Raw genomic sequence first — 115,343 nt, 5'->3', positions numbered from 1 at the left:
ATGCGGATGGGAACGGACAGATTCGAGCTGTTCCAATGAATCCTTCCATTTTTCATTCACCATCATATGCTGCTCGATCGGTATCGAAATTTCTGCATTGATGAATAGCTCGCTTCCGTGGAAAAGATAATCGATTGTCATCGGAACGGAGCCTTCCAATGCATTTTCAAGCGGTACGATCGCATAGGCGACGCGTCCCTCTGTTACAGCTTCAATACAATCAGGTATTGTTGGCTGTGGCACCAGGCCATCTGTTCCAAAAAGATGTGTTGCCGCAACATGTGTAAATGAAGCTTCCGGCCCCAAATAGGCAACCGTCGGCGTATAACCCTGCTCGCTCATCCCAGTCCCGTTGCCAAAACCTTATAAAACCCTATAAAGTCTGTTTAATTCTTGCTTCATTCTGTCCGATTTTGCCGAAGCTACTTTCGTTTGGTCTAACAGTCCACAAGCGTAAATTCGGGTACAACGAACCCTACACATTAACAGCGTCTTGAAGGTGACTACACTGTTAATCTTCCATAGCACGCTAAATTTATAGACGCGTTTATATCCCGATCCAACTTCAGCCCACATTCACATGAATATACGCGGTCAGACAGTTTTAAATTGTTCTTAATCGTTCCGCACGATGAACACGTTTTCGAGGACGGATAAAAACGGTCAGCTTGAATGAATCCAATTCCATATTTCTCGCACTTGTATTTCATTTGGCGAATGAACTCATGGAATTTTTGGTTAGCGACTGCTTTTGAAAGATGGCGATTTTTCATCATACCATTCACATTCAAGTCCTCCATCACAACGTTGCCTGGTTTGGTTTTCACGATAGCATTCGTTGCTTGGTGGACATGATTGTATCGGATGTTTGCCAATCGTCTGTGCAGGTGTTGTATCTTTTTTTCGAGTTTTATTATGTTGCTTGTTTTGACGAAACGGTTTCCCTCCTTATTCATTTCGTATTTGCGGGAAACACTTCGTTGCAACCTACGCAAGCGTTTCTCACTCTTTCGAATTACCTTCGTTTTGTTGATGTTCTTGAATACTTGACCGTTGGAACAAACCGCCAACTCTTTAATCCCTATGTCAATTCCTATAATTTCATCAGTTAATTCTGGCTGTACAAATTCCTGTTCGATCCCTACGGAAATATACCAATATTTATTGTCAAAGCTGATTCTCGGATTGGTATACGTTACGCCAATGGGCAACTGTTCACTTGTCTTAATCCACCCTACTTTTTCAATCAAAACAAGTTTCTTTTTCACCTTCAATTTGGCGGTATCATTGTAAAAGGATGGCTTTGATCTTTTACGACTTTTGAATTTAGGGTACATTGCTTTCCCTTTAAAGAACCTTTGATAAGCATTGCAAGCATCCTTTATCGCCTGTTTCGTAACATTGTTCGACACATCAAATAACCAATTAAATGCCTCAGTTTGCTTTAGCTCTGTCAGCTCTTTTCGTAAATCTTTATTGGAAATAAATTTGTTTCCCTGGTTGAAGTGTTCTTGTTGTCTGTTCAAGGCCCAATTATAGGCCCATCTGGCAGTACCTACAGACTTCCATAATTGTTTTTCTTGTTCTTTAGTCGGCCGGAGTCTGATTTTCTTTGATAGAATCATTCTCTAACAACTCCTTAATCATCTTCTTAAGGTTGTTCGCCTGCTTTCCTTGGAGTCTACAACTAAACACTGCAAGTAATATCTATAACCACTTTTTGCAACAAGACGTATCTCCAGGCGCTAGATGCTCGGGTCATACAATCGGTGCCGCATGAAGGGACGCATTTGGATTGCGAACCTCCGCTGAGCAAGTACCCTCCGCTATTAAAGAGCTCCAGAACTAATCAAATGGACGGAATCGATGAAATTCGGAGCTTTCAACTTTTGCATGAATTCCTCCAATTTGATCGGCATCTCGGTTACATCGAGTGATAATGTAATATTCGCGCGTCCTTGTACTGGAATCGTCTGATGGATCGTCAGCACATTGCATTTCGCTTCCGATATGATCCGAAGAATTGTTGCGAGCGAGCCTTTCCGATCCTCCAGCTGGATGAAAATCGTCAAAACACGCTCCCGGGCGATCGACTCGAACGGGAAGACAGTATCCTTATATTTGTAGTAAGCACTTCGGGACAATCCGACCCGTTTCGTCGCTTCTTGGATTGTCCTTTCCTCCCCGCTCGCCAAAAGCCTTTTAGCCTCCAGCATCTTCAGCATCGATTCCGTTAGTACATCTTCCCTTACAAGATAAAACTGCCCTTCCCCCAATGGCTTCATTGAATGCCTCCTTGATTCAAAAGCGAAGGGTGGCGGTTAACTGCGACAGGCATAAGGCGGGTCTGCGAAACGGCGTATTTTGCCGTGCAGCAGAGCTGACTTATGACCCGAGTAGTTGCCACCCGAAGCTAGATGTTGGACAAATTAACGGTCGAAAACTCCTTATTCGAGGAATTCGAATTCAAAGTCGAGGATTCTGACCGTATCTCCGTCTTTAGCCCCTCGTTCGCGAAGCGCGTCATCGACACCCATTCCACGCAGTTGGCGCGCAAATTTACGCACAGATTGATCGAAGTTGAAATCTGTCATCTTGAATAGACGTTCAAGCGTATATCCTGACAGGACAAAGGCTCCATCATCGTCGCGTGTAATCTTGAAGTCTGCAGTTTCAGCTTCGTGTTTATAAAGAACAGAACGATTTTCATCCTCGTCCTCGATTTCATGCATCGGGAACTCCGGCGTCGTTTCAAGCAAGTCTGCAACTGCAAACAGCAGCTGATCCAAGCCTTCTCGAGTAATCGCAGAAATCGGGAAGATTAACGCCCCTTCATCATCAAGCTTTTCTTTGAACTGCTTCAAGTTTTCTTCAGCTTCAGGCATGTCCATTTTATTTGCAACGATGATTTGCGGACGCTCCATCAGGCGAAGATTGTATTTTTCCAACTCTTCGTTGATTGTAAGGAAATCCTCATACGGATCCCGTCCTTCCATGCCCGACATATCGACGACGTGAATGATGACCCTCGTCCGTTCGATATGGCGCAGGAATTGATGGCCGAGTCCAACGCCTTCATGCGCACCTTCGATTAGTCCTGGCAAATCGGCAAGAACAAAAGTCCTGCCGCCCTCAAGTTCCACCATTCCGAGATTCGGAACTAGCGTCGTGAAATGGTAATCGGCGATTTTCGGCTTGGCGGCCGATACGACGGATAATAATGTCGACTTTCCGACACTCGGGAATCCGACAAGGCCGGCATCTGCCAGTACTTTCAATTCAAGTGTGATTTCCCGCTCGACACCCGGCTCTCCCTTTTCCGAAAGCTCGGGGGCTGGGTTTTGCGGTGTTGCGAAACGTGAGTTTCCGCGCCCTCCACGACCGCCTTTAGCGATGACAGCCGTTTGCCCGTCCTCTACAAGGTCGGCGATGATTGTGCCGGTCTCGACATCCTTGACAATTGTACCCGGCGGAACTTTGACGACCATATCGACGCCGCCTTTTCCGTGCTTGTTTTTACTTCCTCCGTGCTCTCCGCGCGGGGCTTTGAAATGCCGCTGGTAGCGGAAATCCATAAGCGTCCGTAATCCTTCATCTACGATAAAGACGACGTCCCCGCCTTTTCCTCCGTCACCACCGGCAGGTCCTCCGTATGCAACATACTTCTCGCGGCGGAATGCGACCATTCCATCGCCTCCATCGCCGCCTTTAACATATACTTTAACGTGATCGACAAACATATTTTTTCCTCCTATCGTCCACTAACCGTGAACGTCCATTCCTTTTCCTGCAGGACGCCATTCACTTCAAACTCGCCATCCGTTTGTGGCATTGCCGGCGTTCCGGTGAGAGCCCCTTCGACTGTCAATTGAATCGACCATTGATCTTCAGTAGCTTTTACCGTGATATGAATGATATATTCATCCATCGGATCAACCGCTTGTTCGACAATGACGATCAATTGCTCCAAGTAATCGGCGATCTTCTCGTCATTCGCAGCACGGTTCCCGGCGATAATGCTGCTTTGCAACTTTTTCGTGAACACAGTATGCCTCCACTCGAATGTGCTGAGCCATATTTCCGTCTTCGGCAGACGGAGTTTTTCCAGCATGGATATGTTGCGCATTCGTTCAGTCGCTTCCAGCAATGTTCTTCGCGCTTCAGGCATTTTACCAAGATCTATATATAATAACATTAATTGCAGTTCATTCAAAAAATCATGGCGTGCAAACTTCAGTGCTTTTCCAATCGTCAGGTTTTCCGATTCCATTTTCTCACCGCCAAATGTTTCATATACTACAGTATAGCATCACTTTCACAAAATTCGTCAAAAATAAAAAAGGACTGCACGGTAAAATGCAGTCCTTTCAATGTTAGTAATAACATTAAGCTTCTTGAGCTACAGGGTACACGCTCACTTTTTTCTTGTCGCGGCCAAAGCGTTCGAAACGAACGACGCCGTCAACTTTCGCGAAAAGTGTATCGTCCCCGCCGCGGCCAACGTTTTCACCTGGGTGAATTTTTGTTCCGCGTTGGCGATAAAGGATAGAGCCGCCGGAAACGAATTGTCCATCAGCACGTTTAGCGCCAAGACGTTTCGATTCAGAGTCACGACCGTTCTTTGTAGAACCTACCCCTTTTTTCGATGCGAAAAACTGGAGATCCAAACGTAACATCAGTGCCACCTCCTATCGGTTGAAAATAAGTTTTATATGTTGCCCGTAATCTTGTTCGATCGTCTGTAATGAAACAATCATCGCCTTCACGATCAATTGGATTTCTTCGTCCTTCTCCGTTTCCGGAAAATCCACTTTCAAATAACCGCCGTCGGATCCTTGCTGGATATGAGGGGTTACGCCAGTGAGTGCGATGACGGCATTGACGGCTCCAAATGAAACCGCAGATGCGCCTGCACAGACGAGGTCTTTTCCATGTTCTGCGAAATCGGCATGGCCTTTCATCTCAAATGAGCTGATTCGGCCGGATGGTTGTTCATCAATAGTGATTTTGATCATGCCGGCTTACGCGTTGATGCCTTCGATGACAACTTTCGTGTATGGCTGACGATGACCTTGCTTTTTGTGGTAGTTCTTTTTCGGCTTGTATTTGAAAACCGTGATTTTCTTGCCGCGGCCATGCTTAACGATTTTACCAGTAACCGTTGCACCTTCCACGAATGGAGCGCCGACTTTCACGTCTTCTCCACCAACGAATAGAACTTTGTCGAATGTTACAGTTTCCTCAGCTTCGCCGACTACTTTCTCGATGTAGACTTCTTGGCCTTGTTCAACTTTGATTTGTTTTCCACCAGTTTCAATGATTGCGTACATACTTGCACCTCCTCAATAGACTCAGACTCGCCTTCAAAGGTGATCCTTTCGGATGCTTGTACCTTGTCAGTGCGGTTGTAGCACGGGTGCGCTACAAACAATAACATTAAAATATTACCACGCGGAGCTCATGGCGTCAACTGTTTTCTTTTTAATTCCTCATAGGCCTGTTCATATTTCCGGAACTTGAAAGCAGATATGTTTTGAAGCAATAAAAAGATTGCGAGGGCAAGAAAAAGGGCAGTCCCAGGAAGTCCCGGCAGGAGCGATACACTGACAGCTAGTAAAACGGCTATGGAATAGAGGAGAAAACCGGATCTCACTTTATATTTTCTCTTTTCTGTTTCAAGCATGGCACTGATGGCCTGTCCACCATCAAGCGGCAAAACAGGCAATAGATTGAGCGACAAGATCACTAGTTGGATGCGCGTGAATTGTTCATCTCCGGGAAAGTCAAAAAGCATTGATAGTAGGAGGAGAATCGCCGTCGCGGCAGGTCCACCGATTGCAACGGACACTCTTTGCTTTTTCCCATAGGTATGCCGGTCGGGTATTCGCAGTTCTCCTCCATAGGGCAAGATTGTACATGACCGGACTTTCATGCCTGATAATTTTGCGGCAAAAATATGGCCCGCCTCATGGAAGAGAAGGGATATGAAAACGAGAGCGTAAAACGCCAAGCCACCCGTAACCATCAGCACAAGGAAAAACGGTGCCAAAATAGGATGAAGGCGAAGTTTCATTTCTTATCTTCCGAGAAATAAGTAGCCAAAACCGCTGCCTCCAAAATGACCCCTTCCCGTTTTACTTTCAAGTAGATCGCCTCTTCATTCATTAAGGCGAGCGTGTCCCCCTTTTTCACAGTGGAATAAGGGAGCTTCGATATCGATCCCACAAATCCGTAAGTCACTTCGTCTCCGTCATCGTATAATACGGTGATTGTCTTTCCGGATTGCCGAGTAAATCCGGTGAAAACGATAAGCCCGTCCCCTTGAGCTGTAATCGGCATTGCATGGGCATAGGACGCAATTACACCCTCCTTATATGGCTGCATTGATTCGTAAGCAGCAATGGGAATCTCTTCTACAGGATCAGCAGAAACTGTGATCGTGTCCTCTTCCCGATCTCCGATGATGGAGGCCACCCATTTTTTCATGACAATGAAATCTTTGCCCGTCGTAATATATTGGGTAACAGGCTTGTTGATGACTCCAATCTCTTCCAATTTGGCAAAGCTGAATACACCAATCGCTAGTATGATTGCAATGAACCATTTTGTTTTCCATTTCACCCCGCCACACCACCTTTTTTCTCAGTATATGACGGGTGTACTATGAATATTATGGGCAAATGTCCAAGGTTCCTCTTTATTATCGCCGGTTCTAGTGTCGCAAAAAAAAGAACCCTTGATGTCAAGGGTTCAGGTTATTTAGCGAATAATGATTTCAGTTTTCCGAAGAATCCAGGCTTTCCTTCGTCCAGTGACATAAGCGGCACGGATTCGCCTAAAATGCGGCGAGCGATGTTCCGATAGCCGATTGCTGCCGGGTTCGAAGGGTCCATGACGACTGGTTCCCCTTTATTCGAAGAAGAAATGACTTTTTCATCATCAAGCACGATCCCTAGCAGATCGATTGATAAATGAGTCGTGATTTCATTGACATCCAATGCGTCTCCGCTATTGACGAGACGGCTCTTGATCCGATTGATGATCAGCTTCGGAGGCTCTATGTCCTCCTGCTCCAATAATCCGATGATCCGGTCTGCGTCCCTCACTGCGGAAATTTCGGGTGTTGTGACGACGATGGCACGATCCGCGCCTGCAACAGCATTTTTATAACCTTGCTCGATGCCTGCCGGGCAGTCGATTAAAATATAATCATATTCCCGTTTTAATTCGGTGATCAATTCTTTCATTTGTTCCGGTTCTACTGCATTTTTATCTGTAGTCTGGGCAGCCGGAAGTAAAAAGAGCCCATCTTCAAAACGCTTGTCCTTGACGAGCGCCTGGTGGATTTTGCATCGACCTGCAATCACATCGACGAGATCGTAAATGATACGGTTTTCAAGACCGAGGATGACATCCAGATTACGAAGGCCGATATCCGTATCAACAAGACATACCTTTTTTCCTTGTAGAGCCAATGCTGTCCCAAGATTTGCAGATGTCGTCGTTTTACCGACCCCACCTTTTCCAGACGTTATTACGATTGCTTCTCCCACACTAGCTCCCTCCTTTGAATGTTGACAGATTTGGCCGCAGAATCCGTAATTCCTGTAAACGGTCGATGGCAATGAAACCGTTCTGATGTATGTATGCACATTCCATTTCCGGCTGTTCCGACAAAATCGTCAGTTCATCAGTCATCGTTTCCAACTTATCCGCTATCATCAAATGCGTCGCTTCAAGCCAAGAAGCCGCAATGACCGCCTCTTCATTGCCATTTGCACCTGCATGGGCGATTCCTTTTAATCTACCTAATATATAAATGCTTCCCGCAGCCACTACACGACCGTTCGGATTGACATCGCCGATGACGACAAGATCGCCATCAGCCTTGACGACCTGCCCGGACCGGACAATGCCGATATAAGTTTCCGACTGATTTTCGAGCACTTTCCGATTGCATTCTTCAATCGAAATCACCTCGCTCTGAATCTTGGAAACTCGTAAATGCGGCGATTCGTGCACGACATTCATAATTTCCTTCAGTTCCTCTTCATTACAAAAGCGGTTTCCGGTATGGACTTTCACTTCCGCAAGCCCTTCCAGACTGTTTTCGCTGACTTTATTGCGAAGTTCTGCAATCATGTCCGAATAAGCGCATTTGTCGTCAAGTCGGAGGACAAGCCCGTCTTTTGTCCCTTTTATTGTTACATAGTGCTGTTTCGTCATCATTTGCTTCCCTCACAATTTCCTTGATTATATTCCGGCTTTTTGCAGTCCAAATTCATCGATCAACCGCTTAAATAAATAGCCGAACATCCCGACAAAGATAGAATTTGCGACCATAGTCGGCATTAGCCGAAGCACGATGAATTCTTCAAAACCGATTGCGGTCAATGCAATCAGGCTCGCGAAAAAGAATGACAGCAATTCAAGCAGCGCAACCATTGCCAACGATAAAAGCATGACTGTAATGATATGGCGATGGATTTGCCTAATGATCAAAGAAGCCAAATAACAAATCACCGGATATAAAAAAGTGTATACTCCAATAATATCAATGTGATACATATCATACAAGAGTCCAAGTACGATTCCGTAGAGGATTGCACGCCTGCGGCCATAGTAGGCTGTAATAAAAATAAGATAAACGATAACAAATCGGGGAACGAGCGTGTAAGATACGTCAGCGATCGATATTGGCGAGAAAAGGCTGAATACCGGTTCGAGGAAAAATAACACGACAGCAATAAGAGGGATAATGAACCTGATCACGATCCATCCTCCCCCTCTTCATCTTCACCAGGGACTATACCGTCTGTACCGCTCGTAACACCGGTTGACCTCTGTACGACCAACACATGATCCAACATGGAGAAATCAGCAGCCGGACGAATATAGGCTAACTTTGTCAACCCAAAATCATCCGTTGACACTTCGGTCACTTCCCCGATAAGCAAACCTTTCGGGAAAATTCCGCCTAAACCGGACGACTCGACCTTTTGTCCTTCCTTGACGTCAAAATTCGAATCGATGCGCTTCATTATCAATTCGCCACGTGCTGAATCATATCCTTCTATCAAGCCGAAAATCGCTTCTTCACCGGGAATGACAGCTGCAACCCGGAAATTGCTGTTTTCAGTCGATAACAGTTCCACTGTTGATGTGAAAGCAGTGACGAGAACGACTTTTCCAATGAGTCCGTTCGCAGTTATAACAGCCCTATTGAGCTGTACACCTGCAGTGGTGCCTTTATCAATAATAATTTTTTCTTCCCACTGATCGGGATTCCGGGAAATGACAGTTGCCTGAATCGGCTCGTAATCACGGAGACTATCTTCCTTGCCGACGATCTCACGCAGCTTTTTATTATCCGCTTTTACATCCGCCAGCTCCGCTTGAGTAGAGGCATATTCTTTTAATCGCGCTTTCAAGTGCTTGTTTTCTTCATATGTATTTAAAATACCATCGATTTTATCCAAAGTGCCTGTAATATAATGTGCCGGTTTCGAGAAAATCGATTGCCCGAAACCGACGACATCTTTCACTATTTGCTCAGGAAGAGTAGCGTTCTGCCTGTCTTTTAGGGAGAATGAAATCAATGCCACTAGGACGATGACGCCTATAAGTAATAAAATCAACCGTTTATTTGAAAAAAATCGCGGCATTGCCCAAATCCTCCCTCATTACCTAACTTGCATCTTTTTAATCACTTCGAAATTATCAAGCGCCTTGCCCGTTCCGATCGCAACGCAATCAAGCGGGTCTTCAGCGATAAAGACAGGCATATTCGTTTCATCCGAAATGACCTTGTCCAAGTTTTCAAGCAACGCTCCACCGCCAGTCAAGACGATTCCACGTTCCATGACATCCGCAGAAAGCTCAGGCGGAGTAGCTTCCAACGTTTTCCGAACGCCTTCAATAATTTGCGTAATGGATTCACGAAGCGCCTCAACGATTTCATCAGAAGAAATTTCCAAAGTTTTCGGTAGACCGGTCAAGAGATCACGGCCTCTGATGTCCATCTTTTCAGGTTTAGCAGAAACTCTTGCTGAACCGATTTCAATTTTAATAGCTTCTGCAGTACGTTCACCGATTGTCATATTATACGTTTTACGGATATAGCCGATGATTGCGCCGTCCATCGAGTCCCCGCCGACACGGATCGACTCGCTCGTTACGATGCCGCCTAGAGAAATGACTGCAACTTCCGTCGTACCGCCACCTATATCGACGACCATACTGCCCGTAGGTTCCCAAACTGGCAAATTGGCACCGATCGCAGCAGCAAACGGCTCTTCAATCGTAAAGGCATCCTTTGCCCCTGCTTGTCTTGCAGCGTCAATGACTGCGCGCTGTTCGACAGAGGTGATGCCGAATGGAACGCAAACCATGACGTTCGGTTTCTTCCATGCACTTCCTGCAGCTTTTGTCGCTTCTTTCAAATAATGCTCGATCATTGCTGTCGTAATTTCGAAGTCAGCAATGACGCCGTCCTTCATCGGGCGTGTTGCTACAATGGAGCCAGGTGTACGTCCAATCATGTTTTTAGCTGCTGAGCCCACTGCCACGATTTCATTCGTCACTGTATTTTTCGCTACGACAGACGGTTCCCTCAGAACAATCCCTTTACCTTTAATGAAAACTAATGTATTTGCTGTGCCGAGGTCAATCCCGACATCTCTTGATCCTAATCCAAACAAATCTGTTCTTCCTTTCTATTCGACCGCTTAATATGGTCTTCTTGAAATCATACACCACATTATAACGGATTGGAGAACAAATTCACAGTGTCAATAGCAATAGGATGGATTTTGATGCTATCGCCTTCCTTCTTCTTGCAACTGCCTGAAGGGCTCAGATTCCCTTCATACTGTGGGGTCAGGCGGCCCTTCCCCTTATCCATTTCAAAATAAATTAGTTACCAGTTTAGGAGTTATTTGCTAGCTCATATATCCTTTTTCCTTAAGACTTATGAAACGATGGTCACCAATGATGAGGTGGTCCAGCAACTCGATTCCGATAATGGACCCCGCTTCGACAAGGCGCCTTGTCACCTCGATGTCTTCCGGTGAAGGCGATGGATTGCCGCTTGGATGGTTATGCGCACAAATGATGGATGCGGCAGAGCGTTTCACCGCCTCGCGGAAAATTTCGCGAGGATGCACAATCGATGAATTCAAGCTGCCGATGAAAATTGTCTGTTTGTGCAGCACTTCATTTTTCACGTTCAAAAAAAGAACGACGAAATGCTCCTGAACGAGGGAGGACATATCCGTCATTAAATAAGCAGCAGCATCTTCCGGTGATTTGATGACATAGCGGCCTTCCGAATGCTTGCGGGAAATCCTCTTGCCGATTTCGACAGCGGCAAGAATTTGAACAGCTTTCGCTTGTCCCACGCCTTTTACAGCCATCATTTCTTCAACGTTCGCATCCTTCAAATCCTGGATTTTATCGAAAGACTTTAAAATCCTGTTGGCGAGCATCAGAACGGACTCTTCCTTTGTGCCTGTCCGCAGAAGGATGGCAATGAGCTCCTGGTTCGACAGGCTCCCCGCCCCTTGATGGATAAGTCTTTCACGGGGTCTATCCGCGATATGTACATCCCGGATCATCATCTGGTTCTTCACATCGATTGTCAAGGCATCATTCAGCCTCCTTCAACAGTACGATGCCTTCATTCCTCAATGTCTCCACCAATTTCGATAAAGGCAAGCCAACAACATTCAAATAGTCTCCATCCATTTTATCGACAAGGAGCGCACCAGCGGTTTGAATGCCATATCCTCCGGCCTTGTCCATCGGATCGCCGGAATCGACATATGAACGGATCAGCTGTTCGTCCAACTCCTTGAATGTCACTTTCGTTTCAACTGAAAAGACTTTCGATAATCCGTTCCCAAGAATACAGACACCCGTAAAGACAGAATGGGTCTTGCCGGAAAACGTTCTCAGGAAGCTTTCGGCCTGTTCCTTTGATGATGGTTTCGGATAAACCTCCCCGTCAAATACGACAATCGTGTCTGCGGCAATGGTGAATGCATCCGGTCTCCTTTCTGATACCGCTGCCCCCTTTTTGATCGCGAGCTTCTGGACATAGTCCGCAAAATCACCCTTCTTAAACTCAACCACTTCTTCAACATTGCTTGGCATCGTGTCGAACGGAATGCCAAGGTTACTTAGCAGCTCCTGTCTTCTAGGGGAGCCTGAAGCCAGGATAATCGCTCCTTTTGCAATGAATTCCATATAGACAACCTCCTTTTTCTTTATCTTACTTCAGAAGGAGGGGATTGGAAATTTTCAAAAATCGGCAAAAACTTGATTTTGCCCCCATTTCCCGGGTTAAAAATTGATTTTCACGCATCCGTCTTTATGTGTATAATTCGCAAGCAGCTTTAGGCGCACAATCCGTAAATCCGAGGTAAATGCAGTTATAGCTGCGATATTCTTACGAAAGTTGGCGATGTTTTCATCATCATCTTCCCCCTCCGCGATGGTTGTCAAAGTTTTAATTTTGGATAATTCGTTTTCAGAAAGTGAACCTCTTAATTTCCCAGCACCGACAGCGGAACAAGATGATGCATCTGCAAAAAATGGCTTCCTGAATGTCCCCTCATATTCGCTCACTTCGATTTCACTTTCCTGAATACCGACGGCGCTCCATACATAGAACTGTCCTCCAATTTCCAAAATGTCTGCTTTCGCTAAACTTGCATCTTGCGCCATAAACTCCCGCGCTGATTGGACGGTTGAAAACACGCCATGCTGTTTGGCAAACAGTTTGAGCGGGGCTTCTTCCATGGAAACTGCAGGACCGGATGTAGGGGTCGTTTCCGTTGAGGCAGGCGGATCTGTCACGACGGTTTCCTGTTCCGACGCCTTCTCTTTCCCTTGTCCATTCGTTCCAATAATCATGAAACCAACAATCGCTACTGCAGCAATTCCAATGATGACACCATGGAGCATCGCCATCGCGACTGTCACCTTTGAATATTTCTTCTTGAAATTCATTCCAGACCACCCCGTTTTTAGTAACCGTATCAAATCGGACATGAAAAAGAACAAGACGTATGTCGCCTTGTCCCAAATAATTTATCGACTTAAATGAATAATTGCTGATACCATTCGACAAATTCTGTTCCATAGAAATAGGTAATGACAGCTGCAGCCGCAATGGAAGGACCGAATGCGACAGGTGTCTTCCTCCCTTTCCCGGTTTTCTTCAGCACGTAAATACCGACGACTGAGCCGATCAGAGAAGCCAGGAACAACGTCAATAGCGTATTCGCTGTTCCAAGCACGAGCCCGATGACGAAGAACAACTTGATGTCTCCACCGCCCATACCGCCTTTCGACACGACCGCGATAAGATAGAGCACGGAAAAGCCGACTGCGGCACCTAACAGGCTATCCCACCAAGGAGATGTCGGAATGACCCATCGAAGGATCAACAGCGCGATGGCAAACGGCAGAATTACTCTGTCAGGAATGATCATATAGGCGATATCGGACACTGTGATGATGATAAGCAATGAAATGAACAGGATTGCAATGATCAATTCCAAGCTGAACCCGAATCGGACGTATGAATAAGCGAATAAAATGCCGGTTAAGAATTCCATCAATGGATAAACTGGACTTATTTTCAGTCCGCATCCCCTGCATTTTCCTCGTAAGGCGATATAAGACATGATTGGAATCAAATCAACCAGTCGCAGCCTGCGATTGCATTTCGTGCAATGGGAAGGCGGCGAGACGATCGATTCCTTTTTCGGCACACGGAGGCCGACGACGTTGAAAAAGGAGCCGAAAATACTGCCATATATGAAAAAAAGGATTATCCACACCATGTTCATTCACTATCACCCAATCCAGGGATTTTATTGATAGGCGTCGGGTCCTGTTTGCCCGCTGGTACAGGGGCATCCACTTTCGGCGCTTCATCTTCAAGATTCCCCAAATCCGGCCGGTAAAACGCATGGAAAGTGATAATTAACTCCATCGTATCGCCCTCTTGTTCGACTGTTCTCACTTCGTCCGGAGCAGTGAATTCGACGCGTTCCATAATAAATATCCGTTCCATCGATTCGATTTCTTCTATAAATCGATCAATCTGGCTATATGCCCCCCCTGCTAAATGCACCTCAGTAATGACGGCTTGTACATTTTCAACTTGATCGGGCGGGTTTTCGAATATCGGTTCTTCTAGAGCAAAATTCACTTCATGCACATATGCTCCCGATTTCACTTCTGCTTTCTGAACTTGAAGAAGGATTTGATCTTCAAGCGGCTTAACGGGCAGTTTCTCCTGCAATGGACGTGAGCTCGTTGCTCCAGTCTGGCTTTGCTGTGCCTCTTGACGTTGCAATGCATAAAGGATATCCCGTTCATTTGCCAGCATCTGCACAGACCGTTCATTCGTTTCTTTCGCAGGGGCGTAAATTTTAAAATATGAATACCCGGCAAGGACAACTAGAAAAACAATCGCCAAAACGAGAAGCCCCATCTCCTTCTGGCGCTTTGTCAAATTATTCATCGAAGTCATCCTCCTGCCCTTCCGTTTCTATCGGATCGTCAACTTCGACGACAAAGCTGCGTTCATCCACATATTCGATATGATAGGTCGCTTCGAAACGCGGAAGTGTCTGCAAATCTCTTTCTTCATCAAGTCTTTCAGCGACTAATGATTCCATTGTCGCGACTGACACGATTGTCGAAGATTTCATTCTCGTCAAATAATAGGCGGCATCGGACTTATCATCGAATTGAACAACGACCTTCGACTCATGAGGCGCTGTGAATTCAAACGACACAAAAAAACCTCGTTCCGGCAATAAAGCGATCAATTCACGCAACAAAGGCAATGTATCGAACCGGTAAGCTTCCGCCCATTCAACAGTCGATGCAAGTTTTTCCCGATCACTCACATCTGTTGATGGCTGCATGTTTTGCCGAACCGCCTCCTGGCTTGCATGCAAAGAGGCAATCTGTGATTCGACCCGGCCAGTCTCCTTCGACAAGGAAAGGGATAAGACAAAAAGAATCGCCCAAAAAAGAATAGCCGCACCTAAAACAACGAGTGCAGCAATAAGGAGCGTCGACCGCTCCCTCTCTTTTTCAGGCAATAGATTAATATCAACGAGCATGACTACACCTCTTTCAATGCCAACCCGATCGTCCGGTTAAAGGTTGCGGGCAATTGTTGTCCATCTGGAAGCTGAAGCGGCTGTTTCAGCAAGCGTTCCGCTTGGATCGAAAACCGTTCCCGTATAGAGGACAACAATCCTTCCATTTCGCCATATTCGCCATTTACGAGCAAATGTGTAATGGAAGCATTTCCGTTATGTAAATTGTATTGATAAAAATTCATCAGCTTTTCAAGTTCCATTACAATCGTTGTCGGCGTGATCGTATGTGGATCTGCTTGGACATCCGCAACTATCGAAAGATCGGCGGACTGCGACAAATCAACGGGACGCATGAAAAGAGGGTAATGCTTATGGAAAATGGATACGGTCAATTCGCCGTCATGCATATCCGCGATGAGAACATGCTCTTGTCCGCTGAATTGATACATCTTATAAGCAAGCCGATAGAGCGCAAGTGGCCCGATATCCGCCACGACAGGATTCAGCTTCACCGCTTTGAGGACGTCTTCATATTGATCCAAAATACTTTCTTTCGACGCAATTAAGATCGCTTCCTTGCTGTCCTCGTTCAAACTGCAAGGGACGACATCAAAAACCGGATCATCAAATGGCAAATAGATCGTCGAACCGATTTCAATGAAGAAATGCCCTTTCAATTCATCCGGCTGAATATCATCCGGATACGGCACCTTACGAATCATCACATATGTATCAGGAGCAAGGAATTGGACATCGCGCTTCGCGATGCCCCATTCCTTTATGGTTCCCTCCAAAATGACCACAAGCGCCTCCGCATCGACAATCTTCCCCTCGACGACCGTGTTCGGAGGAAGCATCACTTCCTCCGCGCAATCAATAACGATAGGGTCCTGTGACTTCAACCGGACAAAACGGACGGCATCATCTTCAATTGTAAGTGTAGCCGGCTGTTTGCGGCGGTTGAATAGTTGCATTAAGGTAGCTCCCATTTAAATTTATTTTTTATTTATTTTCACTAAATCTCCATTTCCACTTTTTGCATCCGCTTTAGAGATTGCTTCATTTGTTGCGTTCGCAAAGGTCACAGTTGTTTTATCGCCAACAGTTGTCGCACTCAGTGTATTTCCACCTTTTGTATAAGTGACTTTTCCGTCATTATCCTTTCCAAAACTACCTGCATTATCTAAATAATTCTGAGAAACTAATTCTGCTATGGAAACTGGTTGTGCTCCAGGATTTTCTACAAAATAAATATTTGCAGCAGCTAATACGTTTTGACCGTCTGAAAATTGAGCTTTCACCCTAGTATTTTCTATAATCCCACCAATCGCCGGTACAGCAATCGCTGCAATAATCCCCAAAATGACAATTACCGCCAAAAGCTCGACAAGCGTTAACCCTTTTTCGTTTTTCAAACGTTTCTGTAACAACTTTTTCATCATACTTCCTCCTTATTCTATCTTATTTTTAATTTCAAATTAAGAATACCAAACTACTAGATATAATGAAACTATCAACCTATATTTATATATAACTAATTATTTTTCGACAAAATTCGTTACATATTATCTATTTCAGTGAAGAGGCTGAACATCGGCAACAGGATCGAAAGTACTATCGTTCCCACTAGTCCCGCTAATAGGACGATCATGAGCGGTTCAATCAATGCTTTTAGCCGGTCTGTAGATCCATCGACTTCCTTTTCGTAGAAATCCGCCACTTTTGCGAGCATCGCATCGAGCGACCCGGTCTGCTCCCCAATGGCAATCATATGGGGAATTAAAGGCGGGAACGCCCAATGTCCTAACATCGGCTCTGTCAATGAGCCGCCACGTTCCAGTGATTCTCTCGATTCGCCGACGACCTTTGAAATGACTTCATTTTCCACAATCTTTTCCGTCATTGACAACGCCTGCAAGATCGGAACAGAACTAGCAAATAAAGAACTAAGCGTCCTTGTTAACGTAGCTAATGCTGATTTCTTCATCAGGTCGCCGAAAATCGGAATACGCAACAGCATCGTGTCGAGGACATATTTCCCTTCCTGATTGTTGCGCATCATCCAGACTCCAATAATAATTGCGGCTATTATCAAAATGAATAAATACCAATAGCTGACCATAAAGTCACTTGCTTTCAACACAAACTGCGTAAGCCATGGAAGCTCGCCCCCGACACTTGCGAATAGGTCTACGAACATCGGGACGACGAAGGTTAACAGGAAAATAACGACTCCTATTGCTACAACGCCAACTACAATCGGATAAGACATCGCGGAAATTACTTTTTGTTTTGTCATATGCGCTTTTTCATAATGCTCCGCAAGCCTGTCCAATGAGTCATCGACCGTTCCGGACATCTCTCCCGCTTTAATCATGTTGATGACCAATGGCTCGAATACTTTCGGATGTTTCATCAGCGCGTCCGACAACGAACCCCCGCCCCGAAGATCATCCCCTACTGACACTAATATCTTTTGGAACGGCTTCGATTCGACTTGTAATGAAAGAATGCGAATAGATTCCACGATTGTGACGCCCGCACGGAGTAAAGTCGAAAACTGACGAAGGAACATGATGAATTGTGTTCGTTTGATCGATTTTCCAAGATGAATCTCTTTCGTAAGAACGGTTTCTGCTTGTTCGGTCAAATTGGTTATCCGGATTCCTTGGCTCTTCAATTTTAAGGCAGCTTCACGTTTATTCGCAGCAACAACAACGCCGGATCTTTTTGATTTTGCATCACGGCCTTCATATTTGAATCGGGCCATCGTTAATCATCACCTTCAATGTACGGTTCTGCCGTTTCGTAAGAGATAAGTCCACGGTCTAGAAGCTGTCTGACCGAAGTATTCATCATATGCATCCCCGTTGATCGGTTCGTCTGGATGACATTAGGGATTTGATGAACCTTTTCCGAACGGATCAAATTCGAAATCGCGGAATTGTTGATCATCAATTCGGTCGCGACTCTCCTACCCTTTCGATCCACTGTCTGAAATAGTCGCTGTGATAATACAGCCGTCAATACGCCGGCCAACTGGACACGGATTTGAGATTGCTGACCGTGAGGGAAGACGTCGATGATTCTGTCGATTGTCGACGCAGCGCTCCACGTATGAAGTGTCGCCAACACTAGATGCCCTGTTTCAGCGGCAGTGATGGCAGTAGAAATCGTCTCCAAATCCCGCATTTCACCGACGAGAATGACGTCGGGGTCTTGCCGTAAAGAGGCGCGTAATCCATCCGCGAATGAGATAGTATCGAAGCCGATTTCGCGCTGGTCTATAATAGAAGCTTGATGGAAATGCACATACTCAATCGGATCTTCGAGTGTGATGATGTGCTTCCGCATCGTCTCGTTCATATAACGGATCATCGCTGCAAGCGTCGTCGACTTCCCTGAACCTGTTGGGCCGGTAACCAATATAAGACCTTGAGGAGTTTCAGCCAATGACTTTAATATCCCAGGCACTTTCAATTCATCGATTGATGGAATTGTCGTCGGGATTGTTCGAAAGGCTAGCGAAATTGAACCGCGTTGTTGGAATGCATTAACACGGAAACGGACAATACCCTTCAATTCATATGAATAGTCGATTTGCCCTTTTTCGATGAATGACTCAAATAATTTATCCGGGATTGTTGACTTTGCTGCCACTTCCGTAAAAGTATCGTCTACAGAAGTTTCCCCATATCGCTTCAACTCGCCATGAATTCGAAAGACCGGTGGAACCCCGACCGTTACATGGATATCTGATGCCCTCAATTCAAATGCCTTTAATAAAATATGATCAATTGTTTCATTCATAGCTATACCCCTATTCGACAAGTGAAACACGCAACACTTCTTCTGTCGTTGTGATGCCCCTCTTAACTTTTTCCAATCCGTCATCTATCAAACATACAGTGTCATTTTTCACAGCAATCTCTCGCAACATTGCAGGCGTGCCATGGTTATTGATCACTTCACGCATTTCATCGTCAATAATGAGCACTTCGTGAATCGCAACCCGCCCTTTGTAGCCAGTCATATTGCATGCAGCACAGCCCGGTCCACGGATAATCGTTTCAATATCCCTACCACGTTTCGCAAAAATCTCTTTTTCCCGGTTCGAAGCAGGCATTTCACGCCCACAATCCCGACACACACGTCGAATCAACCGCTGCGCGATAATTGCATTGACAGAAGCTGTGACTAGGAATGGTTCCACTCCCATATCGATCAGTCTTGTAATCGATGCGATAGAGTCATTCGTATGGATAGTGCTCAGGACGAGATGTCCGGTCAAGGAAGCACGAATGGCAATTTCCACTGTTTCACGGTCCCGGATTTCACCGACCATAACAATGTCCGGATCCTGCCTCAAAATCGACCGTAAACCGTTTGCAAACGTAAGGCCGACTGCCGGATTCACTTGAATTTGATTGATGCCCTCCAGTTGATATTCAACAGGATCTTCGACAGTGATGATATTAACTTCTTCCTGATTCAATTTATTCAAAGCTGCATATAGCGTAGATGATTTACCCGACCCAGTCGGTCCTGAAATCAACACGATACCGTTCGGCCGTTCAATCTCCTTCATGAAACGCTCCAGATTAACTGGACTGAAGCCTAATTTCGTCAAGTCGTTCAACGTGCTGCTTAAATCCAATATCCGCATGACGACTTTCTCTCCGAAAACCGTAGGTAATGTTGAGACCCTAAGATCGATTGGTCTAAAGTCAATTGTCGCTTTGATCCTTCCATCCTGCGGTACACGATGCTCCGTAATATCAAGACTCGACATTATTTTAATACGTGCAGTAAGCATCGCTTGCATATGCTTCGGCAAATACCGTTCCGTTTTCAACAGACCATCGACCCGGAAACGGATGACGACTTGATGCTCCTGCGGGTCAATATGAATGTCGCTCGCCTTCTGCGTAATGGCAGATGACAATAACTGATTGACAAGCCGGACGACAGGGGAATCAAGATCAGTCAGTTCATCTTGCTGCTCCCTTGTTTCCTGAGGCTGTTCGACAAAAAAGTCTTCCAGGAGATCGTCTTCGTAATACTTCGATATTGTCCGCAATATATCGTCCTTGGACGCAATCGCCGTTTCAATATGGAAACCCGTCGACAATCGCAAGTCGTCGGCAGCCAAATAATCCATCGGGTCGGACATCGCAACAAACAACCTGTCCCCATCGGCTCTTAATGGAACGAGTAAATTCCGCTTTGCAAATTCTTTCGGAACGACGTTGAACAGCTTCGGGTCAAACGGATACCTGAAAAGATTGACGTGGGGAATCCCAAGTTGGAATTCCAACACCTCAATCAATTGCTGCTCAGTAATATAACCTCTCTGTAGAAGCGCGTCACCAAGTTTTTGTTCCTGCGGCTTTTCTTCCAATGCGGTTTGAAGCTGCTTGTCTGTAAGGAGACCTGATTCAACGAGCAAATCGCCCAAACGTTTACGTGTTGTCGCCATATACATCCCCCTTTCACTACTTTACGTCAATCATTTTCCTGATATCGGGAGGCCGCTTTTATCGTAAATAATTTTCCCTTCATTCCACTCTACATTGGTTTTTTTATCAACATTCTCGAAATTGTTGGAGTTGTGAGTGTCATGAGAGTAGCCCGAGTCCATTTCACCTCGGACGGAAGAGCCATTTCCCGATTCAGTAGCAGTTTCACCATTTTGCGATAGGTCAGATTCATCACTGTCTGTAATGTGAGGCTCAGAAGAATTCCCACTCGACAAAGGATAGATTTCAATACGATGAATTGGTGCATAAAAGTCTTCGGAAATATCCTCTGTTTCAACGATTTGCCCATCGACAGACATCTTTCGTTTCACAATCGCTTCCATACCTTCTTCACCTTCCTGTGAAACGACCACTTGTCCGTCGTGTACGAACGAGCTATATTGTCGGATCGTCCTCGGTTTAAACGATTCTATATTGGTCATGCTAGGTTCGTATATGTAGTAGAACGGCAGGCCTTCGATTGATAAATGGATTGCCCCAGCAGACCAAGCTGCCCGAATGGTGAATTCTGTCTTATTCGGGTTCGTGAACTGGAAGTCGAGCCCTAATGACTGATTCATTGCCGCTTCGAAGCCCGGTTGGAAATTGGGAGATACAACAGTACTAATATTCCGTTCATCAATCTGGAAATTTGTTTGTAGAACTGCGCTGTATAATATGGAAGAAAGCAATGTCATTTCCTCATCACTAAGCGGTCCTATTTCAGGGCTCGTCAATAATTCCATCATCGAAAACGATTCAAAAGGCTGTACGACCGAATTGTCCAGTGTATGTATCGCCTTGGTTAATGCAGACGAAATCCCGTCAATGCTATATTCGGAGGACGCCACTGCCTCATCGGGAATCACGTTCTTTCCAATATAGTCTGTAATATGGACATTTTTAGGCATGATGCCTGTTTGTAATTCTTTTTCAATTCCGTCAGCAATCGAATCGATAGCTTCCTTTGGGAATTGAATACGTGGCAGTTCTTGATTAAGGACAGTTTTCAATCCACCTCGTGACACAGTAGTGAAAATAGGATTGTCTTCGCCTGAATTAGCATTTGCCAGGGTCATATCTATATCGAATTTGATTGATTCAGGCGGAAGGGAGAACTGGATGTCTTGGTAAATAAGGTTCACTTCCAACATGGACTGAAGCTCTGAAAAATCAGAGGCTAATTTGGATTTAGCTTGTTTGGTTTTACTATTGGAAATGTTGAAAGGGCCGATGTATGTGTGGTCGGAGAATCTCTTATTGTTGAATAATCCCTCACCTGCAAACGTGTTTTTCGCAAAAGCGCTAGACAGCAGAAATGCAAAAACAATTAAAATAATATAACTTTTTCTCACAAAACAACCTCCGTGGATTCATATTAATAGTTAACATCCACTAACAAATCGAGTGCAGACTCAAATATTTCGTATTGAACAACCTCGGATGAACCACTTTCAATAAGAGGTTGTCCGATACATTCGTTAACAAAATCGACTAAAGACCCAGATCTTTTAGGACTGTTATTCGCATTACTTGGCCACACTGGACTTTTCGAAGAAGAATAAAAGTAAACTTGAGCGGGTTTATCAAATGATATTTTTTCAATATCGCTTTTTGAAAAACCATCAACGTTCACGCAAATTTTTCCACTACTTTGAAATCCAACTGAGATTTTATCCGTAATTTTTCCTTTATTATCTTCATCGCCTAAAAGAATAAGTTTACCTTTCATTTGATTCATATTTTTCCCATTTAACGAGTTAACAATCAAAGTAAAATTAAACTGATTCATATTGTTTGCATCCAAATATCCATTATGAACCCATATTAAGCCGCCTTGGTTGTTTGGATTATTAGCAATTTTATTGCCATCTGAATAAAACTTTCCTGATGAGCAATGTCCATTTTTTTCACTGCAGCCAACATTTTTTACAAAGTCACTTTTATCTTTAAAAAACTTATAAATGTCAACAGGCTTCGCGCTTGGCTGATTATTATTGCCACTTTTACGAACAACGAATTTTGGCACTTCATAAGCTAAAACCGTTTTTAATAGTTTTGGTTTTTCGGCTTTTGAGTTGCCGATTATTCCTAGTTTGATAATTAGCTTACCGCCATTTTCCTGCCAGCTAACTTCATTTTTGTCTATTTGAAAAGAATATGGCGAGCTCCCAACCTTAGAAGACAATTTAACGTTTATCGGTTCAGATATTTTTATACTACTGACCAAAGTCTCAACTTTTTTTAGGTAATCATCTTTAGCTTCTTTCAAAATAGTTTCAATCGATTTAATGTTGCATCCTGGTTTTGTTGTATTGGGCCGACCGCCACAGTCATTTAACTTAGTTAAATCAGCCTGAATTCCATTAAGTACTTCTTTTTGAAATTTACGTTCCTCATTATTAACTTTTCCAACGTAGTAATCCACACCCATCTCCGCAGCAACAACTGCTAAATGATTCTGATCGACTTTCTGCTCTTGCTTTGCATTACTCAAACTTCCCCTAAAAAAAACAGCTGAAACAGTGAAGATAAAAACAATTAAAAACAAGACAACTAGTAAAGCATATCCTTTTTCACTGTCAACTGTTTTTCTCATAGCAATCCACTCCGATTCTTAATCAGGCTGATAACGTGTAATTTTAGAATCAATTGTTACCTTTGGATTTTCCTTAGCAGGATCACGTACAGTTAATTTTATAGAATATGACGCGTTAATCCCTTTAGAAATTATTGGGTATATCTTACTTTCTTCAACTGCTAAATCTGTATCAACGTACATTGCATAATAAAAATCATTTGCAATTTGCTCGCCGCCTTTGTCAACTCCATTTACTATGCAGTGATTGATTTGAATCTTTTGGTGAGTTGCCATTAAATCATATGTATCACATTTCCGATGATATTGTTGAATTTCTGTTATGATTCGATTGGCTTCTTGCTGCCAACGCAACTTCTTCGTTTCAACAATATTGTATTTCATGCTAACTAACACAGTTGTCCATACAAGGGTAATGACTAAAGAAACGAGAACAAGGGTAACGAGAACTTCAACTAATGACATTCCGCTCTGTCTTTTAATCACGTACCCTCCCCCTCACCTTTCCGACCCAATATCAATTGCGTATATAGCCAAACGTTTCACTAATCGCATTATCTTCTTGGCCTGGCCTAAAATATTTGATATGAACTTGATGCAACGTGACTTGTCCTGCAACATTTCCATCGGGTTTTAAATCCGGTTTCATTGTATATGTCAGTGTAACTTTATAACCGTTTTCTTCTTTCGTAATTAGACACCTTTCGGTTTTTCCAGCGCATTCTGAGGGAATGCTAGAATACCTTATCTGATTTAGTTTATTTCTTGCTAAATTCATTGTCTCGAGCTTACTCCCGGTCTTCTCATTAAAATTCGTCATCTGTGGAAAAACCGTCATAAACCCAACGAAGACGATGCCTAATATGACGAGGGCAGCCAGTATTTCGACAAGGGACATCCCTTTTTCATCAACCTTTTGGCTTCTCATCAGAACATCGCCTCCCTTACTATGGTTCTATTAATTACAGCATACAAAATCCAAAGGTACTAATCAACTAGTCTATGAATTTAGTGAAAACATAATAGAAAAAGACCGGTGCTCAACCGGTCGTTAACTGACTACATTTTCTTTATCTTCTTCATAAACCCCTACCCGGTTCCTTCCTGCCTGTTTACCACCGATATAAAGCGCGCGGTCCGCATTGCGCAGCAATTCTTTTCCGTCTTTTGCATCCATCGGCATTGTTGCGACACCGATGCTCACCGTCATATTGACGATTGTCGGTTCTCGATCCTCGGATAGATCCGGTATGATTTTGAAGCTCGATTCTTCCATTTCCTTACGGATCATTTCTGCGAACTCCACAGCGTCTTCTTTTTCATAATCAGGCAGTATGATTACGAACTCTTCGCCGCCGTACCTGGCTAACGTCATATCGGACGTTTGGTAGCTCCTTAATAGAGCAGCAAATGCGCAAAGCAGATCATTCCCGCTTTGGTGCCCGTATGTATCGTTGATGGACTTGAAGTGATCGATATCCAATATGATTGTAGACAGCGTGGCAATTTCGCCTGTATGATAACGGACCATCTCTTCATCCAGCTTTGATTCCAAGTAGCGGAAATTATAGAGCCCCGTTAATCCGCATCTTACGCTTTTTTCCACCGTCTTCTCATAGTACCTTGCCTTTTCTACCGCGGTGGCAAGATAACCGGTCAATAGGTCCACCATCTTTACATGCGCATCTTCAAATGCGTATCGTTGATTTGAAGTGAGGATCAGGAAAGCCTCCGTCCTTTGATTTCTTTTAATCGGCGCTGTCATGACACTTTCCACCAATGGATCAAAAGTGTATCCTAACAGCGAATCGATCCCCTTTTTATTCAAGAATAACTTTGTCGTTTCCACATCGAGGCCATCCCCTTCGGACCTCTTTTGTGGAAATGTAAACCTATTCGGTGTGCCGCTGCGGAATTCGCCTTCCTTGAATGCAAGCATGACAAGATTTTCACTCATCCTGAAATCGACGATATAGGCGCTGTCATAGGGAATGACTCCCTTGATCTTATCAATGAATGTCAGAAGGACGTTTTCCACGCGCAAGCTATCAGCCAGTTGGTGGCCAATTACTGTCGATGAAGACAATACTTCGTTCAGGTTATTAGATTTCATATAATTACTCGTCACTAGCAATACGAGTAGGAACGGAACACCGATCAATAAAAACGCTTCGCTTCCGAATTCCTGCATAAGCAGGCTGAATGTAATCGCAAAAGGAAGAAGGAGGATTGCTATGACATAATCCCATGAAACCACCTTCTTCATTCCTGCCAAGTCGATCTTCAACCATTTAAAGAGTAAATAGATAATGACGCTATTAATCAATGAATAAGCTGATGCATAAATGAAGCCGGCAAGCAGGAATGTACCTAATGTCATCTCATGCAACGAGCCACCGACAGCATAAAAAATAGCACCGCTGATTGATGAAACAACAGCAAAGTTAATCGAATTGAATGCAAACCGAAAAGCTTTGGGCGTAGGTGATTTCTGGCTGAAAAGAAGGATGAAAATGGCGATTTGCATGAAAATCATTTCCGCTAAGATTCCATATTGGAAGAAAAGGGAGAAAATGACCCACTTTTCCAATGTCATGCTTACTTTGTCCAGTGAAATCGAAGTCATCAAAGTCGCAACGAGGATTGCCAAATAGATGACCAGGTTCACATAATTATAAGATTCCGCGGGAAAGTAGTTGAGGGCTATGTAGAACGTCAAAGGAACAACAAGTAGCCACAGAATATAGATCGTTCTTTTTTGTTGGGCCGTCACTATCAATTCCTATCCCCTCCTTTGTCATCTTACGTATTCTGCCACTCGGTCCCTTCCCGCCTGCTTAGCACCGATATATAATGCGCGATCGGCATTACGCAATAAATTCATCGCTTCATCCGTATCAGTTGGCGCATTCGCTACACCAACACTGGATGTGACTGACACTTTCACTGGATATTTATCTTCACCCAAATCGGGAATGATCGTAAACGCATGCTGCTTAATATGCAATCGGAGCCTTTCCGCAAAATCAACCGCTTCCGCTTTTGAAAAATCCGGCAATATGTAGACGAACTCTTCGCCTCCATACCGGCCGATCGTCCCGTTTTCCGGCAATGCCTTCTCCAATATTCTTGCAAATCCGTATAAAATGTCGTTCCCGCTCTGATGACCGTACGTATCATTCACTTTTTTGAAATGGTCGATATCCAGCATGATGAGAGATAAGTCATTGATATCCCCCATGCTCATCCGATTCATTTCAAAATGGAGCTTTTCTTCCAAATATCGATAGTTATATAGTTTCGTCAAAGCGCACCGTTCACTCCGCTGCAATGCTTCGTATACATACCTCGCTTTTTCAAGGGCAACAATATAATAGGATCCTAGCAAATCCAAAATCTTCAGCTGATATTCCCCGAATGCGGATTTCCGATTGGAGCCCAAAAGGAGGATGCCATTTGTTTCATTGTTATGGGTCAATGGGATGCAAAGAACGCTTTCCAATTCTTCCGGCGCAGAATTTGTGGCATATTGCTCCCAGTCTTTCCGCTTTGAATAGATGACCGGCTCCTTCTTCTCAAAGACCATCCCTGCAATTCCTTCTCCAAGTTGGACTGTTTGGAAAGGCCGATCAACAAAACGCTTTTTCTCATACCATTTTTCAAGTTCCAGCCATTCATCATGATTCGTAAAAAGAAAGACATAATCGGCTCTGAATAACTCACTTGTTTTCTTGATGAATTGAGTCGAAACGGATTCTTCATCCGTCATGACGGAGAGCTCACTTCCAATTTGCCCTGCTTTCTTTATATACTGATTGATCTTTTCAGAACGGCTATGCAGGCGAATAATCGTTATTGTCATAAAAAAGGGAAAGCCTAAAAGTAAAAAAGAAGCAATGCCGACCATATTAAGCATCAAATAGAAAGTCACAGCCAATGGTAAGATGAGAATCAGTGTAGCATATTCAAAAATATTATCTTTTGTCGTAAACGGACTTTTCAATCCCATTGCTTCAAAATACATATTTAGTAGACCGAGATTCGTTGTTGTATGTACTAGCCGATATACTGCGACTCCAATTAGTAGAGTCCAAAAATCCATCGATCCTGTTTTGCCGCCGACTACAAAAAACGCGCCAGCCGCAACAGTCGATAAAATGAACATGATGATGGAATTGATGAAAAAACGGTGGGATTTCTTTTGGCTGCTCTTTTTCACAAAAAGAATTGCCAACACGGACAGTTGCATAATAATCATTTCAATAGCAATTCCATACATGAGAAAAGCGGGCAATGTCGCCCACATGACTAAAGTTATCGGTTGTCCATTCATCATAATTGGAAAAACTGCTGTCAGCACACCGAAAATGATAAAGAGCAGCAAATAAGCATAATTTATGCTTTCAGGCATCTGAGTTATAAGGAAATAAGCGATTCCCGGAGGAACGATGAGCAACCAGATAATAAATAGGATGATTGTGGACCATTTCTTTTCAGACACCGCTCATGCACCCCTTACCAAGTATAAAAATCAGTGAAATGATAGGGTGTCGTCCAATTGACGATAATCAAATCCTGTAGTTTCTTAGTTCAAAAGACTACTGATCAGATAAAGCGACCCTGCGACTATTTTCTTTCTATCATTTCCCTTTCTTAGTATTATAGTATCATCTAAATGTTTTGTCACCCTTTTTCTATTATACTGACAACTGGATAGTAATTCCTCCGCACTTGCGGCTTGCGGATGAGGAAAAGTGACAAAAGTGAAGGTTGCTGCAACAGGAATCAGCTCATCGAGCGTTTTCTTAATGTCTTTTGATTTGAGCATGCCGATGACAAAGTCGACTTTTTCACCGGGAAATTCCGATTTGATCGTCTCTGCAAGCATTTTAGCGGCAGCTGGGTTGTGCGCTCCATCGATAAAGACCCCTTCAGCGATTTCCTGGAATCGGTATGGCAATGAAGCAGCAGCAACGCCTTTTTCAATGGAATCCTCATTCAACGAGATGTTTGCCTGCAGCAATGCCTCGATTGCAATTGCCGCATTGACAGCTTGATGAGGGCCTTTCATCCTACGTTCCTGAATCGGTACTCGGTTTGATTCTCCTACAAATTTTTCATCGGCCACTGTGAAGTCAACGTTGAAAACAACAAGTTCGCTGTGCACCTCAAGCGCTTTCGTTCGTATGACTTGCATAGCCTCCTTCGGGAGAGGACCAACGACAGCCGGTGCCCCCTCTTTAATGATTCCCGCCTTATGATCAGCGATTTCCTCAATCGTCCCTCCGAGAAACCCGACATGATCCAACGCAATGGAGGGAATCACAGAGACAAGCGGCATGATCACATTCGTACTGTCCAAACTGCCCCCCATACCGCACTCCAATAGGACATAATCCGGGGTCAGCCTTTCAAAGGTGATAAAAGCTGCAACCGTCAACAGTTCAAAATCCGTCAACATGCCGCTTAGCCCCGCTTCTTTCATTGCCATGAAAGTCCTGTCCATCTCTTCTGGGCTGATCGGCATTCCGTTGATACGGATCTGATCATGGACATCGACCAGTGCCGGGGAGGAAAATACACCTGTAGAAAACCCATGCTCTTTTAGGATGGATTCCATAAAGGCGATTGTTGAACCTTTTCCGTTCGTTCCCGCCACATGGATGACACGCAGGCCCTCTTCCGGGTTTCCCACCTTCCGCAAGGCAGTCCGGACGCTATCGAGTCCCGGCTTTATTTCATCATCACTTTCTATTTCGAATCGCTTTTTATATTCATCAAATTTTGGAATCAAAACAATCGCCCCTTATGGTAAAATCAGCATAGGTTAAGTATATCACGGCCGGAGGGAACGAAATGAAAAAATGTTGGGTCATCTATAATGGAAGTTTGACGAGCGATAAGTTCCGCGATCAGGCGGAACTTGTGAAGGATGCAGCGGAACGGGCTGGAGTTTCCGCAACGCTCATGAAGAATTATGAAGTGCTTATGAGTCTGAATGAACAGCTGGAAAACCGCCCCGATTTTGTCGTCTTCCTGGACAAGGATATTCTGCTGGCGACATTTTTGAAAAATGCAAGAATACCAGTATTCAATGACCCCGAAGTGATTGAGACGTGTGATAATAAGGCAAAACAATATATCCAACTGGCAAAGAATCATATCGCGATGCCGGAAACGATCATCGCGCCGAAAGTGTATCCCAAGTTCACGATCGAAGGATCGGGCTATTATGAGAAGGTGCTCGAAAAACTAGGCTTGCCGATGATTATCAAGGAAGGCCACGGCTCATTTGGCATGAAGGTGTATTTGATTGAAACGAAAGAGGATTTCTTTGCAAAAGTGGATGAGCTTCGAGGCGTCGATTATGTGTTTCAGCAGTTCATAGCGACGAGCAGAGGAAGGGATATTCGGGTAAATATCGTCGGGGGTGAAGTCGTCGCTGCCATGTACCGTTCTTCCGAGACGGATTTCAGGGCAAACATTACGAACGGCGGAGTGGCAAGCGTTATTGAACTGACTGAGGAGCAGGAGGAACTGGCAATCCGTGCAGCAGAAGCGGTCGGCGCCGAATTTGCAGGTGTCGATCTATTATTCGGGGACAATGAAGTTCCACTCGTCTGCGAAGTGAATGCAGCCGCGCATATCCGTAATATTTACAACGTGACGGGCATCAACGTTGCAGACAAGATGATCGAATATATTTTAGGTGAGTTGGGATGAAAGGGCATGTTTATTATTCATCAGCGGAAGCGGAACGCAATCGGGGATTCATTGATGATTTGATGAACCATGCATCGAGGATGGATATTGCATTGACGTTGTTAGTGGATGAGAAAAAACCTGATGTTGACACCGATTTCATTTTATTTCGCGATCGAAATCCGCTATTGTCAGCGAAATGGGAATCTGTAGGATTTCGGGTGATCAACCGGTCGGAAGTGAATCGGATTGCGAATGATAAGCTGAAGACATTTGAACTCGCTTCTTTGTTAGGTGTTTCGGCAGTTCCAACGCAAAAAGCGGAAAATGTGTCTGACCTCCCCTCATTCCCTGTCGTCTTAAAGACGGTCGATGGACATGGTGGCAATGAAGTTTTCCTTTGCCATGCGACAGAAGAAGCTGAGGGATTTTTCGCCGATTTTGAAGGAAGACGTACAATCGTCCAACCATTTATTGAATCCGACGCAACAGATGTCCGCGTTTTCATGCTCGGTGAAGAAGTTCTGGGAGCTGTCAAACGGATCGGGGATGATTCCTTCAAATCAAATTTCACTCTTGGCGGGAAAGTGGAACGATACACGCTTTCTTCTTGGCAGGAAAAAGAAGTCCGTAAATTAGCACGGGCTTTAAAAAGCGATTATATCGGCATCGATTTTCTTTTATTGCCGGATGGCGGTTGGATGCTGAATGAAATCGAAGATCCGGTTGGTGCCAGATCATTGTACCAGACGCATAATTTTTCGGTTGCGGAGAAAGTGATGCAGTATTTAAAGAGGAAATTAGAAGATTTATGAGCGCCTGTGCGATTTTATGAGCGCTAAAAGAGATTTATGAGCGCCTATGAAGTTTTATGAGCGCTTAACGAGATTTATGAGCGCCATTTCGATTTTATGAGCGTTTAAAGAGTTTTATGAGCGCATACAAAATAAAAGAGTTGGTCACCCTCTATTTAGGAGGTCGGCCAACTCTTTTCCATCATTAAATTTCTTGTAATTCTTCAATTCGGCGTTCGACTGCCGCTTTTTTCTCCAAGTAATCCTTCTCTTTCGCGCGTTCTTCAGCAACTACTGCTTCAGGCGCTTTCGAGACGAATCGTTCGTTGTTAAGCTTTCCTTGGACGCGCTTCACTTCGCCTTCCCATTTCGCCAACTCTTTCTTCAACCGCTCGATCTCTTCGTCGATATTGAGCAATCCTTCAAGTGGAAGGAATAGTTCTGCTCCTGTGATGACAGCTGACATCGATTTACCCGGCGCCGAAATACCAACACCGATCTTAAGCGTTTCCGGATTACAGAACCGTTCGATATAGCTGCGGTTCGCTTCCAATACGGAAACAGTCGCTTCATCTTTTGCGGCGATATAAAGTGGAACTTTTTTGCTCATCGGCGTATTCACTTCTGCGCGGATGTTGCGGACTGCGTGAATAAGGTCAACGAGCAATTTCATGTCTGAAGCTTTTTCCTTATCCGTCAATGCAGGATCAGCCACCGGCCAAGCCGCCACTGTGATCGATTCCCCTTCATGCGGTAGGTTCTGCCAGATTTCCTCCGTAATGAACGGCATCAATGGGTGCAAGAGACGCATCGTATTGTCGAGGACGTAAGCGAGTACCGAACGAGTCGTTTTCTTCGCCGTTTCGTCTTCACCGTACAATGGCAATTTCGCCATTTCGATGTACCAGTCACAGAAATCATCCCAGATGAAGTTGTAAAGCGCACGACCGACTTCACCGAATTCGTATTTCTCGGCAAGCTTCGTCACTTGTTCGATCGTTTCATTCAACCGTGTAAGAATCCAAGCATCTGCTACGGATTTTTCACCGGAAAGATCGATTTCATCGTATGTCATGCCGTCCATATTCATCAAAGCAAATCGGGATGCATTCCAGATTTTATTCGCAAAGTTCCAGATCGCTTCAACTTTTTCTGTTGAATAGCGAAGGTCTTGACCAGGCGAAGAACCAGTAGATAGGAAATAGCGCAATGCGTCAGCACCATATTTATCGATTACTTCCATCGGGTCAATTCCGTTGCCTAGGGATTTCGACATTTTCCGGCCATCTTCCGCACGGACAAGACCATGGATGAGCACGTCTTTGAACGGACGTTGCCCAGTGAATTCAATACCTTGGAAAATCATCCGGGAAACCCAGAAGAATATAATATCATAACCCGTTACGAGAGCATCTGTCGGATAGTAGCGCTTGAATTCTTCATTGTCCAGATCCGGCCAGCCCATCGTTGAGAACGGCCATAATGCGGATGAGAACCATGTATCAAGGACATCTTCCTCTTGGTTCCAGTTTTCAATATCTTGCGGCGCTTCATGGCCGACGTAGATTTCGCCTGTCTCCTTATGGTACCAAGCAGGGATGCGGTGTCCCCACCAGAGTTGTCTGGAGATGCACCAGTCATGGATATTTTCCATCCAGTTCAAATAGGTCTTCTCGAAGCGTTCAGGAACGAAATTGACTTTCCCTTCCGACTGTTGAAGTTTGATCGCCTCTTCTGCGAGCGGCGCCATTTTAACGAACCATTGCGTCGATAAATATGGTTCAACAACTGCCCCGCTGCGTTCGGAATGTCCAACCGAGTGCAAGTGATCTTCGATTTCGAATAAAACGCCGAGTTCCTGCAAGTCTTTGACGATTGCTTTCCGGCATTCGAAGCGATCCATCCCTTCGTACTTGCCTGCGAGTCGGTTCATGCTGCCATCTTCATTCATAACAAGAACGCGAGGCAAGTCATGGCGGTTGCCGATTTCAAAGTCATTCGGATCATGGGCTGGAGTGATTTTCACTGCACCGCTTCCAAATTCCATATCGACATAATCATCCGCGATAATCGGAATTTCCCGACCTACAATCGGCAAAGTAACCGTTTTGCCGATTAGATGCTTATAGCGATCGTCTTCCGGATGAACAGCTACTGCAGTATCGCCGAGCATCGTTTCGGGGCGTGTCGTTGCAATTTCAATGCTGCCCGTTCCGTCTGCCAGTGGATAGCGCATATGATAGAATGCACCCTGAACATCCTTATGAATAACTTCGATATCCGAAAGCGCCGTCTTCGTAGCCGGATCCCAGTTGATAATATACTCACCACGGTAAATAAATCCTTTTTCATACAACTTGACGAATACTTCACGAACAGCTTTCGATAGTCCTTCATCCAACGTAAAACGCTCTCTTGAATAATCAAGTGCAAGACCCAGCTTCGCCCATTGCGCACGGATATGGCCAGCGTACTCATCTTTCCATTTCCATGTTTCTTCGAGGAATTTTTCACGGCCAAGATCATAGCGGGATTTCCCTTTTTCACGAAGCTTCTCTTCAACCCTCGCCTGTGTTGCAATACCCGCATGGTCCATACCTGGCAGCCATAAGGCGTCGTATCCTTGCATCCGCTTCATACGGATGAGGATATCTTGCAATGTCGTATCCCAAGCATGCCCTAAATGGAGCTTCCCAGTGACGTTTGGCGGAGGAATGACAATCGTATAAGGCTCTTTCCCGCTATCAGGCTGCGCTTCAAAGTATTTCCCTTTCAGCCACCATTCGTAACGGCCCGCTTCAATCGACTGTGGCTCATATTTTGTTGGCATTGACAAGTTTTCTGTTGACATCTGAACTCCTCCTCTTTACTTTCACGTACAACTTCGAATAAAAGTGAATACAAAAAAACTCCGTTCGTCGAAAAGGACGAAGGAGTTATCCGTGGTACCACCTTTATTCGCGCAAACTAAAAAGCATTTGCGCCTCAATAATAAATAACGGTTTCAAACCGGCTTCCGCTACTCGAAATTCACGGAAACTGCTCCCGGGTGACTTTCCACAATTCATTTATAGGGCCTCCCACCACCGGCACCTTCTCTTGGATAAATGAAAATCGCGTACTTTCCCGATCAACGCATCATTATATAGTTATGAGTATTATATTCGATGAGAGGAGATTGCGTCAAGTTTATTATGAAAGGAAGGTATTTATGAGAAAAGGATATAATCCTTATTTATTGCCCCCTTGGATAAGGAGAACAAGGTTTTATTGCAAAGGGATCATCATTCCCATTGCCGTTTTTCAACTGATCAGGCTTTTGCTCATTCCTACAGCTGGTGATTTCATTCTATTATGTTTCCTTGCTGGATTAGCTTTCGCCCTTTACAAAGATATCATTTGACCGGAATCGGGACGTCGTCCATTCATCAGGCAATGCTGCAATGTATGACAGTATATCATCATGGCTGTTACCTAGGCTGCTGTCATGCTTTGCAGTTGCTTGTGCTTCTTGGACAGGCGCCGCAGCTTTCGCTTTTTGAGAAGTAGAAGACTGTCGGGGTTCGGATACTTGTGCGGTTTGAGTTGGCTCCTGCTTTACAGCAACCGCCTTTTCTTTTGGCAGTTCTTGCACTGCCGTCTCCATCTTCTCTTCAGCCGTTTCTTCCATTTTCGCTGTACTTTGACTAACAGGCTCTTTGCTGGCAGTTTCGTTGTTGGCCGGTTCCTTGCTAGCTGTTTCATTGTTTGCAGTCACTTTGTTGACAGCTTCCTTGTTCGCGGTTTCATTACTAGCCGTTTCTTTGGCGACAGCTTCCTTGCTGACATTCTCTTTGCTGACGGTTTCATTGCTGGCAGTCTCATCCGCAGACGCCTGCCCATATGTGCAATTTACATTCCAAGCGACTGTAAAGGAACCTTGTCCGTCAAAAGTTGTTTTGACGTCGGATGCTTCGATACGCAACGGATGTTCAACCTCAGGCGGCAAATCAATATATAACGGCACAGCGTATTCGAAGTAGCCCGTTTCCCCTTCCATCTCCACATCATCCACGAAAACCACATCGTTAGGGATCGTCTCATTCCGCTGGCCTTCTATAAAGTCGACCTTAGCGACGATGTGATAAATGCCGGAAAGCCGGACTGCATCTTCGGACCGCTTTTCCGTGAATCCCGCTTTTACTTTAACGAGGCGCGCATCTTTTGGCACTCCGACACTTTCCGGAAAATAAAACACTTCTTTCATATTCCATTGTAATTTTTTCATTCCGTTCCCCTCCCCTGATTCATTCACTTGCCATTATATGCAACGTGCAGGATTGGTAGAATAAAAACCACCCATGTCGACAATATCGACATGGGTGGCGTAAAATTATCGGGCCAATTTTTCGAAGACGCGATGGAATGCTTGGACAGTCTGTGCAATATGCTCCTCCGTATGGGAAGAGGAGAGGAACATGCCTTCGAACTGGGATGGCGGCAGGAAAATGCCTTCTTCAGCCATCAAGCGGAAGTATTCCGCAAACAGTTCCAAGTCGGACGTTTTCGCTTGGTCATAATTGTATACTTTTTCGTTCGTAAAGAAGAAACCGATCATGGAACCGGCACGGTTCACAGTATGCGGGATATTATATTTCGTCGCCGCTTCACGGAAACCGGCCTCCAGCTGATCGCCAAGCTTCTTGAAATGGTCATACGAAGCAGGCGTCAATTTTTTCAATGTCTCGATGCCCGCTGTCATTGCCATTGGATTTCCGGATAATGTTCCTGCTTGGTAAACCGTTCCTGCAGGCGCGACATTCTCCATGATTTCACGCTTTCCTCCGTATGCTCCAACAGGAAGTCCGCCGCCGATCACTTTGCCGAGGCAAGTGAGGTCCGGAGTAATTCCGAAATAGCCTTGCGCACATTTGTAATCAACACGGAAGCCCGTCATCACTTCGTCGAAAATAAGCAATGTGCCATTCTTCTCGGTGATTTCACGCAATCCTTCAAGGAAGCCCGGCTCAGGTGGAACAACTCCCATGTTCCCTGCAACCGGCTCAACGATGACGCCAGCTATATCGTCCCCGAACTGATCGAATGCTGCACGGACGCCGTCCATATCATTGTACGCCACTGTGATCGTGTTTTTCGCAATGCCCTCAGGTACTCCTGGGCTATCCGGCAAACCTAGCGTAGCGACACCGGAACCGGCTTTAATGAGCAGCGAGTCGCCGTGACCGTGGTAGCAGCCTTCGAATTTCAAAATCTTATTGCGGCCAGTATATCCGCGCGCGAGACGCAATGCGCTCATCGTCGCCTCTGTTCCTGACGAGACCATTCGGACAACCTCAATCGAAGGTACACGGTCGATAACGATTTTCGCGAGTTCATTTTCAAGCAAAGTCGGTGCACCGAAGCTTGTACCCGTTTCCGCCACTTTCTTGATGCCTTCCACGACATCCGGATCAGCATGTCCTAAAATCAGGGGGCCCCATGAAAGGACATAGTCGATGTATTCATTGCCATCAATGTCCTTAATGATTGGACCTTTTCCGCTTTCCATGAAAATCGGATCCATATTGACCGATTTAAAAGCGCGGACAGGAGAGTTCACGCCACCTGGCATCAACTTCACTGCTTCCGCGAACGCTTGCTTGGATTTTTCATAGCTTTTACCCAATTATTTTCCCTCCAGCCAACGCGCTGCGTCTTTTGCATGGTATGTCATGATAAGATCCGCACCAGCGCGTTTCATACTTGTCAACGTTTCCAATACGATTTCTTTTTCATTGATCCAACCGTTTTGTGCCGCAGCCTTCACCATCGAATATTCTCCGCTCACATTGTAAGCGACGACAGGAAGAAGGACATTATTCTTCACATCCCGCATGATATCCAAATACGACAATGCAGGTTTGACGATTAGGAAATCCGCACCTTCCATGACGTCCGACTCCGCCTCGCGAAGCGCTTCCATACGGTTGGCAGGATCCATTTGATACGTCTTGCGATCTCCGAATTGCGGAGCCGATTCTGCGGCATCGCGGAATGGTCCGTAGTATGCAGATGCATATTTGACCGCGTAAGACATGATTGGAACATTCTCAAAGCCTTCTTCATCAAGCGCTTGTCTGATAGCGACGACAAAGCCGTCCATCATATTGGATGGTGCAATGATGTCTGCGCCTGCCTTCGCTTGGCTAACGGCTGTTTTTGCCAACAGTTCAAGGGACGGATCATTCAATACGTCGGATCCATGTACAACTCCGCAATGGCCATGGTCGGTATATTCACATAAGCATGTGTCTGCAATGACGACAAGTTGTGGGTGCTTCTCTTTAATGATCCGCGTTGCACGCTGGACAATTCCTTCGTCGTCAAAAGCACCTGTGCCCGTCGCATCTTTCTCTGCAGGAATGCCGAAGAGGATGACGGAAGGGATGCCTAATGAAACGACCTCCTCCACTTCCTCCATCAAACGATCAAGTGACAATTGATAAATGCCCGGCATCGAGCTGATTTCATTTTTCACATTTTCGCCTTCAATGATGAAAAGCGGATAAATGAAATCCTCCTTCTGCAAGATTGTTTCCCTTACCATAGAGCGCAATGTCGCCGAGTTGCGCAGACGGCGATTACGTCTGAATTGAAGTTGAGTCATTGGATTTCTTCCTTTCGTCTCGCCAATGCATTGACGAGTTCCTTAAGAGTATAAATTTCAGGCTTCACTTCCACTTCGGCACCTGCCTCGAGCAATGCCTTTTCAGTGACATGTCCAATCGCACCTACTGTATAGCCTTCCCAACCGATGACGGGAACCGCTTTTTCTTCAAAGACACGCACAGCTGAAGGGCTGGCGAACAAAACGGTGCTGTTTCCCTCTTTTTTCAACAAATCAATGATCGAGGTGACCGAATCCGGCTGGGCACCTGTTTCATATACGGTCCATTCCTCGACTTGAAACGGCAGTTCCTCGCGGATGATGCTGCCTGCAAGGTTCCCTTTTAGAAACAGGACCCGAAGCTTCCGGTCTTCGGTCGGCTTGAATTGTTTTACAAACACATCGGCACTGAAAATGGACGGGATGAATTCAACAGTGAAGCCGATCTTCTCCAATGCGGCGGCGGTCTGTGTACCGACAGCAGCTATTTTGGATGGGATATGTTGATATGGCATATTAAAACGGACCATTTTCGAATGGAAGGCTTTCACGGCACTTTGGCTCGTGAAAATCAACCAATCAAAGTCCATACAACGTTTGAGTTTGGTTTCATCGTTCGGACCCTCGATTTCTTTCACTTGAATAAGCGGCATGGAATAAGGAGTGCCTCCATAATGCCTGACGAGATCGAAAACTTCAAGCGATTTTGGAGTCCCCGTGAAGATGACGGCTTCCCCATGTAAAGGACCCCATTCAGGCATCCATTTCCGCCTTCACTTTCTCAATCACTTCTGAAGCCCCTTCAGCACGCAAATCGGACGCGACAGATTTGCCAACCTCGACAGGATTAGCGCCGCGCACAGTCTTCCTGAAGACTTGTTTTGCATCCGGAGAAGCGACAAATCCTGTAAATTCAATTTCTCTCCCGTCATACTCGGCAAATCCGGCAATCGGCACTTGGCAAGAACCGTCCATTTCAGCAAGGAAAGTACGCTCCGCATCAACTTCAAGCCATGTCTTCTCATCAGAAACTTTTTTCAGTTCGGCGAGCAATTCTTCATCATCGCTTCTGCATTCGATCGCAAGAGCTCCTTGGCCGATAGCAGGAAGGCAGTCTTCGATTGACATATATTCAGTCACGACATCATCGCTCCACCCCATCCGCTTCAAGCCCGCTGCTGCCAAAAGGATTGCATCGTATTCCCCATCTTGCATCTTTTGCAAACGTGTATCGATATTTCCGCGAATCCATTTGATTTCAATATCCGGACGGAGCATGAGCAACTGGGAGCTGCGGCGAAGACTTGACGTACCAACGACTGCACCTACAGGCAAATCCATGAATTTCACGTGGCCTTTTGATATGAAAGCGTCACGGGCATCTACCCGCGGCGGGATACAACCGATTGTCAGACCTTCTGGAAGGACTGCAGGCATATCTTTCATACTGTGTACGGCAAAGTCGATTTCCTTATCGAAAAGGGCCTGTTGAATCTCCTTGACGAATAAACCTTTGCCCCCGACCTTCGAAAGCATCACATCGAGGATTTTGTCCCCTTTCGTAACAATTTCCTTCACTTCAAATTCAAAAGGCGCGCCAGCTGCTTTCATTTGGTCGATAAACCAATTCGTCTGTGTAAGCGCTAGCTTGCTCCTTCTTGAGCCTACGATGATTTTTCTCAATACGATCTTCCTCCCATTTGTAATGCTACTTGAACGTCAAATCCAAAAATGGAATTGCGATAATCTGCTTCCAAGAAAAAAGTTGATGATAACAAAAAGAAAAGCGAAGACGTTCGCCCACGCAAAATCGTTCGCTGTCAGTCTACCTCTTCTTTGCAAAAACAATACTAAACTATAAAGGATAATAACGAGGAAAGACCCGATGATTTTCATGTCGGAAATCGCCCATTCATCCAATGCGACAGTTGCCCATTGAATTCCTAGCACAAGGCTGATGAACAGCACTGGTATACCTGTGTAAATCGATGCTTTCATCCCCGATAAAGATTGTTGGAGGGACGGTAGCCTTCCGAATTGCTTCGTCCATTTTTTCTTCTTCAACACTTTATAGACGAGCAAATAAAGGATGGCGAAGACGAAGGACATCGCAAATGCCGCATACGAAAGAATCGCAAATGTGATATGTATGAAAAGCAATTCCGAAATTAGTGATTCACCGACCGGGGATTTATCGAACTGCACCGGTGTGAATGTATGGATTGTCATGAAAATGAATCCGATCACATTTAAAAAGAAGACAGCGAACCCGACCTTTGAAAACACTTGGAGGATCATCGATAACGAAATGAGCAGCCAAGCATAGAAATAGATCCCTTCGTAAAGGGAAAGGACCGGGAATCGCTGTGTGTCAATCACCCGCGCGATCAGGATTCCGGTTTGCATCAAATAGACGACCGACAAAATCCCAAAAGCGCTTCGGTGGGCGAGTTTATTATTATTCAAATAGTCAATGAAGTAAAATACGAGGCTCACCGCATACAGGACGACGATTACTTCGTGGAATCTCGCCATAGTCAATTCGGCCATGATGCAACCTCTGCCTTTCACATGAATCTATACCTCGGATTACGCCTCGGCTAATTTGTGCGTTGGACGTTCAACGGATTTGGTTTCCGCACTTACGACCAATTCATCCTTTTCGTCTTCATCCAACCCAAAAATTGATTTGAATAACGCAAGTTTTTCAGCTGCCTGATCATCCAATGCCAATTCTTTTGCTTGCAGGATCGGCTCCTTCAACATTTGGTTGATGATCGACTTCGTATGTTTGTTCAATAATTTCTTTTCACGCGCCGTCAAGTTCGGCATTTTATTTTCAATACTCGCCATCGTTTCCGCTTGGATGTTAAGCGCCTTTTCCCGCAATGCAGAAATGACCGGTACGACACCAAGTGTTGCGATCCATTCCTTGAATTCGACGATTTCCTCTTCAATCATTAAACCGATCTCTTCGGCAGCACGTTTACGCTCCGCCAAGTTCGCTTCGACAATTCCTTGCAAGTCGTCTATATCGTATAGGAATACGTTCGGCAAATCACCGATTCGCGGATCCAAATCCCTTGGTACAGCAATATCGACCATGAAAATCGGCTTCCCTTTACGAAGCTTCTCAACATATTGCATCAATTCAAAATCAATGACAAAGTCAGTTGCGCCTGTAGAGCTGATTAAAACATCCGCTTCTAATAATGTGCATTGCAATTCCTGCATCGGTTTGGCGACGCCTCCGAATTGCTCCGCCATCTCTTCCGCCTTCGATAGTGTACGATTGACGACAGTCACTTTGCCAGCTCCGCTGCCATGCAAATTCTTGATCGCCAATTCTCCCATCTTCCCAGCTCCAAGAATGGCAATATGTTTTCCATTCAGTGAACCAAAAATCTTCTTGCCAAGCTCAACGGCAGCATAGGAAACGGAAACTGCATTTTCAGCGATGGCAGTTTCTGAATGTGCCCGTCTTGCGAGTGTAATCGACTTTTTGAACAACTCATTGAAAACTGTCCCTGTCGTCCCGATATCCTGTGCTTCCAGGAAGCTGGTGCGGACTTGTCCTAAAATTTGCGTTTCGCCAAGCACCATCGAATCGATGCCCGCTGATACACGCATCAAATGCTCAATTGCTGCATCATTTTCGTAAATGAGCAAGTGCGGGGATAATTCCTCAAGCTCCATGTCGAACCAGTCGGCCAAAAATCGTTTGACATAATAACGGCCCGTATGGATTTGATCCGCCACTGCATATATTTCAGTGCGATTGCACGTTGAAATGATGACGTTCTCCAAAATGCTCTTCTCTTTTTGCAAAGCTTGCATCGCTTTTGGCAGTTCAGCTTCTACGAAAGACAATTTTTCCCTGATTTCCACTGGAGCAGTTCGGTGGTTGACACCGACCACGATAGTATACATAAGGTGTTCACACCTCTCCCGTTCTTTTTAACATATACGATTATAACATATTACGTTGTAGTTAACGGTTAATTTTGTGACTAACTCTTGAACCATCAATGGTTCGTTCCCTGTTTTTGTAATAATTCTAATGTGTAATCAGAAATCCGGATGAACTTTTTTCATCCGGATTACCATTACATTCTATTTTCAATCTCACGCCATGCTTCATCCATCCCAATCCCTTTTTCGGAAGAGAAAAGTACAATCGGATCGCCAGCGCGCATATTCAATTCGTTTTTCACGATTTTTTTATGTTTTTCCCATTTACCTCTTGGGATTTTATCCGCTTTCGTCGCAATGACGATTGTGGGAATATCGTAATGGCCTAAAAAGTCATACATAACACAATCGTCGACACTTGGGGGATGTCGAAGATCAACAATCAGGACAACAGCCCGCAATTGCTCCCGACCGGTCAAATACCTCTCAATCATTTTTCCCCATGCTTCCCGTTCCGATTTGGACACTTTCGCATAACCATATCCGGGAACGTCGACGAAAAACAATTTTTCTTCGATTTTATAAAAATTCAACGTTTGGGTCTTGCCGGGTTTCGAGGATGTACGGGCTAAACTTTTACGTCCGATCATTTTATTGATAAACGAAGATTTGCCCACATTCGATCGTCCCGCCAATGCAAATTCCGGGAAACCGTCATCCGGGTATTGCTCCGGTTTTACCGCACTCATAATCATTTCAACTTGATTGACTTTCATTCAGTAGTCTCCTCCAATGCATACTTCAAAACTTCCTCAGCATCCGAGACAAGCTTGAATGACAACTCGTTACGTACACTTTCAGGAATATCTTCAATATCCCGTTCATTCGCAATCGGCAAGATGATTGTCGTCAAGCCTGCCCGATGCGCGCTCAATGACTTTTCCTTCACGCCTCCGATCGGCAGCACTCTGCCACGAAGCGTAATCTCGCCCGTCATCCCGACCTCACGCCGGATCGGCCGCTTCGTCAACGCTGAAACGAGTGCTGTCGCGATTGTCACACCTGCCGAAGGGCCATCTTTCGGAACTGCGCCTTCCGGTACGTGTATATGGATATCACTCGATTCATGGAAGTTCGGATTGATGTGAAAATCCACTGCTTTAGATCTGACATAAGACAATGCAGTTTGCGCCGACTCCTTCATGACATCGCCCAGCTTGCCCGTTAGAATCAGTTTACCTTTGCCAGGGGACAATGAAACCTCGATTTGGAGTGTATCTCCTCCAACAGTTGTATAGGCGAGTCCAGTCGCAACGCCAATCTGGTTTTTCTTCTCAGCCTGTCCATAGCTGAACTTCCTTTTTCCTAAAAGCGTTTCAAGTGTATTCACACTAACTGAGACACTTTTCTTTTCTCCGGTGACGATTTGCTTCGCAGCCCTTCTGCAAATTCTGGCGATTTCCCTCTCCAATCCGCGGACACCGGCTTCACGCGTATAATAACGTACGATATTCCGGATCGCATCATCGTTGAATCGGACTTGGGACTTCGTCAAACCGTGCTCCTTCAATTGCTTCGGAATTAAGTGGTTCTTCGCAATGGACCGTTTTTCCAATTCTGTATATCCAGGTATGGAGATAATTTCCATGCGGTCTCTTAATGGACCGGGAATGGAACTTAAATCATTGGAAGTTGCGACAAATAAAACGTTCGATAAATCATATGGCTCTTCTATATAATGATCGCTGAACGTCGAGTTCTGCTCGGGATCAAGAACTTCCAGCATCGCTGATGATGGATCTCCCCTGAAATCATTTGACATCTTATCGATTTCGTCAAGCAGGAAAACCGGATTGACCTTTCCGGCCTTTTTCATGCCTTGAATGATTCTGCCCGGCATCGCCCCTACATAAGTCCGGCGATGACCTCTAATTTCAGATTCGTCACGCACACCACCGAGTGAAATCCGGACAAATTTCCGGCCCAATGATTCCGCTATCGAACGTGCCAAAGACGTCTTACCGACTCCGGGCGGTCCATCGAGACAAAGGATTGGCCCGCGCAATGAATTTGTCATTTGGCGGACGGCAAGGTACTCCAAAATACGCTCCTTCACCGATTCAAGACCTTCATGGTCGCGGTTCAAGATTTCCTCGGATCGATTAATGTCCAATTGATCCTTCGATGCATCAGACCATGGCAATGCGATGAGCCAATCGATATAATTACGGATCACGCCACTTTCAGCGGATGCAGAATGAGCCTTCTCATATCGATCTAGTTCGCGGAATGCTGCCTGTTTCACGTTTTCAGGCATGCCCGCCTCTTCAATCTTTTTCGTTAACTCGACAACTTCAAGGCTCTTCCCATCTTTATCGCCGAGCTCTTTTTGAATCGCCTTCATCTGCTCACGCAAATAAAATTCTTTCTGCGTCCGTTCCATCGCTTCTTTTACACGGGCATTAATTTTCCGTTCCAATGCGAGTATTGCCTGCTCATCATGCAGTTTATTGATGAGGAATTCCAGTCTCTTCTTGACGTCGGTAATTTCAAGGATCTCCTGTTTAGCAGAAAGCTTCAGCGGAAGATGGGAAGCGATCATATCTGCAAGTCTTCCCGGTTCTTCAATCGTTGCAATTGAATCGAATGTCTCTTGAGACACTTTCGTGGAATAGTTCGAGTAATTCTCAAAATAAGGAAGTAAAATCCGCATGAGAGCGGTAGTTTCCGCATCCACTTCTGTGTCATCAGGAATTCTTTTCACATCCACGACTGGGTAAAGGTCAGCCTCTTCATAATTTGACCATTTCGCTCGTTCCAGACCTTCAATATAGAGGCGGTATGTCCCATTGTTCAATTCCGTCAATGACTTCACATAAGCTAAAAGTCCAATTTCGTATAAATCATCTGCATCCGGATTTTCAACGGTTGTATCCTTTTGTGAAGCGAGCATGATGTAATTGCCATTCGCGATTGCATGTTCAACCGCAAATACGGAGCGTTCTCTCCCGACGTCAATATGTAAAACCATCGTCGGGTAAACCAACATCCCGCGCAAAGGTAATAAAGGCACGTTCAGCTTTTTTTGATTTGGCATGCGGAAGTCACCTCCATAAGATATGTATATCCATTCGTTGTTTTTCTATAAGGTGGAAAAAGCCGACAACCGATGAGCGAATGGTTCGCGTCGTCGGAGTCAGCTTTATTCCTCCATTTATCAGGCCGTATTTTTCTCTTGATCGAGCTCCATCGTAGTTCCATCTTCTCGATAAAGGATCGGACTTGATTTTTTAAGGACGGAATCCTTCGTAATGATGCATTCAGTCACTTCATCAAGTGAAGGAAGTTCATACATGATATCCAACATGATGTTTTCGATAATGGACCGCAATCCACGAGCACCCGTCTTCCGTTCAATTGCTTCTTTGGCAATTTCCAGAAGTGCATCCTCTTCAAAACGCAATGCTACACCATCCAATTCGACCATTTTCTGGTATTGCTTGACGATTGCGTTTTTTGGTACCGTCAGGATCTGATACAGAGTATCTTCGTTCAATTGTTCCAATGTAGCAATTACCGGCAAACGGCCGATGAATTCCGGAATCAGACCGAAACGCTGCAAATCCTCAGGGATCAATTTTGAAAGCAGGGAAGCTTCTTCTTTTGAGTCCTCTTCGATATTCGTGCCAAATCCGATCACTTTTTGACCAGTACGGCGTTTGATGATTTCTTCCATGCCATCGAAGGCGCCGCCAACGATGAAAAGGATATTCGTCGTATCGATTTGCAGGAATTCCTGGTGTGGATGCTTACGGCCGCCTTGCGGTGGAACGCTCGCAACAGTTCCTTCAAGGATTTTTAAGAGGGCTTGCTGCACACCTTCACCTGATACATCACGTGTGATTGACGCGTTTTCCGATTTTCGGGCAACTTTATCGATTTCATCAATATAAATGATTCCTTTTTCGGCACGTTCGATATCAAAATCAGCCGCTTGAATCAGTTTCAATAAAATATTTTCAACGTCTTCACCGACATAGCCGGCTTCCGTCAAAGAAGTTGCATCCGCTATTGCGAATGGAACATCAAGAATACGTGCCAATGTTTGCGCTAGCAATGTTTTACCGCTACCAGTAGGCCCAATTAGAACGATATTCGATTTTGCAATCTCAACGTCATCTACCTTGCTGTTCGTATTAATCCTTTTGTAGTGGTTGTAAACTGCAACGGCCAATGATTTTTTAGCACGATCCTGACCGATAATATATTCATCTAATATGCTTTGGATTTCACGTGGTTTTGGAACATCCTTCAGCTCGAAGTGCTCATCTAGGCCAACTTCCTCCTCGACGATTTCCGCACAGAGCTCAACACACTCATCACAAATATAAACACCCTGACCGGCAACAAGTTTTCGCACCTGATCTTGGGTTTTACCACAAAAAGAACAACTTAGATTATCTTTTTCGTCATTAAATTTGAACATCAAGCTCACCCCTATTCAAGTGACAATCTTACAAGATTCCCCCGGTTTTATCAACTATTTAGAACTTATCCTCTATGGTTGCCCAAAAATCCTTACCTATGAAAAACAAGGCACGGAAACCCGCACCTTGTATTTTTCATTACCTATTATTCAGCGACTTTTGCATTTTCAACTAAGAATTCAACCGTCTTGTTGAAACGCAGATCGTTTTCAAGCACTTTCGTGCCGCCCAATGTCTGTTTAATTTGGTCAACTTCCATACCGAATTGCTCTGACATTTTTTCTAGCTCTGCATTGATTTCCTCTTCTGTCACTTTGATGTCCTCAGCTGCGCCGATTGCTTCAAGTGTCAAGGAAACGCGAACACGGCTTAGCGCATCGTCTCTCATTTGAGCGCGCAATGCAGCTTCATCCTGACCTGAGAATTGGAAGTATAGGTCAAGGTTCATGCCTTGCATTTGAAGGCGTTGGCCGAATTCATCCATCATGCGATCCACTTCAGAATCGATCATCACTTCAGGGATATCGATTTCTGCGTTGCGTGCTGCAGCTTCTACAAGTTCGTCACGCATTGCTGTTTCAGATGCGCTCTTCTTTTCTTCAACTGTCTGTTCTTTCATTTTTGTGCGGAGCTCTTCAAGGCTCTCGACGCTTTCATCGATTTCCTTTGCAAGTTCATCGTCAAGCTCAGGAACTTCCTTCGACTTGATTTCATGCACTTTCACTTTGAATACAGCCGGTTTGCCAGCCAATTCTGCTGCATGGTACTCTTCTGGGAAGGAAACTTCGATGTCTTTTTCTTCACCTTGTTTCATACCAACGACTTGCTCTTCGAATCCAGGGATGAATGAACCTGATCCGATTTCAAGATCATATCCTTCAGCTTTGCCGCCTTCGAAAGCTTCGCCATCAACGAATCCTTCGAAGTCAAGGTTGACAGTGTCGCCGTTTTCAACCGCGCCGTCTTCCTTTACAACCATTTCAGCCAATGCTGTTTGGCGGTCTTTCAATTGCTCTTCAATTTCTTCGTCAGTCACTTCAGTCTCCTGGCGTGTCACTTCGAGACCTTTATAGTCGCCAAGTTTCACTTCAGGTTTCAACGTAACGTGTGCTTTGAATACGAGCGTTTTGCCTTTTTCCATTTCATCGATTTCAATTTCAGGTTGAGCGATCGGCTCTACTTCTGCCTCGTCAAGCGCGTTGGAGTACGCTTCTGGCAGGATGATGTCAAGCGCATCATTATAAAGAGATTCTACTCCGTACATTCTCTCGAACATTTTTCGTGGCATTTTCCCTTTACGGAAACCAGGTGCTTGCACTTTCTTTACAACTTTCTTGAAAGCTTCGTCAAGTGCCGCGTCTACTTTTTCAGCAGGGACTTCTACTGTGAGGGTCCCTTTATTACCTTCTTCTTTTTCCCATTTAACAGACATTTAAATACCTCCGAATCATTATGACCAGTATATTTTCTCACGTTTATACGCTATTTACAACCATTACAGTATATCATAGTCTTTCGATCTTTCAACAGATTTACTGCATATTACCTATCCGTCTGTTGGTCGACAGATCGAATGAGGGAATTCAATTCCGTCGCAATTACCTGTTCTCCTGTGAACATGCTTTCTATGTATTCAACATATGCATCGGCAACCTCGGTTGTTGAAAAGCCATCCCAGCAAAATGGGTAGGCTACGATGCCGTAACGAAGACTTGCATCGATCGCCATTTGCATGCGCGTTGGATCCTTTTCAAAAAGGAGACCGATTTGATTGACCACATCGACGGAACGCTCATCTTGACTCGGGAGTTCGAGTTCTACAGGGATTACACGTTTTGCAAATCCAAATTTCCGTACTGTCACTTCCTCGTCATAGCCTGATTCACGCAGAAGTACAAGCGCATAAGTTATGACGATCGGATGTAGGCTTTCATTTTCGACAATTTGCGACAGCAGATCTTTGGTGGCCCCATCCAATTCACTGTTTTCAAATACAGCAAGTATTTTTTGCTGCGTTTCGGTCGTTCCTTCCAGGAATTCCTCCATGGTGAACGCATCGAGTTGTTTCGGTTCTAAGTCCTCCCGTACATATCTATAGGAAAGCCTTTTATTCAACTCCCGTAAATAGTTGAACTTATTCATCATGTCGGGAGGGACGATATCCTCTTCAAGGAGTGTTTCAATCGTCATTTCCACTTCTTCATAATCTTGTAATTGGATGCTGATGGCCAAGTACAATTCCATGGCGTCAAGATAGTCCGTCGTGCCGCTATGTAATAATTTCGTTGCCACTTCTTTCGCTAAAGGAAAGTCTTTTGTTTCGTATAAGGAAACAGCATACGGCGCTAATATGCGGGTGTTGTCAGGATCGAAATGATACGCTTGTCCGAAGGCTTCTACAGCTTCTGCGTAGTCTGTATCTTCGACAGCATCTAATCCTTTTTCGATGAGGCGCTCCAAGGCTCCAGGAAACACGACGATATTGTCCTTTTTAATGAGCCTGCCATATCTATGTCTCACTGGGTTCACCTACTTTCATCCATCCACTATAACATATAGCATTTTCCAACCGGAAATGAATTATTCACTTCTTATAACTATAAAAAAGTTAATAAAAAATCTCGTGGTACAAAAATTTGAAGCTTAGTTATTAAGCACCAAGGGATAATTCACAAATCCATTCCTATTAATTAGCAGATGAATGGTATCTATTAACTGTATTGAGGAAATTAAGGCTTTTTGGTAAATCATGTCTTGTTATTATGAATTTAATTAGTATAGTATTTCTTGTGCAATAGCACAGAAAAAAATAAGGAAGAAGGGGATTTTACAAAAATGAAAAAGAACTTTTTGTATTCATTTTTAGTTGTATTGTTGGGCTTATTGCTGGGAGCTTGCTCAGAACAGACAACAGAAACAACGACACCCAAAAAAGAAGAACTTACTGACACGACGGAAAATGAAGCAACGGAATCAGATGCAGAAGAAAACGAAGCAACAGAGTCAAATACTGCGCCTGACTCTGAATGGTCGTACGATGAAGAAACTGGACCTGACCATTGGGGGGATTTGGATCCTACATACTCAGCTTGTACAGATGGTAATGAACAATCACCAATTAATATCGAGACCTCAGAAGTTAACACAAATGAAAAACTGGAAAACATTGAAATTCACTATGAGCCAACAGAATTTTCAATTGTCAATAACGGCTATACTGTACAAGCTAACCCGGCGACCGAAAACAATATCATTGTCCTTGATGGAAAAGAATATAAACTTGCTCAATTCCATTTTCACACACCTAGTGAACACCAGTTTGACGGCAAACAATTGGATATGGAACTACATCTCGTACACCAAGATGCGAATGGTGAGCTTGCTGTTCTTGGGTTAATGATAAAAGAAGGAAAAGAAAACGAAAGCTTGGCACCTATTTGGGGCGTGTTACCAAATCAAAAAACAGAAAGTGATATTGCCGTAGAAGACACTGTAGATTTACAATCTTTACTTCCTTCCGATCAAACAACTTTCAATTACAACGGTTCGTTAACAACACCGCCTTGTACAGAAGAAGTGAAATGGATTGTGTTTGAAGAGCCGATTGAAATGTCAAAAGAGCAAATTCAGGCATATCAACAGATCTTTCATGATAACGATCGCCCTGTTCAGCCTTTAAATGACCGCGAAGTCTTCGAAGTTAAGTAAGAAAGACTCCGTCCATCTAGAGGATTCGAATACGAATATCAAAAATGGCCTTCATCAATTCACTGAATTGTTGAAAGGCCGTTTTTTAACATAGTAATTTAGTTTTCATTCGAGTATGTCATATATGTGTTGCGCCCTTTTTCTTTTGCTTTGTACAAGGCATTATCGGCATTTGCCATTAATGTATCCATTGTCGTACCATCTTGCGGATACATGGCCACTCCGATGCTCGAAGTCGTTGTGAAGGAATGCCCTCGTATACGCCATTCCTTCTGTAAGCTACCCAGAATTCTCTTTACAATCTCTATTGCTTCGTCCTCCTCAGTGTCGGGAAGGAGCACTAGGAATTCGTCCCCGCTTTGACGTGCCAATACATCACCTTCACGTATTGCATGTTGAACCCTATTGGTAAATCTCTTCAATAGCTCGTCACCGACAGAATGGCCAAGATGATCATTCACCCATTTGAATTTGTCTATGTCCATAAAAAGTAATGTGCACTTTTCGTTATCCCTTTTTGCCTCTTTTAATCTTCGGTGCATGATTTCTTTAAACAATCTACGATTCGGCAGTTTTGTCAATTCGTCATGGAATGCCATTTCTTTCAACTTATCGCGCATCAACTTCTTTTCTTCTATTACTCGGGACACGACCAATAGATGACCTTCACCTATTTCTTCATCTGTAAAATATGTCCCTTTCGCCTCAAGCCATATCCATTCCTTCGTTTTATGTTTATATCTGAACTCCATATCATAGGAACTTTTCTTTTGAAATAAAGTATAGAACTGTTTTTGGACACTCGGCAAATCATCGGGATGAACAATATTGAAAGCACTGTTGCCTACATACGACTCCAAAGGGAAGCCGAGGACATGAGTAGTTGAAGGGGAGGCGTACGTGATGACACCGTCCTGGTCAAGTATTGTCACTATATCAGTCATGTTTTCAGCTATTAACCGATATTTTTCCTCGCTCCGAATCAATGCTTCTTCAAGTTCCACTGTTTTCTGCAATTCTTTTTTTGTTTCAATCATTTCGGTCATGTCTTTAATGACAATCATGATTAGTTTGAGGTCCTCCATTTGATCGAATAAAGGAAGACTTTTCACTTGCAAATAAAGCAATTCACGTTTTTTATTGTACGCACTTATTTGCCCAGTACAATATTCTCCATTTACTGTTTGATCAAATAGCCGAAATGCATCTCCAATACTTGCAGGAACAAGTATGTTTTTAAAGTCAATTTCCGTCCATTCGGAAGCCGGGTATCCAAATAAATCCACTGTCGCCAAATTCACATCAAGTACTTTCCCACTTACATCCAACAGGAAAATGGGATCAGGATTATGAATGAGTAAAGAACTGTACACATCATTCGGTATCCCTTGAAATAATCGTTCCATTATATTTTACTCCTTTTATGGTTCTTGCTTCGCGCGTTCTAAAGACTGTTAAAAAGGGGCTGCCCTAAATCAGAAAATATCAGACAGCGAAGCTAATACCCTAACTTCTCCACTGCTTTTATTTTCGGCAATTTAGGCAGTCCCTTAACACAATATCAATATTTCCTTATATTCCATCCTTACCGATTCCACGGCTATTTTCAATTATTATTTTATCGATAGTTTCTAATGCCTATGAAAAACAGTTAAATAGTCCGTTTGAACTTTTGATGAACTGGGTATAATAGTCACGGAGGGGTGAGTGTCATTACGGAACTAGCTTTAATTGAAATTGAATTTCAAAAGTTGAAATGCGATCTAAAAAGATGTCCCGATAACTTAAGATCCTTCATAATATCCGATTTGCAGTTGCTTAAAGATACAATCGACCTTTGTAAAATCGAATCTGCTAAAATATATTGTTAAACAGAAATAAGGATGGCATTAACCTTTGATATATCAAGGTTTAATGCCATCCTTATTTATTTTCTATACATTTGTCCCAGTCAGATGCGCATCGAACATATCGATAATCGTTAGGAAATGATCCGCTTCGCGATAAACGTGATCCGCTAATAACGGGTGGATAATGCTCTTTATTTTACATTCTTCAATTAAATCTCTTGCCGTCTTTTTGAAGTCGCGAAGGGAAACGACAGACACCCGATTTTGATCAAGGAATTGGTCCAGCAGAGGAACGGTTTGGGAATATGGTCTCATTCCGTCTAAATCTCTAGCTTGGAACAGTAATTCATCAAAATCATTGCTGAAATTCCTAGCGATATCGACGAGCTTTCTTTCCGAAGGATCAAGCAAATGTCCGATGAATTTTGCATGGTCGGCCATGATTCGTAAAAAGAACACGTTCTCTTTGATGATTGCATCTGCAAGCGGTACTAATTTCCCTTCATTCAATTCAATGAGCCGCTTCCTGAAATAATTGGCTTCCCGGCTAATATGGTCGACTAAAAGGGGGAAATTGTTTGCGCCGGGCAACTGGCAAGATAGGATCAACCCTAATACTTTGCGTTTAAAGGCGTAAATATTCGCCGCGGCAACCTGAACTTCCGAATTGAACCTTCTGATCGTCATGGGGTCCGTTTGATTCGTAAAAGCATGCGACTGTTGTTCAATCCGTTCAAATATATGAAAAAATTGATTCGCTTCTGCGATTAGCTGCGTATCCTCACACCTGAACCCTAACCTAAGAAATAGAGAATGTTCTTTCATTATTCTTGACCAAAACCGGATTTCCTCCAATGACCGTTCCACAAATTCCATAGGCGAAATGTTGGAACCACCGCTTTGCTGCTCTTCATTCCAATACATACGAATCTCCCCCTTGTATGCATAACGCTCTTAAACAATCTATTCCAAGTCAAGTTGTCCCTATTCCAAAAACTTATAGGTGAGTAACTTCAGTATGCATACAAGGGGATTCTTTGATATTTAATTTTTCTCTATCGGTTGTAGTTTAACTTCGATCTCTTTTCGGCGTCCTTCCAAAAATGGAGGTAAGTCTAATTTCTCGCCTGATGTTTCGATATCTCCGTCAATCCCGATACTGTACTAGCGATTTGCTGTAAATTACTTCTCCCAAATTTCAATCCATCTTCCTTCCGGATCGGAAACCCAAACAAAAGTCCCGTATTCGCTTTTTTCAGGTTCTTTGATAAGTGACACACCTATTTTTTCAAAATGCTCTAGAAATCCTTCAATGTTTTCCACTTGGAAGTTCAACATAACGGATTGATCGACCGGAAAATAATTATTCCCTTCTTCAAAAAGAGAAAAGACCGTTTCATTCTCTACATCCGGCTTCATGATCATACCGTTCCAATCGCCCATTAAAATTCCAAGCGTTTCTTCATACCATTTTTTCAGACCATCTACATCCTTCGATCTCAAAAAAACTCCGCCAAAACCTTTGATTTTCATACCAAATACCCCCCACTATTCATCATTATGTTGTTTAAACAGCTTCGCCTTCTTTCTATAGTTTCTATAAAACAAATAGTAATCCTTCTTCCACTTATATCTACAGTTCAAAAAAGCAGTTTCGCCACCCGCTTCGGGCGACAAAACTGCCTGTCCAATTAGATTGATTCGCCAATCGGTTCAACTGGCGCATGACCGCTTTTCGTTTCCTTACCGAAACGGCCTTCCCATTTCGCCATGACAACTGTAGCCATTGCGTTCCCAAGAACGTTGACGACAGTGCGGCCCATGTCTAACAGTCGGTCGACCCCCGCAATGAACGCAAGTCCTTCCAATGGAATACCAACTGTGCCAAGTGTTGCAAGCAATACAACAAACGAAACGCCAGGCACTCCGGCAATGCCGTTTGAAGTTACCATCAGCACGAGCACTAACGTAACCTGTTCCATGATGCTCAAATCAATGCCATACATCTGCGCAATGAAGATTGCTGCTAGTGCTTGGTACAACGTCGAGCCATCCAGGTTAAATGAATAGCCCGTCGGAACAACAAACGACACGATGTCACGTGGTGAACCGAATTTCTCCATCTTTTCCATCAGCTTCGGCAGCACAGTTTCAGAACTTGATGTTGAATATGCCAAGATCAGTTCATCTTTCAACAGCTTAATAATGCTGAAGATGCTTGTACCGACTAACTTCGCAATTCCACCAAGTACGACGACGACGAAGAAGATCATAGTTGCATATACAAGGATCATCAATTTACCGAGTGGGACTAATGACTCCAATCCGAATTTTGATACTGTCACACCAATCAAACCGAATACACCAATCGGCGCGAATTTCATAATAAGGTTTGTCACCCAGAACATTGCGTCTGCTGTGCCTTGGAAAAAGGCAAGTACAGGCTTTCCTCTTTCACCGATGGAAGCAACTCCCAATCCGAACAATACGGAGAAGAAAATTACCGCAAGCATATCTGCCGATGCCATCGATTGAATAATATTACTTGGCACGATGCCTACGAGAACGTCCATGAATCCTTCGTTCTGAACACTTTCAGTCGTCTGGACATATGAGTCGATATCGCCTTTTGCCAACGTCGACATATCAATGCCCTCACCCGGCTTGAAAATATTCGCAGCGGATAAACCGACAAGTATTGCAACTAACGAAACGATTTGGAAATAGAGCATTGTCTTTCCGCCAAGTTTCCCTAATTGCTTCAAATCGCCAGTTCCTGCAACGCCAACGATCAATGTTGAAACGATGATCGGCACAACGATCATTTTGATCATGTTAATAAAGATTGTACCAAGTGGCTGTAAATACGTTTCAATTGCGGGGTTGCCATAAAAGACTGCCCCGACGATGATTCCCGCTATTAATCCGATAAGTATTTGATAAGCTAAAGGAATTCTAAATTTCTTTTTCATATAGTTGCCTCCCTATTCTACCAATGAAAGCGTTTTCTCACTTTTTACTAGTGTAAGGAGGACTTATCGAATCCGACAAAATCCGACAAAGTAATTATTATTTATTTTGCAGGTAAAATATTCATTATTTCTTATATCTTTCAGCCGTTTCAATATAGAGAACTTGAAGGAACTTCTTAATATTGATTTTCACGCGTGAAGAGGTTGGAAGATCATCTTCGATTTGTTTCATCCGAAGGCGAATGTCCTGGAAGTCAAAATAGCGTGGTGCATAATATTCGAATTGCGGTGACGTATAATCGACGACTCCCATTGATGCAAGGTTATTGACCGCGGCTAGGATCGTCCGGCGGATCCGCTGCTCAATCGCTTTGCTTTCTTTTGCAATATCGACATTTGCCATTCCGCGCGCGGCAGCCTCATATAATGCTTTTAACGGCGGCAACTGCGGCGTCCGTTCCTGTTGTTGCATCAGCAAGTCCATAATGGCAATGATGTCATCACTTCCCGCTTCTCCAATAATCCCCATATCATTTAAAATGGATCGAACGATATCCCTCACACTTTGCTGTATCGGCCGTTCGGTAACCGCACCGATATTTGCTAACGATTCGCGGATTGTTTGCAGCGATTGCTGAAGCAAATAGTTGTCTTTTGTCTTCAATAAAATACTTCGTACTTCTACTCGATTAATCGGTTTATGGATAAAGAACTCCACACCTTTTTCATACGCCTCGCCGACCATTTCCTTATTCACGATTTGTGAAATCATGATGAACTGCCCACGGAATCCTTGCTCTTTCAATTGCTCCATCGTTTCGATACCATCAAGTCCCGGCATGAGAAAGTCGATCAGGACTACGTCAGGCTGTGTAGACAGTATGGGGGCAAGCGCCTTCACCCCATTTTCCGCCTCGCCCGATACATAGCCAAGCTCCTCTTCTTTGATAACTTGTTCAAGCATTCTCCTACATGCCAAATCATCATCTACGATAAAATAACGCATAATAGATCACCTCATTACTAAAGTATGGGAAGGTATCCGTATTTGGAAAACTGTTCCGTTTTCCGGAGTTTCAATATGGATTTCCCCCTGAAACATTTGAATAATCTGCTGGACATGGGAAAGGCCGATGCCTGTCGCCGCCACGCCTTGTTCATTAAACTTCGTTGTAAAGCCCGGTTCGAAGAGAATAGAGATATCTTCTTTTCGAATCCCTTTGCCTGTATCCCGAATCGTGATGCACAGATTATCCGCTTCCTCGAACACATGAATGGCAACAACACCCGTATGTATAATCGATTCAACAGCATTGGCTGTCACATTGTTCAATAAAGCCAATAGCGGGATATGCTGATCCGTTTCATAATCGACTGTCATCGTCAGACGGAAATCGATATCCCTCTTCAATAATTCGCTATATTTTCGATTCGATGTTCTGACAAGCTCAAACAGATCGGATAAAAGAAAGAAATCCGTGCTATTTTCTTTTGTAATATTAGACAATCCTGAAAGTATACGCTGAGAATCTTTTTTCACTTCATGGATATCTTGTGCAATGGCTAGTGCTTGGACACTCAAGTCATGTAGATTCCTATGCTTCAGCTTGCGATACAAGTCATGGCTGGCGGCCGTTACTTGTTCAATATGATTCATCGACTTCTGCAAATAAAGCGATTCCGCATATAAATTAGAACCAATGTCGAGCATTTCCTTAACGCGCTTTTTCTGCTCAGACAGCATAATGGAACTATAAAGACCAACAACAAAAAAGCTGCGCAACATCGCTACGCCGGCAATCAACGCCAGATCTTTCCACATTAAACCGTCACGGTTCAGCATAAAGATTCGCATTATGTTTTCTGCACCGTTCCCGAGAAACTCAAATAAAGCTGCCCATGCGCCTAATAAAAGCGGAGCAGTACGATATTTGTCAAGACGGACAATATGAAAACCTAGCGAAAATACAACATAATACAACAAGATAGGCAAATGATGCTGGATGCTTTCCAAGAAGGAAGCGGACGTCGACATCATTTCAACAGCGGTCCGGAAAGCAACAACAGTCAAGCCGGTCACAAGCCCTGTCAACGGAAGAGGGCCTGCCGGCCGGATCAGCAGGAGCAGAAAGAAAGTGATACTGCCTAAACTGAAGCGGAACGACTCACCATAAAACGGAATGAGTTTAAGCTCCCCCGCAACCGCAGTCAATAAAGCCGTCAATAGTAAAGCCGACACATCGATTTTATATCCCTTTTGGGTTAAATTCTTATTCAACATACAATGTCTCCTATTAATTGAAACCATCTTCTGGGGAAATTATATCACAGCATTGCAATTTCAATCGTTTTCAAACGCAATCCCTGCAAAGAAAAAAGCGATTCATAACGTTGTACTTCAACGTTTGATCGCTTCCCCGCTTACGGCTAGAGACCTCGCCGCTTACCACTTTATTTACGCAAATACACTTTGTTCAATCATTTTCATTTCGTAAAAATATCCTTTAAGACACATCAATTCATTAAATGTACCTGACTCAATAATTTCCCCTTGATTCATAACAATAATTTGATCCATTTTCTCGAGCCCTGTCAGGCGATGACTGACGAGCACAACTGTATCATCTTTCGCTTCGGTATAAAGATGTTCGTAAATTTCAGCTTCAGTTAATGCATCCAGCGATGAGGTTGGTTCATCCAATAACCAAAGGGATGCATTTTTAAGCATTGCCCTCGCGATCGCAAGGCGTTGCTTTTCCCCACCCGATAAGTTATTGCCTTTCTCCAACACTGGATCATCCAATAAAAAGTGCTCCAAATCCACTCTTTTCAAAACCATTTCCATTTCAACATCACTACTATCCTCTTTCGCAATTTGCAAATTGCTGCGAATCGTTCCAAAGAAGAAGTGATTGGATTGGAGAACGACATTCGTATGTTCCCAAACGCTTTCCTCCGTGAAAGAATGAAGTGGCATATGATTAAGCAAAATATTACCGTCATCTACTTGGTGTAGATTTAAAATCAGCTGTAGTAATGTAGACTTTCCTGACCCACTTGGTCCAACGATTGTTGTTTTGGACCCCGGCTCGAGCTTTATTGAGATATTTTTCAGCGTAGGACGCAACTCATCTGGGAAAGAAAATGTCACATTGTTTATTTCCACTTGTGGTGCAGCATGAGTATGAAACTCTTGTTTATTGGCAGTTTCAATGGATTTTTCACTTTTCACAACTGAAACGAGTCTTGACGATGCTTGCTTGCTATCTTGAAAATGACTTGGGAAAGCTGCCATGGGTGTTGTATTTTCAAAAACAGTCAGCGAGATCATGACAAGCATGGCTAAAAATATGCCATCGAGCTTCCCACCCGCTACTAAATAAGCGCCTACCCCTAATACGAAAACTGTCACTAGCAAGGAGACAAATGTATTGGTAGCCTCACTGAATAATTTATGGACATTTTCACGTTCCTGTTCCTTTACGTAAGCATCCGAAGCTTCAAGAAGCTTCTCCTCCTGTCCCTCTAATTGCTGATAAATCTTTAAATCCCGAAAGCCAAATAGGAATTCAGTAACAGCAGTCGATAGATCACCGCGGACTTCTCTCACTTTACGATCTACTCTACTTTGCCTGTATGCAAAGTAGGCTGGGACAACTAATGTAGTTACTAAAAGACCGACAAATAAAATTAAGGCAATTTCAATTGAAAAGATTGTCGTAAAAAAAATCGTACTGAAAAAAATCAATAATAAAACAACAGGCGGATATAACACACGCAAGAAAAAGTTCTGCAAAGTTTCAATATCGCCAACGATCCTTGCAAGTATATCCCCACTCCTATACCTTCCGAAAATCGAAGGAGCTAGTGGTTCTAATTTCCGATAAAACGAAACACGCAGGTTACTTAGCATTGTAAATGTTCCTCGGTGGGAAAAATATCTTTCCCCGTAGCGGCTCAGCGCGGAGAAGATCCCTAAGAGTTTTACCGATGCCACGAGTATCATCAATGTGTATAGCGGCGGTGAAAGTGCTGATTTTGAAATCAAGTAACCGCTGGCAGAAAATAAAGCGACTGCCGTAATTCCTGCGATGAATCCAAAAATAATTGAAAGCACTGTATCTTTCTTTTCCATAAGTAATACTCGAATAATCATTCCTAAATCCTTCATCACATCGGTCCTCCCTGCTGAACAGACTCCATGTTGCGATAGGCAACAACGGATTCCAATAGGTCATCATGGGAACCAATTGCTTGGAGTTCTCCATTTTCAAGGAACAGTAATTTATCCGCATTTCTGATCGTATGCAGACGATGGGCAACCGTAATCACTGTTGAGTCATTTGACAGTTCTTGAATGGATGATTGCAAAATTCGTTCGGTCTGCAAATCCAATCCTGTCGTCGGCTCATCAAACAGAATGACAGATGGACGCTTTAAGAATGCCCTCGCAATCGCCACCCGTTGTTTTTCCCCGCCAGAAAGCCCACGACCCGCTTCACCAATTGGCGTATCATAACCCTGTTCAAGTGATTCCACCAACTCAGAAATCCCCGCTTTTTCAGCTGCTGATTCAATTTCTTCACGAGTGGCATCACTTCGTCCACCAATGGCAATATTCTCGGCAATTGTGCCGGAAAATAAATAAGGGTCTTGTGATATATAACTCAACTGATCAAACCAATCTTTTTCCTTATAATTTGATAGTGATTTTCCATTTACAATTACTTCCCCTTCGGATAAAGAAACTAGACCAGCTATCACATGTAAAAGCGTCGATTTTCCTGATCCCGTTTTCCCTACAATCGCAACTTGTTCATAGGGACGGATTATTGCTGAAACATTCTTCAATGTAAAAGCATCTTCCCCGTAACTAAAGTGTGCGGAAACGAGTTTGATTTCTGGCGGTGCATCCGTATTCAAATCTTCTTTTCCAAAAGTAACTGGTTTTGCTATGTCTGCCAGTTCGTTTTCCAGCTTTTGAGCAGCCCCCATACTTTCACGCCCACTGTGAAACGCACTGCCCAGCTCTTTTAGCTTTGCGAAAAACTCTGGCGCAAGAATGAGCATGAGGAAGCCTGTAAAAAAGGAAAGATCCTGAAAAACGATCATCCGAATCGCAATTTCTAACGCGATTAACCCCATGCTCAGCATTGAAATAAATTCAAGTACTAGCGAATTCACAAAAGCCGTTTTCAGTACTACCATTGTCGCATCCCGAAAATCAAGACTGCTTCTTTCAATGATTTCCTTTTGCTGCTTCGATCGACCGAGCAGTTTTAGCGTCGTCAAGCCCTGTAGTGTGTCAAGGAATTTCCCCGAAAACGCCGCCATTTTATCTACCTGCTCTAACGATTTATCTTTCGTCCGAATGCCAATCAACACCATGAACAAAGGGATAAATGGCGCAGTAACCAGTATGATGACACCGGTTGCAGCATGCTCTATAAAAATAAAAATTAAGATCATAATTGGAATAATACTTGACTGAACGACTTGCGGAATATAACTGCTAAAATAACGATCAGTTTCATCAACCGTATCCATCATGACACTCACTTTTTCACCGGATTGTCCTTCCAGCGATGCTTGCATCGGACTGGTTGAGAATTTATGCAATAAGGATTTACGAAGATAACCTTTTGCTGTAGTTGCCATCTTAATCCCACTTCTGCCACTAAAATAAGTAAATAGGATACGTGCAAAAAGAGCGATGATCAGCCATAGCAAATAGGGGGCAACTTGATAAAAGGAATTCCCCTGCAAAAAAACACGATCGACAATCGTGACAAATAAATAGCCCTGTGCAATGATTGCGACACCAGACAAGATTGCCGAAAGAACAATAATAGCAAGCTTCCCCTTCTGCTCTTTTACCAATTCCATAAGCCCTACCATTAAATAATGACCTCCAATAGAAACACACATCTTGTGAATTCCTTCACATAAAGTATAGAGGACATTGACTCCCGAAGTAAAATTATTGCTATATAGTTAACATAATTGTCATTTTCTATTTAGATTAAAACGACATTAGCAGATCTCAAACTTTTAAACGCCATATCACCTTTATAATTTGCTCATTCTAGCGCATCCTCGAAAACAAAAAAATGTAATAAGGATAGCAACAATAGCAAAAAGGCAGGAGTTTTAAATAGTAAGATAGAAATACTTTAATAGGAATACTTGACCCAAATGGAGACTAGCCTTTGTTCAACACAAGGAAGTGGCACATCATGCTGAATTTCAACTAAATTACAAAGGAGAAATGTTCATGAACAAGAAAAATTCAAATGCAGCACCGATCATTTTGGTGCCCGGTTTTTGGCTCGGCGCATGGGCGTGGGATGATGTTACAGAAGTCCTTCGGTCCAATGGTTACAATGTCCGGCCTTTGACGCTACCCGGTCTCGAATCAAATGATACCGATCGGTCTTCTATTAAACTGTCCGACCATGTTGACGCGATATGTGATGCTGTGGAATCAGCTGGGGAGCCTGTCGTGCTCGCTGTTCACAGTGCAACCGGTGCCACAGGATACGCTGTGAGTGACCGCATGCCTGAGCGGATTGCGGCTATGGTTTATGTTGACAGCTTCCCCGAAAAGGATGCGATGAATCCAGAGTTTGATGGTGTCGAGATGCCGTTACCTTCATGGGAGGAACTTGACGAGGCCGACATTAGCGGGATGAGCGATGAACATCGTACCCTCCTAGAGCAACGAGCGGTTCCCGAACCGGGTGGTGCAGTGCGCGATGCGCCTGTATTGGTCAACGATAGGCGACTCGATGTACCAAGCACCGTTATTTGCACGGCACATACGTCTGATAAGATTAAATCTTTTGTCGAAAAAGGTTGGATGAGCGGTCTTGAAGAGTTGCATAATGTTACCTACATTGATCTACCGACACACCACTGGCCAATGTGGTCGCGCCCGAGGGAGCTTGCTTCCATTATAGGTGAAGTTGCACGGCGCACAACCGAAGATTGAGAGTTTTAGAATACAGAATGAATACGCAGGGAGTTAATGTTATTTTCACTTTGCTACGGGGGTACTTATGAAAACACACTATTATTTAGGTTGGTTTAACAAATGTTTTCCGAGAAATTTGGAAGTGGCGCTACAAGAGGATATAACAGATAGAAAATCGCTTGTAATGATTAGCTCGAATCCATTTTTTTATGAAGATGATGGTGCTACTGAACGATCATGGCTTGACCAGGCCGACATTATGTTTGATGAATATCATTTAATTAATTATCACGTACAGAAGGAAGATGCCTCTGCGTTAATTCAAAATGCTTCAGTCATTTTCTTATTGGGTGGAAATACTCTTAAACAAAATGGTTTTTTGACGGAATATGAATTGCCAAATATAATTAAAGAGAGCAGAGCCGTAGTCATGGGAGCAAGCGCTGGTGCGATCAACATGTCCGCTAAATGGTTATGCTCGAAAAACTTTGGATATAAAGTTGAAATAAGCTCTGTTTACGAGGGAATCGGCCTTGACGATTTTTCCGTCCTTTCTCATTTTGATCTTGAAAATAATCTCGTGCTGGTTCAAAGCGAACTGTCTCCCTTATCAGAAGAAATGAATATTTATGCGTCGAACAAAGATTGCGCTGTACGTGTAAAGGGAGATAAAATCGACATTTTAGGCGATGTATATTTAATTTCCAACTCAAAGATCCAGAAATTAGATGAGACGCTTTAGTGGGGGCGTTTCTAAACGTATTCTCTAATAACAAAAAATGTCCTCAAACGCCGTTTCATGAACGTTTGAGGTCATTCTTTTTACTTCTTAACTTGTTCAGTTTTCACTTAAAAACGTCCCATGAGGACTTCTATAACCCCATATTAACATTGATTATTCATGCGTTCCCATGTGTAAAATTTGTGTAAAATGATTTTACGTTCTACTATTTACATGCTTTAGTGCGCTAAATTAAAGTTCTATAACGATAACCTTTTTTTGTTTGGAACTTTCTTCATTTGTCATGAGATTCAATCCTCTTATTTAACCATTCTATTTCCTCTTGAGAAATTTCTTGTTCTGTTCCCTTTTGGCTTGCTTTCAGATGGTATTCTTCCCATTTAACAAACCTTCCCATTCCTGAATCACTTGCATCGCTAGTTCCCCCCTAAGGAAAGCATCCCACTTGTCAGATAATAATCTAACAATTGGGATGCAATTCATGATTAGGGATATTCATATGGGCCGTTTTAATTTTCGAATCTAGTTTTTGAAAGAATCGGTGCTTTATCCGAACGCTTCCGTTTCTTCTCAACTGGAACTTGTTCCTCTTCCGAATGTGAACAATCAGTTACAGCGTTTTCTTGTTCCTGAATGATTGTGTCATAATCTACTCTAATCCATTTAACAAATGAAGCAATCATTAACAACATGATAAATACTAACGGTAATGCAGTAATGACGGATAGTGTCTGCAACGCTTCTAACCCATCGCCGTACATTAGAACGATTGAGATACTAGTTAACAGTATTCCCCAAAACACTCGGTACCAGCGAGCAGGCTCTTCACCTGCTTGTAAGTTTTGAGAAGCGACATCTGATAATGTATAGGCTGCAGAGTTAACGGTCGTCGCAAGGAAAATCGCTGCCACAAGTAAGTACAGGACAAGCACAATACCGCCCAACGGAAGTGCATTCAACGACGCAAGAATGGCTGCAGGAGCACCCTCATTTTGAAGAATGTCCAATACAGGGACGAGACCTGTTATTTCGAAGAACATACTCGTGTTGCCAAAAATCGCGAACGCCAACCAACATCCTAACGTACCGCCCACCAATTGCCCAATAATAAGCGATTTAATGGTTCTCCCCTTAGAAATTCGAGCAGCAAACATACCCGTAAATGGTGCGTAAGAAAACCACCAACCCCAATAAAATAATGTCCACGACTCACTAAAACCAGATTTTCCGACTGGATCAGTATAGAGACTCATCCTAAAGAAGTTTTGAAACAACACTCCAACGCTTTCTGAAAAACTCGCAACGATAAAGGCCGTCGGACCGAAAATGAAGATAAATACGGCAATCGCCATATATAAATACAAATTCCAGTCACTTAACAGCTTTAACCCTTTCTTCAGTCCGAAATAAAGACAGATTGAGAAAAAAACCATTAACGATACGACAATACCTAAATTCAGTGTAAGCGTTTTCTCCACACCGAACAAATGATGGATTCCTTCGGCTAAGAGCGGTGTACCTAATGCTAAAGATGTTCCAATTCCACCGATCAGTCCAAACATGAAGCAAATATCAATGATTTTTCCTACAATCCCGTCTGCACGATCGCCGATAATCCCACGGCATGCCGTACTTAGTCTGAAGGACGTATGCTTCTTAATATAGACAGCGTACGCAATCGGGATTGACGGAACACAGTAAATTGCCCAAGCTGAGAACCCCCAATGGAACATGCCATATGTAGAAGCAAAACTGGCCGCTTCCACACTCAGAGGATCGAGTCCGTAGGGTGGACTTGAATAGTAGTAAGCCCATTCAATAATACCCCAATACATAATCCCAGAACCGATTCCAGCAGTAAAGATCAGGGCTAGCCAGCTAAACGTAGAAAACTCGGGCTTGCCACTACCTAACTTTACTTTTCCATACTTACCGAATGCTATCCAAAGTAAAAAACCGAATATGCCCAAACAGGCCCATAAATATAAGGGTCCAAAATTGATTGTAATCGTATTCAAAACCGTTTTTAAAAAAGCAGTACCTTTTTCGGGATTAATCAAAATCGGGACTGTTAATAGTGCCACCAATGCCAATGCGATACTCAGAATCTGTTTGTCAATCGTATTGCCTCTCATGCATTCACTCCTATTAATATCTCTCTTTGATTTAGCCGAATGTTGAAACAATTGAAGATGTCTACAAATGTACTATCGGCGTGAAAAATCACACCGATAGCAATCACAATCACTTATACACGAGCAGGCATCATTTCAGCAATTATGCCGACCAAACGATCTCCGACTTCAGAGGTGGAGGCCGTCCCTTTCATATCTGGTGTTAATATCGTGTTCTGCAATAGCAGTTCTTCAATTCCGTCTATAACGAGTTTGCCATAATTCTCGTGTCCAAAGTAGTCTAGCATTTGACTGGCGGACCAAATGGAAGCCAATGGATTTCCAATACCCTTTCCAGCGATATCCGGTGCAGATCCATGAACCGGCTCAAACATGGACGGGAACTCACGCTCTGGATTCACATTCGCGCCAGCTGCAAGGCCAATACCACCTGCCAGAGCAGCCCCGATATCCGTCAAAATATCACCAAATAAATTCGATGTAACGACGACTTCAAATCGTTTAGGATCTGTAATCATGAGCATTGCTGCCGCATCTACTAGATAAGCGGCCGTCTCCACTTCTGGATATTCCGCACTTACTTCTTCAAAAACTTGATCCCAGAAGACCATTGAATAGTTTAGAGCGTTCGCTTTACTAATGCTTGTTAAGCTGCGTCCATGTTTTTTCGCAGTTTCAAATGCGTAACGAATAATTCGCTCCGTCCCTTTACGTGAAAAGACACCATTTTGTAGCACAACTTCATTTTCTTGACCTTTGAATAACCAGTCACCTGCGCCAGAATATTCCCCTTCCGTATTTTCACGGATAAACAACATGTCAACGTCCTCACGATTGACATCTGCTAACGGGCAATGCGCACCTCTCAATAGCTTCACGGGACGAATATTCACGTATTGATCGAAACTCTTACGGATGACCAACAACAAGTCCCATAAGGAAATATGATCGGGGACGCCTGGAAAACCGACAGCGCCCAAGTAGATCGCATCAAATTGTTTTAATTGTTCAATCCCGGTTTCCGCCATCATCCGGCCATGCTCGGCGTAATATTCACAACCCCATGGAAAATGTGTAAAGTCAAATTGGAAACTACCGTCCAGCTCTGCTACCTTGTTTAGTACTTTAATTCCCTGATCAATTACTTCAGGACCTATGCCATCCCCTGCAATTACAGCGATCTTATATATATTCGTCACGTTTTTTCACCCTTATCCTTGATTCCAAACGATTAGTTTTAACTCTGTCATCTCTTCTACGGCATACTTAATTCCTTCACGGCCTGTCCCACTATCTTTCAAACCTCCATATGGCATTTGGTCAACTCGATACGTTGGTACGTCATTGATCATCACACCACCCACTTCTAGCTTTTTAGAAGCGTACAATGCGTGTTTCACATTATTTGTATAGATGCCTGCTTGTAAACCAAATTGGGAGTCATTCACAAGGTTCACCGCTTCTTCAACAGAGGCTATTTTGTTCACAACAACAATTGGTGCAAAGACTTCTTGGCATGATACTTTTAAGCATGAATCCGCATCTGTGATGATCGTCGGTTCAAGTATACCATCCTGCGCTTCCCCACCTGTAAGAATTGTTGCATTACTCTGTTTCGTCTCTTCAATCCAACCGAGTGTACGTTCCAGTTCACCAGGTGTAATTAACGAAGATATATACGTTTCCGAGTCGAGCGGATCACCCATTTTCAATTGTTTAGTTGCAGTTGCAAACTTCTCGACAAACTCCTCGTATCGATCTTCGTGAACATATACGCGTTGTAAAGAGATACACACTTGCCCTTGGTTCGAAAACGCACCCATCACACAACGGTCAATGATTTCGTCGATTTCAACGTCCTTGTCGATAATTAAAGCGGAATTTGAACCGAGCTCCAATGTCGTTTTTTTCAAGCCCGCTTTATTGCTAATGCCGATGCCGACGCGTGGACTCCCTGTAAATGTCACCATTTTCACACGGTCATCTTCTACCATCGCTTCCCCGACAACACCGCCAGGACCTGTTACAACGTTTAGAACTCCTGCTGGTAATCCGGCTTCCTCGAACACTTCTGCAATGAATAGAGCCGAAAGTGGCGTTTGTGAAGCTGGTTTCAATACAATTGAATTACCCGCTGCAATCGCAGGTCCAACTTTATGTGCAACTAAATTCAACGGAAAGTTGAACGGCGTAATTGCGCCAATGACACCGATCGGCTCTTTGATCGTATAACCGATTCGTCCCACACCGCCGCTTGCCGCATCGAATGGAATCGTTTCGCCTTGAATTCGTTTCGCTTCCTCTGCGGAAAACTTGTACGTCTCAATTGTTCTTGCCACTTCTGCTTTTGCAAATACGATTGGTTTTGCCGATTCCGTGGAAATGATGGTTGCAGCTTCTTCGGCTCTATCCGTTAAGATTTTTACAACATCTTCTAGAATTTGCGCTCGTTGATAAGCAGGCATTTCGCCAATGATGTCTTTTGCTTCATATGCAGCTGTAATGGCTTGTTTTGTCAACGTTGCATCTGCCATCGCAATATCAGCGATTTGTTCACGTGAATACGGGGAGTAAAGTGGAGCGTAATTTGCTGTCTCCACTTTTTCACCATTAATCAATAGATATTTTTTCGCTGTTCGATCGAGTATCTTATTCATCGAGGGCCTCCAATACCATTTCGTGGAATTGTACAATTGCTTGTTCCGATTGAGAGAAACGACCTCTGTTAAATGCACGGGAACGGAAACCAATTTGCTCCAGTTCAACAAGCTCAATATCCTCTGAACGAACTTGTTCAGCAAATGTCATCAAGTCTTTTTCTTCTTGGGAAATCTTATCCAAGCTATCTTCACGGAAGTAATACGTGTACACAGCCATTGTCGTTTCGTGATCGATTGGAATCATTTCGATCGATGCCATATTCCCTGGTCCAGGATAGAATGTTAACATGAGGTTCGGCCATAGCCAGAAGAACGAACCGCCTTGCATTTCTGATTCATTCAGATCGACTTCACCGTATTGTTTGTCCGGTTTCACAATAGATCCCTGGAAGGAGTAGTTCTCACATGTAATAATTTGATAGTCATCCATATCCAATGTATCGACGAAGCTAGGGTGTGCAACATGACAGTGGTCACACTCTAGGTAGTTATCGATAAAAGCTTTCCAGTTTGATTTAAAAATACGTGTCTTACGGTGAGTACGTTTTAAATCACTTAAAAATTCGAACTTACTTAAGCGGTCAAAGAAATCTCCATAAGACTCACTTAGCGGCTTGGCATCATCATCCAAGTTAACGAAAATTAAAGACTCAAGTACTTCCATTCTGACAGATCGCAAGCAAGCATCCTTAACACACGCTTCTTCTTCTCCACGGAAGTTTGGGGCTTTGTTCAACTTACCATCTGTTTTGAATGTCCAGCCATGATACATACATTGCAAAATTTTCTTTTTACCAAATTCATTCTTTTCAAGCTTTGTTGCACGGTGCGGGCATACATTATAAAATGCACGCAACACTTCGTCTGTCCCGCGCATGATGATAATTGGCTCGTTCATCACTTCAGCTGTAAAAAACTGCCCTGCTTTTTCTACTTGGCTTACATGACCGACAAGATGCCATGTCTTGTCAAAAATAAGCTCTCTTTCTTTCTCTAATACTTTTGGATCTGTGTACATGTCATATGTCATTGTTCTTTCAAACGTCCTGTTTGTTGCGTTTTGTACTTTGTTGTAAGCCATTATTCCGTCTCCCCTAACTCTCATTTTAGATTTTAAATTGTTGTTTCTTAGTTTAACTCGCTTCGACCCTTTGACAATTAAATGGTGTGTCAGACATCTTAATCGAGTCGGTTGGGCAACTTTCTATAGCATCTTCCAAATCCTCAATTAAATCTTCGGGTACTTCCGTAATGCCCTCATTGCCATCTAATAACGCATAGGACAATCCATCCTCTGTGTATTCAAACAGATCTGGAGCATTGGGATTACAGGCACCACAGGCAATACAAGTACTACGATCTACCATTGTGTATGTCGCCATTAGAAATCCTCCTTAAAACTAAATTTAGACACTTACCTGATCTTTTTTCTTATTCGTTTCTTGCTCTCCCATAACAGATGTACTATGAAGTGGTTGTACTTTAGCAGTCGGATCAATATAGACTTTTGCATTACTGACAGCAACCGGCGCTTCACCAAACCCGCTTGCAATAAGTTTTACCTTTCCGTCATAGGTGCAAATATCTCCTGCTGCATAAATGCCTTCGATATTCGTTTCCATTTTTGAATTCACAACAATTGAGTTCTTTTCAATTTCCAAGTCCCAACTTTTAATCGGACCTAATGATGAAACGAAACCGTAGTTCACAAGAACATCATCTACTTCAAGTTCCAGCTGTTCACTATTTTTTGTTTCTTGAATGATAACGCCTTCAATTTTTTCATCGCCAATGAGTTCGACTGGAACGTACGGTGTGACAATGTCGACTTTCGATTGTCGTAAAAGTTCAACACTATGCTCATGAGCACGGAATTTGTCTCGTCGATGGACGAGTGTCACTTTTTCTGCAATCGGTTCTAACATTAATGCCCAGTCAACCGCTGAATCGCCGCCGCCGAATAGCACGACTTTTTTATCTTTAAATTGGTTCATATTGTTTACGAAGTAATGAAGATTTGTATTTTGGAATTTGTCTTCTCCGATAATATTCATTTTTCGCGCCTGGAAAGCCCCATTCCCCGCTGTAATAATAATCGTTCGCGTATAGTGAACACCTTCGTTTGTTGTTAGTTTGAAAATACCGTTATCACCTTTTTCAACTTCTTCAACAGATTCTCCCAGACAAATTGTCGTTTCAAATTGATTCATTTGCTCGATGAGTTGGTCCACAAGCTGTTGCGCACCGACCTTTGGGAAACCGGCAATATCGTAAATGTATTTTTCTGGATAAAGGGCGGATAATTGCCCACCTAAGTGGGGTAGGCTCTCAATAATTTTTACCGATGTTTGACGCAATCCTGCATAAAAAGCAGTAAATAATCCTACTGGTCCACCACCAATTATTGTTATATCCATAACTTCAGAATGATCCATAACTTTGCCTCCTTGTTTGCTTTGGTGTTAAAACCGATTGCTCTTGATGACGTGATCTTACAAAATGCATATCTTGATCACGTTGTTAAACAGTTATGCAACTTGCATGCCAAGTTTGAAAAAATCATAAAATTCTATCTCAATCTCCTATTTTATTTAAAAACATGCTATAATTTATTCAAAATTGACTCAACAAAAAAACGTGTTTACCCAAATTTGACTCAACTAACCTTTAAGGGGTGGTTTCATGCCAGAGAATGAAAAGTTAAAAAATAGCGATTTGACATTAGAGTCCTTTTTAAAAATATTAGATTATTCCTCTGATGAAATTTATGTAGTCGATCGCAATACGCGTATTGTCTATGTTAATAAAAATTGCGAAAAGCACTATGGTCTAAAAAAAGATGATGTCCTTGGAAAGTTGAATAATGATTTTTTGGATAAAGGCTATTGGGCACCTTCCGTCCTTCCAGAGGTTTTTGAAAAGAAAGAACCCGTTTCTATAAGACAGCAAACCTATATTGGCGCAGAGCTATTAACGAGAGCATTTCCAATTCTCAATGAGGCTCAAGACATTGATTATATTGTCATTACGTCAACTGAAATCCAGGTTTTTAAACAAATGATTACAATGAATAAACAACAAATCGAAGAGGCCCAAAATCATGATCTGCACGAAATTATCATTGCAAACGATGAAAAATTTAGGAAGATCTTACAATTTTGCGAGAAAATCGCTCCCACTGACTCCACCGTTTTAATACACGGAGAATCAGGGACAGGAAAAGGGGTCATCGCCCATCATTTACACAATATTAGTAATCGAAATAAAGGACCTTTTTTAAATGTAAACTGTGCAGCAATTCCTGCAGATTTGTTGGAATCCGAATTATTTGGTTATACGAGCGGATCCTTTACCGGGGCCAATAAAGGTGGAAAAACAGGTCTATTTGAGACGGCTGATACTGGGACTATCTTTTTGGATGAAATCGGAGAATTGGCGTTGCCGTTACAAGCGAAAGTATTGCAAGTTATACAAGACAAACAATTTATACCCATTGGGAGCAATACTAGTAAAACGGTTGATATCCGTATTATTGCCGCAACCAATCAAGACTTGGAGGAGATGATTCGAAATAAAACATTCCGGGAGGATTTATATTATCGTCTAAATGTGATTGATATTCACATGCCGACTTTAGCTGAGAGAAAGGATGATATTATTCCTTTGACGTATCGATTTTTAAATAAATTCAATAGCAAATACAATGTAAACAAAGCGATTTCCGAACGTTGTTTACAAGTACTTTTCCATTATTCTTGGCCTGGTAATGTCCGTCAGTTGGAAAATTTAATGGAACGCCTAGTAATTACGAGTGACTCGATCATTGAGGTAACCGATTTACCGCTAGTGATTACAGAAGAAGTGAAGGAAGTTCCCGAACTTATACATCCTAATTCACTTGACAATGCAATCACCGAAGTTACTCGAACATTAATTAAAAGATCATATGCAAAACACGGTTCGACTCGAGGCGTTGCAAGCGATTTAGCTATCAGCCAATCGAAAGCCTCTAGGTTAATCCGCGAATTTTGTTCAAACGAGTGATCTACATATAGTGACAGAAAGGAAAGACTGTTCCTTGTCAAACATTGACAAAGAGCGGTCTTTTCATTTGTAAAGGATACATCAATGAGGACGGGAATGTGGAAGTATTGACTTCCTTCCTAGGACCAATGCAGATTCTTTAATGCCCTTGAATGGGAAGGATGGTTAGCGATTTTACTACTTCCCTCCCCTTGCATGCAAGTTTTTTTTATATGGCTTCCTCTTATTTGAACATTCACATTCCACATCGATGTTACCCTTTATTTGTGCTATAATAATACTCACACAATTGCAAACGCTTACATTTTGTAGCATTCATAAGGAGGGGACAGTACTCATGAAGCTTGTTCTCCAGCAGCGACAAGAGCTTAGTCTACTGATGACTATGGAACTAAGGCAAGCCATTGAATTATTACAATATACAACCCATGAGCTTGAACAATATATTAGGCAACAGGAGTTGGAAAATCCACTCATCGAACTGAAGGAAAAAGAGAATCGCAATGGATATGAGGAAAGCGTCAACCAACGCTTTTCATTTTCCCGCACCTCACAGATGCCGATAGAAGCGATTCATAGCAAAGGTAAAAATATGCGGGATGAATTGTACGAGAATGCTAAGTTCATACATACGGACGGGTTTACACAAAAATTGATACGTTACCTCATCTATAACCTTGATGAAAACGGCTATTTGCCTGACTCGTTCACCGATACAGAAAGCTCATCGGAATTCAATGAAGAGCAGATTGAAAATGGCATTCATCTTCTTCAACAGTTGGGGCCGATCGGTATCGGTGCACGGAGTCTAAGGGAATGTCTCTTTTTGCAGATTTCTTATCTTTATCCCGAGAATGTAATGGCTGCAGAACTGGTACAACATCATTTAGACCTGGTAGCCGATCGGAAATGGAATGATATTGCATCCAAGATGAAGATTACGATGGTTGAAGTGAAAGAGCTGCATGACTTCATCCTCTCGCTGAATCCACGACCTTGTTCATTCACTTGTGATTACTCAACGGAGTTCTTGTCACCGGATATTATTGTTGAATGGAAAGATGATAGGTTCGTTTTTCAGTTGAATGACGGCTATTTGCCAGCTATCCAGCTGAATAAGGATTATTCACAATACTTACAGGCAAAAGATGATGTATCAAAATATATGCAGACACACTATAAAAACTATCAATGGTTGTTAACGAGTATCGAACAACGGCGCAATACGATTATTAAAATCGTATCAGTCCTGTTGGATAAACAGAAAAATTTCTTTGAGAAAGGCTTATCCTTATTAAAGCCTCTGACATTGAAAGAAGTGGCAGAAGAAATTGAAATGCATGAATCGACTGTGAGCCGTGCGACTGCCAATAAAGTGATCCAAACACCTCATGGCACGTATGAGCTACGTACTCTTTTCACTTCTAAACTGGAAACATCGGATGGCGACAGCATTTCCCAGACAAAAGTAAAGAAACTTTTAGAGGAGTTCATCGCCTCAGAGAATAAATACAAACCGTATTCCGATCAGAAAATTGCGGAATACTTTAATACGGAACAAGGAATTTCCATCTCAAGACGGACAATAACTAAGTATCGTGAAGAATTACGGATTCCCCCATCCAGTAAACGGAAGGAAATTCAAGTATAGCCCTTGCTCAAATCTGCACACAAATGAAAGAGACCGACGACCAGTGGGTGTCCAACGGGTGTAGCGGTCTCTTTTTCTATTAATAAGGGATGGTTTTGATTCCCTTTATATGTATGGTTTGTTTTAGTCCACTCCCCTTTTTTATCGAAAAGTTTCCATTTATTATGTATCCGAGCGATTAGGTCATAAAACCATTGATACCACACTCAAACACTAAGCTCATATTGTTAAGGAGCTTCGTACAGAAGATGCTAACCGAACAATACAATTATATGAGGACATGGCAAATACGTGAAAGGTGTAAATTTATGTAAAAAGATTTCATTTCCTATCGTTTCTAAACGTATTCTCTAAAAACAAAAAATGACCGCAAACGCCGTTTTATGAACGTTTGAGGTCATTCTTTTTACTTCTTAACTTTTTCAGTTTTTACTTAAAAACGTCCCAGGAGGGATTCGAACCCCCGACCCACAGCTTAGAAGGCTGTTGCTCTATCCAACTGAGCTACTGAGACATGTTGTTTAGCAACCACTGATTGCTAACGACAAATTTTATTATAGGCAGGCTCGCTGGAAAAGTCAATGCTAATTTGCGATATTTTTCATTTCCACCGTAATTACTGTTTCCATAGCCATATTTTTGAATAGAATCCGGTAGCCGCCATCCCATTCAATTTCCGCGAAAGTCGGCTGTTTACCAGACCTTGGGAGCAATGTGCTTCCTGGATTGACGAATAATATTCCTTCCCTCAATTCAGCCGCATATGAATGGGAGTGGCCGAACAGGACGATGTCCGCCCCCATTTCCTGGGCGCCATAATACAAAGGCAGCATTGTCCGTTTGCAATCATGCTCATGGCCATGCACCATCCAAATCTTCCTGTTGCCTACTTCAACGATGACCGAGTCCGGGAAACGGTGATCCCTATCACAGTTGCCTTTCACGATATGGATATTTTGCAATACCGGATTGTCCCTAGATAACTCACTGTCACCGCAATGAAAAATAGCATCCGCCTGCAACGCGGAAACGGTCTTCACCGTTTCCTCATCACCATGCGAATCGCTCATCACAATAATCTTCATTGCTGTCCACCTAACGCATCCAGCAGTTGCGGCAAACGTGCCTCCAACTGTCTTAAGGCTGCGCCTCGATGTGAGATTTGCCCTTTTTCCTGCGGTGACAATTCTGCCATCGCCCGCCCTTTTTCCGGCGAATAGAAGATTGGATCATAACCGAAGCCATTCGAGCCCCTTCTCTCTTCCAAAATCGTACCTTCACAGCTTCCCGAAAATGTGACAGTCTCAATTCCAGGACCAGCGACTGCGAGGACGCATCGGAACCGTGCCGCACGTTCCTCTTCTGGCACTCCCTGAAGCTCTGACAGCACTTTGTCGATATTTGCCTCATCATTCTTCGCTTCACCTGCATAACGCGCAGAATAGACGCCTGGAGCCCCTTGCAGCTTATCGATTTCCAGTCCGCTATCGTCCGCGATGACCATTATGCCTAACAGCTTCGAGACCGTCTCTGCCTTCAAGACTGCGTTTTCCTCGAAAGTGACTCCAGTCTCTTCAACATCGATATCCTGTTCGAGGTCATTCAACGTTTGCACTTCGAAGCCATATGGGCCGAAAAGCGATTCGAAATCCTTTGCCTTCCCTTTATTGTTCGTCGCGATTAATATCTTTTTCATTGTTCTTCATTATCCTTTCCGCGAATAAGTGCACCGATTTCACCAAGCGCTTCCTTTTGGATGCCGATCAGACGTTGGATACCCGATTCCGCAAGTTCGACGAGACCATTCATTTCCTCTCTTGTGAACGTCGCTTCTTCACCCGTCCCCTGTAATTCGACAAATTCCCCAGCCCCGGTCATGACGACGTTCATATCGACAGCAGCCGCCGAATCCTCAGGATAATCAAGATCGAGGATCAAAACACCTTCATCCGTCTTTCCTACACTGATTGCGGCCAAATAGTCATTGATTGGGAATTGGTTTAATCCCTTCTCCTTCACCAATTTGGAGACTGCAATGCTCATGGCAACGAATGCGCCTGTAATGGAAGCTGTTCGCGTGCCGCCATCCGCTTGGATTACATCGCAATCAATCCAGATTGTCCGTTCGCCGAGAGCGCCAAGGTCCGTAACAGCACGCATCGCACGTCCGATCAGCCGTTGGATCTCCATCGTTCTTCCGCCCACTTTGCCACGCGAGGATTCCCGTTGCGTACGCTGACCCGTAGCACGAGGGAGCATAGAGTATTCAGCAGTCACCCAGCCTTGTCCACTACCTCTAAGAAAAGGCGGAACCCTTTCCTCAATGGACGCAGTGCAAATCACCTTCGTATTACCGAAAGAAATCAATACTGATCCTTCAGGATGGATTAGATAATCCGTCTCGATCGTCACCGGTCTGCCCATATCTGCAGTTCTTCCATCATGCCTCATATTGGATACACCCTCCACAATTGAATTCAGCATCCATCTTACCATATTCATTTTCTTCATAGCAAAAACCCGGATGCCTTTATTGGCAGCCGGGTTCCCCTAGTACAATATGTCTGACGTCGGGATTTTCAATGCCGAGCCAGTCGATTGCAATCGATTTGAAACCTTCCAATTGTCCTGTCGTGTAAAAAATCGACTCTTTCCGTGCGCCAGGAATGTTTGCAATACCCAATCCGGATAACGTGCTCTCCACGTCCTGCACTGTCTCATATGCCGACGATACAATATTCACGCCGACCGGCAATTGTTCTTGGATTTGATCATACAGAAGCGGATAATGCGTACAGCCTAAAATGGCCGTATCGAACTCCAAATGGACAATTGGCTCCAATGATTGTTTCATGACGGGCCGAATGTCCATTTGTTTGTATTGACCACTTTCAACGAGAGGAACAAACTCCGGACAGGCTAACGGAATAATTTCCGCATCCCTCGAAATAGAAGAGATGGCGTTCTCATATGCCTTGCTTTTGATTGTGCCGACCGTGCCTAATACCGCGATTTTGCCTGTAGATGATACATCTACTGCTGCCCTCGCTCCTGGTTCAATAACTCCTAACACAGGAAACGGAAACCGTTCACGAAGCATATCCAGGGTAACTGCGGTAGCTGTATTGCAAGCGATAACCAACATCTTGATACCCATATCGGCAAGTGCAACAGCCATCTCCATTGTAAATTCCTTCACTTCTTCAACTGAACGTGGCCCATATGGACAACGCGCATCATCGCCTATATAAATAATGGTTTCATCAGGTAAAAAACGGTGCATTTCCTTTACGACGGTCAATCCGCCGACACCGGAATCAATGACACCGATTGGTGCTTCATTCAAAATCTTCAATCTTTGATCATCTCTTTGTGCAGTTTTGTCAACAATCGGGAAAACTCGTTTATTTCTATTTCTGAAAAATCTTCGAGAACTGCATTTAAATATTTCCGACGTTTGGCGATCACTTCTTCGATGATGCGTTCACCCTCACCCAATAAATGGATGCGTACGACTCGGCGGTCCTGGTCATCACGCACCCTCTTTACAAGCTTGTTATTTTCCATGCGATCGACAAGATCTGTCGTTGTGCTGAATGCCAGATACATCTTATTCGACAAATCGCCAATCGTCATGTCCCCGTGCTCGAACAACCATTGCAAAGCAATGAATTGGGGAGGTGTAATCGTATAATTGCTTAATATTTTCCGGCCCTGCTGTTTAATGATTCCGGATATATATCGAAGTTCCTTTTCCATCCGAGCAATGTTCTCGGCGCCTTCAAGACTCATTGCGTTTTGTTCCGCCACATATACCAGCTCCCTGAAAACGAATACTGTCTACTTATTGTCACCTTTTTCGCCATATAACGCAACAGTTTTAAAAAGGTTAATAAGCATTTGATGTTTTTTCAGGGAGCTGAGCATATTCATGTATATGACGGATCATAACGAGTCAGGTTTCAAGGAACGACAATAGATTTGCTTAATTCAATTTCAGTTCCCCTAATCGCAACAATTCGACAATCGCTTGTGCCCTTCCGGATACTCCCAATTTCTGAATGGTATTCGAAATATGATTCCGGACGGTTTTTTCGCTAATGCCGAGCCGTCCTGCGATTTCTTTCGTCGTATGATCATCCACTAATAGATGAAAGATTTCTCGCTCCCTTGCTGTTAGCAAAGAACGGTTTTTCATTTCTCCTGTCAAGACGCGCCCCCTCCTATCCACGTTCACTTTACAATATGTGAAGATGGTTTAGGCTGTGCCGGCTGGTTCATCATTTTACAAGGAAAAGCCGGATTTTTGATCGCTTTTCCAAGGTACCGATTTACCTGTTGTCCTATCGATTTGGACAATCGTTCCTCTTCCCGTGAATACCAATTCGCCCTTTGCATTTTTGGCCATATAATGGATGTCGACGGAGCTGTTTCCCACGTATGCCGATTTTACAAATATCGACAATTGTTCATCGAAGTATACTTGTTTCATATAGTCGCATTGGAGATCGGCAACGACTGGGATTGTTGTTCCGTTCGGGTCAAGCCAGTCTTGCATATGGCCGAGGTGCTTTAAGTATTCGATCCTTGCATATTCAAAGTATGCGAAGGTGACTGTGTTGTTTAGGTGGCCGTACATGTCAGTTTCTGAAAAACGGACGGTGACCGGTACTGAAAATGTGAACTCTTCACTCCACTTTTCCATGTTATCAATATATGCAATCCTCAACATTCCCACTCCCTTTAATAAAATGAATGAACATTCATTCTTTTATTATAACAAATCGAGGGAAAACATCCAATAAAACATTAGATTTCCAGGACATGCGGTCGGTTTCGGGCGCGAAACCAGCGACTTTGGGCGCAGGGCGGGCCTCTTTGGGCGCAGGACCGGCCTCTTTGGGCGCTACGCATCTTGATTACAAAAAAAGAACCGTCACCGAAAGTCATTTTATGACTTTCGGGACAGTTCCTTTAAAAAGTTATTATCAGTCAACCATATGGTCGCTTCCGAAGAAGTTTTTGAACATTTGTACTGTCGTTGCGCGGTTCATCGCAGCGATGGATGTTGTCAACGGAATGCCTTTCGGACATGCGACGACACAGTTTTGCGAGTTACCGCATTCACCGATTCCTCCATCGGACATGATTGTTGCAAGACGCTCGTCTTTGTTCATTGCTCCTGTAGGATGCGAGTTGAAAAGACGGACTTGAGACAATAATGCCGGTCCGATGAAATTGGATTTGTCATTCACGTTCGGACATGCTTCCAGACAAACACCACATGTCATACATTTAGACAGTTCATACGCCCATTGGCGTTTACGTTCAGGCATACGAGGACCTTCGCCCAAATCGTATGTTCCGTCGATCGGGATCCAAGCTTTGATTCGTTTGAGGGAATCAAACATGAATTCACGGTCTACAACCAAGTCACGGACAACCGGGAATGTTCTCATCGGCTCCAGTTTGATCGGTTGTGTCAACTGGTCAACTAAAGCCGTACAAGATTGGCGAGGGCGTCCATTGATCACCATTGAACATGCGCCACAAACTTCCTCAAGACAGTTCATGTCCCAGTTGACTGGCGTCGTTTTCTTCCCTTCGGCATTCACCGGGTTACGACGGATCTCCATAAGAGCGGAAATGACGTTCATATTCGGTCGGTACGGGATTTCAAAGCTTTCCCAATATGGTTTTGAATCAGGAGTATCTTGTCGCTGAATTTCAAATTTGACCGTTTTACCTGCAGTTTGCTGTTCAAGGACAGCAGTTGTTTGCTCAGTCACTTATGTCAATCTCCTTTCTTCGCTGAATAGTCACGTTTACGCGGCGGAATCAAGGATACATCCACTTCTTCATAAGAAAGGATCGGCGCAGATTTTCCGTCGAATTCTGCGATGGTCGTTTTCAAGAAGTTTTCATCGTCACGGTTCGGGAATTCCGGTTTGTAATGTGCACCACGGCTCTCATTACGGTTCAAAGCTCCCAAAGTGATGACGCGTGCCAAGTAAAGCATGTTTTTCAACTGACGAGTGAAGGTAGCGCCTTGGTTGGACCATTGTTGTGTATCCACAATATTGATGTTTTCATAACGTTCAAGTAGCTCTTGAATTTTGTTGTCCGTTTCTTGCAATTTATCGTTATAACGAACAACCGTTACGTTATCCGTCATGATTTCTCCGAGTTCCCTATGCAGAATATATGCATTTTCGGTGCCATCCATCTTCAACGTAGCATCCCATTTTTGCTGTTCGTCTTTGATTGCAGCATCGAACAATGATGAAGGAAGCTCGTCTGCAGTGCGTTTTACGCCGCGCATATACTTGACTGCCTCTGGACCAGCAACCATTCCGCCATAGATGGCAGATAGAAGGGAGTTGGCCCCAAGGCGGTTCGCTCCGTGCTGGGAGTAATCACATTCACCTGCTGCAAACAGACCAGGGATGTTCGTATGCTGCTCGTAATCGACCCAAAGGCCGCCCATCGAATAGTGGACTGCAGGGAAGATTTTCATCGGCAATTTACGTGGATCATCGCCAGTGAATTTCTCATAGATTTCAATGATGCCGCCCAGTTTGATATCAAGCTCTTTCGGATCTTTATGGGAAAGGTCAAGATAGACCATGTTTTCTCCGTTGATGCCCAATTTCTGATTGACACAGACATCAAAAATCTCACGTGTCGCGATGTCACGTGGTACCAAGTTTCCGTAATCCGGATATTTTTCTTCAAGGAAGTACCATGGCTTACCGTCTTTGTACGTCCAAATACGGCCGCCTTCACCACGAGCAGATTCACTCATGAGACGAAGTTTGTCATCGCCAGGGATAGCAGTTGGATGAATTTGGATGAATTCACCATTCGCGTATTTTGCCCCTTGCTGATAAACTATCGAAGCTGCGGAACCTGTATTGATTACCGAGTTTGTCGATTTACCGAAGATGATTCCAGGTCCGCCAGTCGCCATAATGACCGCGTCTCCAGGGAATGCTTTAATTTCCATAGACTGCATGTTTTGTGCTTTGATGCCCCGGCAAATGCCCTCTTCATCCATGATGATTCCGAGGAATTCCCAGTGCTCGTACTTCTGAACAAGACCCGCCACCTCATGACGGCGAACTTGCTCGTCCAATGCATATAGAAGTTGTTGGCCTGTGGTAGCGCCAGCAAAAGCTGTACGGTGATGCAACGTACCGCCGAAACGACGGAAATCCAATAATCCTTCAGGTGTGCGGTTGAACATGACGCCCATCCGGTCCATCAAGTGGATGATCCCAGGAGCAGCCTCAGCCATTGCTTTGACTGGCGGTTGATTCGCAAGGAAGTCCCCGCCATATACAGTGTCGTCAAAGTGGATCGCCGGAGAGTCTCCTTCACCTTTTGTATTCACTGCGCCGTTGATGCCGCCTTGCGCACAAACGGAGTGGGAACGTTTTACCGGAACGAGTGAGAACAGGTCTACCCCGACCCCTTCTTCCGCAGCTTTGATAGTTGCCATCAAGCCGGCTAGTCCGCCACCGACGACAATCAATCTGCCTTTTGCCATTATTGTTTCACTCCTCAAATTTTTACATGTACTTGTAATTCAATGAACGTGATTGTATTAGGCAAATGCCAATAGAGCTTGCATACCTATTACGGAAAGAACTAAGAATGCTACGATTGTAATGTAAGAAACAATTTTTTGTGAGCGTGGTGATTGGGCAATCCCCCACGTCACTGCGAACGACCAAAGGCCATTTGCCAAGTGGAATGTCGCGGATAGGACACCTACGATATAAAACACGAGCATGAACGGATTCGACAGGATGTCAGCCATCATATCGAAGTTCACCTCTGCGCCAAGTGCTTTTTGAATTCTCGTTTCATAAATATGCCAAGCAATGAAAACGACAAGGAAAACACCTGTTACACGTTGCAACATGAACATCCAGTTGCGGAATGTCCCGTAGCGCTGAACATTGTTTTTTGCAGTGAAAGCTATGTACACACCATAAAACGCATGGAACATTAACGGAATATAGATAATGAACCATTCCAAAAACAGGACGAACGGTAAGTTCCCCATGAAATTGGAAGCGTTATTGAATGCTTCTTCACCGCGCGTTGCAAAATGGTTAACGACCAAGTGTTGAGTTACGAACAACCCAACCGGAATGACTCCGAGCAATGAATGAAGTCGGCGCAAGTAAAAATCTGATTCTCTCGACAAGTCTTTTACCCTCCCTTTTTAAGAGATATGTCCGAGTATCGTCGTCACTGTTTGTACAAATGATGGACGTTGACGGCATGCCTCTTAATGGTACAATATGATAACATGTTCATTGTACTCCTCACTTTTGAGGAGGTCAAGGTGATGTAGGCTTTTTGAAGACCATTATCAAAAAGTTCAATCCATGACCCGATTCACCCGAAAGGACTGAATAATCGTTGGATAAACAAACATATGAAACTCCGACACGATTAGGATACGAAATCATAAGAGACCATGTACTTCCAAACATATTGGGCAAACATGTAGATGAAATCCTTTATTGGTCCGGGAAAGACATAGCTAGGAAGTTTCCTATATTCTCAATCGATGAGCTACCGGATTTCTTTCGGGAAGCCGGGTGGGGTTCCCTTATACCTCAGGAAGGCAAAACCGCAAAGGATGAAGCTTTGTTCATTCTAGAGCAAAGCGACGCTACATTGCTGGAAAACAGATCCTATACTCTTGAAGCCGGTTTCATTGCGGAACAATTCCAAAAGCTGAATGGCTTTCTTACAGAATGCTATGGAGAAAAAATGCTGAAAGAGAAACAGGTGCGCTTTCTTGTAAAATGGGACTTGAAGACAAAAGTATAAATTGTTTGCTAGCAATCAGTAAGAAATATGTTTGCTAGATAATGAAAAGGGGCTCATCAGAAATCGATTCGAGCCCTTTTTTCATTTCTCCTCTTTGAAATACTCCATCACCGTTTCGGCAACCTTCATCGGAAGTCCCGCTTCGTTCAACTCCGAAACCGATGCCTCCCGTATCTTCTTGATTGAGCCGAAATGCTTTAATAATTGCTGTTTCCGCTTTGGACCGACTCCCGGCAATCCATCCAAAACAGAAGTCAATGAATTGGAATCCCTGCGTTGCCTATGGAATGTAATGACGAACCGGTGCACTTCGTCCTGTATCCGCTGCAGCAGGTAAAATGCCTCGCTCGTGCGTTTCAATGGGACGACTTCCACCGGATTCCCATATAGCAATTGTGCAGTCTGATGCTTGTCGTCTTTGGCGAGTCCCGCAATCGGTATGGATAAACCGAGCTCATCTTCAATCACTTCGCGGGCGATTTCCATCTGCCCTTTACCCCCATCAATGATGATCAGATCCGGCAGTGGCAGTTGGTCCCTCAATACCCGGATGTACCGTCTTCTGATCACCTCGCGCATCGCTCCATAGTCGTCATGGGCAGCCGCGGTCCTCGTTTTGTATTTCCGATAATCTTTACGATTCGGTTTTCCGTCAATGAATGAAACCATCGCGGATACCGGATCGACGCCCCCGGTATGGGAGTTATCAAACGCTTCAATCCGAAGCGGGGTCGAGATTCGCATTGCTGCTCCAAGATCCTCGCAAGCCCCGATTGTCCTCTGTTCCTGGCGTTCTATGAGCTGGAATTTTTCGCGCAAGGAGATTGCCGCATTTTTGCTCGATAACTTCACGAGATCTTTTTTCTTCCCGCGTTGCGGAATAAAGACGTTGACATCGAGTAGTTGCTGAACGATCTCTTGGTCGATCCCTTCCGGCAGCAGTATTTCCTTCGGCAGAAGATGACCGGTCTTTCCGTAAAATTGACCGATGAACGTCAGCATTTCTTCCTCGGGGTCCTGATATAAAGGAAAAATGGAAACATCCCTTTCTATCAATTTGCCTTGGCGGACAAAAAAGACTTGGACGCACATCCATCCCTTTTCAACTGCATATCCAAAGACGTCTCGGTCGGTGAAGTCGTTCATCATCATCGTTTGCTTCTCCATGACGGCCTCGATATTGGCAATTTGGTCCCGATATTCCTTCGCCCGCTCGAACTCGAGATTTTCAGCGGCTGCCGCCATTTTTTCGGTCAGCTCTTTTTTAACGCTCTTATATCCGCCATTCAGGAAACGGCTAATATCATCCACCATCTCCTTATATGTCTCTTGCTTGATTTCATTCACGCAAGGCGCGAGGCATTGACCTAAATGATAATATAGACAAACCCGATCCGGCAGCTGATGGCATTTCCGATATGGATATAACCGGTCCAGCAGTTTTTTCGTTTCATGGGCCGCTGTGGCATTCGGATACGGACCGAAATACTTTCCTTTATCCTTTTTCAGCTGTCTAGTTACAATCAATTTTGGATGCCGCTCCGAGGTGATTTTCAAATAGGGGTACGTCTTGTCGTCTTTCAGCATGATATTGTATTTCGGGTCATACTGTTTGATAAGGTTCAGCTCGAGGATGAGCGCCTCGATATCAGAAGATGTAACGATATATTCAAAGTCCTCGATTTCTCCGACGAGGCGCTGTGTTTTCGCGTCATGGGATCCGGTGAAATAGCTGCGGACCCTGTTTTTCAATATTTTTGCCTTGCCGACGTAGATGATTGTGCCTTGGCGGTCTTTCATTAAATAGCAGCCAGGCAAGTCAGGCAGCAAGGATAGTTTATGTTCTATTCGTTCATTCATCTTTCTCACCTACCAAAAAACCGGGTTCCTATGAAGGTTCCCGGTTTTAAGTAATGCATTACGCGTGTTTTTCGATCAATTCAGCAAGTTGTTCTTTCGGTTGGAAACCGACAACTTTGTCTACGATTTCCCCGTCTTTGAAAAGGACAAGTGTCGGGATGGACATGATGCCGAATTCTCCAGCAGTTGCTTGGTTTTCGTCAACGTCGACTTTAACAATTTTCGCTTTTCCGTTAAGGTCGCCGTCAAGCTCCTCCAATACTGGAGCGATCATTTTACAAGGTCCGCACCATGTTGCCCAGAAGTCAACGAGTACGAGACCGTCTTTTGTTTGTTCTTTAAAGTCTTGGTCAGTTGCATGAACAATAGCCATTTAAGTATTTCCTCCTTTAGTAAATCCAACTATGATTGCATTATAGCATGTCGAATATAGCCGAGCGAAACATCTGCTTCTAATGTTGATTTTCGCTTCAGGCGGACGCTTTCCGGGGGGCGGGCGGTGAGCCTCCTCGGTCGCTGCGCGACACTGCGGGGTCTCACCTGTCCGCTAATCCCCCAGGAGTCGCCGCCTTACGCTTCAATCAACGGCAAGTGCAACTAACCTGAAACGGGGAAAATAAGACCCCTTTTTCATTGCTCACTACAGGGATTGCATTGACCCAATTAAAAAGAGGCGGCGATTGCCACCCCTTTAATTATTTTGCTCCACAATCGCGCCCAATTGCGGAACATCATCCAGTAGAAACAAAAATTTAGAATGTTTACTTCATATAGTCTTGAATGTAAATGATTACTTTTTCAAATTGATTCCACAAGACCTTACAATGGTTTAGTAGTATTGCCAACACTAATGAGGATGTGGTGGTGTTTTTCCAAAAAAGATTATTATATTATGGCTCACCGATACGTTTATAAAATTTGAAATGATTACATTATCGAAGGGTCTGGCCCATTAAAGAAATAGCGTAATTCCTTTGCAACGATGGAAGGTTTTCCAGTATTATCAGGCCCCAAATGGTCTAAACCAGGGAATTCAATAGAACTAGACCGCGGTATGACCTTCAATAATTCCCAACAAGGCATTTTTAAATATTTTGGGCTCTTACTTCCATTCATTAGAAGTACATTTGCGTGCACATTGGAGAAATACTCTAAAGAATTCTCAAGTTCTCTGACCAACAAATTATCATAATGAAAGGTAGGAATAATTTCTTTCAAAGGCAAGTCATTTTCATCATTTTTGTTATCCATTCGCAGAGCCAAGCTAAATACTGGTTGCAATATGAACCGTGGCACCATGTTTAGTACTGGAGACATCCGGAGTCCCTTTATAACTGTAATGAATGCAGAGCTTAATTTACCCTTGGAAATCTCCTTCTCATAGCGGGTTACGAACTTAGATGGCACTGAATTGTTAATCGAAAGGACAGGTTCAAAAAGAGCTAGTTTCCGGATTTGTGATAAATGGCAGGCCGCATATAATGAAATCAAAGCTCCCGAACTAAGCCCGAATAAATAGCGTGCACCGGTTTTGACGAGAAGGGCATTGAGATCTTCGCTTTCCTTTTGGATGCCGTAGTTTTCACCCGGCAATCCACTTATCCCACGACCTCTACGATCCGGTATGTAAACCGTAAATTCATCTGACAGCTCCTTTGCCAGCAACATTAAATTTTGTGCGGCCTGCAATCCGCCGTGCACAAGAATTAGACTTGGGCCACGACCAAGTTGCCGATAACCAATTCTGGTCCCGTCTTTAGATGTTATGTTTCCAGTTGTAAATGTTATGTCCTTATCCATACTTTCCCTTCACTCTTTTCTTTTTAATCAGCTACATACATAAAGGTTATCATCTTAATATGAACTATATATAAATTTCGCTATTCACCAATCTGGCCCGATTGCTGTACAGACTCGTCGAAAGCCACTTCCATTTTATTTTACCACAAATTCTCTTGCACCCTTCAAAATTATCAATTTATTTAATCTTTATGCCTTTTACGTTGGTTATTCAATGGGCAGCATTTCCAACAGTTCGCATTCATTGATTTGATTTTGATTCTTCGTCATCATATCCAACAGCGCATTCATTTAATAGGAAACACCGTTGATTGGAGAGGAGAGCGGCGACTCCAGCGGGAACAGCACGAGCTGAAGACCCTGGACTGAGCGCAGCGAGGGAAGCGGCTGAAGCTGTGCCCGCGGAAATCAACATTGTTAGCTTTATCTCTATTTTTAAAGAAAAAAGACCGTAGGCAACACCAAATTCTTGGTGTTTGTCTACAGTCTGAGGCTCCTGAATCAACAGGATCCTAGTAATCTTAGTTTGTTTTGATTTTCTTGATTTCTTCGATCATCATCGGGATGACTTCGAATAGGTCTCCGACAATGCCGTAGTCTGCCACTTTGAAGATGTTTGCTTCAGGATCTTTGTTGATGGCGACGATCACTTTTGAGTTGGACATTCCAGCCATATGCTGGATTGCTCCTGAAATTCCTGCTGCAATATACAGGTCAGGTGTTACAACCTTACCCGTCTGTCCGATTTGCAAGGAATAGTCGCAGTAGTCAGCGTCACATGCTCCACGGGATGCACCGACTGCACCGCCAAGCAATTGAGCCAATTCTTCAAGTGGTGCGAAGCCTTCTGCACTCTTCACACCACGGCCGCCAGCGACAACGACTTTCGCTTCCGATAGATCGACACCTTCTGTCGACTTGCGGACGACTTCGCTGATGACCGAGCGCAAGTTTGCAATGTCAACGGAAACGGATGAAACGTCGCCAGAACGGCTGTCGTCTTTTGCGAGCGGTTCGATATTGTTCGGACGGACCGAAATGAATAGAAGGCCGTCTTTGTTTTTCACTTTTTCAAATGCCTTACCGGAGTAGATTGGGCGGATGAATACAGCATCATCGCCTTCCCCTTCGATGGACGTCACATCGGAAATCAGTCCTGATGCTAGTTTACTAGCAATCTTCGGAGACAAATCTTTCCCTAATGCAGTGTGGCCGAAGACGATGGCTTCCGGTTTCTCCTGCTCATAGACAGCCATGAACGCTTGGCCGAAGCCGTCTGATGTATAATGTTTCAAATGCGGGTGCTCCACTGTAACGACACGGTCCGCACCGTATTTGATCATTTCTTCCCCTAATGTTTGAACTGAATCGCCAAATAGCAAGCCGACGATTTCCCCGCCGCCGGCTACCTTTTTAGCAGCTGCAATCGCTTCGAATGAAACGTTACGTAATGCACCTTCACGAGCTTCACCAAGTACTACTACTTTTTTAGACATATAGAGTCCCTCCCATTACAATATGAAAAATCAATCAAAGCACTTTCGCTTCTTTATTCAGAAGATCTACAAGCTCTTTCACCTGATCGGACAAGTCGCCTTCAAGGACACGCCCTGCCGCTTTTTGTGGAGGAAGATAGATTTCAATCGTTTCCGTCTTCGCTTCCACATCATCTTCGTCAAGATCTAGATCATCCAATTCCAGCTCATCAAGCGGCTTTTTCTTCGCTTTCATGATTCCTGGTAAAGAAGGGTAGCGAGGTTCGTTCAAACCTTGTTGTGCCGTGACCAGTAATGGCAACGAAGTTTCAATCGTTTCAGAATCCCCTTCGACATCGCGGATGATTTTCACGGAAGTGCCGTCGATTTCAAGGTTTGTAATTGTCGTGACATAATTGATGCCTAGCAGTTCTGCAACACGCGGTCCGACTTGGCCGGAACCCCCATCGATTGCTACGTTCCCTGCAAGGATTAAATCAGCATCCTTGTCTTTCAAGTATTCTGCAATGATTTTAGCAGCTGTGAACTCGTCCATCTCATCAAGGTCGTCTTCAGTATTGATTAGGACAGCCTTGTCAGCTCCCATTGCCAACGCGGTACGAAGCTGTTTTTCAGCTTCTTCGTCGCCGATCGTGATGACTGTCACTTCACCGCCGTGTTCGTCACGTACTTGGATCGCCTCTTCAATTGCATATTCGTCGTAAGGATTGATGATGAATTCAGCGCCGTCTTCAACGATTTTACCGTTCGATACAGCGATTCTCTCCTCCGTGTCAAATGTCCGTTTCACCAATGCATAAATGTTCATATTGCAGACCTCCCTGGCTATTTTAATTCCCTTTGAATTGTGGTTCCCTTTTTTCAATGAATGCTTGGATGCCCTCTTTTGCATCCTCCGAGACGAAAACTTCACCGAATGAATCGGCCTCGGCCTTCACACCTTCATAGAACGAGTCTGTTTTCGTATATTGGAGCATGCGAAGAGCAGCTTTCATGGCAATCGGGCTTTTCTTTGCGATTTTCTTCGCGATTTCCATCGTCTTCGGAAGCAGTTCCTCCTCCGGAAATGCGCGATTGGCGAGACCCCAGCTGACCGCCTCAACGCCCGTGATCGGGTCGCTAGTCAACAGCATTTCAGCTGCCTTTGCCATCCCGACATACCGCGGCAAGCGTTGCGTGCCCGCAAAACCGGGAATGAGCCCCAATTGCAATTCCGGCAAACCAAGCTTAGCCCTCTCTGTAACGAATCGAATATGGCAGCCCATCGCCAATTCCAGGCCGCCGCCAAGCGCTGCACCGTGAATCGCGGCAATGATTGGCTTTTTGAAGCTTTCCATCCGTTCGAACACTTCCTGTCCCGCGGATGCAAGCTGCGAAAATTGTTCGCCGGACGTAACCGTCGTGAATTCTTTAATATCGGCGCCTGCCGAAAAGAACTTCCCTTCTCCGTGAAGAACGATGACCCTTACGGAATCATCATTTTCCACTTTGTCCAGCATTTGATCAACCTCTCGGATAAGACCGCTTGATAATGCATTGGCAGGCGGTCTGTTAATTGCGATCGTCGCAACTCCGTCTTCAATAGCGATTTTCAAAAACTCCACTTCTTCTCCACCCTTTCCGAAATGCCTATTGCACCACTCATTCATCGTATGGGTTCAGGCTTTCATTCCATTCAAGATTAAGCGATGGACTTCTGGTGCCAATTTCATCAAATCGTACTTTTGATCATTCATCACCCAGGAGGTGATTGTTTCGTCTATCGTTCCGAACACCATTTGACGTGCCAACCGAATATCGATTTGCTTGTCAAATTCGCCTTTTTCGATCCCTTCTTTTAAAATGGTATCGAGCAAAGTCAAATACTCCTTCAATACTTCATTGATCCTGTTCCGAAGCTCTTTGTTTGATTGCCGTAGTTCCAACTGGGTTACAATGGCTAGGTGGCGGTCGCCATTGAGCAAACTGAAATGGTTTTCAATCATCCTGGCTAGCATTTCCGTCGCAGAGATTTCTTTCTTCAAAATCTCTTTTACGTTATCAACGAAGACGCCCATCTTTTCCCGGAATACGGAAATAAGGATATCCTCTTTATTTTTGAAATAAAGATAGATCGTTCCGTCCGCAACGCCCGCTTCTTTGGCGATTTTCGAGACTTGCGCCTGATGATACCCGTTTTCGGCAATAACGATGACGGCTGCATCCACTATCTGTTTATATTTCGGTTTATCACGTTTCACTATTTCACCACCAAAAAAGAAAATATGAATGATGGTTCATTCATATTTTCATATTAATCGTTTATTTGATTGTCGTCAAGTCTTTCGTCAGGAAGTTTGCAATTCCTGTTCCATCTTCTTTTTCTCCTCGTCGATGAGGGATCTCCGCAATATTTTTCCAACAGCTGTCTTCGGCAGCTCTTTCCTGAATTCGTATTGACGCGGCACTTTGAACGATGCCAAATGCTCTCGGCAATACGTATTCAATTCTTCTTCTGTCACCGATTTCCCTTCTTTTAATACAATATAAGCCTTTACCGTTTCTCCGCGATATGGATCCGGAACTCCTGCGACGACACATTCTTGTATTGCGTCATGCTCGTATAGGACTTCTTCTATTTCACGCGGATAAATATTGAAGCCGCTCGCGATGATCATATCCTTCTTCCTGTCGACCACGTAGAAATGGCCTTCATCATCCATATACCCTAAATCCCCGGTCAATAGCCATCCATCACGAAAAGTTTCTGCAGTCTCTTCCGGACGGTTCCAATAGCCTTTCATTACTTGAGGACCTTTCACCGCGATTTCTCCGACTTCCCCATTCGGCAGCGGCTCTGAAGATTCGGGACCTAAAATGCAAGCATCCGTGTCTGGCCAAGGAACACCGATAGATCCTTTCACCCGTCTTTTCTCCCATACGAAATTCGCGATGGCGACAGGCGACGTTTCCGTCAAGCCATACCCTTCCACAAGCTTTCCGCCAGTCACCTTTTCGAATCTCTCCTGTAGTTCGACAGGCAATGCAGCCGACCCGCTTATACATGCTTTGATGGAAGAAAGGTCATATTTCGCTAGATCAGGGTGATTCAGCAATCCGATATAGATTGTTGGGGCGCCAGGAAACAGCGTTGGCTTCTGTTTATCGATTGCCTTCAATGCAGTATCGAAGTCGAACTTCGGTATTAGCACCATTTTATTACCTGACATCACGGATAAAACAAGCACCGTCGTCATTCCGTATACATGGAAGAATGGCAGGATTCCCATGACGGTCTCTTCGCCGTCCTCGCATTTATACAGCCATGCATTGCACATCTGGGCGTTGCTGATCAGATTGGCATGTGTCAGCATGACTCCTTTCGGCGGCCCCGTCGTCCCTCCGGTATATTGAAGCAATGCAATGTCCTCATCGAAATTGAAGTCATAGGATACCGGATCCGGTTTTGCGATTTTCATTATTTCGGTAAAAAGATGGTTCATGCCCCGGTGTTCCACTTTCACGATAATGCCATGCTCTTTTTTCTGGATGAATGGATAAATTAGGTTTTTCGGAAATGGCAAGTAATCTTTTATACCTGTTATGATGACATGTTCCAACTTTGTTTCCTTAATGATCTTCGTAATCCGTCCGAACAGAAGATCAAGCGAAATGATCGCCTTGGCGCCTGAATCCGCCATCTGATAGGTCAATTCCCTCTCTGTATACAGCGGGTTCGTCTGGACGACGATTCCACCGATATACAGGATGCCATAATAGGCGATTGCGCTTTGAGGACAGTTCGGAAGCATGATTGCGACCCGGTCCCCTTTTTCGATGCCTAGCGTCCGCAAATAGTTGGCAAACTTCAATGCCGATTCATGGAACTCTTTGTAGCTAATATCCTTTCCCATGAAATGCATTGCCGTTTTCTCAGGGAATTTGTTCCCTGACCGTGTCAGGAATTCTTGAAGCGGAATCCGATCATAATCGATCGTCTTCGGTATTTCCGGTGGATACATATCCAACCAAGGTCTATCTGTCATTGTAACCCCCCCTTTTCCCATTCCAATACTTAGAAAATTCCCTCTTAAATTATTATATCGATAAATGAATCCGCTTTCAATAGAATACGATTTTTACAGTGAAAAAATGCCTTGACCGGTAAATTTCAGTCAAGGCGTATTCGTGAACATCCAATACATTCCTACTAAAACGAAAAGTATACAGACGACAATTAAAATCTTGGACAGTTTTTCCATATCAATTCTCCTATGAAATGCTGGCACCGATGACAAATGACAATCCAACGGATATTGTCAGCGAGATAAAACCGACAGAGCGGTTGTCCTCTTCGATTTCCTTATCGATGTGGAATTTAGGTGTCAGGAACTCGAAAAGGAGGTAAGCGACAACAAGCAGGAAAAAACCGAACAACCCCCATCCGATCATTTGGGGCAACGAATTATGCTGCTCGATCGAATAGCGGAAAATATTCGCCACTCCGAATATTTTCCCTCCTGTCGCCATGGCGACCGCCACATTCCCTTTGCGGATTTCTTCCCAGTTGTTATACTTCGTCACAAGCTCAAATAGCACCATCGAAAAGATGAGGCATAGGACTACAACACTGAAATAGCCTGTAGTTTCTACAAGGGGATGGCTCCAAAAACCAGTTTCCGTCATTTGTTTGCTCCTTTGAAATTCATTCATCCTAACCTTTACGAATAGGAACAGGGAAAGTTTCATTTTTTCATGTTTTTATTTCAACTCGACGACCGTCACTCCGTGGCCGCCTTCACCCGCTTCCCCATAACGGAAGCTTTTAACACGCGGATGGTTCTTCAAATAGGTTTGAACCCCTTGTCGCAATGCACCTGTCCCTTTACCGTGGATGATTGACACTTGATGATAATTGGAAAGCAATGCATCATCCAAGTACTTTTCCGTACGGTGCAAGGCATCTTCGTATCGTTCTCCTCGGAGGTCGAGTTCCAGTTTGACATACGAATCCCTTCCTCTGACGGATGCCGAGACGACAGTGTCTTTCACTTTTTCAGGCTTCGTGTATTCCAGTACGGATTCATCAAGCTTCATTTTCAAGATGCCGATTTGGACGATCCATTCTTTCGCAGACACCTTTTCGATAAGCGTGCCTTTCTGTCCATATGTGACGACCTTCACTTCATCACCGACTTCCAAAGGTCTTGGAGCCGCCTTCGCCTTAATTTTTTTCTTCTTTTCTTCCGGGGCTGCCCCTTCCAATCGTTTACGTGCTTCAATCAATTCATGCTCTTTTACATTCGCTCCCGCGTTCAATCGCAAGGCGCGCAAATCGGAAATGACCGCTTCCGATTCGACACGGGCGTTGTCCACAATCTTTTTCGCTTTCTCTTTTGCATTTTCAATCAGTTTTTCTTTCATGTCTTCAAACTCGGAAACTTTCGTCTCCAATTCACGTTTCAGCTTCTCCGTTTCAATGAGCAAGGCATGTGTCTGCTCGGCGTCCTTTTCGGATTGAACCCTGCTCGATTCCAAAGAGGCAATCATCGAATCGACTTCGCCGCGATCCGTCCCCGTGAACTTCTTCGCCCTTTTGATGATATGCTCATTTAGGCCGAGCCGCCTGGAAATTTCAAACGCATTACTTCTGCCTGGCACTCCTATTAACAATCGATACGTCGGGCTCAGCGTATCAATATCAAACTCAACACTGGCATTTGCTACACCCGGACGGTTATAGCCATACGCCTTCAATTCCGGATAGTGGGTCGTCGCCATCACTCTCGCCCCAGTTCCATGCACTTCATCCAAGATGGATATGGCAAGTGCCGCTCCTTCTTGCGGATCGGTCCCTGAGCCGAGTTCGTCGAAAATGAGCAGCGAACGGGAATCGAATTTCTTCAGAATATCGACGATGTTCACCATATGGGATGAGAATGTACTAAGGCTTTGCTCGATGGACTGTTCATCGCCTATATCTGCATATACGGAGTCGAAGACGGCAATTTCCGACCCGTCCAATGCAGGAATCGGAAGTCCGGCTTGGGCCATCAATGTGCATAGACCAACCGTCTTCAATGTGACGGTCTTCCCTCCTGTGTTCGGACCTGTAATGACAATCGTTGTAATATCTTTGCCGAATTCAATCGTGTTGGCAACTGCCTGTTCGATCGGCAGCAATGGATGGCGCGCTTTCGCCAGGCGGATATATCCTTCATTATTCACTTCAGGTTTTGTGCATTTATGTGCAATCCCATATTTTGATTTGGCTAGGATGATATCGATTTCAGATAAAATATCGACAAGCACAAAAAGATCATGGGCCACTTCTTGGACTTTCACGGATAGCTCCTGCAAAATCTTTTCAATTTCATCCTTCTCTTTCATCTTCAAATTGCGGATCTCATTATTCGCCTGCACGACACCATCCGGCTCGATGAACAACGTTTGACCGGATGACGACATATCATGGATGACCCCGCCGAAGTGGGATCTGTATTCCGACTTTACAGGAATGACGTATCTGTCATTTCGGATTGTTACAATGGAATCGGAGAGCATTTTCGATGCATTTCTTCCTCGTGTATAACTTTCGAGCTTTTCCCGGACACGGCCTTCCTGGATGCGCAAGCTTTGACGGATTGAACGAAGCGTGCCCGAAGCGCTATCTACAACATGTCCGTTTTCGTCTATGGCAGCATTGATTTCATGCTCAAGTCCCGTCAGGATCGGCAAAGCCTCTTTCTTAGCTAAAAAATGCGGAATTTCGATGTCTTCATCTTCATCGACCGCTTCGATGAACTGCCTTAGAATTCTGCTCGCACGGATCGTATTCGCGGTTTCCATCAATTCATATGCGCTGAGTACTCCGCCGATTTGCGCGCGTTTTGCATGGGGGCGTATGTCGCTGATGCCGCCCATCGGCACATTCCCCCGCACCCTCAAAATGGCAAGCCCTTCGTCCGTCTCTTCCAGCAATCGGACAACTTCTTGAAAATCGCTTACCGGAACGAGTTTTTCCATATATGTCCGCCCCGCGGATGACGTGCAATGAGTTGCCACGATATCCCGGATTTTATCAAATTCAAGTGTTTTTAAGACACGGTTCTCCAATGCCTTACACTTCCTTTCATTTTCGTATGACTTCCCGGATGAATTGTTCAAGCGGCCACGTATTCACGACCGTCTCTTTCTTCAACCACGCTTTTTGTGCATACTTCACACCAATTTCCATATGATCCAATTGATCGATTGCATGCGCATCAGTGTTGACAGCAATTTTAACGCCCGCTTCCTGCGCCATTTCCAAATATTCGACGGCTAAATCAAAGCGATGCGGATTACCGTTCAGCTCAAGGATTTTATCGTACTTCTTCGCCCATTCTATCAATTGAGGCACGTCTGGATTGTAACCGTCCCTCTGACCGATGATCCGGCCGGTAGGATGGGCGATCATCGAAACGTACGGATTTTTCATCGCCGCATGGAGCCTTTTCATGATCTTCTCCTGCGACTGGTTGAAATTTGAATGGATGGATGCGATGACAAAATCCAGCTCCTGTAATAAGTCATCATCAAAATCGAGAGTGCCATCAGGCAGGATATCCATCTCGGTCCCGCAAAAAATTTCAATATCGTCGTATTCCTCATTCAATTTCCGGATTTCTTCAATTTGGCTTCGGACCCGATCCGGCGTCAATCCATTTGCCACCCGCAAATATTGCGTATGATCGGTAATGACCATATGTGAATAGCCACGCTCCCTGCATGCTTCGACCATTTCCCGGATTGAATAGCCGCCGTCCGACCATGTCGTATGCATATGGAAATCGCCTCGGATATCCTCGAACGTCACAACGTCTGCGATTTCTTGTGCACGATCAATTTCCGTACCATCTTTACGCATGGAAGGCGGAATGAACGGCAGATCGAAGAAGGCGAAGAAATCGGCTTCCGATTCAAACGTCTTGACCGTTCCATCTTCCAATTCAACGCCGTATTCGCTTATTTTCATCCCTTTGGATTTGGCAAGTTGACGCATCTTCACATTATGGTCTTTCGAACCTGTGAAATGGTGCAAAGCGGTCGCAAATTGGTCTTCGGTCACAAAGCGGAAATCCGCATCGATTAATTCGGCCATATCTAGAACGACCGAGAGTTTGGAATCGCCGGCAGCAACAGTTTCCTCGATCGGCAACACTTCCATCAGCTTTTCCCGAACGGTCGAAGGTTCATCCGTAACGATGATGAAGTCGACATCGCTGCTCTTTTCCTCTGCCCGGCGGAAACTGCCCGCTACTGAAAAACGAGTGATTTCCTTAATACCACGCAGTTCTTCCTCGATTGCTTTGACAATCGATTCCACTTGCCAAACAGGCAGTTTCCCTTTCCGGGTACCGAGCTGTTCGAGTTCATGCAATATTTTCTCCTCGGTCTTTTTTCCAAAGCCAGGAATGACACTCACTTTATTCGATTCACAAGCGGCGCGCAGCGACTCGATCGAATCAATGCCGAGCGCTTCTCTAAGCTTGGCAATTCTTTTGCCGCCAAGTCCGGGAACTTTCAATAATGGAATGAGTCCTTTTGGAACTTCTTCTTCGAGCTCCTTCAATAAGTCGGATTCGCCCTTTTCCATCAAATCGGTGATGACAGCGCCTGTCCCTTTTCCGATCCCTTTTAATTTCAATATATCATCCATCTCCGAAAGGCTCCGCGGATCGAGTTCAAGCACATTCGCCGCTTTCCGGAATGCCCCAACTTTAAATGGATTTTCACCTAACAACTCCATATATAAAGCGATTTTTTCAAATGTACGAATGATCGTTTTCTTGTTCATGAATAACCACTCCTCCATTTTCCGTATCGTTCTTGAAAAAAGGCTTCCCTCCAACCAGGGGGGAAGCCGTACAGATAGTCCGTATAGAACAGCCTGCGTTTTTGTAAGGGCTGCAATACATCACTTCGTATATATATACCACCAATTTTTCACCATTTCCGAAATGATCGGTGTATGTTTGAATATCGCGTCCGCCAATAACGATTTGCCAATCATTTCCTGAATGAAATCAAGCGGCAGCATGGCCATCAGATAGAGTAGCAGGAATATGAGAATATAAAACTCGATTAATCCTAAAATAGCTCCTCCGAAACGGGAAAGGAAGCCTAATACTGGCAGGTATTTCAGGAAATCAAACATGGATGCAATCAGCTGCAATACAAATTTGACTACGATGAAAATGATGACAAACGCCAGCATTCTGTAAAACGTCTGATCCAAGTCAAGCTGTTCAACTGTCCAGCTCAATTTGGATGCTGCCGTCACTCCAGGATATGGAATCCATAAGACGAACTTCTCGGATAACGGTATGTAGTATATGTAAGCAACAATAAGTGCGATAATGAAGCCTGTCATATGTATTAGCTGTACGATAAGGCCCCGTCTAAATCCGGTGATCAATCCTCCCAAGAAGAGGAATATTAGTATTAAATCTAGCATATACGACCGTCAACCCTTCAACTTATTCAATTCTTCTTCAAGTAGCTCAATGCGTTCTTTCAGTTTCAAATAATCATGCACACTATTTACAGCGGTGAGGACAGCGATTTTGGAACTGTCCAAATAAGGGTTGCGTGCGCTGATCTCCCTCATTCTTTCATCGACCATAGATGCGACGAGCTTGACGTGACTGCTCGATTCACTGCCGACAATCGTATACGTCTGTCCATATATGTCAACCGCAACGCGCGTCTTTTGCTCGTCTGCCAATGATGAAACCTCCCTAAATCAATTACGCCTCGGCGTAATTGCGTCCGGATTTTGAATTGCGCTTGCGCAATTAATTCCTTTCAAAATCCGTGACATCCGCCGGAGGCTTTTACTGCTTCAGCCAAAAGCTGAAGCAAGTAAAAACTATGTAATCAATCATACCATGAAATCGTTTTAGATGAAAAGAGAAGGCGATGGAATAACTTACAGTCACTCCGAATTATTGTACAATATGAAAAGATAGTTTTGGGAAAGGACGAAGTGTATGAGCCAAAGTGTGCTTTTATTGGATAAAGTGAAAATGGAAAAGCTGATGTTACATTATGCTTCCTTTAAGGTGGTGCGAAATGCGCCGGGTGTTGTTTTTGCGGCCAAGTTGCCGGATGCAGCAATTACGGCATATAAATCCGGCAAGGTTCTATTCCAAGGCGGAGGAGCATTTCGTGAGGCTGCATTGTGGGGAAGCGCTGATGGACAGCCATTAGCTAAACAGCCGAATGTGAAAGGCGAAACATTACCCGATCGTTTTTCCGAGTTGTCCGTTCTTGGGTCAGATGAAACGGGTACGGGTGATTTCTTTGGTCCGGTTACGGTCGCTGCTTGTTTCGTGAAAGCCGAACAGATTGAATTGGTCCGTGAGTTAGGAGTAAAGGATTCCAAGCAGTTGAATGATGATTTGATGCGGAAGATCGCCCCTGATTTGCAAGCAACGCTCATTCATAGCGTCCTTACGTTGACGAACGAGAAGTATAATGAGGTGCAGGCAAAGGGTTGGTCGCAAGGTAAGATTAAGGCATTGCTCCATAACCAGGCTCTGAAACATGTGTTGCGAAAAATGAATGGGGAGAAGCCCGATTATATTTTGATCGACCAGTTTGCTGAACGGGGGATTTATTATAATCATATTAAAAGCGAGCCGGAAATCGTTCGGGAAAATGTGTTGTTCTCGACAAAAGCGGAAGGCTTGCATGTAGCTGTTGCCGCAGCGTCCATTATTGCGAGGGTAGCATTTTTGGAGGAGATGGATCGATTGAGTGCGATTGCCGGCGTCACGCTTCCTAAGGGTGCAGGAAAGATCGTGGATGAAGCGGCGGCGAAGATTTTATTGAAAAATGGTGAAGCCACTTTGAAATCAATGACGAAATGGCATTTTGCCAATGCAGAGAAGGCGAAAAAGATTGCAGCAAAGAAAAGATAAGAAAAAAGACCGCTTATGGAGATCCATTCCCCATATGCGGTCTTTCATTTTATCCGCGAAGCTGTGCATCTGCTTCTGCAGTTAAAGCATTCAATACTTTTTCATGAGCTTTGACGACTTCTTCGTCTGTCAACGTACGTTCAGGGTCAAAATAAGTCAATGAGAAAGCGAGTGATTTCTTGCCTTCTTCAACATTGTCCCCTTCATATAAATCGAATAGCTTCACATCTTTCAACAGTTTGCCACCCGCCTGTTTGATGATTGATTCCAATGTCCCAGCGGATGTTTCGCTTGCAACGACCAGCGCAATATCCCTTGAAATGGATGGGTAACGTGGAACAGGCATATATAGCAGCTCATCCGTTTCAACAGATAGGATCGCTTTCAAATTTAATTCCATCACATACGTCTCTTTTAGATCGCGTTTTTTCTGCTCGGTCGGATGAATTTGACCAATCAAGCCAATGCGCTCTCCGTTCAAGAGAACATTTGCTGTACGTCCTGGATGCATGCCGTCAACAACAGCTTTTTTAAACGACAAGCCGTCAAGCAGACCGAGAAGATCCATCATGCCTTCTACGATTCCCTTCACGACGAAGAAATCAACCTTCTTCGTTTCCGCTTGCCACGGGTGATCGACCCACTTGCCTGTCAATACAGCTGCCACATGCTCCACTTCACGCGGAAGGCCGTCCTCTTCTTCCCCTAGGAAAACTGAGCCTGTTTCGTAAAGCGCGACTGAATCGATTCGGCGTGCGACGTTGTACGTAGCCGCCTCTAAAAGATGCGGAATCAAGCTTTGACGGAGGATGCTCCGATCTTCGCTCATCGGCATCAGCAATTCCGTCACCTGAGCTGTTTCCAACGCAAATGCCTGTGCCTGCTCCTTTGATGTCAATGAATACGTGACTGCCTGATACAGTCCCGCACCTTCAAGGAACTGGCGGACAATCCGGCGCTTCGCCTGGTATGGCGTCAATCCGCCAGGTGTCGATTCGGATACAGGAAGTGTTTTCGGAATTTCTTCGTATCCATGCATACGTGCGATTTCCTCGATAATGTCCTCCCGGATCTTCAAATCCTGCCTCCGTGTCGGCGCATCGATGACAAGCTGGCCATTGATCGCTTGTGTAGGAATGCGCAGGCGTTCCAAAATGGTAAGCATTTCATCCATCGATATTTTCATGCCGAGGCGGCTATTGATATAGTCAGGTGAAACTGTGATGCGTTCAGCCGTTTTATCTAGTTCGTCAAAGATGACAGATCCCGCAAGGACTTCCCCGCCAGCGAGTTCAGCCATGAGCTGCGCAGCGCGTTCTGCAGCTTCCTGAACGCGATTCGGGTCGACGCCTTTTTCAAAGCGTGTGCTTGCATCGCTTCGCAATCCGACTTCCTTGGAAGTGCGACGAACGGATGAAGGAGCGAAATAAGCGGATTCAATGACGACAGTCGTTGTTCCATCGTGGACTTCGGAATTCGCTCCACCCATGACGCCAGCTAGTGCAACAGGCTCTTTGCCATTCGTAATGACAAGATTATGCGAGTTCAATTTCCGTTCAGCATCATCCAATGTCGTCATCATTTCGCCCTCTTCGGCATGGCGGACGACGATTTCACCCGTTTCAAGACGGTCATAGTCGAATGCATGCAACGGTTGGCCGTATTCCATCAAGACATAATTCGTAATGTCAACAACATTATTATGAGGACGTACGCCTGCTGCCATCAAAGCATTTTGGAGCCATAATGGCGACTCTGCCACCTTGATATTCTTCACGACTTTCGCTACATACATCGGATTATCTGCGTTCGCATCCACGCGGAGCTTCAGCATGTCTTCCGCTTTTTCAGTCGCTGTAGGATAATCAATTTTCGGCAAGGCAATTCCTTGTGATAAAATCGCGCTTACTTCATAAGCAACGCCTAACATGCTTAGCGCATCCGAGCGGTTCGGCGTCAAGTCGAATTCAAGCACTGTATCGTCCAAGCCAAGCAATGGCAGTGCATTTTCACCCGGCAATACGTCTTGAGGCAATACATAGATACCTTCTGCATAAGCTTTCGGAACGAGTTTCCCTTCAATTCCAAGCTCCTGCAAAGAACAGATCATGCCGTTTGATTCCTCGCCGCGCAGTTTCGCTTTTTTAATTTTCATGCCGCCTGGAAGAACTGCTCCAGGGCGCGCAACGATCACTTTTTGTCCTGCCGCGACATTCGGTGCGCCACAAATGATCTGTGTCGTCTCTTCCCCAACGTCGACTTGGCAAATGTTCAATTTATCCGCTTCAGGATGTTTCACACACTCCACCACATGTCCGACGACGATATTCGTCATTCCTTGCGAACGGTCGATGATGGAATCCACCTCGATGCCTGAACGTGTTATTCTTTCTGCTAAGTCTGCAGGATTGATCCCGTTTATATTGACGTACTCATTTAGCCATTTCGTTGATACTAACATGCAATCTCCTCCTTAAGCTTCCGTCCGATGGAATTGTGATATGAAACGAACGTCATTCGTATAGAAATGACGGATATCTTCCACTCCATATTTCAGCATCGCAATCCGCTCAGGCCCCATGCCGAATGCAAATCCAGTTACGACGGATGGGTCGTAGCCTGCCATCTTCAGCACGTTTGGATGAACCATACCTGCTCCCAAAATCTCAATCCAACCTGTCTTCTTGCATACATTACAGCCGTCCCCGCCACACTTGAAGCATGAGATATCCATTTCAACGGACGGTTCTGTGAACGGGAAGAAGCTAGGGCGCAAACGGATTTCACGGTCAGCTCCGAACATTTTCTTCGCGAATAGGTCAAGCGTCCCTTTCAGATCGCTCATGCGGATATCTTCCCCGACAACGAGCCCTTCGATTTGTGTGAACTGGTGGGAGTGTGTCGCATCGTCGTTATCTCTACGGTACACTTTGCCCGGGCAGATGATTTTGATTGCACTTCCGCCTTTAGCTTCCATCGTTCTCGCTTGGACCGGCGACGTATGTGTGCGGAGAAGGACCTCTTCGGAAATATAGAAGGAATCCTGCATATCACGCGCTGGATGCCCTTTCGGCAAGTTCAGCGCTTCAAAGTTATAATAATCCTTTTCCACTTCCGGTCCTTCAGCGATTTCATAACCCATGCTAATGAAGAAGTCTTCGATCTCTTCAACAACACGCGTCAACGGGTGATGGTTTCCAGTCGGAGCGGGACGGCCAGGCAACGTGACATCGATCGCTTCCTTTTCCAGTTGCGCATTGATCGCTTCTTCTTCAAGCTTCGTCATTTTCGCTTCCAGTGATTCCGTTACGGCTTCACGGACGACGTTGACGAGAGCTCCCATTTTAGGCCGCTCTTCAGCAGGCAGTTTGCCCATCCCTTTTAATAAGTCGGTAATGGGACCTTTCTTTCCGAGGTAAGCGACACGGACGTCATTCAATTCCTTGACAGTCGTTGCTTCCTGGATTTTCGTCAACGCTTCTTCTTTCAATTGCTGCAATTGCTGTTCCATTGTCATTCTCCTTTCAAAATAAAAAACCCCGCCCCCAAAAAGGGACGAGGACGAGTTCGCGGTACCACCCTGATTATTATGCAGTATGCATAATCACTTCATTTGGGATAACGGCCCTCTACCGGCACGCCTTTACAGTTTGCACTGGTCCAAGCGGCAGCTCGCGGGGTGAACTTCAACAGTGTTTTGCCGATCTGCGCTTTCAGTCAAGGCGCCGATTTCCTGTCGGTTTCATACTGTCTACTTTTCCCGGTCATCGCTTTTCAAAAGTTATATACAGCATTACTATACCCGATTTCGTTTCGTACATCAACATGGAGTTCATTGTTTTCCGTACGTATAAAGAAGGATTCCAGCGGCGATGGCGACATTCAAAGATTCCGCCTTGCCATACAAAGGGATTTTTACGGTTGTCTCGGCTTTCGATAAATATTCATCAGCAACCCCGCTTCCTTCATTTCCGACGAGAAGTGCAAATTCATTCAACGGCCCGACATCGTAATGATCGACTGCATTTTGCAATCCTGTGCCGATGACTTTGATGCCTGCCGATTTCGCTCGGTCGATCCAATCGCCAAGCTCCCCTTTCACAACCGGGATATGGAAATGTGAGCCTTGGGCGGAACGGACCGTCTTCGGGTTATATGGATCCGCTGATCCTTTCCCGAGGATGACAGCATCCATCCCGGCAGCATCCGCCGTACGGATCATCGTCCCGATATTTCCCGGATCTTGGACAGCATCGATGAATAAAAGCTTTTTCCAGCTGGCGGCTTCGTCATCCGTATGTTCCGGCTGACGGCAATGTGCAAATATCCCTTGTGACTGCTCCGTCTCGATCAGCTCTTTCGCGACCGCTTTTGTCACTTGGATCAGCTGAAGATTGTTGGTGTTCCATCCTGCCGGCAGTTCCAGATCTTCTCTGATGATCAAATGCAGGACTGTCCCTTCCACTTTCAATGCTTCTTCGACGAGATGGAAGCCTTCAACGATGAATTCTTCGGATTTATCCCGGTCTTTCTTTGAGGTGACAAGCTTTTTCCAATGTTTCACGAGTGCATTTTGTGTCGATTCGATTCTTTTCATTTATTGTGCGACATCCTTTTTCTTCTAGTGTAACAAATGTCCGTATAGTTGGCGATCAATGTGTACAAAATGAGGTCAGGAGGATGATATGATGAATTTTCAAATTCGTGACGCCATCACCGCTAATATGACAAATAACTCTGCGACAGATATCCGAAGCGTCGTCGAGGATGCATTACAGCGAGGCGAAGAACATTTATTGCCAGGTCTAGGTGTATTTTTCGAAAAGTTGTGGGTCAACGCTGATGAACAGGAAAAGGCGAAAATCAGCGGAGAACTTGCGCAAGCATTCTCTGCAGGTTAATAATGAAACGATAAAAGCCACCCATTTGGAGTGGCTTTTTACATTGATGACTTATAGCAACGCCGCTAGTACAGCTTTCTGTGCATGCAGCCGATTTTCCGCTTGCTGGAATACGTAGGAGTTCGGTCCATCAATGACGGAAGTCGCAACTTCTTCTTCGCGGTGGGCCGGCAAGCAATGTAGGAACATATAATCTTTCTTCGCATTTGCCACGAGAGCATCGTTGATTTGGAACCCTTTGAACGCTTCTAGACGTGCGGCCGCCTCTTCTTCCTGGCCCATGCTCGCCCAAACGTCGGTATAGACGATATCCGCATCTTTCACGGCTTCCACCGGATCGTACGTCTGTGTAACTGATCCGCCATTGGCTGAGGCAATCTTTTTCGCTTTCACAAATAAGTTCGGATTGAACTCGAACCCTTTAGGAGTTGCAATCGCCACATGCATTCCCATATGCGCCGCCCCGATCGCCAATGAATGGGCGACATTATTTCCGTCGCCGACATATGCGAGTTTTTTACCTGCGACAGTTCCCTTCACTTCAATCATCGTAAGTAAATCCGCCAGCGCCTGGCAAGGATGAAACATGTCGGTCAGTCCATTAATGATAGGAATGGACGAATGCTTCGCCAGTTCCTCCACCATTTCATGCGAATTTGCACGGATCATGACCGCGTCCAAGTATCCGGACAGTACATTTCCGGTATCATATACCGATTCCCCGCGTCCAATTTGCAAATCATTGGCATTCATGTACATCGCATGGCCGCCAAGCTGTACCATGCCGACTTCAAAGGAAATTCTTGTGCGCGTGGAATGCTTTTCGAAAATCATGCCAAGCGTCTTCCCCTGCAGTACGGGGGGAATTTTCCCTGCGCGTGCATCTTTTTTCATCACCAACGCTTTTTGTAATAAATAATCGATTTCCTCACTCGTATAGTCTACTAGCGACAACAGATCACGGCCTTTAAGCTGACCTTCAATTTTTTTCGCAGTTTTTAATGTAGATATATGCATTTTCACCATAACGATCATCTCCATCCTGAAATGTGGTTTGTATGCTTTATTATATGTATGCATATTTATAAAGTCAAATGAATTAATATGAATACACAGAAAAACTTTAGTCAGTCAGAAGTATGCTTTAATTATGGATTTCTATTCATTTATAAGGAATTCACCAATATGCATTTATACACAACTTAATGTATAAAAAAAGACCGCACCTTTTCAGGAACGATCTTTCCAATCATTATTGAAGAATGATGTTATCGACAGTTTCGCGATCCAGTTTCTTGATCACTTCCACAATCAATTTCACTGCGTTTTCGTAATCATCGCGGTGCAGCATTGCCGCGTGGGAATGGATATAGCGTGTAGCAATACAAATCGCCAAGGATGGTACTCCGTTTCCACTTACATGGATGGAGCCTGCGTCTGTACCTCCGCCCGGAATCGCTTCGAATTGGTAAGGGATGCCGTGTTCTTCAGCTGTATCGACGACAAGATCACGCAATCCTTTATGGGAGACCATTGATGCATCATAGAGCAGGATTTGCGGCCCGTCGCCCATTTTGCTCGTCGATTCCTTTGAAGTTACGCCAGGCGTATCTCCTGCAACACCTACGTCAACAGCAAAGCCGATATCAGGCTTCACTTTTGCTGCAGCCGTTTTTGCACCGCGCAAGCCGATTTCTTCTTGCACTGCACCGACGCCAAACACGATGTTCGGGTGTTTTTCATCTTTCAACGCTTTCATGACGTCGATTGCGATCGCGCAGCCGATGCGGTTATCCCATGCTTTCGCAAGCAAGTATTTGTCATTGTTCATGACTGTGAATTCGAAATACGGAACAATCATATCGCCAGGCAGCACGCCCCACTCCATCGCTTCCTCTTTCGAAGTCGCACCGATATCGATGAACATATCTTTAATGTCCACCGGCTTTTTCCGGGCTTCAGCGGAAAGGATATGTGGAGGCTTCGAACCGATTATGCCTGTCACCGTATCCCCTTTGCGCGTAACGATTGTTACACGTTGGGCAAGCATGACTTGCGACCACCATCCGCCTACCGGCTGGAAGGAAATGAATCCTTTATCGTCAATTTTCGTCACCATGAAGCCGACTTCGTCTAAGTGGCCAGCTACCATTATTCTTGGTCCGTTCCCATCGCCGCTCTTTTTGGCAATTAAAGAACCGAGTCCATCGTATTCAATTTCATCGGCAAATGGCTCAATATATTTCTTCATGACTTCACGCGGTTCACGCTCATTTCCGGGAATTCCCTTCGCGTCCGTCAAATCTTTCAGCATGATCAGCGTATCATCCATCTTCGACATATATTTCGACCTCCTAAATAAAAACTTCAAATTTAGTATAGATGAAAAATGGCAACATTGGAAGTGCTTTCACACTCACAATATTTCTTTTCTAAGCTGCGCCGCACTCTTAGGAGAAAGGAGTCCAGGTGCGATGTCGAATACGGTTTTCGCGCCAGCTTCACCACTTTTATTCAACCGATAAGCTGCACGCGCGTAAGCGACTAGGACGCTAGATGTAAATTCAGGATTGCTGTCCAATATCAATGAAAATTCCATTACTTGATTGTTCGCTTCCCCTGTTTTCCCGCTGCGGATAACAAAACCGCCATGGGGCATTGCGCTATGCTCTTCTTTCAATTGCTGTTCGGTAATGAAATTTACCGTCGTATCATAATCTGCAAAGTAGTCGGGCATCGTGACGATAGCACGTTCCACTTCGGCTTCATCGGCACCTTCCTCCAATACGACAAAGCATTCACGAGTATGCTTTTCACGCGTCGTCAGCTCGGGTTGCGATCCGTTGCGCACCTTATCGACCGCCGACTCGACGGGAATCGTATATTGGACGGCGCCCTTCACTCCCTCGATTCTCCTAACGGCATCCGAATGACCTTGGCTCAACCCTTTTCCCCAGAACGTATACGTCGCACCTTCAGGAAGGATCGATTCCCCGTAAAGCCGGTTGATGGAAAACAGACCCGGGTCCCAACCGACAGAGATGATGGCCGTTTTTCCATTCGGTCTAGCCGATGCATCCATCGCCTCAAAGTATTCAGGAATCTTCGCGTGTGTGTCAAAGCTATCCACCGTATTGAACAGCTTCGAAAGCGCCGGCCCTTGTTCAGGAAGATCGTTTTTCGAGCCGCCGCATAAAATCAGTACGTCGATATCATCTACATGTTTTTCAATTTCATTCAATCGTAAAACAGGTGCGTTGCTGTTCACTTTCAAGTCCCCCGGCTCTCTCCGGCTGAAAACCCCTGCCAGCTCCAAATCATCATTTTGGGCAATTGCCGATTCCACGCCTTTGCCTAAATTTCCGTATCCTACGATACCTATTCTGATTTTCGTATCCATCATGACCAGCCCTCTCTCTGCAAGTATTCTCTCATTTTATCGTTTCGCCATAATTTTTGCTAATTATTCTTTTGTTCACAAGCTGTCCTTTTGCCTATTTCGGCATCCATGGTAAAGTAGAATATGATTCAACTTAATTGAAATGAGGATTCCACATGCGCGCATTCGTTTATGCAATCGTCTTTTTTTCCTTCTTTGATTTATTCTCGCAACTGCCGATCATGAGCCCTTTTGCACTATCTTTGGGAGCTTCTTCTTTCATGACAGGATTGGCTGTCGGGATGTATTCATTTTCAAATACAATCGGGAATGTCATTTCCGGATTCATGACGGACCGTAGAGGACCGTTCGTCATTTTGCTTATAGGATTATTTGCATCAGGTATTTCACTACTTCTTTATTCATTCGCAATTGGGCCTGTTTCCCTTCTAGGGATCCGCTTCGTCCATGGTTTTATGGAAGGGCTGATTGTCCCCGCAGCGTTTACATTCCTCGCCAACCGCGCCGAAGAATCAAAAAGAGGCAGAAGTGTTGCCATTTCAGGTGCCTTTGTAGGAATGGCAGCAATCATAGGACCTGCCTATAGCGGAATTGTCGCTTCAAAAACAGGCGCCCCTTTCATCATGACAGTGAACGGCGTCATCATGTTCATCCTTGCGATATCAGCATTTTTCCTGCTCCGCTCCGTTTCTTTCGTAAAAAAGCAAAAGGTCGAGGGTACGAAGCATTTCAGGGTGAGATATTTGTTCAGACACCCTGGCATGGTCCGAGCATTCGCCGGTGCTTTCTTCCTTATGTTCTCCCAAGGTGTTTTGGCTTTGGTCCTGCCATTAAAGGTAGAGGCATTAGGCTTTGATACGAAAGCGACAGGCATGCTGCTCAGCACATTCGGCATCGTCGCCATTCTGATTTTCCTGCTGCCGATCAATCGCATCTTCGATAAAGTGCGCCCGATGATCACATTGGCATTCGGCATTTCGATGATGGGCTTGAGCATGCTGTTTCTTAGTCAAGTTACGGAGCTGAAGTTCCTCTACATAGCAATGGCGCTTTACGGAATAGGTTTTGCATTCCTTTTCCCTTCCATCAATTCTTTGCTCATCGACTCATCGTCTCCGGAATTCCGAGGGAAGGCATACGGCTATTTCTATGCATTCTTTTCGATTGGGGTCGTCGCAGGCTCCAGCCTGATCGGGTTTTTGGATCTGACATTCAGGGGCGCGTTCATGCTCACCGGCATCATTCTACTGAGTGTCGCCCTTTATACGATTCTCGGAATGAAAAGGAGTCTGCTATTGACAGAAGAACCGTGATAGGATAAAGTTTTACACGAAATGAATAACCCTGTTCGGGAGAGGTTCATAGCGACCCTCTATAAAAAACTATGGATGACGGAAACAAGCCATGTCCATTTTAGCGACATGGCTTTTCTTTTTTTCTGTTCCTATGGCCTCTCCCTGACAAATTTCATGGGGAGGTTTTTTAATTGGCTGGAAGAGATGAAAACACATTGACGGATTTAACGTTGCTTGGAAATCAGAATACTAAATATGCATATGAGTACGATCCATCCATCTTGGAATCGGTCGATAATATGCATACGGAACGGGATTTCTTCGTCAAATTCAACTGTCCCGAATTCACTTCGCTTTGTCCGATGACAGGACAGCCGGATTTCGCGACGATGTATATCAGCTTCATCCCGGATAAGAAATTGGTGGAGAGCAAGTCATTGAAGCTCTATTTGTTCAGCTTCCGCAATCATGGCGATTTTCACGAAGACTGCGTCAACATCATCATGAATGATTTGATAAAGCTGATCGGTCCGCGCTATATCGAAGTTTGGGGCAAGTTCACTCCGCGTGGCGGACTTTCCATCGACCCTTATTGCAACTATGGAAAACCTGGCACGAAATATGAAAAAATGGCGGAACATCGTTTAATGAATCATGACATGTACCCTGAAAAGATTGATAACCGATGAGGAGGAAACAATGAAATGCGCTATTATTTAAGCGGGATTTTCGTCGGACTTTTACTATTATCGAATATTGTTGCAGTCAAGTTGATGAGCATCGGAAGCTGGATTGTTATCCCTGCAGCGGCTGTCATCTATGTGTGCACATATCCGATCTTGGACGTGTTAACGGAAGCATACGGAAAGGATGCTGCGAGAAAGACGGTCCAGACAGGATTCATTGCGCAGCTTTTCTCGATAGGATTCATTTGGATCGCCATCCAGTTGCCGGCTGCTCCGTTTTATGAACATCAGGAAGCGTTTGAAACGATATTCACCGCGGGTTTCCGTGTGACGATTGCGAGCCTTGCTGCATATCTTATCAGCCAAAACTTGGATGTCACCATTTTCGACAGGCTTAAAAGAAAGCATGGCAATCAAAAGTTGTGGGTCCGGAATAATGTGTCTACGATGGCGAGCCAACTCGTCGATACGACGATTTTCATTACCATCGCATTTGCTGGCACGATGCCGATTGGCGCTTTGTTAGGAATGATCGCAAGCCAATATGTTTTCAAATTCATCATCGCTATTTTGGATACGCCGATTGTTTATCTGTTAGTGTCATTATGCAGGAAAAAGGAACCCGAAATTACGGACCAAGCGATTTCTTTGCAAAATTGATTCCTGGGAACGAGAACTCTTTGGCCTGGAACGAGAAGTTAACAAAGAGTATTGAAAACTTCATGGCCATAAACGAGAAGTTTCCAATTTAATATGCAAATAAAAAAACAGGTGAAGGGATCGTTGTTGCGACCCTTCACCTGTTTTGCATTTATTCAACTCATTTGAGCAGAAAAGGATTTGATTTCTTCCATGAATGCTTCGCCGTATCTCTCCAACTTCGCCGCCCCGACACCGTTGACCTCTAAAAACGCCTCTTCCGAAAGAGGCATTTTCGCTGCCATATCACGCAATGACTTGTCCGAAAAGACGACAAATGGCGGAACGCCCGCTTCTTGGGCAAGCTTCATGCGAAGGGCACGTAGCTGGTTGAATAGCGGATCGTCTTTCGCGATCTGCTTCGTTTCGACAGTCCCTTTCCGGTATACCTGGATTTTGCCGGTCAATACGTCTTTGCCTTGCTCGGTGACATAAATGATTGGGAATTGTCCGTTTTCCACGCCCAGATAGTTTTCGGAGATGATGAATTCGATGAAATCGGAAACGTCTTTCGCATTCCGTTCTTTCATCAGACCATATGTCGTCAAATTATCGAAACCGAACTCCAGCACTTTTTTATTCCGTGAGCCTGTGAGCACTTGGGCAATCATCGTCTTGCCGAAACGCTGACCCATACGTATGACGCAGGACAGCACTTTTTGCACATCAACTGTCACTTCAAAACTTTCCCGGGTGTCTGTACAGTTTGCACATCGACCGCAATCCTGCACGTCCTTCTCACCGAAATACGTAATGATGAACTTTTGAAGACATGATTCGGTATGGCAGTAATCAATCATCGACTGCAGCTTTTCCAGTTCCGCAGGAATCCGATGTTGATCCTGCGATTGATCAATGAGGAACCGCTGCGTAATGACGTCCTGGGAAGAAAATAACAGGGTGCATTCACTGTCAAGGCCATCCCTCCCTGCACGGCCAGCCTCCTGATAATAACTTTCCATATTTTTCGGCATTTGATAATGGATGACGTACCGTATATTACTTTTGTCGATACCCATCCCAAATGCATTCGTCGCCACCATGACAGTCGCCTCATCCATAAGGAAGCGATCCTGCTCCGATTGCCGGACAACATCCGAAAGGCCGGCATGGTATTTTGCAACAGCGATTCCGCTCCTCTCAAGCGTTGCATGGATCTGGTCGACCGCTTTACGGGTGGCGGCATAAATGATTCCAGCTTCCCCTTCATTCTTCTTGACATAATCTTTGACGAACTTATCCCTGTCCTGCCCTTTAATAACAGAAAAGGTGAGATTGCTTCGCTCAAAGCCTGTCATCACTGTATTTTCATGCTCGATGTGCAATTGGTCGCAAATATCTTCCCTCACAGCAGGTGTTGCGGTTGCTGTCAAAGCCAACACGACCGGTTTTCGTTCAAAGGAGGATACGACTTTGCTCAACATCCTATAACTCGGCCTGAAATTATGTCCCCATTGCGAGATACAGTGTGCCTCATCAATTGCAATCATCGGAATATCCATTTTGCTGATTTGTTGGATGAACGAGGGAGATTCAAATCGTTCAGGGGCTACGTAGAGCAGACGGTACATTCCCTCCAAAGCATTTTCAACAGTCCCGAAGTATTCCTCTGTCGACAATGTACTATTGATGTATGCTGCCGGTATACCAATTTGATGAAGGGCATCCACCTGGTCTTTCATCAAGGAAATCAACGGGGATACGACTAGAACTGTGCCTTCCATGACAAGCGCAGGAACCTGATAACAGATGGATTTCCCTCCGCCCGTCGGCATGACGCAGAGCGTATCTTTTCCGTCAAGCACATTTTGGATCGCTTGATCTTGACCTGTTCGGAAGGAAGAAAAACCGAAATAGGAAGATAAGACGGAAGTAATTTTTTCGATCGGAATCACCTCTTTCATTCAGTCAAAGAAAAAAGCACCTACTGTCGGCGCTTTTTCCAGCTTGCTTACTCCAGACGAAGCCTTTCCTATAGAATAACAGACATTCGGTCATGTCACCATTGAATGATATGTAAAAAGCTCCCCATACGGAAAAACCGCATGTGAGAGCTTACGATCAAAAAAGCAAACGGAGGCGAGAGGATTTGAACCCCCGCGGCGCGTGAACGCCCTAGCTGATTTCGAGTCAGCCCCCTTCAGCCTCTTGGGTACGCCTCCAATTAAGACAAGTTAAATTATACGCCTCAAAAAAGGAGATGTAAAGTTCATGTTCTGATAAAAATCCCATTACGTTTACGGTCGCTTAGACTTTCGCAATCCGAACATTGCTCACCATTGCCAAGCCAAGGACAACCATTAAAATGACGAAAAATGGAGGTCCGATATAAGGGCTTAGAAAATAGGATAATGTCAATAAAACACCAGCCGCTGTAATAGGCACTCCGTAAAACGCTCCGTCAAACTCCTTGACATTGTAACGTGCAAGTCGGATGGCCCCCGCGGCGATGTAAAAAACAGTCGCGGCAATTCCTACCCAAAGCATCGAAGACAAATCAGTCATATAAATCAGGAGCGCCGGGGCTACTCCGAATGATACAATATCACTTAGTGAATCCAGTTCTTTGCCAAACAACGACTCGGAATGAAAGTGCCGCGCGACCATGCCGTCGAAACGATCGAAGAGAGCTGCAAGGAAAATGAACACCAAACTCATATGACCGAGTTCACGGGCAATTAGAATGATTGCAATGATTCCGAAACTTAAGTTGGTGATTGTAATTGCATTCGCCAACTGCCCTTTTATTTTCGTATAATCTAAGTATCTAGATAAAAACATGATGATACCTCCAGTATTGTTATATTGCTGACTACTAATCTGAAACATAGGAGACTGTTGACATGAAAAAAATATTATTTAAACGTTTTGTAGAACTAAGCGGACATCCCGTATCTTCCGCTTTATTAAAAACAATTGCAAGTTCCCGCCTTAGCCGGAAACTCATCAAACCGTTTGCAAAGACATACCGTATTAACGAAGAGGAAGCAGAGTTCCCCATCGACAATTATGATAGCCTTCAAGCTTATTTTACGCGCAATTTGAAAAAGGGTTCACGGCCGATCGACATGCGTTCCGATACCCTGATTTCCCCGGTTGACGGAGTTGTCACGGAGCTCGGTACAATTGATATGGATCAGACGTTTACGATTAAGAACCATCTATATAGTATAAAGCAGATTCTGGGAGATGAAAAGAGAGCAATTCCATATAAAGGTGGTTTCTTTTATATTTTTTATCTCTCCCCCAGTCATTATCACCATTTTCATTATCCATATGACGGCAATATCGAATCGAGGTATGCACTTGGGACCACTTCTTTTCCCGTAAATGACCTAGGCTTGCGGCTTGGCAATCAGCCTTTTGCTACAAACTACAGGATCATCTCCGAACTTTCGACAGCTCATGGCAGGATGACGATGATTAAAGTGGGAGCACTAAACGTGAACAGCATTCATATTTTGGATTCCTCCACTTCTTTCACGAAAGGTGAAGAGTTCGGCTATTTCTCTTTTGGATCGACTGTTATTTTATTTATGGAGAATAACGAATCCTTCCGACCGACAATTCCTGTCGGCTCTGAAGTGAAGTTGGGGCAAGCGATTGGAGAATGGGTGCAGCATTCCTAAACAATCCTCATTGATAGTCTATTCGCCAAGGTTTCAGACCTTTCCTTCTTTTCGGTTAAATATAATTGAAATTACTCTGTAGAGATTATTTATCGATAATGATTATAATTAACTGTAGATTTCATAGAATGGTTATGCTATATTCAGAAGGAAGATAGTAGACTATTAACTTTAGGAGGCATTATCAATGACAAACAGTGATAATCATTCTCAAAAGAAACTGACGACCGCCGCAGGTGCTCCTGTTGTGGACAACCAAAACTCGATGACTGCAGGTCCTAGAGGTCCGGTCCTTTTACAGGACGTTTGGCTGATCGAAAAACTTGCCCACTTCGACCGCGAAGTCATTCCAGAAAGGCGTATGCACGCTAAAGGATCTGGCGCGTATGGAACTTTCACGGTGACGAATGATATTACCCAGTATACGAGAGCGAAGCTTTTCTCCGAAGTCGGCAAAAAGACGGATATGTTCGCCCGATTTTCAACAGTTGCCGGCGAACGGGGCGCCGCCGACGCTGAACGTGATATCCGCGGATTCGCACTTAAGTTTTATACGGAAGAAGGAAACTGGGATCTTGTCGGGAACAACACGCCCGTCTTCTTTTTCAGGGACCCCCTTCAATTTCCTGACTTGAACCACGCTGTCAAAAGAGACCCGCGTACAAATATGAGGAGCGCAACAAACAACTGGGATTTCTGGACTTCTCTGCCGGAAGCATTGCACCAAGTCACCATCGTCATGAGTGATCGGGGAATTCCGAAGACGTACCGTCATATGCATGGCTTCGGAAGCCATACGTACAGCATGATCAACGCAAATAATGAACGTGTATGGGTGAAATTCCATTTCCGTTCCCAACAAGGGATTGAGAATTTAACGGACGAGCAGGCTACAGAATTAATCGGAACGGATCGTGAAACCCATCAAAGGGATCTACTGGAAAGCATAGACAACGGCAACTTCCCGAAATGGAAAATGTATATTCAAGTGATGACGGAAGAACAGGCTCTTCATATGCCTTATAACCCGTTTGACTTGACGAAAGTCTGGTATAAGGGCGACTTCCCTCTTATCGAAGTTGGAGAGTTCGAATTGAATCGCAATCCGGACAACTACTTTGCTGAAGTTGAGCAAGCAGCTTTCACGCCTGCAGCAATTGTACCGGGAATCGGCTTCTCTCCGGATAAGATGTTGCAGGCAAGATTGTTCTCATACGGAGATGCCCAGCGCTACCGCCTTGGCGTCAACCACCACCAGATTCCGGTCAACGCGCCGAAATGCCCGTTCCATAGTTTCCACCGAGATGGCGCGATGCGCGTGGATGGCAACCATGGAAGCAGGACATCCTATGAACCGAACAGCTTCGGTGAATGGAAGGAACAGCCTGACTTCAAAGAGCCGCCACTCAAAATCTATGACGATGCAGCGCACTGGGATTTCCGTGAAGATGACGATGATTATTTCACACAACCGGGCAAATTGTTCAATTTGATGAGTGATGAACAGAAAGAATTATTGTTCGGCAATACGGCCCGCAACCTTGGCGACGCTCCAAATGAAATCAAATACCGTCATATCCGCCACTGCTACCAAGCTGATCCAGCTTATGGCGAAGGCGTAGCCGCGGCGCTTGGCATCCCAATGGATGATGTATTGGTGAAACAAGAAGTTACGAGTAAATAAATAAAAAATGCCAACGGAAGGATTTTTCCTTTCGTTGGCATTTTTATTGCCTTAATTCGATATTTATAGATGAGCAGTAAAACTTTCTTTCGGCCTTTGAATAAATCGGTCACCCCCTCCATATCCTAGCTGATATATGCCAATTATGTCAGGAGTGAACGATATGGAGTCGGTCAAAGCGTTGCCAACACCCAAAGATCGGTTATTGAATACGTGCTTTCTTCTATTTTGTCTCTGCATGATCGATGCAATCTTCACTGATTTTGGCATCCGCTACGGTCATATCGAAGAAGCGAACCCATTCGTCCGTTCCCTATATGACGTGAATGTCATTGCATTCTATTTGTTAAAGGCAAGTCTTCCAATCCTGCTTTTTATCCTTATGCATTACATGAAACCTTCATATATCATACGGAATTTACTTATTGTGGCCTTGATCTTTTATACATTGGTCATTCTCATCCACATTTCATGGATGATCATCGTTCTTGCATTCATTTAGTTGGAGCGCTCGCAGAATTGAACATATTCGCGACAATCAAACCGGTGATGAGTGCAATGACGCTCATTACAAATGGTGTTCCACTTTCAGGGATTCCCGGGTAGATGACGAATACCGAACCAAGGATCAAGCCGATGATGATGGCGAACATCGCATGAGTGAACCTTTCCAATAGAAAATGGATTGCCCTGCTGCTGACAATGAATCCGACAATGACCCCTGCCCCAATGACAATGATAATCGGGATGTTCAATGTTGAAAGTGCATTGATGGCCGTCGCGTAAACGCCTAGTAAAAGTAAAACAAATGAGCCGCTCACTCCCGGCAACAGCATAGCCATGCTGCCTGCCCATCCTGCCAGGAACAACCCGATCGTATTTTGCGCTGTTAACGATGTAATGATGCCTGTTTCTGCCGGCTTAATGAAGGCCGTTGAAGCCAATGCAGCACCTACGATGAGCAAAAGAATGAAATGCCAGATTTTGAAGTTCTTTTGGACACCCGCCTGCCTTGAAATATACGGCACGACACCGATGATCAGTCCCAAAAAGAAAAATTGTGTCGGTTGGGGGTAGTCCTTCAACAAGAAGTCAATGACCCTGCTGAATAGTAATAATGTTAAGCCGATCCCTATGCCTAACGGTAGTAAAAATCCGATATGCTTTTTCCATTCACGGCTGAAAAAACCGCTGATAGCAAGTAATAATCGATCATATATACCAAGAATGAACGCGATTGTTCCCCCGCTCACTCCCGGAATCAAGTCGCTGATTCCCATCAGGAATCCACGATAAATGTTCTTCCATTCCATACTGCAGTTCCTCCAATATCTTTTCAATGATAGTAGTATACCATTTACCGTTTGTGGTGAGCCATATTAAGTCCATTCCAATGTTTTTTTATACTCCGAAAACTATTATCCATGACGTCCATTTCAACAAAAAAGCAAAGGACAGATTCGAGGGAACTGGGCTAACCTGAATTTTTGAGACAATATAAAACACCTTCGGAGTGGTACACTTGTAAAAAGTACTAACATCGGAGGTGTTTTTGCGTGGGCAAAAACGTTTATT

108 protein-coding genes, 2 tRNA genes, 2 pseudogenes, 1 riboswitch and 3 other annotated features (1 of these 116 running past the window's edge) are annotated in these 115,343 nt (G+C 44.3%); of the genes and pseudogenes, 16 read left to right on the top strand and 96 right to left on the bottom strand.

Features of this window, described 5'->3' with window-relative positions:
- The 34 genes and pseudogenes from pheA to ACFPTP_RS12010 form a co-directional block, all read right to left on the bottom strand.
- On the bottom strand, positions 1-342 hold the start of the coding sequence (pheA, locus tag ACFPTP_RS12175; protein WP_381445248.1) for a prephenate dehydratase. The gene continues 540 nt to the left of window position 1, outside the view; 342 of the gene's 882 nt are visible here — the first part of the coding sequence; its start codon is at positions 340-342; its stop codon lies beyond the left edge, outside the window.
- A gap of 161 nt (positions 343-503) precedes the next feature.
- Positions 504-1,625, bottom strand: a complete 1,122-nt coding sequence (locus ACFPTP_RS12170) for an RNA-guided endonuclease InsQ/TnpB family protein (RefSeq protein ID WP_381445246.1) — start codon at positions 1,623-1,625, stop codon at positions 504-506.
- Positions 1,588-1,704: pseudogene (locus ACFPTP_RS12165) on the bottom strand (IS607 family transposase); the annotation flags it as partial. The pseudogene ACFPTP_RS12165 and the gene ACFPTP_RS12170, both read right to left, overlap by 38 nt.
- Positions 1,705-1,829: 125 nt before the next feature.
- A complete protein-coding gene (locus ACFPTP_RS12160) occupies positions 1,830-2,285 on the bottom strand; it encodes an ACT domain-containing protein (protein ID WP_381445244.1) in 456 nt (151 codons plus the stop codon).
- A 162-nt stretch (positions 2,286-2,447) separates the two neighbouring features.
- Positions 2,448-3,740 carry a GTPase ObgE gene (obgE, locus tag ACFPTP_RS12155; RefSeq protein WP_381445242.1) on the bottom strand — a complete coding sequence of 431 codons (1,293 nt, stop codon included), beginning with the start codon at positions 3,738-3,740 and terminating at the stop codon, positions 2,448-2,450.
- An 11-nt stretch (positions 3,741-3,751) separates the two neighbouring features.
- On the bottom strand, positions 3,752-4,270 hold the full coding sequence (locus tag ACFPTP_RS12150) for a Spo0B domain-containing protein (protein ID WP_381445239.1): 519 nt from the start codon (positions 4,268-4,270) through the stop codon (positions 3,752-3,754).
- A 115-nt stretch (positions 4,271-4,385) separates the two neighbouring features.
- The gene (rpmA, locus tag ACFPTP_RS12145; protein ID WP_041075331.1) at positions 4,386-4,676 is read right to left on the bottom strand and encodes a 50S ribosomal protein L27; all 291 of its coding nucleotides are present in this window, start codon (positions 4,674-4,676) and stop codon (positions 4,386-4,388) included.
- 12 nt (positions 4,677-4,688) lie between these two features.
- A complete protein-coding gene (locus ACFPTP_RS12140) occupies positions 4,689-5,015 on the bottom strand; it encodes a ribosomal-processing cysteine protease Prp (protein ID WP_381445236.1) in 327 nt (108 codons plus the stop codon).
- 6 nt (positions 5,016-5,021) lie between these two features.
- The gene (gene rplU, locus ACFPTP_RS12135; protein ID WP_381445234.1) at positions 5,022-5,330 is read right to left on the bottom strand and encodes a 50S ribosomal protein L21; all 309 of its coding nucleotides are present in this window, start codon (positions 5,328-5,330) and stop codon (positions 5,022-5,024) included.
- A 13-nt stretch (positions 5,331-5,343) separates the two neighbouring features.
- Positions 5,344-5,417, bottom strand: a sequence feature (ribosomal protein L21 leader region).
- Between the two features lie 41 nt (positions 5,418-5,458).
- Entirely contained in the window at positions 5,459-6,073 is a 615-nt protein-coding gene (locus ACFPTP_RS12130) for a metalloprotease (RefSeq protein ID WP_381445232.1), read from the bottom strand.
- The gene (locus tag ACFPTP_RS12125) at positions 6,070-6,621 is read right to left on the bottom strand and encodes a peptidoglycan DD-metalloendopeptidase family protein (protein ID WP_381445230.1); all 552 of its coding nucleotides are present in this window, start codon (positions 6,619-6,621) and stop codon (positions 6,070-6,072) included. Before ACFPTP_RS12125 ends, ACFPTP_RS12130 begins: the two co-directional genes overlap by 4 nt.
- Before the next feature lie 134 nt (positions 6,622-6,755).
- Positions 6,756-7,553: a septum site-determining protein MinD gene (gene minD, locus ACFPTP_RS12120; RefSeq protein ID WP_381445228.1), complete on the bottom strand. Its 798-nt coding sequence runs from the start codon at positions 7,551-7,553 to the stop codon at positions 6,756-6,758.
- Position 7,554: 1 nt separating this feature from the next.
- Positions 7,555-8,226 carry a septum site-determining protein MinC gene (minC, locus tag ACFPTP_RS12115; protein ID WP_381445464.1) on the bottom strand — a complete coding sequence of 224 codons (672 nt, stop codon included), beginning with the start codon at positions 8,224-8,226 and terminating at the stop codon, positions 7,555-7,557.
- A gap of 27 nt (positions 8,227-8,253) precedes the next feature.
- Entirely contained in the window at positions 8,254-8,772 is a 519-nt protein-coding gene (gene mreD / locus ACFPTP_RS12110; protein ID WP_381445226.1) for a rod shape-determining protein MreD, read from the bottom strand.
- Complete coding sequence (mreC, locus tag ACFPTP_RS12105) at positions 8,769-9,665, bottom strand: rod shape-determining protein MreC (RefSeq protein WP_381445224.1); 897 nt, start codon at positions 9,663-9,665, stop codon at positions 8,769-8,771. Before mreC ends, mreD begins: the two co-directional genes overlap by 4 nt.
- Before the next feature lie 18 nt (positions 9,666-9,683).
- Complete coding sequence (locus tag ACFPTP_RS12100; RefSeq protein ID WP_381445222.1) at positions 9,684-10,700, bottom strand: rod shape-determining protein; 1,017 nt, start codon at positions 10,698-10,700, stop codon at positions 9,684-9,686.
- Between the two features lie 240 nt (positions 10,701-10,940).
- Positions 10,941-11,618 carry a RadC family protein gene (gene radC / locus ACFPTP_RS12095; protein ID WP_381445462.1) on the bottom strand — a complete coding sequence of 226 codons (678 nt, stop codon included), beginning with the start codon at positions 11,616-11,618 and terminating at the stop codon, positions 10,941-10,943.
- Positions 11,619-11,646: 28 nt separating this feature from the next.
- The gene (locus ACFPTP_RS12090) at positions 11,647-12,246 is read right to left on the bottom strand and encodes a Maf family protein (RefSeq protein ID WP_381445220.1); all 600 of its coding nucleotides are present in this window, start codon (positions 12,244-12,246) and stop codon (positions 11,647-11,649) included.
- A gap of 96 nt (positions 12,247-12,342) precedes the next feature.
- Positions 12,343-13,011, bottom strand: coding sequence for a hypothetical protein (locus ACFPTP_RS12085; protein WP_381445218.1), 669 nt, complete (start codon positions 13,009-13,011; stop codon positions 12,343-12,345).
- 89 nt (positions 13,012-13,100) lie between these two features.
- Positions 13,101-13,856, bottom strand: coding sequence for a prepilin peptidase (locus tag ACFPTP_RS12080; RefSeq protein WP_381445216.1), 756 nt, complete (start codon positions 13,854-13,856; stop codon positions 13,101-13,103).
- Positions 13,853-14,536: a pilus assembly protein PilO gene (locus ACFPTP_RS12075; protein WP_381445213.1), complete on the bottom strand. Its 684-nt coding sequence runs from the start codon at positions 14,534-14,536 to the stop codon at positions 13,853-13,855. The genes ACFPTP_RS12080 and ACFPTP_RS12075 overlap by 4 nt, the downstream gene beginning before the upstream one ends.
- Positions 14,529-15,146 (bottom strand): fimbrial assembly protein, encoded by a 618-nt coding sequence (locus tag ACFPTP_RS12070; protein WP_381445211.1) that lies wholly within the window; start codon positions 15,144-15,146, stop codon positions 14,529-14,531. The genes ACFPTP_RS12075 and ACFPTP_RS12070 overlap by 8 nt, the downstream gene beginning before the upstream one ends.
- 2 nt (positions 15,147-15,148) lie before the next feature.
- Positions 15,149-16,102: a type IV pilus biogenesis protein PilM gene (gene pilM, locus ACFPTP_RS12065; RefSeq protein ID WP_381445209.1), complete on the bottom strand. Its 954-nt coding sequence runs from the start codon at positions 16,100-16,102 to the stop codon at positions 15,149-15,151.
- Between the two features lie 21 nt (positions 16,103-16,123).
- Positions 16,124-16,567, bottom strand: a complete 444-nt coding sequence (locus ACFPTP_RS12060) for a prepilin-type N-terminal cleavage/methylation domain-containing protein (RefSeq protein ID WP_381445207.1) — start codon at positions 16,565-16,567, stop codon at positions 16,124-16,126.
- 119 nt (positions 16,568-16,686) lie between these two features.
- Positions 16,687-17,898, bottom strand: coding sequence for a type II secretion system F family protein (locus tag ACFPTP_RS12055; RefSeq protein ID WP_381445205.1), 1,212 nt, complete (start codon positions 17,896-17,898; stop codon positions 16,687-16,689).
- Between the two features lie 2 nt (positions 17,899-17,900).
- Positions 17,901-18,938 carry a type IV pilus twitching motility protein PilT gene (locus tag ACFPTP_RS12050; RefSeq protein ID WP_381445203.1) on the bottom strand — a complete coding sequence of 346 codons (1,038 nt, stop codon included), beginning with the start codon at positions 18,936-18,938 and terminating at the stop codon, positions 17,901-17,903.
- 10 nt (positions 18,939-18,948) lie between these two features.
- Positions 18,949-20,607 (bottom strand): GspE/PulE family protein, encoded by a 1,659-nt coding sequence (locus ACFPTP_RS12045; protein ID WP_381445201.1) that lies wholly within the window; start codon positions 20,605-20,607, stop codon positions 18,949-18,951.
- Positions 20,608-20,637: 30 nt separating this feature from the next.
- Entirely contained in the window at positions 20,638-22,002 is a 1,365-nt protein-coding gene (locus ACFPTP_RS12040; RefSeq protein WP_381445199.1) for a VanW family protein, read from the bottom strand.
- A 23-nt stretch (positions 22,003-22,025) separates the two neighbouring features.
- The gene (locus ACFPTP_RS12035) at positions 22,026-23,246 is read right to left on the bottom strand and encodes a hypothetical protein (protein ID WP_381445197.1); all 1,221 of its coding nucleotides are present in this window, start codon (positions 23,244-23,246) and stop codon (positions 22,026-22,028) included.
- Between the two features lie 18 nt (positions 23,247-23,264).
- Entirely contained in the window at positions 23,265-23,732 is a 468-nt protein-coding gene (locus tag ACFPTP_RS12030; protein ID WP_381445195.1) for a prepilin-type N-terminal cleavage/methylation domain-containing protein, read from the bottom strand.
- A 31-nt stretch (positions 23,733-23,763) separates the two neighbouring features.
- The gene (locus ACFPTP_RS12025) at positions 23,764-24,174 is read right to left on the bottom strand and encodes a type IV pilus modification PilV family protein (protein ID WP_381445193.1); all 411 of its coding nucleotides are present in this window, start codon (positions 24,172-24,174) and stop codon (positions 23,764-23,766) included.
- A 123-nt stretch (positions 24,175-24,297) separates the two neighbouring features.
- On the bottom strand, positions 24,298-26,019 hold the full coding sequence (locus tag ACFPTP_RS12020; RefSeq protein WP_381445460.1) for a GGDEF domain-containing protein: 1,722 nt from the start codon (positions 26,017-26,019) through the stop codon (positions 24,298-24,300).
- 24 nt (positions 26,020-26,043) lie between these two features.
- Positions 26,044-27,747, bottom strand: a complete 1,704-nt coding sequence (locus ACFPTP_RS12015) for a sensor domain-containing diguanylate cyclase (RefSeq protein ID WP_381445191.1) — start codon at positions 27,745-27,747, stop codon at positions 26,044-26,046.
- Between the two features lie 84 nt (positions 27,748-27,831).
- The gene (locus tag ACFPTP_RS12010; protein ID WP_381445189.1) at positions 27,832-29,040 is read right to left on the bottom strand and encodes a bifunctional folylpolyglutamate synthase/dihydrofolate synthase; all 1,209 of its coding nucleotides are present in this window, start codon (positions 29,038-29,040) and stop codon (positions 27,832-27,834) included.
- Between the two features lie 62 nt (positions 29,041-29,102).
- On the opposite strand from ACFPTP_RS12010, the gene ACFPTP_RS12005 reads away from it, so the two are divergent.
- Both ACFPTP_RS12005 and ACFPTP_RS12000 read left to right on the top strand, forming a co-directional pair.
- Entirely contained in the window at positions 29,103-29,969 is an 867-nt protein-coding gene (locus ACFPTP_RS12005) for an ATP-grasp domain-containing protein (protein WP_381445187.1), read from the top strand.
- Positions 29,966-30,763: an ATP-grasp domain-containing protein gene (locus ACFPTP_RS12000; protein ID WP_381445185.1), complete on the top strand. Its 798-nt coding sequence runs from the start codon at positions 29,966-29,968 to the stop codon at positions 30,761-30,763. The genes ACFPTP_RS12005 and ACFPTP_RS12000 overlap by 4 nt, the downstream gene beginning before the upstream one ends.
- A gap of 184 nt (positions 30,764-30,947) precedes the next feature.
- On the opposite strand, the gene ACFPTP_RS11995 is transcribed toward ACFPTP_RS12000, so the two are convergent.
- The 13 genes from ACFPTP_RS11995 to ACFPTP_RS11935 form a co-directional block, all read right to left on the bottom strand.
- Entirely contained in the window at positions 30,948-33,593 is a 2,646-nt protein-coding gene (locus tag ACFPTP_RS11995) for a valine--tRNA ligase (protein WP_381445182.1), read from the bottom strand.
- Positions 33,594-33,662: 69 nt separating this feature from the next.
- Positions 33,663-33,885: a binding site (T-box leader), on the bottom strand.
- A gap of 227 nt (positions 33,886-34,112) precedes the next feature.
- Positions 34,113-35,009, bottom strand: a complete 897-nt coding sequence (locus ACFPTP_RS11990) for a hypothetical protein (protein WP_381445180.1) — start codon at positions 35,007-35,009, stop codon at positions 34,113-34,115.
- 105 nt (positions 35,010-35,114) lie between these two features.
- Complete coding sequence (hemL, locus tag ACFPTP_RS11985; protein WP_381445178.1) at positions 35,115-36,407, bottom strand: glutamate-1-semialdehyde 2,1-aminomutase; 1,293 nt, start codon at positions 36,405-36,407, stop codon at positions 35,115-35,117.
- Positions 36,408-37,388, bottom strand: a complete 981-nt coding sequence (hemB, locus tag ACFPTP_RS11980) for a porphobilinogen synthase (RefSeq protein ID WP_381445176.1) — start codon at positions 37,386-37,388, stop codon at positions 36,408-36,410.
- Positions 37,385-38,149 carry a uroporphyrinogen-III synthase gene (locus ACFPTP_RS11975; RefSeq protein ID WP_381445174.1) on the bottom strand — a complete coding sequence of 255 codons (765 nt, stop codon included), beginning with the start codon at positions 38,147-38,149 and terminating at the stop codon, positions 37,385-37,387. The genes hemB and ACFPTP_RS11975 overlap by 4 nt, the downstream gene beginning before the upstream one ends.
- Positions 38,142-39,071, bottom strand: coding sequence for a hydroxymethylbilane synthase (hemC, locus tag ACFPTP_RS11970; protein WP_381445172.1), 930 nt, complete (start codon positions 39,069-39,071; stop codon positions 38,142-38,144). The genes ACFPTP_RS11975 and hemC overlap by 8 nt, the downstream gene beginning before the upstream one ends.
- A 36-nt stretch (positions 39,072-39,107) precedes the next feature.
- Positions 39,108-39,938, bottom strand: a complete 831-nt coding sequence (gene ccsA, locus ACFPTP_RS11965; RefSeq protein ID WP_381445170.1) for a cytochrome c biogenesis protein CcsA — start codon at positions 39,936-39,938, stop codon at positions 39,108-39,110.
- A gap of 39 nt (positions 39,939-39,977) precedes the next feature.
- On the bottom strand, positions 39,978-41,318 hold the full coding sequence (hemA, locus tag ACFPTP_RS11960) for a glutamyl-tRNA reductase (RefSeq protein ID WP_381445168.1): 1,341 nt from the start codon (positions 41,316-41,318) through the stop codon (positions 39,978-39,980).
- Between the two features lie 176 nt (positions 41,319-41,494).
- The gene (yihA, locus tag ACFPTP_RS11955) at positions 41,495-42,076 is read right to left on the bottom strand and encodes a ribosome biogenesis GTP-binding protein YihA/YsxC (RefSeq protein WP_381445166.1); all 582 of its coding nucleotides are present in this window, start codon (positions 42,074-42,076) and stop codon (positions 41,495-41,497) included.
- A complete protein-coding gene (gene lon / locus ACFPTP_RS11950; protein ID WP_381445164.1) occupies positions 42,073-44,397 on the bottom strand; it encodes an endopeptidase La in 2,325 nt (774 codons plus the stop codon). Before lon ends, yihA begins: the two co-directional genes overlap by 4 nt.
- Positions 44,398-44,517: 120 nt before the next feature.
- Positions 44,518-45,786: an ATP-dependent protease ATP-binding subunit ClpX gene (gene clpX / locus ACFPTP_RS11945; RefSeq protein ID WP_381445162.1), complete on the bottom strand. Its 1,269-nt coding sequence runs from the start codon at positions 45,784-45,786 to the stop codon at positions 44,518-44,520.
- Between the two features lie 146 nt (positions 45,787-45,932).
- Positions 45,933-47,219, bottom strand: coding sequence for a trigger factor (gene tig / locus ACFPTP_RS11940; RefSeq protein WP_381445160.1), 1,287 nt, complete (start codon positions 47,217-47,219; stop codon positions 45,933-45,935).
- A gap of 110 nt (positions 47,220-47,329) precedes the next feature.
- The gene (locus ACFPTP_RS11935; RefSeq protein ID WP_381445158.1) at positions 47,330-48,307 is read right to left on the bottom strand and encodes a DUF3196 family protein; all 978 of its coding nucleotides are present in this window, start codon (positions 48,305-48,307) and stop codon (positions 47,330-47,332) included.
- Between the two features lie 315 nt (positions 48,308-48,622).
- Here ACFPTP_RS11935 and ACFPTP_RS11930 point away from each other — a divergent pair, with 315 nt between their 5' ends.
- The gene (locus ACFPTP_RS11930; RefSeq protein ID WP_381445155.1) at positions 48,623-49,495 is read left to right on the top strand and encodes a carbonic anhydrase; all 873 of its coding nucleotides are present in this window, start codon (positions 48,623-48,625) and stop codon (positions 49,493-49,495) included.
- Between the two features lie 98 nt (positions 49,496-49,593).
- Here the strand turns inward: ACFPTP_RS11930 and ACFPTP_RS11925 are convergent, their stop codons facing one another.
- The 9 genes and pseudogenes from ACFPTP_RS11925 to cydD all read right to left on the bottom strand — a co-directional run bounded on the left by ACFPTP_RS11925 (position 49,594) and on the right by cydD (position 60,215).
- Complete coding sequence (locus tag ACFPTP_RS11925) at positions 49,594-50,901, bottom strand: diguanylate cyclase domain-containing protein (protein ID WP_381445153.1); 1,308 nt, start codon at positions 50,899-50,901, stop codon at positions 49,594-49,596.
- Between the two features lie 528 nt (positions 50,902-51,429).
- Positions 51,430-52,269 (bottom strand): DUF2935 domain-containing protein, encoded by an 840-nt coding sequence (locus ACFPTP_RS11920; protein ID WP_381445151.1) that lies wholly within the window; start codon positions 52,267-52,269, stop codon positions 51,430-51,432.
- A 120-nt stretch (positions 52,270-52,389) separates the two neighbouring features.
- Positions 52,390-52,497 (bottom strand): annotated as a pseudogene (locus tag ACFPTP_RS11915) (ring-cleaving dioxygenase); the annotation flags it as partial.
- 30 nt (positions 52,498-52,527) lie between these two features.
- The gene (locus ACFPTP_RS11910; protein WP_381445149.1) at positions 52,528-52,878 is read right to left on the bottom strand and encodes a VOC family protein; all 351 of its coding nucleotides are present in this window, start codon (positions 52,876-52,878) and stop codon (positions 52,528-52,530) included.
- A 158-nt stretch (positions 52,879-53,036) separates the two neighbouring features.
- Positions 53,037-54,317: a cation:dicarboxylate symporter family transporter gene (locus ACFPTP_RS11905; protein ID WP_381445147.1), complete on the bottom strand. Its 1,281-nt coding sequence runs from the start codon at positions 54,315-54,317 to the stop codon at positions 53,037-53,039.
- 124 nt (positions 54,318-54,441) lie between these two features.
- Positions 54,442-55,323, bottom strand: a complete 882-nt coding sequence (locus ACFPTP_RS11900; protein WP_381445145.1) for a response regulator — start codon at positions 55,321-55,323, stop codon at positions 54,442-54,444.
- A 6-nt stretch (positions 55,324-55,329) separates the two neighbouring features.
- Positions 55,330-56,595 carry a sensor histidine kinase gene (locus ACFPTP_RS11895; RefSeq protein WP_381445143.1) on the bottom strand — a complete coding sequence of 422 codons (1,266 nt, stop codon included), beginning with the start codon at positions 56,593-56,595 and terminating at the stop codon, positions 55,330-55,332.
- Between the two features lie 177 nt (positions 56,596-56,772).
- On the bottom strand, positions 56,773-58,488 hold the full coding sequence (gene cydC / locus ACFPTP_RS11890) for a thiol reductant ABC exporter subunit CydC (RefSeq protein ID WP_381445141.1): 1,716 nt from the start codon (positions 58,486-58,488) through the stop codon (positions 56,773-56,775).
- On the bottom strand, positions 58,488-60,215 hold the full coding sequence (cydD, locus tag ACFPTP_RS11885; protein WP_381445139.1) for a thiol reductant ABC exporter subunit CydD: 1,728 nt from the start codon (positions 60,213-60,215) through the stop codon (positions 58,488-58,490). Before cydD ends, cydC begins: the two co-directional genes overlap by 1 nt.
- A 376-nt stretch (positions 60,216-60,591) precedes the next feature.
- Between cydD and ACFPTP_RS11880 the strand changes: the two genes are divergently transcribed.
- Together ACFPTP_RS11880 and ACFPTP_RS11875 are read left to right on the top strand one after the other, a co-directional pair.
- Positions 60,592-61,308 (top strand): alpha/beta fold hydrolase, encoded by a 717-nt coding sequence (locus tag ACFPTP_RS11880; RefSeq protein ID WP_381445137.1) that lies wholly within the window; start codon positions 60,592-60,594, stop codon positions 61,306-61,308.
- A gap of 67 nt (positions 61,309-61,375) precedes the next feature.
- Complete coding sequence (locus ACFPTP_RS11875; RefSeq protein ID WP_381445135.1) at positions 61,376-62,032, top strand: Type 1 glutamine amidotransferase-like domain-containing protein; 657 nt, start codon at positions 61,376-61,378, stop codon at positions 62,030-62,032.
- 509 nt (positions 62,033-62,541) lie between these two features.
- Here ACFPTP_RS11875 and ACFPTP_RS11870 read toward each other — a convergent pair.
- The 6 genes from ACFPTP_RS11870 to ACFPTP_RS11845 form a co-directional block, all read right to left on the bottom strand.
- On the bottom strand, positions 62,542-64,167 hold the full coding sequence (locus ACFPTP_RS11870) for a BCCT family transporter (protein ID WP_381445133.1): 1,626 nt from the start codon (positions 64,165-64,167) through the stop codon (positions 62,542-62,544).
- 113 nt (positions 64,168-64,280) lie between these two features.
- Positions 64,281-65,366 carry a tartrate dehydrogenase gene (locus ACFPTP_RS11865; RefSeq protein WP_381445130.1) on the bottom strand — a complete coding sequence of 362 codons (1,086 nt, stop codon included), beginning with the start codon at positions 65,364-65,366 and terminating at the stop codon, positions 64,281-64,283.
- Between the two features lie 12 nt (positions 65,367-65,378).
- Positions 65,379-66,824, bottom strand: a complete 1,446-nt coding sequence (locus tag ACFPTP_RS11860) for an aldehyde dehydrogenase family protein (RefSeq protein WP_381445128.1) — start codon at positions 66,822-66,824, stop codon at positions 65,379-65,381.
- Positions 66,817-67,908, bottom strand: a complete 1,092-nt coding sequence (locus tag ACFPTP_RS11855) for an aromatic ring-hydroxylating oxygenase subunit alpha (protein WP_381445126.1) — start codon at positions 67,906-67,908, stop codon at positions 66,817-66,819. The genes ACFPTP_RS11860 and ACFPTP_RS11855 overlap by 8 nt, the downstream gene beginning before the upstream one ends.
- Before the next feature lie 52 nt (positions 67,909-67,960).
- On the bottom strand, positions 67,961-68,209 hold the full coding sequence (locus ACFPTP_RS11850; RefSeq protein ID WP_381445124.1) for a ferredoxin: 249 nt from the start codon (positions 68,207-68,209) through the stop codon (positions 67,961-67,963).
- 24 nt (positions 68,210-68,233) lie between these two features.
- Positions 68,234-69,262, bottom strand: coding sequence for an NAD(P)/FAD-dependent oxidoreductase (locus tag ACFPTP_RS11845; protein WP_381445122.1), 1,029 nt, complete (start codon positions 69,260-69,262; stop codon positions 68,234-68,236).
- 247 nt (positions 69,263-69,509) lie between these two features.
- Here ACFPTP_RS11845 and ACFPTP_RS11840 point away from each other — a divergent pair, with 247 nt between their 5' ends.
- Positions 69,510-70,871, top strand: coding sequence for a sigma-54 interaction domain-containing protein (locus ACFPTP_RS11840; protein ID WP_381445120.1), 1,362 nt, complete (start codon positions 69,510-69,512; stop codon positions 70,869-70,871).
- 337 nt (positions 70,872-71,208) lie between these two features.
- Positions 71,209-72,522, top strand: a complete 1,314-nt coding sequence (gene rpoN, locus ACFPTP_RS11835; RefSeq protein ID WP_381445118.1) for an RNA polymerase factor sigma-54 — start codon at positions 71,209-71,211, stop codon at positions 72,520-72,522.
- Between the two features lie 440 nt (positions 72,523-72,962).
- On the opposite strand, the gene ACFPTP_RS11830 is transcribed toward rpoN, so the two are convergent.
- The 11 genes from ACFPTP_RS11830 to ACFPTP_RS11780 form a co-directional block, all read right to left on the bottom strand.
- A tRNA-Arg gene (locus ACFPTP_RS11830) sits at positions 72,963-73,036 on the bottom strand.
- 70 nt (positions 73,037-73,106) lie between these two features.
- Positions 73,107-73,607 (bottom strand): metallophosphoesterase, encoded by a 501-nt coding sequence (locus tag ACFPTP_RS11825; protein WP_381445116.1) that lies wholly within the window; start codon positions 73,605-73,607, stop codon positions 73,107-73,109.
- Complete coding sequence (locus ACFPTP_RS11820) at positions 73,604-74,218, bottom strand: XTP/dITP diphosphatase (RefSeq protein ID WP_381445114.1); 615 nt, start codon at positions 74,216-74,218, stop codon at positions 73,604-73,606. The genes ACFPTP_RS11825 and ACFPTP_RS11820 overlap by 4 nt, the downstream gene beginning before the upstream one ends.
- Entirely contained in the window at positions 74,215-74,973 is a 759-nt protein-coding gene (rph, locus tag ACFPTP_RS11815) for a ribonuclease PH (protein ID WP_381445458.1), read from the bottom strand. The genes ACFPTP_RS11820 and rph overlap by 4 nt, the downstream gene beginning before the upstream one ends.
- Before the next feature lie 79 nt (positions 74,974-75,052).
- Entirely contained in the window at positions 75,053-75,877 is an 825-nt protein-coding gene (gene racE, locus ACFPTP_RS11810; protein WP_381445112.1) for a glutamate racemase, read from the bottom strand.
- Positions 75,874-76,314 (bottom strand): MarR family winged helix-turn-helix transcriptional regulator, encoded by a 441-nt coding sequence (locus ACFPTP_RS11805; protein ID WP_381445456.1) that lies wholly within the window; start codon positions 76,312-76,314, stop codon positions 75,874-75,876. Before ACFPTP_RS11805 ends, racE begins: the two co-directional genes overlap by 4 nt.
- A 193-nt stretch (positions 76,315-76,507) precedes the next feature.
- Positions 76,508-76,720, bottom strand: a complete 213-nt coding sequence (locus ACFPTP_RS11800) for a helix-turn-helix domain-containing protein (protein ID WP_060204861.1) — start codon at positions 76,718-76,720, stop codon at positions 76,508-76,510.
- Between the two features lie 87 nt (positions 76,721-76,807).
- Positions 76,808-77,254 (bottom strand): acyl-CoA thioesterase, encoded by a 447-nt coding sequence (locus ACFPTP_RS11795; protein ID WP_381445110.1) that lies wholly within the window; start codon positions 77,252-77,254, stop codon positions 76,808-76,810.
- Between the two features lie 256 nt (positions 77,255-77,510).
- Positions 77,511-78,311, bottom strand: a complete 801-nt coding sequence (gene sdhB / locus ACFPTP_RS11790; protein WP_381445108.1) for a succinate dehydrogenase iron-sulfur subunit — start codon at positions 78,309-78,311, stop codon at positions 77,511-77,513.
- Positions 78,312-78,316: 5 nt separating this feature from the next.
- The gene (gene sdhA / locus ACFPTP_RS11785) at positions 78,317-80,071 is read right to left on the bottom strand and encodes a succinate dehydrogenase flavoprotein subunit (RefSeq protein WP_381445106.1); all 1,755 of its coding nucleotides are present in this window, start codon (positions 80,069-80,071) and stop codon (positions 78,317-78,319) included.
- Between the two features lie 57 nt (positions 80,072-80,128).
- Positions 80,129-80,737 (bottom strand): succinate dehydrogenase cytochrome b558 subunit, encoded by a 609-nt coding sequence (locus ACFPTP_RS11780; protein WP_381445104.1) that lies wholly within the window; start codon positions 80,735-80,737, stop codon positions 80,129-80,131.
- 218 nt (positions 80,738-80,955) lie between these two features.
- Here ACFPTP_RS11780 and ACFPTP_RS11775 point away from each other — a divergent pair, with 218 nt between their 5' ends.
- Positions 80,956-81,372: a DUF2507 domain-containing protein gene (locus tag ACFPTP_RS11775; protein ID WP_381445102.1), complete on the top strand. Its 417-nt coding sequence runs from the start codon at positions 80,956-80,958 to the stop codon at positions 81,370-81,372.
- Positions 81,373-81,453: 81 nt separating this feature from the next.
- On the opposite strand, the gene uvrC is transcribed toward ACFPTP_RS11775, so the two are convergent.
- From uvrC to zapA, 13 genes are all read right to left on the bottom strand, one after another.
- Positions 81,454-83,232, bottom strand: coding sequence for an excinuclease ABC subunit UvrC (gene uvrC / locus ACFPTP_RS11770; RefSeq protein ID WP_381445100.1), 1,779 nt, complete (start codon positions 83,230-83,232; stop codon positions 81,454-81,456).
- 58 nt (positions 83,233-83,290) lie between these two features.
- Positions 83,291-83,605 carry a thioredoxin gene (trxA, locus tag ACFPTP_RS11765; protein ID WP_381445098.1) on the bottom strand — a complete coding sequence of 105 codons (315 nt, stop codon included), beginning with the start codon at positions 83,603-83,605 and terminating at the stop codon, positions 83,291-83,293.
- A 554-nt stretch (positions 83,606-84,159) separates the two neighbouring features.
- Positions 84,160-85,032 carry an alpha/beta hydrolase gene (locus ACFPTP_RS11760; protein WP_381445096.1) on the bottom strand — a complete coding sequence of 291 codons (873 nt, stop codon included), beginning with the start codon at positions 85,030-85,032 and terminating at the stop codon, positions 84,160-84,162.
- Between the two features lie 521 nt (positions 85,033-85,553).
- Positions 85,554-86,528 carry an electron transfer flavoprotein subunit alpha/FixB family protein gene (locus tag ACFPTP_RS11755; protein ID WP_381445094.1) on the bottom strand — a complete coding sequence of 325 codons (975 nt, stop codon included), beginning with the start codon at positions 86,526-86,528 and terminating at the stop codon, positions 85,554-85,556.
- Positions 86,529-86,562: 34 nt separating this feature from the next.
- Positions 86,563-87,336, bottom strand: a complete 774-nt coding sequence (locus tag ACFPTP_RS11750) for an electron transfer flavoprotein subunit beta/FixA family protein (protein ID WP_381445092.1) — start codon at positions 87,334-87,336, stop codon at positions 86,563-86,565.
- Positions 87,337-87,358: 22 nt separating this feature from the next.
- On the bottom strand, positions 87,359-88,132 hold the full coding sequence (locus tag ACFPTP_RS11745) for an enoyl-CoA hydratase (protein WP_381445090.1): 774 nt from the start codon (positions 88,130-88,132) through the stop codon (positions 87,359-87,361).
- 54 nt (positions 88,133-88,186) lie between these two features.
- On the bottom strand, positions 88,187-88,768 hold the full coding sequence (locus ACFPTP_RS11740) for a TetR/AcrR family transcriptional regulator (protein WP_381445088.1): 582 nt from the start codon (positions 88,766-88,768) through the stop codon (positions 88,187-88,189).
- Positions 88,769-88,855: 87 nt separating this feature from the next.
- A complete protein-coding gene (locus tag ACFPTP_RS11735) occupies positions 88,856-90,553 on the bottom strand; it encodes a long-chain-fatty-acid--CoA ligase (RefSeq protein WP_381445086.1) in 1,698 nt (565 codons plus the stop codon).
- Between the two features lie 226 nt (positions 90,554-90,779).
- Positions 90,780-91,193, bottom strand: a complete 414-nt coding sequence (locus tag ACFPTP_RS11730) for a DUF350 domain-containing protein (RefSeq protein WP_381445084.1) — start codon at positions 91,191-91,193, stop codon at positions 90,780-90,782.
- 75 nt (positions 91,194-91,268) lie between these two features.
- Positions 91,269-93,623, bottom strand: coding sequence for an endonuclease MutS2 (locus ACFPTP_RS11725; protein WP_381445082.1), 2,355 nt, complete (start codon positions 93,621-93,623; stop codon positions 91,269-91,271).
- Between the two features lie 16 nt (positions 93,624-93,639).
- On the bottom strand, positions 93,640-95,346 hold the full coding sequence (gene polX, locus ACFPTP_RS11720; protein ID WP_381445080.1) for a DNA polymerase/3'-5' exonuclease PolX: 1,707 nt from the start codon (positions 95,344-95,346) through the stop codon (positions 93,640-93,642).
- A gap of 120 nt (positions 95,347-95,466) precedes the next feature.
- Positions 95,467-96,006 (bottom strand): CvpA family protein, encoded by a 540-nt coding sequence (locus tag ACFPTP_RS11715; protein WP_381445078.1) that lies wholly within the window; start codon positions 96,004-96,006, stop codon positions 95,467-95,469.
- A 9-nt stretch (positions 96,007-96,015) separates the two neighbouring features.
- Entirely contained in the window at positions 96,016-96,276 is a 261-nt protein-coding gene (zapA, locus tag ACFPTP_RS11710) for a cell division protein ZapA (protein ID WP_381445076.1), read from the bottom strand.
- Between the two features lie 265 nt (positions 96,277-96,541).
- On the opposite strand from zapA, the gene rnhC reads away from it, so the two are divergent.
- Positions 96,542-97,474 carry a ribonuclease HIII gene (rnhC, locus tag ACFPTP_RS11705; RefSeq protein ID WP_381445073.1) on the top strand — a complete coding sequence of 311 codons (933 nt, stop codon included), beginning with the start codon at positions 96,542-96,544 and terminating at the stop codon, positions 97,472-97,474.
- Positions 97,475-97,523: 49 nt separating this feature from the next.
- Here the strand turns inward: rnhC and pheT are convergent, their stop codons facing one another.
- The 3 genes from pheT to ACFPTP_RS11690 all read right to left on the bottom strand — a co-directional run bounded on the left by pheT (position 97,524) and on the right by ACFPTP_RS11690 (position 102,071).
- On the bottom strand, positions 97,524-99,935 hold the full coding sequence (gene pheT, locus ACFPTP_RS11700) for a phenylalanine--tRNA ligase subunit beta (RefSeq protein WP_381445071.1): 2,412 nt from the start codon (positions 99,933-99,935) through the stop codon (positions 97,524-97,526).
- A gap of 12 nt (positions 99,936-99,947) precedes the next feature.
- The gene (pheS, locus tag ACFPTP_RS11695; protein ID WP_381445069.1) at positions 99,948-100,985 is read right to left on the bottom strand and encodes a phenylalanine--tRNA ligase subunit alpha; all 1,038 of its coding nucleotides are present in this window, start codon (positions 100,983-100,985) and stop codon (positions 99,948-99,950) included.
- A gap of 37 nt (positions 100,986-101,022) precedes the next feature.
- Positions 101,023-101,251: a binding site (T-box leader), on the bottom strand.
- 55 nt (positions 101,252-101,306) lie between these two features.
- Positions 101,307-102,071: a TrmH family RNA methyltransferase gene (locus ACFPTP_RS11690; protein ID WP_381445067.1), complete on the bottom strand. Its 765-nt coding sequence runs from the start codon at positions 102,069-102,071 to the stop codon at positions 101,307-101,309.
- Between the two features lie 91 nt (positions 102,072-102,162).
- Between ACFPTP_RS11690 and sspI the strand changes: the two genes are divergently transcribed.
- Complete coding sequence (sspI, locus tag ACFPTP_RS11685) at positions 102,163-102,375, top strand: small acid-soluble spore protein SspI (protein WP_381445065.1); 213 nt, start codon at positions 102,163-102,165, stop codon at positions 102,373-102,375.
- Between the two features lie 51 nt (positions 102,376-102,426).
- Here sspI and argF read toward each other — a convergent pair whose 3' ends face one another.
- The 3 genes from argF to ACFPTP_RS11670 all read right to left on the bottom strand — a co-directional run bounded on the left by argF (position 102,427) and on the right by ACFPTP_RS11670 (position 105,775).
- Positions 102,427-103,401, bottom strand: a complete 975-nt coding sequence (gene argF / locus ACFPTP_RS11680) for an ornithine carbamoyltransferase (RefSeq protein WP_381445063.1) — start codon at positions 103,399-103,401, stop codon at positions 102,427-102,429.
- A gap of 226 nt (positions 103,402-103,627) precedes the next feature.
- Positions 103,628-104,716 (bottom strand): M42 family metallopeptidase, encoded by a 1,089-nt coding sequence (locus ACFPTP_RS11675; protein WP_381445061.1) that lies wholly within the window; start codon positions 104,714-104,716, stop codon positions 103,628-103,630.
- A gap of 75 nt (positions 104,717-104,791) precedes the next feature.
- Entirely contained in the window at positions 104,792-105,775 is a 984-nt protein-coding gene (locus ACFPTP_RS11670) for a diaminopimelate dehydrogenase (RefSeq protein WP_381445453.1), read from the bottom strand.
- A 155-nt stretch (positions 105,776-105,930) separates the two neighbouring features.
- Here ACFPTP_RS11670 and ACFPTP_RS11665 point away from each other — a divergent pair, with 155 nt between their 5' ends.
- From ACFPTP_RS11665 to ACFPTP_RS11655, 3 genes are all read left to right on the top strand, one after another.
- On the top strand, positions 105,931-107,088 hold the full coding sequence (locus tag ACFPTP_RS11665) for an MFS transporter (RefSeq protein WP_381445059.1): 1,158 nt from the start codon (positions 105,931-105,933) through the stop codon (positions 107,086-107,088).
- Positions 107,089-107,123: 35 nt separating this feature from the next.
- A riboswitch (PreQ1 riboswitch) is annotated at positions 107,124-107,167 on the top strand.
- A gap of 94 nt (positions 107,168-107,261) precedes the next feature.
- Positions 107,262-107,759 carry a preQ(1) synthase gene (queF, locus tag ACFPTP_RS11660; protein WP_381445057.1) on the top strand — a complete coding sequence of 166 codons (498 nt, stop codon included), beginning with the start codon at positions 107,262-107,264 and terminating at the stop codon, positions 107,757-107,759.
- A 15-nt stretch (positions 107,760-107,774) separates the two neighbouring features.
- Positions 107,775-108,416, top strand: a complete 642-nt coding sequence (locus ACFPTP_RS11655; protein WP_381445055.1) for a queuosine precursor transporter — start codon at positions 107,775-107,777, stop codon at positions 108,414-108,416.
- Between the two features lie 155 nt (positions 108,417-108,571).
- Here ACFPTP_RS11655 and recQ read toward each other — a convergent pair whose 3' ends face one another.
- From recQ to pssA, 3 genes are all read right to left on the bottom strand, one after another.
- A complete protein-coding gene (gene recQ / locus ACFPTP_RS11650; RefSeq protein WP_381445053.1) occupies positions 108,572-110,350 on the bottom strand; it encodes a DNA helicase RecQ in 1,779 nt (592 codons plus the stop codon).
- A gap of 179 nt (positions 110,351-110,529) precedes the next feature.
- Positions 110,530-110,617, bottom strand: a tRNA-Ser gene (locus tag ACFPTP_RS11645).
- Positions 110,618-110,702: 85 nt separating this feature from the next.
- Positions 110,703-111,236: a CDP-diacylglycerol--serine O-phosphatidyltransferase gene (gene pssA, locus ACFPTP_RS11640; protein WP_381445051.1), complete on the bottom strand. Its 534-nt coding sequence runs from the start codon at positions 111,234-111,236 to the stop codon at positions 110,703-110,705.
- Between the two features lie 62 nt (positions 111,237-111,298).
- Between pssA and ACFPTP_RS11635 the strand changes: the two genes are divergently transcribed.
- The 3 genes from ACFPTP_RS11635 (at position 111,299) to ACFPTP_RS11625 (ending at position 114,270) form a co-directional block, all read left to right on the top strand.
- The gene (locus ACFPTP_RS11635) at positions 111,299-112,084 is read left to right on the top strand and encodes a phosphatidylserine decarboxylase (RefSeq protein ID WP_381445048.1); all 786 of its coding nucleotides are present in this window, start codon (positions 111,299-111,301) and stop codon (positions 112,082-112,084) included.
- A 187-nt stretch (positions 112,085-112,271) separates the two neighbouring features.
- On the top strand, positions 112,272-113,768 hold the full coding sequence (locus ACFPTP_RS11630; RefSeq protein ID WP_381445046.1) for a catalase: 1,497 nt from the start codon (positions 112,272-112,274) through the stop codon (positions 113,766-113,768).
- A gap of 163 nt (positions 113,769-113,931) precedes the next feature.
- The gene (locus tag ACFPTP_RS11625) at positions 113,932-114,270 is read left to right on the top strand and encodes a DUF5658 family protein (protein ID WP_381445044.1); all 339 of its coding nucleotides are present in this window, start codon (positions 113,932-113,934) and stop codon (positions 114,268-114,270) included.
- Here ACFPTP_RS11625 and ACFPTP_RS11620 read toward each other — a convergent pair.
- A complete protein-coding gene (locus tag ACFPTP_RS11620) occupies positions 114,263-115,081 on the bottom strand; it encodes a DUF368 domain-containing protein (RefSeq protein WP_381445042.1) in 819 nt (272 codons plus the stop codon). The two genes, ACFPTP_RS11625 and ACFPTP_RS11620, sit on opposite strands and share 8 nt — an antisense overlap.
- Positions 115,082-115,343: the final 262 nt, after the last annotated feature.

The organism is Sporosarcina koreensis, assembly GCF_042655825.1.
GTDB lineage: Bacteria > Bacillota > Bacilli > Bacillales_A > Planococcaceae > Sporosarcina > Sporosarcina koreensis.
Note: the sequence above shows the minus strand (reverse complement) of the source record. Positions and strands in the feature narration are given on the sequence as shown.

Excerpts from the sequence above, each read along its gene's own strand:
- ACFPTP_RS11730 (WP_381445084.1), bottom strand. The coding sequence starts at position 91,193 with ATGACGGAAACTGGTTTTTGGAGCCATCCCCTTGTAGAAACTACAGGC.
- ACFPTP_RS11665 (WP_381445059.1), top strand. The coding sequence starts at position 105,931 with ATGCGCGCATTCGTTTATGCAATCGTCTTTTTTTCCTTCTTTGATTTA.
- ACFPTP_RS11655 (WP_381445055.1), top strand. The coding sequence starts at position 107,775 with ATGCGCTATTATTTAAGCGGGATTTTCGTCGGACTTTTACTATTATCG.
- ACFPTP_RS11870 (WP_381445133.1), bottom strand. The coding sequence starts at position 64,167 with ATGAGAGGCAATACGATTGACAAACAGATTCTGAGTATCGCATTGGCA.
- ACFPTP_RS11900 (WP_381445145.1), bottom strand. The coding sequence starts at position 55,323 with ATGCGTTATTTTATCGTAGATGATGATTTGGCATGTAGGAGAATGCTT.
- ACFPTP_RS12000 (WP_381445185.1), top strand. The coding sequence starts at position 29,966 with ATGAAAGGGCATGTTTATTATTCATCAGCGGAAGCGGAACGCAATCGG.
- ACFPTP_RS11845 (WP_381445122.1), bottom strand. The coding sequence starts at position 69,262 with ATGGATCATTCTGAAGTTATGGATATAACAATAATTGGTGGTGGACCA.
- ACFPTP_RS11995 (WP_381445182.1), bottom strand. The coding sequence starts at position 33,593 with ATGTCAACAGAAAACTTGTCAATGCCAACAAAATATGAGCCACAGTCG.
- ACFPTP_RS11800 (WP_060204861.1), bottom strand. The coding sequence starts at position 76,720 with ATGAAAAACCGTTCTTTGCTAACAGCAAGGGAGCGAGAAATCTTTCAT.
- ACFPTP_RS12170 (WP_381445246.1), bottom strand. The coding sequence starts at position 1,625 with ATGATTCTATCAAAGAAAATCAGACTCCGGCCGACTAAAGAACAAGAA.
- ACFPTP_RS11735 (WP_381445086.1), bottom strand. The coding sequence starts at position 90,553 with ATGACAGATAGACCTTGGTTGGATATGTATCCACCGGAAATACCGAAG.
- ACFPTP_RS11620 (WP_381445042.1), bottom strand. The coding sequence starts at position 115,081 with ATGGAATGGAAGAACATTTATCGTGGATTCCTGATGGGAATCAGCGAC.
- rplU (WP_381445234.1), bottom strand. The coding sequence starts at position 5,330 with ATGTACGCAATCATTGAAACTGGTGGAAAACAAATCAAAGTTGAACAA.
- ACFPTP_RS11920 (WP_381445151.1), bottom strand. The coding sequence starts at position 52,269 with ATGTATTGGAATGAAGAGCAGCAAAGCGGTGGTTCCAACATTTCGCCT.
- radC (WP_381445462.1), bottom strand. The coding sequence starts at position 11,618 with ATGATGATCCGGGATGTACATATCGCGGATAGACCCCGTGAAAGACTT.
- ACFPTP_RS12085 (WP_381445218.1), bottom strand. The coding sequence starts at position 13,011 with ATGAATTTCAAGAAGAAATATTCAAAGGTGACAGTCGCGATGGCGATG.
- ACFPTP_RS12075 (WP_381445213.1), bottom strand. The coding sequence starts at position 14,536 with ATGAATAATTTGACAAAGCGCCAGAAGGAGATGGGGCTTCTCGTTTTG.
- ACFPTP_RS11860 (WP_381445128.1), bottom strand. The coding sequence starts at position 66,824 with ATGAATAAGATACTCGATCGAACAGCGAAAAAATATCTATTGATTAAT.
- obgE (WP_381445242.1), bottom strand. The coding sequence starts at position 3,740 with ATGTTTGTCGATCACGTTAAAGTATATGTTAAAGGCGGCGATGGAGGC.
- cydD (WP_381445139.1), bottom strand. The coding sequence starts at position 60,215 with ATGGTAGGGCTTATGGAATTGGTAAAAGAGCAGAAGGGGAAGCTTGCT.
- ACFPTP_RS12150 (WP_381445239.1), bottom strand. The coding sequence starts at position 4,270 with ATGGAATCGGAAAACCTGACGATTGGAAAAGCACTGAAGTTTGCACGC.
- rpoN (WP_381445118.1), top strand. The coding sequence starts at position 71,209 with ATGAAGCTTGTTCTCCAGCAGCGACAAGAGCTTAGTCTACTGATGACT.
- ACFPTP_RS12005 (WP_381445187.1), top strand. The coding sequence starts at position 29,103 with ATGAAAAAATGTTGGGTCATCTATAATGGAAGTTTGACGAGCGATAAG.
- clpX (WP_381445162.1), bottom strand. The coding sequence starts at position 45,786 with ATGTTCAAATTTAATGACGAAAAAGATAATCTAAGTTGTTCTTTTTGT.
- ACFPTP_RS11975 (WP_381445174.1), bottom strand. The coding sequence starts at position 38,149 with ATGCCTGAATGGGGTCCTTTACATGGGGAAGCCGTCATCTTCACGGGG.
- ACFPTP_RS11795 (WP_381445110.1), bottom strand. The coding sequence starts at position 77,254 with ATGTTGAGGATTGCATATATTGATAACATGGAAAAGTGGAGTGAAGAG.
- ACFPTP_RS11760 (WP_381445096.1), bottom strand. The coding sequence starts at position 85,032 with ATGGATAAGGACATAACATTTACAACTGGAAACATAACATCTAAAGAC.
- ACFPTP_RS11840 (WP_381445120.1), top strand. The coding sequence starts at position 69,510 with ATGCCAGAGAATGAAAAGTTAAAAAATAGCGATTTGACATTAGAGTCC.
- ACFPTP_RS11905 (WP_381445147.1), bottom strand. The coding sequence starts at position 54,317 with ATGAAAAAGAAATTTAGAATTCCTTTAGCTTATCAAATACTTATCGGA.
- minC (WP_381445464.1), bottom strand. The coding sequence starts at position 8,226 with ATGACGAAACAGCACTATGTAACAATAAAAGGGACAAAAGACGGGCTT.
- uvrC (WP_381445100.1), bottom strand. The coding sequence starts at position 83,232 with ATGAATGAACGAATAGAACATAAACTATCCTTGCTGCCTGACTTGCCT.
- pheS (WP_381445069.1), bottom strand. The coding sequence starts at position 100,985 with ATGGAACAGCAATTGCAGCAATTGAAAGAAGAAGCGTTGACGAAAATC.
- trxA (WP_381445098.1), bottom strand. The coding sequence starts at position 83,605 with ATGGCTATTGTTCATGCAACTGACCAAGACTTTAAAGAACAAACAAAA.
- ACFPTP_RS12025 (WP_381445193.1), bottom strand. The coding sequence starts at position 24,174 with ATGAGAAGCCAAAAGGTTGATGAAAAAGGGATGTCCCTTGTCGAAATA.
- ccsA (WP_381445170.1), bottom strand. The coding sequence starts at position 39,938 with ATGGCCGAATTGACTATGGCGAGATTCCACGAAGTAATCGTCGTCCTG.
- ACFPTP_RS12080 (WP_381445216.1), bottom strand. The coding sequence starts at position 13,856 with ATGAACATGGTGTGGATAATCCTTTTTTTCATATATGGCAGTATTTTC.
- ACFPTP_RS12090 (WP_381445220.1), bottom strand. The coding sequence starts at position 12,246 with ATGGAATTCATTGCAAAAGGAGCGATTATCCTGGCTTCAGGCTCCCCT.
- ACFPTP_RS11670 (WP_381445453.1), bottom strand. The coding sequence starts at position 105,775 with ATGGATACGAAAATCAGAATAGGTATCGTAGGATACGGAAATTTAGGC.
- ACFPTP_RS11990 (WP_381445180.1), bottom strand. The coding sequence starts at position 35,009 with ATGAAAAAATTACAATGGAATATGAAAGAAGTGTTTTATTTTCCGGAA.
- ACFPTP_RS12055 (WP_381445205.1), bottom strand. The coding sequence starts at position 17,898 with ATGGCCCGATTCAAATATGAAGGCCGTGATGCAAAATCAAAAAGATCC.
- hemA (WP_381445168.1), bottom strand. The coding sequence starts at position 41,318 with ATGTATACTATCGTGGTCGGTGTCAACCACCGAACTGCTCCAGTGGAA.
- ACFPTP_RS11880 (WP_381445137.1), top strand. The coding sequence starts at position 60,592 with ATGAACAAGAAAAATTCAAATGCAGCACCGATCATTTTGGTGCCCGGT.
- ACFPTP_RS11675 (WP_381445061.1), bottom strand. The coding sequence starts at position 104,716 with ATGTCGAAGATGGATGATACGCTGATCATGCTGAAAGATTTGACGGAC.
- ACFPTP_RS11875 (WP_381445135.1), top strand. The coding sequence starts at position 61,376 with ATGAAAACACACTATTATTTAGGTTGGTTTAACAAATGTTTTCCGAGA.
- ACFPTP_RS11805 (WP_381445456.1), bottom strand. The coding sequence starts at position 76,314 with ATGAGTCTTGAAGGCGCCGAGAACATTGCTCGGATGGAAAAGGAACTT.
- ACFPTP_RS12060 (WP_381445207.1), bottom strand. The coding sequence starts at position 16,567 with ATGAAAAAGTTGTTACAGAAACGTTTGAAAAACGAAAAAGGGTTAACG.
- pheT (WP_381445071.1), bottom strand. The coding sequence starts at position 99,935 with ATGTTAGTATCAACGAAATGGCTAAATGAGTACGTCAATATAAACGGG.
- ACFPTP_RS11715 (WP_381445078.1), bottom strand. The coding sequence starts at position 96,006 with ATGCTAGATTTAATACTAATATTCCTCTTCTTGGGAGGATTGATCACC.
- pssA (WP_381445051.1), bottom strand. The coding sequence starts at position 111,236 with ATGTTTTTATCTAGATACTTAGATTATACGAAAATAAAAGGGCAGTTG.
- yihA (WP_381445166.1), bottom strand. The coding sequence starts at position 42,076 with ATGAAAGTCAATCAAGTTGAAATGATTATGAGTGCGGTAAAACCGGAG.
- ACFPTP_RS11635 (WP_381445048.1), top strand. The coding sequence starts at position 111,299 with ATGAAAAAAATATTATTTAAACGTTTTGTAGAACTAAGCGGACATCCC.
- mreC (WP_381445224.1), bottom strand. The coding sequence starts at position 9,665 with ATGCCGCGATTTTTTTCAAATAAACGGTTGATTTTATTACTTATAGGC.
- ACFPTP_RS11630 (WP_381445046.1), top strand. The coding sequence starts at position 112,272 with ATGACAAACAGTGATAATCATTCTCAAAAGAAACTGACGACCGCCGCA.
- ACFPTP_RS11910 (WP_381445149.1), bottom strand. The coding sequence starts at position 52,878 with ATGAAAATCAAAGGTTTTGGCGGAGTTTTTTTGAGATCGAAGGATGTA.
- rph (WP_381445458.1), bottom strand. The coding sequence starts at position 74,973 with ATGAGGCATGATGGAAGAACTGCAGATATGGGCAGACCGGTGACGATC.
- tig (WP_381445160.1), bottom strand. The coding sequence starts at position 47,219 with ATGTCTGTTAAATGGGAAAAAGAAGAAGGTAATAAAGGGACCCTCACA.
- ACFPTP_RS11925 (WP_381445153.1), bottom strand. The coding sequence starts at position 50,901 with ATGGAACGATTATTTCAAGGGATACCGAATGATGTGTACAGTTCTTTA.
- ACFPTP_RS11755 (WP_381445094.1), bottom strand. The coding sequence starts at position 86,528 with ATGTCTAAAAAAGTAGTAGTACTTGGTGAAGCTCGTGAAGGTGCATTA.
- cydC (WP_381445141.1), bottom strand. The coding sequence starts at position 58,488 with ATGAAGGATTTAGGAATGATTATTCGAGTATTACTTATGGAAAAGAAA.
- ACFPTP_RS12070 (WP_381445211.1), bottom strand. The coding sequence starts at position 15,146 with ATGCTCGTTGATATTAATCTATTGCCTGAAAAAGAGAGGGAGCGGTCG.
- ACFPTP_RS12050 (WP_381445203.1), bottom strand. The coding sequence starts at position 18,938 with ATGAATGAAACAATTGATCATATTTTATTAAAGGCATTTGAATTGAGG.
- ACFPTP_RS11825 (WP_381445116.1), bottom strand. The coding sequence starts at position 73,607 with ATGAAGATTATTGTGATGAGCGATTCGCATGGTGATGAGGAAACGGTG.
- ACFPTP_RS11850 (WP_381445124.1), bottom strand. The coding sequence starts at position 68,209 with ATGGCGACATACACAATGGTAGATCGTAGTACTTGTATTGCCTGTGGT.
- ACFPTP_RS11930 (WP_381445155.1), top strand. The coding sequence starts at position 48,623 with ATGAAAAAGAACTTTTTGTATTCATTTTTAGTTGTATTGTTGGGCTTA.
- ACFPTP_RS12130 (WP_381445232.1), bottom strand. The coding sequence starts at position 6,073 with ATGAAACTTCGCCTTCATCCTATTTTGGCACCGTTTTTCCTTGTGCTG.
- ACFPTP_RS11750 (WP_381445092.1), bottom strand. The coding sequence starts at position 87,336 with ATGAACATTTATGCATTGGTGAAACGGACATTTGACACGGAGGAGAGA.
- sdhA (WP_381445106.1), bottom strand. The coding sequence starts at position 80,071 with ATGGCAAAAGGCAGATTGATTGTCGTCGGTGGCGGACTAGCCGGCTTG.
- pilM (WP_381445209.1), bottom strand. The coding sequence starts at position 16,102 with ATGCAACTATTCAACCGCCGCAAACAGCCGGCTACACTTACAATTGAA.
- polX (WP_381445080.1), bottom strand. The coding sequence starts at position 95,346 with ATGAACAAGAAAACGATCATTCGTACATTTGAAAAAATCGCTTTATAT.
- ACFPTP_RS12140 (WP_381445236.1), bottom strand. The coding sequence starts at position 5,015 with ATGATCAAAATCACTATTGATGAACAACCATCCGGCCGAATCAGCTCA.
- sspI (WP_381445065.1), top strand. The coding sequence starts at position 102,163 with ATGAATTTTCAAATTCGTGACGCCATCACCGCTAATATGACAAATAAC.
- ACFPTP_RS12035 (WP_381445197.1), bottom strand. The coding sequence starts at position 23,246 with ATGAGAAAAACAGTTGACAGTGAAAAAGGATATGCTTTACTAGTTGTC.
- rnhC (WP_381445073.1), top strand. The coding sequence starts at position 96,542 with ATGAGCCAAAGTGTGCTTTTATTGGATAAAGTGAAAATGGAAAAGCTG.
- ACFPTP_RS12045 (WP_381445201.1), bottom strand. The coding sequence starts at position 20,607 with ATGGCGACAACACGTAAACGTTTGGGCGATTTGCTCGTTGAATCAGGT.
- ACFPTP_RS11690 (WP_381445067.1), bottom strand. The coding sequence starts at position 102,071 with ATGAAAAGAATCGAATCGACACAAAATGCACTCGTGAAACATTGGAAA.
- rpmA (WP_041075331.1), bottom strand. The coding sequence starts at position 4,676 with ATGTTACGTTTGGATCTCCAGTTTTTCGCATCGAAAAAAGGGGTAGGT.
- ACFPTP_RS11855 (WP_381445126.1), bottom strand. The coding sequence starts at position 67,908 with ATGGCTTACAACAAAGTACAAAACGCAACAAACAGGACGTTTGAAAGA.
- ACFPTP_RS11625 (WP_381445044.1), top strand. The coding sequence starts at position 113,932 with ATGGAGTCGGTCAAAGCGTTGCCAACACCCAAAGATCGGTTATTGAAT.
- ACFPTP_RS11820 (WP_381445114.1), bottom strand. The coding sequence starts at position 74,218 with ATGAAAAAGATATTAATCGCGACGAACAATAAAGGGAAGGCAAAGGAT.
- argF (WP_381445063.1), bottom strand. The coding sequence starts at position 103,401 with ATGGTGAAAATGCATATATCTACATTAAAAACTGCGAAAAAAATTGAA.
- lon (WP_381445164.1), bottom strand. The coding sequence starts at position 44,397 with ATGCCAAATCAAAAAAAGCTGAACGTGCCTTTATTACCTTTGCGCGGG.
- ACFPTP_RS12160 (WP_381445244.1), bottom strand. The coding sequence starts at position 2,285 with ATGAAGCCATTGGGGGAAGGGCAGTTTTATCTTGTAAGGGAAGATGTA.
- hemB (WP_381445176.1), bottom strand. The coding sequence starts at position 37,388 with ATGACTCAACTTCAATTCAGACGTAATCGCCGTCTGCGCAACTCGGCG.